This window comes from Arthrobacter sp. 05T410 (assembly GCF_056396505.1).
The window spans coordinates 113399-228741 of record NZ_JBFTLP010000004.1; the positions used below are offsets into that span (position 1 = coordinate 113399).

At 67.6% G+C, this 115343-nt stretch carries 98 protein-coding genes, 6 tRNA genes and 1 riboswitch (2 of these 105 running past the window's edge); of the genes, 59 read left to right on the plus strand and 45 right to left on the minus strand.

Annotated elements, in window-relative coordinates:
* Positions 1-514: the 5' portion of a 3-methyl-2-oxobutanoate hydroxymethyltransferase gene (gene panB, locus AC1DFR_RS07400; RefSeq protein WP_476873072.1), read on the minus strand. Its footprint begins 452 nt before the window's first position; 514 of the gene's 966 nt are visible here — the first part of the coding sequence; it begins with the start codon at positions 512-514; its stop codon lies off the left edge, out of view.
* Between the two features lie 262 nt (positions 515-776).
* Here panB and glnA (AC1DFR_RS07405) point away from each other — a divergent pair, with 262 nt between their 5' ends.
* From glnA (AC1DFR_RS07405) to AC1DFR_RS07430, 6 genes are all read left to right on the plus strand, one after another.
* A complete protein-coding gene (glnA, locus tag AC1DFR_RS07405) occupies positions 777-2117 on the plus strand; it encodes a type I glutamate--ammonia ligase (protein ID WP_028275859.1) in 1341 nt (446 codons plus the stop codon).
* A 9-nt stretch (positions 2118-2126) separates the two neighbouring features.
* Complete coding sequence (locus AC1DFR_RS07410) at positions 2127-5138, plus strand: bifunctional [glutamine synthetase] adenylyltransferase/[glutamine synthetase]-adenylyl-L-tyrosine phosphorylase (RefSeq protein ID WP_476859842.1); 3012 nt, start codon at positions 2127-2129, stop codon at positions 5136-5138.
* Positions 5139-5210: 72 nt separating this feature from the next.
* Positions 5211-5627, plus strand: coding sequence for a VOC family protein (locus AC1DFR_RS07415; protein ID WP_026266248.1), 417 nt, complete (start codon positions 5211-5213; stop codon positions 5625-5627).
* A 48-nt stretch (positions 5628-5675) separates the two neighbouring features.
* Positions 5676-6191, plus strand: a complete 516-nt coding sequence (locus AC1DFR_RS07420) for a GNAT family N-acetyltransferase (RefSeq protein ID WP_476859841.1) — start codon at positions 5676-5678, stop codon at positions 6189-6191.
* A 70-nt stretch (positions 6192-6261) separates the two neighbouring features.
* Positions 6262-6909, plus strand: coding sequence for an MBL fold metallo-hydrolase (locus tag AC1DFR_RS07425; RefSeq protein WP_476873073.1), 648 nt, complete (start codon positions 6262-6264; stop codon positions 6907-6909).
* Positions 6910-6952: 43 nt separating this feature from the next.
* Positions 6953-7153: a transcriptional regulator gene (locus AC1DFR_RS07430; RefSeq protein ID WP_079553982.1), complete on the plus strand. Its 201-nt coding sequence runs from the start codon at positions 6953-6955 to the stop codon at positions 7151-7153.
* A gap of 327 nt (positions 7154-7480) precedes the next feature.
* Here AC1DFR_RS07430 and AC1DFR_RS07435 read toward each other — a convergent pair whose 3' ends face one another.
* The 3 genes from AC1DFR_RS07435 to glnA (AC1DFR_RS07445) all read right to left on the minus strand — a co-directional run bounded on the left by AC1DFR_RS07435 (position 7481) and on the right by glnA (AC1DFR_RS07445) (position 10907).
* Complete coding sequence (locus AC1DFR_RS07435; protein ID WP_476873074.1) at positions 7481-8500, minus strand: hypothetical protein; 1020 nt, start codon at positions 8498-8500, stop codon at positions 7481-7483.
* Positions 8501-8628: 128 nt separating this feature from the next.
* A complete protein-coding gene (locus AC1DFR_RS07440) occupies positions 8629-8790 on the minus strand; it encodes a hypothetical protein (RefSeq protein ID WP_476873075.1) in 162 nt (53 codons plus the stop codon).
* Positions 8791-9482: 692 nt separating this feature from the next.
* Positions 9483-10907 carry a type I glutamate--ammonia ligase gene (gene glnA, locus AC1DFR_RS07445; RefSeq protein ID WP_018772378.1) on the minus strand — a complete coding sequence of 475 codons (1425 nt, stop codon included), beginning with the start codon at positions 10905-10907 and terminating at the stop codon, positions 9483-9485.
* Positions 10908-11191: 284 nt separating this feature from the next.
* Here glnA (AC1DFR_RS07445) and AC1DFR_RS07450 point away from each other — a divergent pair, with 284 nt between their 5' ends.
* Positions 11192-11629 (plus strand): RDD family protein, encoded by a 438-nt coding sequence (locus AC1DFR_RS07450; protein ID WP_459384400.1) that lies wholly within the window; start codon positions 11192-11194, stop codon positions 11627-11629.
* Positions 11630-12030: 401 nt separating this feature from the next.
* On the opposite strand, the gene AC1DFR_RS07455 is transcribed toward AC1DFR_RS07450, so the two are convergent.
* The 4 genes from AC1DFR_RS07455 to lipB all read right to left on the minus strand — a co-directional run bounded on the left by AC1DFR_RS07455 (position 12031) and on the right by lipB (position 15121).
* Positions 12031-12393, minus strand: coding sequence for a DUF3817 domain-containing protein (locus tag AC1DFR_RS07455; protein ID WP_476873076.1), 363 nt, complete (start codon positions 12391-12393; stop codon positions 12031-12033).
* A 215-nt stretch (positions 12394-12608) separates the two neighbouring features.
* Complete coding sequence (locus AC1DFR_RS07460; protein WP_476873077.1) at positions 12609-13358, minus strand: DUF4191 domain-containing protein; 750 nt, start codon at positions 13356-13358, stop codon at positions 12609-12611.
* A gap of 90 nt (positions 13359-13448) precedes the next feature.
* Positions 13449-14456, minus strand: coding sequence for a lipoyl synthase (gene lipA, locus AC1DFR_RS07465; RefSeq protein WP_476873078.1), 1008 nt, complete (start codon positions 14454-14456; stop codon positions 13449-13451).
* Entirely contained in the window at positions 14453-15121 is a 669-nt protein-coding gene (lipB, locus tag AC1DFR_RS07470; RefSeq protein ID WP_230007918.1) for a lipoyl(octanoyl) transferase LipB, read from the minus strand. The genes lipA and lipB overlap by 4 nt, the downstream gene beginning before the upstream one ends.
* A gap of 107 nt (positions 15122-15228) precedes the next feature.
* On the opposite strand from lipB, the gene AC1DFR_RS07475 reads away from it, so the two are divergent.
* The 5 genes from AC1DFR_RS07475 (at position 15229) to AC1DFR_RS07495 (ending at position 21651) form a co-directional block, all read left to right on the plus strand.
* Positions 15229-16854, plus strand: a complete 1626-nt coding sequence (locus tag AC1DFR_RS07475; RefSeq protein WP_476873079.1) for a serine/threonine-protein kinase — start codon at positions 15229-15231, stop codon at positions 16852-16854.
* Between the two features lie 79 nt (positions 16855-16933).
* A complete protein-coding gene (locus AC1DFR_RS07480; RefSeq protein ID WP_476859831.1) occupies positions 16934-18220 on the plus strand; it encodes an APC family permease in 1287 nt (428 codons plus the stop codon).
* Between the two features lie 195 nt (positions 18221-18415).
* Entirely contained in the window at positions 18416-19858 is a 1443-nt protein-coding gene (gene gadC / locus AC1DFR_RS07485; RefSeq protein WP_476873080.1) for a glutamate/gamma-aminobutyrate antiporter GadC, read from the plus strand.
* Positions 19855-20301, plus strand: coding sequence for a hypothetical protein (locus tag AC1DFR_RS07490; RefSeq protein WP_476870594.1), 447 nt, complete (start codon positions 19855-19857; stop codon positions 20299-20301). Before gadC ends, AC1DFR_RS07490 begins: the two co-directional genes overlap by 4 nt.
* Before the next feature lie 3 nt (positions 20302-20304).
* Complete coding sequence (locus AC1DFR_RS07495) at positions 20305-21651, plus strand: M20/M25/M40 family metallo-hydrolase (RefSeq protein ID WP_476873081.1); 1347 nt, start codon at positions 20305-20307, stop codon at positions 21649-21651.
* A gap of 9 nt (positions 21652-21660) precedes the next feature.
* Here AC1DFR_RS07495 and AC1DFR_RS07500 read toward each other — a convergent pair whose 3' ends face one another.
* A complete protein-coding gene (locus AC1DFR_RS07500) occupies positions 21661-22554 on the minus strand; it encodes a TIGR01777 family oxidoreductase (protein ID WP_476850445.1) in 894 nt (297 codons plus the stop codon).
* 74 nt (positions 22555-22628) lie between these two features.
* On the opposite strand from AC1DFR_RS07500, the gene AC1DFR_RS07505 reads away from it, so the two are divergent.
* The gene (locus AC1DFR_RS07505; protein ID WP_476873082.1) at positions 22629-26222 is read left to right on the plus strand and encodes a S41 family peptidase; all 3594 of its coding nucleotides are present in this window, start codon (positions 22629-22631) and stop codon (positions 26220-26222) included.
* Between the two features lie 108 nt (positions 26223-26330).
* Here AC1DFR_RS07505 and AC1DFR_RS07510 read toward each other — a convergent pair whose 3' ends face one another.
* Entirely contained in the window at positions 26331-26759 is a 429-nt protein-coding gene (locus AC1DFR_RS07510; protein WP_026266249.1) for an OsmC family protein, read from the minus strand.
* A gap of 134 nt (positions 26760-26893) precedes the next feature.
* On the opposite strand from AC1DFR_RS07510, the gene AC1DFR_RS07515 reads away from it, so the two are divergent.
* Positions 26894-27277: a VOC family protein gene (locus AC1DFR_RS07515; protein WP_230011753.1), complete on the plus strand. Its 384-nt coding sequence runs from the start codon at positions 26894-26896 to the stop codon at positions 27275-27277.
* A gap of 89 nt (positions 27278-27366) precedes the next feature.
* Here the strand turns inward: AC1DFR_RS07515 and AC1DFR_RS07520 are convergent, their stop codons facing one another.
* The 4 genes from AC1DFR_RS07520 to AC1DFR_RS07535 all read right to left on the minus strand — a co-directional run bounded on the left by AC1DFR_RS07520 (position 27367) and on the right by AC1DFR_RS07535 (position 32955).
* Complete coding sequence (locus tag AC1DFR_RS07520) at positions 27367-27717, minus strand: hypothetical protein (protein WP_018772389.1); 351 nt, start codon at positions 27715-27717, stop codon at positions 27367-27369.
* Positions 27718-27867: 150 nt separating this feature from the next.
* Positions 27868-29649, minus strand: a complete 1782-nt coding sequence (sucB, locus tag AC1DFR_RS07525) for a 2-oxoglutarate dehydrogenase, E2 component, dihydrolipoamide succinyltransferase (RefSeq protein ID WP_476873083.1) — start codon at positions 29647-29649, stop codon at positions 27868-27870.
* Positions 29650-29775: 126 nt separating this feature from the next.
* Entirely contained in the window at positions 29776-31161 is a 1386-nt protein-coding gene (gene lpdA / locus AC1DFR_RS07530) for a dihydrolipoyl dehydrogenase (RefSeq protein ID WP_018772391.1), read from the minus strand.
* A 267-nt stretch (positions 31162-31428) separates the two neighbouring features.
* A complete protein-coding gene (locus tag AC1DFR_RS07535; RefSeq protein WP_476873084.1) occupies positions 31429-32955 on the minus strand; it encodes a leucyl aminopeptidase in 1527 nt (508 codons plus the stop codon).
* 374 nt (positions 32956-33329) lie between these two features.
* Here AC1DFR_RS07535 and AC1DFR_RS07540 point away from each other — a divergent pair, with 374 nt between their 5' ends.
* From AC1DFR_RS07540 to AC1DFR_RS07570, 7 genes are all read left to right on the plus strand, one after another.
* Entirely contained in the window at positions 33330-34268 is a 939-nt protein-coding gene (locus tag AC1DFR_RS07540; RefSeq protein WP_476850450.1) for a proteasome assembly chaperone family protein, read from the plus strand.
* Positions 34269-34302: 34 nt separating this feature from the next.
* Positions 34303-35634, plus strand: coding sequence for an MFS transporter (locus AC1DFR_RS07545; protein WP_223917111.1), 1332 nt, complete (start codon positions 34303-34305; stop codon positions 35632-35634).
* A gap of 114 nt (positions 35635-35748) precedes the next feature.
* Positions 35749-37008: a sensor histidine kinase gene (locus AC1DFR_RS07550; RefSeq protein ID WP_476873085.1), complete on the plus strand. Its 1260-nt coding sequence runs from the start codon at positions 35749-35751 to the stop codon at positions 37006-37008.
* Positions 37005-37661, plus strand: a complete 657-nt coding sequence (locus AC1DFR_RS07555; RefSeq protein WP_476859821.1) for a response regulator — start codon at positions 37005-37007, stop codon at positions 37659-37661. Before AC1DFR_RS07550 ends, AC1DFR_RS07555 begins: the two co-directional genes overlap by 4 nt.
* Positions 37662-37751: 90 nt before the next feature.
* Positions 37752-38630: a hypothetical protein gene (locus tag AC1DFR_RS07560; RefSeq protein WP_476857964.1), complete on the plus strand. Its 879-nt coding sequence runs from the start codon at positions 37752-37754 to the stop codon at positions 38628-38630.
* Between the two features lie 175 nt (positions 38631-38805).
* Entirely contained in the window at positions 38806-40377 is a 1572-nt protein-coding gene (locus AC1DFR_RS07565) for a DUF4192 family protein (RefSeq protein ID WP_476873086.1), read from the plus strand.
* 284 nt (positions 40378-40661) lie between these two features.
* The gene (locus AC1DFR_RS07570) at positions 40662-41999 is read left to right on the plus strand and encodes an RNA polymerase sigma factor (RefSeq protein ID WP_476873087.1); all 1338 of its coding nucleotides are present in this window, start codon (positions 40662-40664) and stop codon (positions 41997-41999) included.
* Between the two features lie 257 nt (positions 42000-42256).
* Here the strand turns inward: AC1DFR_RS07570 and AC1DFR_RS07575 are convergent, their stop codons facing one another.
* Positions 42257-42478: a DUF7455 domain-containing protein gene (locus tag AC1DFR_RS07575; RefSeq protein ID WP_026266251.1), complete on the minus strand. Its 222-nt coding sequence runs from the start codon at positions 42476-42478 to the stop codon at positions 42257-42259.
* Between the two features lie 250 nt (positions 42479-42728).
* On the opposite strand from AC1DFR_RS07575, the gene AC1DFR_RS07580 reads away from it, so the two are divergent.
* Together AC1DFR_RS07580 and AC1DFR_RS07585 are read left to right on the plus strand one after the other, a co-directional pair.
* Positions 42729-44837: a DNA gyrase/topoisomerase IV subunit B gene (locus AC1DFR_RS07580; protein ID WP_018772397.1), complete on the plus strand. Its 2109-nt coding sequence runs from the start codon at positions 42729-42731 to the stop codon at positions 44835-44837.
* Positions 44838-45006: 169 nt separating this feature from the next.
* The gene (locus tag AC1DFR_RS07585) at positions 45007-46533 is read left to right on the plus strand and encodes a M20/M25/M40 family metallo-hydrolase (RefSeq protein ID WP_476859818.1); all 1527 of its coding nucleotides are present in this window, start codon (positions 45007-45009) and stop codon (positions 46531-46533) included.
* A 104-nt stretch (positions 46534-46637) separates the two neighbouring features.
* Here the strand turns inward: AC1DFR_RS07585 and AC1DFR_RS07590 are convergent, their stop codons facing one another.
* Complete coding sequence (locus AC1DFR_RS07590) at positions 46638-47627, minus strand: M56 family metallopeptidase (protein ID WP_223917105.1); 990 nt, start codon at positions 47625-47627, stop codon at positions 46638-46640.
* Positions 47628-47633: 6 nt separating this feature from the next.
* Positions 47634-48020 carry a BlaI/MecI/CopY family transcriptional regulator gene (locus tag AC1DFR_RS07595; protein WP_018772400.1) on the minus strand — a complete coding sequence of 129 codons (387 nt, stop codon included), beginning with the start codon at positions 48018-48020 and terminating at the stop codon, positions 47634-47636.
* A 319-nt stretch (positions 48021-48339) separates the two neighbouring features.
* Between AC1DFR_RS07595 and AC1DFR_RS07600 the strand changes: the two genes are divergently transcribed.
* From AC1DFR_RS07600 to AC1DFR_RS07615, 4 genes are all read left to right on the plus strand, one after another.
* Positions 48340-49935 carry a cytochrome ubiquinol oxidase subunit I gene (locus tag AC1DFR_RS07600; protein ID WP_476873088.1) on the plus strand — a complete coding sequence of 532 codons (1596 nt, stop codon included), beginning with the start codon at positions 48340-48342 and terminating at the stop codon, positions 49933-49935.
* A 62-nt stretch (positions 49936-49997) separates the two neighbouring features.
* On the plus strand, positions 49998-51047 hold the full coding sequence (gene cydB, locus AC1DFR_RS07605) for a cytochrome d ubiquinol oxidase subunit II (protein WP_476857967.1): 1050 nt from the start codon (positions 49998-50000) through the stop codon (positions 51045-51047).
* Between the two features lie 8 nt (positions 51048-51055).
* A complete protein-coding gene (cydD, locus tag AC1DFR_RS07610) occupies positions 51056-54691 on the plus strand; it encodes a thiol reductant ABC exporter subunit CydD (RefSeq protein WP_476873089.1) in 3636 nt (1211 codons plus the stop codon).
* Positions 54692-54712: 21 nt separating this feature from the next.
* Complete coding sequence (locus tag AC1DFR_RS07615; RefSeq protein ID WP_476873090.1) at positions 54713-55789, plus strand: GNAT family N-acetyltransferase; 1077 nt, start codon at positions 54713-54715, stop codon at positions 55787-55789.
* A gap of 65 nt (positions 55790-55854) precedes the next feature.
* Here the strand turns inward: AC1DFR_RS07615 and AC1DFR_RS07620 are convergent, their stop codons facing one another.
* The 5 genes from AC1DFR_RS07620 to AC1DFR_RS07640 all read right to left on the minus strand — a co-directional run bounded on the left by AC1DFR_RS07620 (position 55855) and on the right by AC1DFR_RS07640 (position 59645).
* Entirely contained in the window at positions 55855-56373 is a 519-nt protein-coding gene (locus AC1DFR_RS07620) for a DinB family protein (RefSeq protein ID WP_476850461.1), read from the minus strand.
* Positions 56374-56548: 175 nt separating this feature from the next.
* Positions 56549-57193 (minus strand): DUF305 domain-containing protein, encoded by a 645-nt coding sequence (locus AC1DFR_RS07625; protein WP_476873091.1) that lies wholly within the window; start codon positions 57191-57193, stop codon positions 56549-56551.
* Between the two features lie 110 nt (positions 57194-57303).
* Positions 57304-57834: a hypothetical protein gene (locus AC1DFR_RS07630; protein ID WP_476873092.1), complete on the minus strand. Its 531-nt coding sequence runs from the start codon at positions 57832-57834 to the stop codon at positions 57304-57306.
* Between the two features lie 99 nt (positions 57835-57933).
* Positions 57934-59379: a multicopper oxidase family protein gene (locus tag AC1DFR_RS07635; RefSeq protein WP_476873093.1), complete on the minus strand. Its 1446-nt coding sequence runs from the start codon at positions 59377-59379 to the stop codon at positions 57934-57936.
* A gap of 8 nt (positions 59380-59387) precedes the next feature.
* Positions 59388-59645: an SHOCT domain-containing protein gene (locus AC1DFR_RS07640; protein WP_026537025.1), complete on the minus strand. Its 258-nt coding sequence runs from the start codon at positions 59643-59645 to the stop codon at positions 59388-59390.
* A gap of 245 nt (positions 59646-59890) precedes the next feature.
* Between AC1DFR_RS07640 and AC1DFR_RS07645 the strand changes: the two genes are divergently transcribed.
* Complete coding sequence (locus tag AC1DFR_RS07645) at positions 59891-60274, plus strand: VOC family protein (protein WP_223917085.1); 384 nt, start codon at positions 59891-59893, stop codon at positions 60272-60274.
* A 120-nt stretch (positions 60275-60394) separates the two neighbouring features.
* Here AC1DFR_RS07645 and AC1DFR_RS07650 read toward each other — a convergent pair whose 3' ends face one another.
* Positions 60395-62923, minus strand: coding sequence for a DNA gyrase/topoisomerase IV subunit A (locus AC1DFR_RS07650; RefSeq protein ID WP_476873094.1), 2529 nt, complete (start codon positions 62921-62923; stop codon positions 60395-60397).
* Positions 62924-62990: 67 nt separating this feature from the next.
* Here AC1DFR_RS07650 and AC1DFR_RS07655 point away from each other — a divergent pair, with 67 nt between their 5' ends.
* The 3 genes from AC1DFR_RS07655 to AC1DFR_RS07665 all read left to right on the plus strand — a co-directional run bounded on the left by AC1DFR_RS07655 (position 62991) and on the right by AC1DFR_RS07665 (position 67820).
* A complete protein-coding gene (locus AC1DFR_RS07655) occupies positions 62991-65702 on the plus strand; it encodes a bifunctional acetate--CoA ligase family protein/GNAT family N-acetyltransferase (RefSeq protein ID WP_223917081.1) in 2712 nt (903 codons plus the stop codon).
* 80 nt (positions 65703-65782) lie between these two features.
* On the plus strand, positions 65783-66526 hold the full coding sequence (locus tag AC1DFR_RS07660) for a DUF5998 family protein (protein WP_223917079.1): 744 nt from the start codon (positions 65783-65785) through the stop codon (positions 66524-66526).
* A gap of 67 nt (positions 66527-66593) precedes the next feature.
* Complete coding sequence (locus AC1DFR_RS07665; RefSeq protein WP_476850477.1) at positions 66594-67820, plus strand: alkaline phosphatase family protein; 1227 nt, start codon at positions 66594-66596, stop codon at positions 67818-67820.
* An 81-nt stretch (positions 67821-67901) separates the two neighbouring features.
* Here AC1DFR_RS07665 and sepH read toward each other — a convergent pair whose 3' ends face one another.
* Positions 67902-69329: a septation protein SepH gene (sepH, locus tag AC1DFR_RS07670; RefSeq protein WP_476873095.1), complete on the minus strand. Its 1428-nt coding sequence runs from the start codon at positions 69327-69329 to the stop codon at positions 67902-67904.
* 332 nt (positions 69330-69661) lie between these two features.
* Here sepH and AC1DFR_RS07675 point away from each other — a divergent pair, with 332 nt between their 5' ends.
* Entirely contained in the window at positions 69662-69961 is a 300-nt protein-coding gene (locus tag AC1DFR_RS07675) for a DUF4193 domain-containing protein (protein ID WP_018772415.1), read from the plus strand.
* Between the two features lie 117 nt (positions 69962-70078).
* Here AC1DFR_RS07675 and AC1DFR_RS07680 read toward each other — a convergent pair whose 3' ends face one another.
* On the minus strand, positions 70079-70564 hold the full coding sequence (locus AC1DFR_RS07680; RefSeq protein WP_230010966.1) for a DUF3093 domain-containing protein: 486 nt from the start codon (positions 70562-70564) through the stop codon (positions 70079-70081).
* 183 nt (positions 70565-70747) lie between these two features.
* Between AC1DFR_RS07680 and dut the strand changes: the two genes are divergently transcribed.
* The 4 genes from dut to AC1DFR_RS07700 all read left to right on the plus strand — a co-directional run bounded on the left by dut (position 70748) and on the right by AC1DFR_RS07700 (position 73488).
* Positions 70748-71266 (plus strand): dUTP diphosphatase, encoded by a 519-nt coding sequence (gene dut, locus AC1DFR_RS07685; protein WP_476873096.1) that lies wholly within the window; start codon positions 70748-70750, stop codon positions 71264-71266.
* A 182-nt stretch (positions 71267-71448) separates the two neighbouring features.
* Positions 71449-72195, plus strand: a complete 747-nt coding sequence (locus AC1DFR_RS07690) for a DUF3710 domain-containing protein (RefSeq protein ID WP_476850469.1) — start codon at positions 71449-71451, stop codon at positions 72193-72195.
* Positions 72188-72658, plus strand: a complete 471-nt coding sequence (locus tag AC1DFR_RS07695) for a hypothetical protein (RefSeq protein WP_476850470.1) — start codon at positions 72188-72190, stop codon at positions 72656-72658. Before AC1DFR_RS07690 ends, AC1DFR_RS07695 begins: the two co-directional genes overlap by 8 nt.
* Entirely contained in the window at positions 72655-73488 is an 834-nt protein-coding gene (locus AC1DFR_RS07700) for a DUF3159 domain-containing protein (protein WP_476873097.1), read from the plus strand. The genes AC1DFR_RS07695 and AC1DFR_RS07700 overlap by 4 nt, the downstream gene beginning before the upstream one ends.
* An 83-nt stretch (positions 73489-73571) precedes the next feature.
* On the opposite strand, the gene AC1DFR_RS07705 is transcribed toward AC1DFR_RS07700, so the two are convergent.
* Positions 73572-74315, minus strand: coding sequence for a potassium channel family protein (locus tag AC1DFR_RS07705; protein WP_018772421.1), 744 nt, complete (start codon positions 74313-74315; stop codon positions 73572-73574).
* Positions 74316-74987: a potassium channel family protein gene (locus tag AC1DFR_RS07710; RefSeq protein WP_079553719.1), complete on the minus strand. Its 672-nt coding sequence runs from the start codon at positions 74985-74987 to the stop codon at positions 74316-74318. It abuts the gene before it with no gap.
* Between the two features lie 154 nt (positions 74988-75141).
* On the opposite strand from AC1DFR_RS07710, the gene AC1DFR_RS07715 reads away from it, so the two are divergent.
* The 11 genes from AC1DFR_RS07715 to AC1DFR_RS07765 all read left to right on the plus strand — a co-directional run bounded on the left by AC1DFR_RS07715 (position 75142) and on the right by AC1DFR_RS07765 (position 90267).
* Positions 75142-77118 carry an APC family permease gene (locus tag AC1DFR_RS07715; RefSeq protein ID WP_476873098.1) on the plus strand — a complete coding sequence of 659 codons (1977 nt, stop codon included), beginning with the start codon at positions 75142-75144 and terminating at the stop codon, positions 77116-77118.
* Complete coding sequence (locus AC1DFR_RS07720) at positions 77115-78527, plus strand: class I SAM-dependent RNA methyltransferase (protein WP_476873099.1); 1413 nt, start codon at positions 77115-77117, stop codon at positions 78525-78527. The genes AC1DFR_RS07715 and AC1DFR_RS07720 overlap by 4 nt, the downstream gene beginning before the upstream one ends.
* A 208-nt stretch (positions 78528-78735) precedes the next feature.
* On the plus strand, positions 78736-81549 hold the full coding sequence (locus tag AC1DFR_RS07725; RefSeq protein WP_476873100.1) for an aconitate hydratase: 2814 nt from the start codon (positions 78736-78738) through the stop codon (positions 81547-81549).
* A 220-nt stretch (positions 81550-81769) separates the two neighbouring features.
* Complete coding sequence (gene dxs, locus AC1DFR_RS07730; RefSeq protein WP_476873101.1) at positions 81770-83743, plus strand: 1-deoxy-D-xylulose-5-phosphate synthase; 1974 nt, start codon at positions 81770-81772, stop codon at positions 83741-83743.
* A gap of 74 nt (positions 83744-83817) precedes the next feature.
* Positions 83818-84375, plus strand: coding sequence for a hypothetical protein (locus AC1DFR_RS07735; RefSeq protein WP_476873102.1), 558 nt, complete (start codon positions 83818-83820; stop codon positions 84373-84375).
* 66 nt (positions 84376-84441) lie between these two features.
* Positions 84442-84660, plus strand: coding sequence for a helix-hairpin-helix domain-containing protein (locus AC1DFR_RS07740; RefSeq protein WP_026537002.1), 219 nt, complete (start codon positions 84442-84444; stop codon positions 84658-84660).
* 71 nt (positions 84661-84731) lie between these two features.
* Positions 84732-85709, plus strand: a complete 978-nt coding sequence (locus tag AC1DFR_RS07745; protein ID WP_476851494.1) for an aldo/keto reductase — start codon at positions 84732-84734, stop codon at positions 85707-85709.
* A 113-nt stretch (positions 85710-85822) separates the two neighbouring features.
* Positions 85823-86851 carry a nucleoside hydrolase gene (locus AC1DFR_RS07750; RefSeq protein ID WP_476873131.1) on the plus strand — a complete coding sequence of 343 codons (1029 nt, stop codon included), beginning with the start codon at positions 85823-85825 and terminating at the stop codon, positions 86849-86851.
* Positions 86852-86995: 144 nt separating this feature from the next.
* Positions 86996-87817, plus strand: coding sequence for an ECF transporter S component (locus AC1DFR_RS07755; protein ID WP_476851495.1), 822 nt, complete (start codon positions 86996-86998; stop codon positions 87815-87817).
* Between the two features lie 78 nt (positions 87818-87895).
* Positions 87896-88654, plus strand: a complete 759-nt coding sequence (locus AC1DFR_RS07760) for an energy-coupling factor transporter transmembrane component T (protein WP_476851496.1) — start codon at positions 87896-87898, stop codon at positions 88652-88654.
* Positions 88651-90267 carry an ABC transporter ATP-binding protein gene (locus AC1DFR_RS07765; protein WP_476851497.1) on the plus strand — a complete coding sequence of 539 codons (1617 nt, stop codon included), beginning with the start codon at positions 88651-88653 and terminating at the stop codon, positions 90265-90267. The genes AC1DFR_RS07760 and AC1DFR_RS07765 overlap by 4 nt, the downstream gene beginning before the upstream one ends.
* A 158-nt stretch (positions 90268-90425) precedes the next feature.
* On the opposite strand, the gene AC1DFR_RS07770 is transcribed toward AC1DFR_RS07765, so the two are convergent.
* The 9 genes from AC1DFR_RS07770 to AC1DFR_RS07810 form a co-directional block, all read right to left on the minus strand.
* Positions 90426-92621, minus strand: coding sequence for a 3-hydroxyacyl-CoA dehydrogenase NAD-binding domain-containing protein (locus tag AC1DFR_RS07770; protein WP_476851498.1), 2196 nt, complete (start codon positions 92619-92621; stop codon positions 90426-90428).
* The gene (locus AC1DFR_RS07775) at positions 92618-93955 is read right to left on the minus strand and encodes a thiolase family protein (RefSeq protein WP_476873103.1); all 1338 of its coding nucleotides are present in this window, start codon (positions 93953-93955) and stop codon (positions 92618-92620) included. The genes AC1DFR_RS07770 and AC1DFR_RS07775 overlap by 4 nt, the downstream gene beginning before the upstream one ends.
* A gap of 148 nt (positions 93956-94103) precedes the next feature.
* Entirely contained in the window at positions 94104-95462 is a 1359-nt protein-coding gene (locus AC1DFR_RS07780; RefSeq protein WP_243179289.1) for an HRDC domain-containing protein, read from the minus strand.
* Positions 95463-95523: 61 nt separating this feature from the next.
* Positions 95524-96171, minus strand: a complete 648-nt coding sequence (locus AC1DFR_RS07785) for a DUF3000 domain-containing protein (protein ID WP_018772438.1) — start codon at positions 96169-96171, stop codon at positions 95524-95526.
* 72 nt (positions 96172-96243) lie between these two features.
* Entirely contained in the window at positions 96244-97332 is a 1089-nt protein-coding gene (locus tag AC1DFR_RS07790) for a threonine aldolase family protein (RefSeq protein ID WP_028277018.1), read from the minus strand.
* A gap of 128 nt (positions 97333-97460) precedes the next feature.
* Positions 97461-98249: an SDR family oxidoreductase gene (locus AC1DFR_RS07795; RefSeq protein ID WP_476873104.1), complete on the minus strand. Its 789-nt coding sequence runs from the start codon at positions 98247-98249 to the stop codon at positions 97461-97463.
* A complete protein-coding gene (locus AC1DFR_RS07800; RefSeq protein ID WP_476857160.1) occupies positions 98246-99676 on the minus strand; it encodes a DUF6421 family protein in 1431 nt (476 codons plus the stop codon). The genes AC1DFR_RS07795 and AC1DFR_RS07800 overlap by 4 nt, the downstream gene beginning before the upstream one ends.
* Before the next feature lie 164 nt (positions 99677-99840).
* Positions 99841-100341: a peptide-methionine (R)-S-oxide reductase MsrB gene (msrB, locus tag AC1DFR_RS07805; protein ID WP_476873105.1), complete on the minus strand. Its 501-nt coding sequence runs from the start codon at positions 100339-100341 to the stop codon at positions 99841-99843.
* Between the two features lie 14 nt (positions 100342-100355).
* On the minus strand, positions 100356-100844 hold the full coding sequence (locus tag AC1DFR_RS07810; protein WP_230007972.1) for a hypothetical protein: 489 nt from the start codon (positions 100842-100844) through the stop codon (positions 100356-100358).
* Between the two features lie 137 nt (positions 100845-100981).
* Here AC1DFR_RS07810 and AC1DFR_RS07815 point away from each other — a divergent pair, with 137 nt between their 5' ends.
* A complete protein-coding gene (locus AC1DFR_RS07815; protein WP_476873106.1) occupies positions 100982-102364 on the plus strand; it encodes an alpha/beta hydrolase family protein in 1383 nt (460 codons plus the stop codon).
* 119 nt (positions 102365-102483) lie between these two features.
* On the opposite strand, the gene ybaK is transcribed toward AC1DFR_RS07815, so the two are convergent.
* The 3 genes from ybaK to AC1DFR_RS07830 form a co-directional block, all read right to left on the minus strand.
* Positions 102484-102981 carry a Cys-tRNA(Pro) deacylase gene (gene ybaK / locus AC1DFR_RS07820; protein ID WP_476873107.1) on the minus strand — a complete coding sequence of 166 codons (498 nt, stop codon included), beginning with the start codon at positions 102979-102981 and terminating at the stop codon, positions 102484-102486.
* A gap of 27 nt (positions 102982-103008) precedes the next feature.
* Entirely contained in the window at positions 103009-103482 is a 474-nt protein-coding gene (locus AC1DFR_RS07825) for a SufE family protein (protein WP_243179191.1), read from the minus strand.
* Positions 103483-103552: 70 nt separating this feature from the next.
* Complete coding sequence (locus AC1DFR_RS07830) at positions 103553-104470, minus strand: sulfurtransferase (RefSeq protein WP_476851508.1); 918 nt, start codon at positions 104468-104470, stop codon at positions 103553-103555.
* Between the two features lie 226 nt (positions 104471-104696).
* On the opposite strand from AC1DFR_RS07830, the gene zapE reads away from it, so the two are divergent.
* Positions 104697-105734: a cell division protein ZapE gene (gene zapE, locus AC1DFR_RS07835; protein ID WP_476873108.1), complete on the plus strand. Its 1038-nt coding sequence runs from the start codon at positions 104697-104699 to the stop codon at positions 105732-105734.
* A 174-nt stretch (positions 105735-105908) separates the two neighbouring features.
* On the opposite strand, the gene AC1DFR_RS07840 is transcribed toward zapE, so the two are convergent.
* The 6 genes from AC1DFR_RS07840 to AC1DFR_RS07865 all read right to left on the minus strand — a co-directional run bounded on the left by AC1DFR_RS07840 (position 105909) and on the right by AC1DFR_RS07865 (position 106942).
* Positions 105909-106178, minus strand: a complete 270-nt coding sequence (locus tag AC1DFR_RS07840) for an antitoxin (RefSeq protein ID WP_028277028.1) — start codon at positions 106176-106178, stop codon at positions 105909-105911.
* Between the two features lie 218 nt (positions 106179-106396).
* A tRNA-Val gene (locus AC1DFR_RS07845) sits at positions 106397-106471 on the minus strand.
* A gap of 38 nt (positions 106472-106509) precedes the next feature.
* Positions 106510-106582 (minus strand) — tRNA-Gly (locus tag AC1DFR_RS07850).
* A 56-nt stretch (positions 106583-106638) separates the two neighbouring features.
* Positions 106639-106713 (minus strand) — tRNA-Val (locus AC1DFR_RS07855).
* Between the two features lie 39 nt (positions 106714-106752).
* Positions 106753-106823, minus strand: a tRNA-Cys gene (locus AC1DFR_RS07860).
* Positions 106824-106869: 46 nt separating this feature from the next.
* A tRNA-Gly gene (locus AC1DFR_RS07865) sits at positions 106870-106942 on the minus strand.
* 380 nt (positions 106943-107322) lie between these two features.
* Here AC1DFR_RS07865 and AC1DFR_RS07870 point away from each other — a divergent pair.
* The 10 genes from AC1DFR_RS07870 to ribB form a co-directional block, all read left to right on the plus strand.
* Positions 107323-107394 (plus strand) — tRNA-Val (locus tag AC1DFR_RS07870).
* Between the two features lie 86 nt (positions 107395-107480).
* On the plus strand, positions 107481-108326 hold the full coding sequence (locus AC1DFR_RS07875; protein ID WP_476851510.1) for a cytochrome: 846 nt from the start codon (positions 107481-107483) through the stop codon (positions 108324-108326).
* Positions 108327-108408: 82 nt separating this feature from the next.
* On the plus strand, positions 108409-108981 hold the full coding sequence (gene def / locus AC1DFR_RS07880; protein ID WP_079553669.1) for a peptide deformylase: 573 nt from the start codon (positions 108409-108411) through the stop codon (positions 108979-108981).
* Positions 108978-109898 carry a methionyl-tRNA formyltransferase gene (fmt, locus tag AC1DFR_RS07885; RefSeq protein WP_476857165.1) on the plus strand — a complete coding sequence of 307 codons (921 nt, stop codon included), beginning with the start codon at positions 108978-108980 and terminating at the stop codon, positions 109896-109898. Before def ends, fmt begins: the two co-directional genes overlap by 4 nt.
* Positions 109895-111496 (plus strand): RsmB/NOP family class I SAM-dependent RNA methyltransferase, encoded by a 1602-nt coding sequence (locus tag AC1DFR_RS07890; protein ID WP_476873109.1) that lies wholly within the window; start codon positions 109895-109897, stop codon positions 111494-111496. The genes fmt and AC1DFR_RS07890 overlap by 4 nt, the downstream gene beginning before the upstream one ends.
* A gap of 66 nt (positions 111497-111562) precedes the next feature.
* Positions 111563-112219, plus strand: a complete 657-nt coding sequence (rpe, locus tag AC1DFR_RS07895; RefSeq protein WP_476860255.1) for a ribulose-phosphate 3-epimerase — start codon at positions 111563-111565, stop codon at positions 112217-112219.
* A 122-nt stretch (positions 112220-112341) separates the two neighbouring features.
* A riboswitch (FMN riboswitch) is annotated at positions 112342-112492 on the plus strand.
* A gap of 94 nt (positions 112493-112586) precedes the next feature.
* A complete protein-coding gene (pnuC, locus tag AC1DFR_RS07900; protein WP_476873110.1) occupies positions 112587-113285 on the plus strand; it encodes a nicotinamide riboside transporter PnuC in 699 nt (232 codons plus the stop codon).
* A gap of 101 nt (positions 113286-113386) precedes the next feature.
* A complete protein-coding gene (gene ribD / locus AC1DFR_RS07905) occupies positions 113387-114484 on the plus strand; it encodes a bifunctional diaminohydroxyphosphoribosylaminopyrimidine deaminase/5-amino-6-(5-phosphoribosylamino)uracil reductase RibD (RefSeq protein ID WP_476873132.1) in 1098 nt (365 codons plus the stop codon).
* A complete protein-coding gene (locus AC1DFR_RS07910; protein WP_476870624.1) occupies positions 114484-115170 on the plus strand; it encodes a riboflavin synthase in 687 nt (228 codons plus the stop codon). The genes ribD and AC1DFR_RS07910 overlap by 1 nt, the downstream gene beginning before the upstream one ends.
* Positions 115167-115343, plus strand: partial view of a 3,4-dihydroxy-2-butanone-4-phosphate synthase gene (gene ribB, locus AC1DFR_RS07915; protein ID WP_476860256.1) — the start only. Its footprint extends 534 nt past the window's final position; the window shows 177 of its 711 coding nt (coding positions 1-177); the start codon lies at positions 115167-115169; its stop codon lies beyond the right edge, outside the window. The genes AC1DFR_RS07910 and ribB overlap by 4 nt, the downstream gene beginning before the upstream one ends.

The window sequence follows — 115343 nt, forward strand, 5'->3', positions numbered from 1 at the left end:
TCTTCACGGCGTGGGCCAGGCCCTCTTTCAGGAACCGGACGCCGGTGGCAACCGCCTGCTGGGCCGAGACCTCGTAGCTGCCGAACGGCAGGTCAGCGACCACCAGGGCCCGCCGTGCGGAGCGGGCGACGGCGCGGCACAGCGGAAGGAGCTCGTCCACCGTCACGGGAAGGCTGGTTTCGTTGCCGAAGACGTTGTTGGAGGCCGAATCGCCGACCAGGAGCACCTCGATGCCTGCCTGGTCAAAGATTTCTGCGGTGTACTGGTCATACGCGGTGAGCATGGCGAAGCGCTCACCGTTGACTTTGGCCGCCTGGAGATGATGCGTGCGGATCCTGGCCGCCGGTTTCCGGACCGCCTCCGCAGCCCCGCCGGCGCCGCCGTCGGCGGTCCCGCCTGTGCCACTGGCCGACGTGCCCGAAGAGGCGGCCGCTGAAGCCGCTGCCGGGCCGCTGCCGTAGGGGGCCGCAAGTTCTGCGGGCGTGCTGGAATCGGAGCTGTTACTTGAGGCCATGCCACGAGCGTAGTGCGAGACGAAGTGCCGCAGCTACCGCGGGTTGCCCCCGCCCGGCGTGAATCACGTCACACGGGCGGCCTGCGCGACGGCGCAATGCCCCCTCCCGCCGCGAATTCGTCCGGCTTTGTGTTAACGGTGTGTTACGCGGGGGTCCGGCTTCAGCAATCGGTGGCAATGCTTAGTAAAGTGAACCGTGAGCAGCCGCGGGGCCCATGCATGCCGGGCCCGGGGCGGATGGAAGAACCGGAAAGAGGCCAGTATGGACCGCCAGCAAGAGTTTGTCCTGCGGACGATCGAAGAGCGCGACGTGCGGTTTGTGCGCCTGTGGTTCACCGACGTCGTGGGATCGCTCAAGTCCGTGGCCCTGGCGCCGGCCGAGGTGGAAGGCGCCTTCGAGGAAGGACTCGGATTCGACGGTTCCTCGATCGAAGGCCTGGCCCGCGTCTTCGAATCCGACATGCTGGCCCAGCCGGATCCGGCCACGTTCCAGATCCTGCCGTGGCGCGGCGAGACCGAGGCCACATCGCGGATGTTCTGCGACATCCTGACGCCCGACGGCGAACCTTCCGCCGCGGACCCGCGCAACGTCCTCAAGCGCACCCTGGCCAAGGCCGCGGACATGGGCTTCACCTGCTACACCCACCCCGAGATCGAGTTCTACCTGCTCAAGTCCCAGGAGCCGGGCCCGGACGGATCACCGATCCCCGTGGACGAGGGCGGCTACTTCGACCACGTCCCGGGCGGCGTGGCCCAGGACTTCCGCCGGACCGCCGTGACCATGCTCGAATCGGTGGGCATCTCGGTGGAATTCAGCCACCACGAGGCAGGCCCGGGCCAGAACGAAATCGACCTGCGCTACGCCGACGCCCTGCAGACCGCGGATAACATCATGACGTTCCGCACGGTCATCAAGGAAGTCGCGCTGCAGCAGGGCACCTATGCCACCTTCATGCCCAAGCCCTTCACCGCCCACCCGGGTTCCGGCATGCACACCCACTTTTCCCTCTTCGAAGGGGACACCAACGCCTTCTACGAGGCCGGTTCCGAGTTCCAGCTTTCCGAGACGGCGCGCCAGTTCATCGCCGGCATCCTCAAGCACGCCCCCGAATTCACGGCCGTGACCAACCAGTTCGTCAACTCCTACAAGCGGCTCTGGGGCGGGGGAGAGGCACCGAGCTACCTGAGCTGGGGCCACAACAACCGCTCCGCCCTGGTCCGCGTCCCGCTGTACAAGCCCGGCAAGGGCCAGTCCGCGCGGATCGAATACCGTGGCATCGACTCCGCCGCCAACCCCTACCTGGCCTACGCCGTGCTGCTCGGTGCCGGCCTCAAGGGCATCGAGGAGGGCTACCAGCTCCCCGCGGCGGCCGAGGACGACATCTGGTCGCTGAGCTCGGCGGAACGCCGCGCCATGGGACACGACCCGCTGCCGGCCAGCCTGCACGACGCCATCCGGACCATGGAGGATTCCGAGCTCATGCCGCAGATCCTCGGCGAGCAGGTGTTCGAGCACTTCCTGCGCAACAAGCGTGCAGAATGGCAGGACTACCGCCTTCAGGTGACGCCCTACGAACTGCAGCGCAATCTCGGCATTCTGTAGGTTGCCCCGATGAGCCTGGCACGACGCCTCATTGCCGCCGGCTTCAGCGATCTCGACAAGGGCGAGCGGTTCCTGGCGGCCCGGGAACTGGAGGGACTCGACCAGGATGCCCTCTTTGCGGGGCTGCAGCTGGCGGCCAACCCCGACACGGCCCTGCAGTCCCTGGTCCGGCTGATCGAGAAGCACCCGGAGCTGCGCAAGCTTGCCGTCGCAGACCCGGAAAGCAGCGAGCCGCTGTACCGGGTCCTGGGGGCCTCCGAGGCGCTGGGCGAGTTCCTCATCCGCCACCCCGAACACCTCGATGCCTTCGACGTCCGGGTCAGTCCGGAACCGATGCCCGCGGACGCCGTGGCCCTGCGGACGCGGCTGCTGCAGTCGGTGCGGGCCGATCCCAAGTCTGCCCGGCCGGTGGCGGCCCTCAGCGGTCAGGAAGCCTACGCGGCCCTGCGCACCGCCTACCGGCGCGGGCTCGTGGAGCTCGCCATCAAGGACCTGTGCGCGGCCGATCCGCTGGACTTCATGCCGGCCGCGGGTGCGGAACTGGCGGATCTCGCCGGGGCTGCGCTCGAGGCGGCCCTCGCCGTGTCCCGGGCCGAGGCGGCGGAGAAGTTTGACGCCGCGGAGGTGGCCGACGTCGGCCTCGCCGTGATCGGCATGGGCAAGTGCGGTGCCCGCGAACTGAACTACATTTCCGACGTCGACGTCATCTACGTGATCGAGTCCGGCGCGCTGGAGGAGACCCGGGCCACGACCATCGGCACCGTCCTCGCCTCCGGGATCTCGCGCGCGATCATGTCCACGAGCCGCGAACCCGGGCTGTGGGAAGTCGATGCGAACCTCCGGCCCGAGGGCAAGTCGGGGCCGCTGGTCCGGACCCTCGCCTCGCACGAGAGCTATTACGCGCGCTGGGCCGAGAGCTGGGAATTCCAGGCCCTCCTGAAGGCCCGGACCATCGCCGGCGACACCGTCCTGGGGGCCCGCTACGAGGCAGCCCTGACGCCCCTGATCTGGTCTTCGGCCGGCCGGGAGGGCTTTGTCGAATCCGTCCGCGCCATGCGCCGCCGCGTCACCGAGCATATTCCGGCCGATGAGGAACAGCGGCAGATCAAGCTGGGCCGCGGCGGGCTGCGCGACGTCGAATTCACCGTCCAGCTGCTGCAGCTCGTGCACGGCAAGTCGGATGAATCCTTGCGCTGCCGGGACACCACCTCGGCCATCGCGGCGCTCTCCGCCGGCGGGTATATCGGCCGCTCCGACGCCGCGGAGTTCGACCGCGACTACCGCTACCTGCGGCTGCTCGAACACCGGATCCAGCTGTTCCAGCTGCGCCGGACGCACCTCATGCCGGTGAATGAAGCGTCTTTGCGTTCCCTCGCCAAGGCGGTCCTGGGACCGTTCTCCGCCGAGCGGCCCAAGCCGGACGCCCTGGTCGCCGCATGGCGAAAAACCAAGCGCTCCGTGCGGGAACTCCACGAACGAATCTTCTACCGCCCCCTGCTCAATACCGTCGCCACCCTGAGCAGCGAAGAGGCACGCCTGACCCCGGAAGCCGCCCAGGGCCGCCTCGCCGCCCTCGGTTACCTCGATCCCCCCGGCGCCATGCGGCACATCGAGGCCCTCACCGCCGGCGTGAGCCGGCGCGCGGCACTCCAGCGCCAGCTCCTGCCCATCCTGCTGGACTGGCTCGCCGACGGCGTGGACCCCGACGCCGGGCTGCTCGCCTTCCGTCGGGTCAGCGAGGCCCTCGGCACAACGCACTGGTATCTGGGCATGCTCCGGGATTCGACGGCCGCGGCCGAGCGGCTCTGCCACGTGCTCGCCAACTCCCGGCTGATCGCGGACCTGCTGGAGGTTTCGCCCGAATCAGTGGCGTGGCTGGGCACGGACAAAGAACTGGTGCCGCTCAGCTTCGAATCCCAATGGCTTGAAATCACCTCGAAGATGTCCCGGCACGCGGACCCGGAGAGCGCCATGCGGCTGATACGGCTGATCCGGCGCCGGGAAATCCTCCGGGTCGCCATCGCGGACAGCGCCGGGCTGCTGGACCAGGACCAGGTGGGGGAAGCCCTCGCCGACACCGACCGGGCCGCCGTGCTGGGGGCCCTGCGCGTGGCGGAGACAATCATCACCGCCGGGGAAGCGCTGAAGACCCACGTGCTGGTGGTTGCGATGGGCCGTCAGGGCGGACGGGAGATCGGCTACGGCTCGGACGCCGACGTCATGTACGTCCACCGCGGACTCCCCGGCGTGCCGGAAGAGGAGGCGCAGGCTCAGGCCCTGCAGATCGTGGGCAAGCTCTCCAGCCTGCTGACCCAGCCGCTCAAACCGGCGATCCTGGCTGAGCGGGTACTCGCGGTGGACGCGGACCTGCGCCCCGAGGGCAAGAGCGGGCCCATGGTGCGGTCCCTGGAGTCCTATGCCGAGTACTACCGCCGGTGGTCCCTGGTCTGGGAGTCCCAGGCGCTGCTGCGGGCGCGCCCCATGGCCGGCGACGACGCCCTGGCCGAGGATTTCGTGGCGCTGATCGACACCATCCGGTACCCCGGGTCTTTGTCTGATCAGGACGTCCGGGAGGTGCGGCGGGTCAAGGCCAGGGTCGAGGCGGAGCGCCTGCCGCGCGGCGCCGATCCCGCCCGTCACCTGAAGCTTGGCCGGGGCGGGTTGAGTGACGTCGAGTGGCTGGCCCAGCTGCTCCAGCTCCGGCACGCCGGCCGGCATCCGGAGCTGCGGACCACGTCCACGGTGGACGCGCTCGAGGCGGCCGCGGCCCTGGACCTGATGGACGCGGGGGACACCGTCATCCTCCTCCGGGCCTGGCGGCTGGCGAGCCGGATCCGTTCGGCCAACGTCATCTGGACCGGCCGGCCCTCGGACCTGCTGCCCTCGTCCCGCCGCGACCTTGAGGCGGTGGCCCGCTGGTGCGGCTACGGACAAGGCAACGCCGCGGCGCTGGAGGAGGACTACCTGCGGTTGAGCCGGCGCGCCCGGGCGGTCTTCGAGCGGGTCTTCTACGGCCAATAGCGCCCGGCGGCGGCCTGCCGGCTGCTGACAGGGCCTACTGACACATGCTGCGGGCGGTGCTACCTTGGGCCAATGGCCAGGCAACTTTTTGTGAACCTTCCCGTCCGGAATCTGGATAAGACCGTTGAATTCTTCACGGCGCTGGGATTTTCCTTCAACCCCGACTTCACCGATGAGAACGCCACCTGCATGATCGTCAACGACGGCGCGTACGTGATGCTGCTCGTCGAGTCCTACTTCAAGACCTTCACCTCGAAGTCCGTCGCCGCTACGGCCGGCACCGCCGAGGTGATCATGTCCTTCTCGCTGGAGAGCCGCGAAGCCGTGGACGAGGTCATCCGCACCGCCCTGACCTCCGGGGGCACGGCATCGGAGGAGGCCCAGGACTACGGCTTCATGTACACGCACAGCTTCCAGGACCCGGACGGGCACCTCTGGGAAGTCTTCTGGATGGATCCGGCCGGACCGCCCAAAGACGCTGCGCTGTAGCCCCTTTCCGCTAGGGGCGGGCGCCGCCGGCGCGGGTACGCTGTCTACATGTCTGGACATGTATGGCTGCTGCCTTTGAAGAATCTCGACGACGACGCCCGGGCCATCAAGCTTGGGGAGATCGCGCTGCTGGAGCTCGGCGCAGGGCAGCAGAAGTTCGTGGGGGACCCGCTGCGAATGATGCTGATCGGGCTCGAGGAAGAGTCCCGGCACCCGTTCGCCGTGGATGAGAACGGGGCCGCCGTGGGTGTCCTGACGCTCCAGGCTGGGGCGGCGACCCTCGCGGGCTGGCCAGAGGACCACACGGCCTGGCTCCTGCGCGGCTTCCTGATCGACCGGCGGCAGCAGGGCAAGGGCCTCGGCACCCTCGCCGCGGAGGCCGCCGTGCGGGAGGCCGCCAAACTGACGGCGGACCTCGGCAGCGGCCAGGCCGGCGTCGTACTCTCCGTCAACGAACTGAACCCCGGCGGCCAAGCCGCATACCGCAGGGCCGGATTCGAGGACCGCGGCCGCTACGAAGGCGGCGACGCCGGACCGCAACGCATCATGTACCGGGCATTCTGACCGAAAGCGCATCTTGACTGGGACGGTGCGTGCCGCAGTATTGAACCAAGACCAGCCGCTGGAAAGGTGCATGATGGGTCACTCACAGATGCAGGTAGAACCGGTCATCCAGGAGCTCCACATCCCCGCCGGGCTGGCAGGGCCGGTTGAGTTGACGATGGACGTACGCTGTTTCCTTGTGCCGCACGCCGGGGGATTGCTGTTGATCGATACAGGCCTCAAGGGCAGCGAGGATGCGATTGCGGCGGCCTTGGACCGTGTCGGAGCAGCATGGAGTGACATCACCGACGTCGTCCTCACCCATTGGCATCCGGACCATGTCGGCGGCCTCGGCGAAGTCGTGGAACGGAGCCCGTTGGCAGCGATCTGGGCGGGCGCGGCTGACGTTTCCCAGATTTCTTCCGCAGTGCCGCTGCGCCCGCTCGTGGAACGAGACAGGGTCCGCGATATCCAGATCGTGCAGACGCCTGGCCATACCGCAGGACACATCAGCCTGCTGCATGACGACGGAATGCTGTTCGTAGGGGACGCTGTGGGGACAGCCGGAGGTGTGATGAGACGGGCGCCGGAGCAGTTTACAGCGGACTCTGCGCGGGCCGAAGAGTCGCTTCTGAGACTGAGCCTGCTGGAGCCGGACAGGATGCTCTTTTCCCACGGACCGGAGATCCCCGATCCCGTAGGGGAATTACGCCGGCTTCTTGCCGTCAACGAGGGTTGACGCTTCTCCCGGCGTCAACTAACGTTGACGCCGGAGGTGCATCATGCAGACATTGATAGGTTCCATGGACGGCAAAGGGCCGGCCGAGGCGCTCTACGCCGTGGCGGAACTCCACAAAGAGCTGGCGCGCACGGAAACCGAAGTGGTGCTGCGTGCCCGGCAGGCCGGACTGTCGTGGGAGGCCATTGCGGTGTGCCTTGGCGTCAGCAAGCAGGCCGTGCACAAGAAGTACGGAAAGCGCTGAGGTGTGGAAGCGCTGAACCTTTTGTTTTGGAACTGTTCCGGCCGAATAGTGTCAGGCCGCTTGATCTAACTAGGCGCCGTAGTAGAGCTCTAACTAAACAGACCTGAGGTTATGAAGTTGGGAGGCGTTGAAATCCGCTAGCGTCCGGGGTTTTCGATGCTGTCCAAGATTGGCTCGAATTGCCCGGTTCTGAACTTCTTGCGGACTTTCTGCGGGCTGGAGGAACATCGGGACGGCCTGGGCACAACGCAGAAAACCCCCGCCGGTCGTGATGACCGGCGGGGGTTGGGCGCCCCCGAAAATGGGGGACGAGGAGTGACTGCGTCCCTAGATTCTGCGAACGGCAGCCGAAGGGGCTGAGGACGCGGTCGAGAACATATACGCACCCCGGGCAGTGACCTGTACCGTGAGCTTCTTCCCGACAATGCTGGCCGTGATCGTGTACGACGATGCTGTTGCGCCCTGAATGGCAACACCGTTTGCGTACCACTGATACGAGAACGTCTTGGCATTCGCGTTCCATTTACCCCTGGTGGCCGTTAGCTTTCGGCCGACCTTGGCAGTACCTGTCACAATCGGTTTCGATCCGTTGATGACGGAGGCGTCTACTACCGGTGCGGTGGCTGCCGAGGTAGACGAGTTTGAGGTGTAACCCGCGATAAGAGGTGTGACTGTTACGCTCAGCTTTTTTCCTAAGTCTTGCAACGTCATGTCATATGTGTCTGACGTGGCACCTCTAATAGCTTGTCCATCGCGTCTCCACTGGTAAGAGAAATCTTTGACTTCCGCAACACCTGCTATAACCGTCCTGGCGTAATCAGCGTTGGCAAAAAGTGGCATACCGACCAAGCCGCCGGAAGGATTTATAATAGAAGGTTTGCCGTGAAAGGTGAGTGTGAAATCGAAAGTCATGGATCCTGCGACAACCTTGGTGGGTGCAAAGCCATCTTTCGATCCGGTCATGACCACATGAAGTTTCTTCCCCTTATCTGCGGCTACCAGTGTGTGTGCAGATCCGGTGTCGCCCTCGATCTTCCGGCCATCCCGATACCACTGATACTTTGCAACAACCTCGCCTACCTTCCATATGTCGTAATAAGCCATGACGAGGTCACCAATACCGCCGCGAGTCTGAGCCAACATGGGGACCTGACCCGATAACCAATGCGGTATTTTCTTCAATGATTTAGCCGCTGGCACTGACATTTCAGTGGCAACAGTTGTAGTTGCGGCCACGGAAGCAGCAGCAGAAGAACCTGAGATCATGGCAAGCGCCAGGACGGCGGCGGCAGCACCGCGGCACCCTCTACTGAAAGTTGACGGCGACGGCGTGAATTTGTTCGGCACGGTGCCCCGAACCCCCTTTTTAGGTAAACGGCTGGACAATATCATGCCCTTATGATCTTCCCCTAAGTGCAAAGCCGACGCTGATGAAAAGCGTAACAATGCGGATACGGAACTAACTATCAAAGACATTAGTCCGGCAGGAATTCGGGCAGACGGATTCCCCAGCGGATGCCGCGTAAGTGTTCCGGGCATCGCCGGTCTTCTTCAATATCCCAGTCAGCATCGGTGACGCGCTCCGCGTTGCCGGCGGGGATCCATGCCCACTGCGATTGCCGCCCGTCGTAAAACATCCAACGTGTCACGCCCCAACTTCTTACCAACAGCCCGTATATCCGCGGGCGCACTGGGTTTTTCAGCCATAAAACTAGTCCTTGTATGAGTCCGAACCATCCAAAAAACGGACCCCGAGGATTACCCGCACAAACCAGAGGGATCACCGGCGGGCAGATCCGGGGGCTGCACGATGCCATGCCGGCGGTGCTGCGTCCCGCCGTGCTTCTGGCTGCCGTTGCGGCCTTGCGTGTGGCTGAGGCTGTTGCCCTTCGAGTCTCTGACGTGGACTTCATGCGGGGCGTCCTCACTCCGGCATCCAGAATCCGGGCGTGGAACTGAAGACGGAGGAATCAAAGAATCCAGTCCCGGTACCACAAGACTTCTGCCCGGAGTTGTCGAAGAATCATACGAAGTGGGGGAGTGACACCTTCGTCAATACCGAGTGGGGCCGCAGCATCTCGCCTCACCGCCTGGAGTTCAGATTCAGGGAAGCGCGGGATGCCGTCGAAGGGCTCCCCGAGGGGTTCCGATTCCACGATCTAAGGCATTACTTCGCGTCCCGACGGCACGCGTCAGCGAAGACGACGCTCGATGTGTATGGGCATATGTGGCCAGACAAAGAAGAGTCCGCACGTGCTGCCGTTGCGGAAGTGCTGGCAGCTCGTGCGGACTCTCTGCGGACTAAACCCTGTTTAGCCCCGTGATCTAATTAGACGCCGTAGTAGAGCTCAAACTCGTACGGGTTCGGGCGCAGCGAAAGCGGACGGATCTCGTTCTCGTACTTGTACTCGATCCAGGTGTCGATCAGGTCCTGGGTGAAGACGCCGCCGGCCTGCAGGAACTCGTTGTCCTCGGCCAGTGCATCCAGGGCCTCCTCGAGGGTGCCCGGAGCCTTGGGGATGTCCTTGGCTTCTTCGGCCGGGAGCTCGTAGAGGTCCTTGTCGATCGGAGCCGGGGGTTCGATCCGGTTACGGATGCCGTCGATGCCGGCCATCAGCTGGGCAGCGAACGCCAGGTACGGGTTGGAGGAGGGGTCCGGCGCGCGGAACTCGATGCGCTTGGCCTTCGGATTGGACCCCGTGATCGGGATACGGATACCGGCGGAGCGGTTGCCCTGCGAGTAAACCATGTTGACCGGGGCTTCGAAACCCTTGACCAGGCGGCGGTAGGAGTTCACCGTCGGGTTGGTGAAGGCCAGGACAGCGGAGGAGTGCTTCAGCAGGCCACCGATGTACCAGCGGGCGGTGTCGGACAGGCCGGCGTAGCCCTTCTCGTCGTAGAACAGCGGCTCGCCGCCGGTCCACAGCGACTGGTGGCAGTGCATGCCCGAGCCGTTGTCACCGAAGACAGGCTTCGGCATGAAGGTCACGGACTTGCCCCAGGCATCGGCGGTGTTCTTGATGACGTACTTGAACTTCTGCAGGTCATCAGCCGCGTGGGTCAGGGTGGTGAACTTGTAGTTGATTTCAGCCTGGCCGGCGGAGCCGACTTCGTGGTGGCTGCGCTCGACCTCAAGGCCGGCCTCGTCCAGGGCAACGCACATAGCGTCGCGCAGGTCGGCCTGCTTGTCGGTGGGGGAGACCGGGAAGTATCCGCCCTTGACCGGGGTCTTGTAGCCGAGGTTTCCGCCCTCTTCCTCACGGCCCGAATTCCAGTGTGCTTCCTCGGAGTCGATCTTGTAGAAGCTGCCCTGCGGGGAAGACTGGTACTGGACGTTGTCGAAGACGAAGAACTCGGCCTCGGGAGCGAAGAAAGCGGTGTCGGCAATGCCGGTCGAAGCCAGGTAGGCCTCCGCCTTCTCGGCCACGCCGCGGGGATCGCGGTGGTACGGGTCACCGGTACGCGGGTTCACGATCGAGAAGTTCAGTGCAAGGGTCTTCTCCATGCGGAACGTGTCGATGAACGCCGTCGTGACGTCCGGGATGAGCTGCATGTCAGACTCGGCGATGCCCTGGAAGCCGCGGATCGAAGATCCGTCGAAAAGCTGGCCGTTGACGAAGAAGTCGGCGTCAACGCTCTTGGCAGGCACGTTGAAGTGCTGCTGAACGCCCGGGAGATCGGTGAAGCGGATATCGACGAATTTGATGTCTTCGTCCTTGATGAACTTGAGGACTTCGTCCGCAGTCTTGAACATCTATGCTCCTTACGCATATGAAAGATCTGGCCGTCAGGCACATTTGTCCAGCGCAGTCCAACAGCGGAGAAGGCAAAAAAGCTTCCCCGCCTCGCGGTCGCTAGCAACTGTTACCACCCTAAGGACAAGGGATTTCCCCGCAGTGTCCGCATTGTTTCGGGGAGGTTACAGAATGTCCTGACACGTAAACGCTAGTCGCCAGTCCACACTGTGGCCTATCTGGTCCACAATGTGACACCCTACCTCCCACACTATGGACAGGCCAGAGCCGATAAGCTTGGAGGGTGGTTGATCGCAAAGACATCGGTTCATGGCTCACCGGGCCGGACACATCCGGCATCTCCAGGTACCCGGGGGAGCGGCTCGGGCTGCCCGAGTCCGGGGCAGGGTCGATCGCCCGTGCCGGCCGGCGCATCCTGGCGATCTGCATTGACTGGGGCATCGCGCTGTTGATCAGCAATTTCGCCTTCGGCGGCGACTCCTGGGCCACGCTTGCCGTGTTTGCCATCGAGCAGATCCTGCTGATCGGCACCCTCGGCTACGGCATCGGCCACCGGATCGTGGGAATCCATGTGGTCCGGCTGGGCGGCGGCCCGGCGGGTCCGCTCGCGGCCCTGGTGCGCACTCTGCTGCTGTGCCTCGTTATCCCTGCCGTCATCTTCGACCCGGACCAGCGCGGCCTCCACGACAAGGCCATGAATACGGTGCTCGTCCGGATGTAGCAATCCGCGGCCGGATGCGCGACGGCGGTGCCAGGCAACCGGGCGCGGCGGGCCCTCGTCCGTTTGCCACGAATGGCCGCTAACCGCCCCGCATAGCGGCCATGTGCGTCAGATGGGCACAGCGATGGTGTCAGGGCGCGGCGGGCCCTCGTCCGTTTGCCACGAACGGCCGCTAACCGCCCCGCATAGCGGCCATGTGCGTCAGATGGGCACAGCGATGGTGTCAGGGCTCGCCGGGTCCCCGTCCGTTGGCCACGAATGGCCGCTGACCTCCCCGTTGCGCGGCGGCCCCCCGTCCGTTGGCCACGAACGGCCGCTAACCGCCCCGCATAGCGGCCATGTGCGTCAGATGGGCACAGCGATGGTGCCGGGGCGCACAGAAACCCGAGGTCCTCGGCGGACTAGACCCCCGCCGTCTCCTGGGCCGGCGTCGGCGCAGCCTCTCCCGACCGTTCCGTCAGGTATCCGTGGCGGCCGGCCCAGCGCTCAAACCACACCGTCGCGAAGGGGAAGACGGCGGAGAGCCCTGAGAGCAAGGCAATCCGGAACGGCCAGCGCAGCGTTGCCCACAGGCTCAGTGCCGCAACCGCGTAGCCGATGAAGAACGCCCCGTGGATCGGACCGGCAATCTCCACGCCGAGTTCCGTCGTCCGGGTGATCCATTTGAGCACCATGCCGAGCAACAGCGCGGCCCAGCTGAACGCTTCGGCGATCGCCAGCCCCCGGAAGATGCGGATCATTTTGGCGGTCGAGGGAAGTTTCATGCGTATCTCCTGAGTTCTTGCGTCCGTTTTCGCGGTGTTCGGTGTCCCGCGTCCGGCACCCCGCGTCCGTTGTCCCGGGTCCGGTAACCCGGCGCAGGGCGGGCCGACGTCGGGCAGTAAGAGAAACGCCCCGGCTGGCGGCCTGAGGTGGCCGTGAACCGGGGCGATTCTGTACTGCGGGCAATTCCATCATGCGGTGCGGTACTGCCGCCCGCCTAGCGTCCGCGGGTCGGACGGGCCTTGTAGGGATCGATGCCCTTCGGGATGGGCAGGCGGCCGCCAAGCGAGGAAATGCGCTTCGACACGGCGCTGACCTCGGTCTTGGTCAGTTCGCCCTTGAGTTTGTTCATCTTCCTGGCGATCTGGCTGAGCGGCACCTGGCCCTCGCCGCGGCCGCTTTCGATCACGTGGATGGTGACGTTGGGGAGGATGCGCGCAAGGCGCTTGCGCTCGGCGTCGACCAGCGGCTTGACCCGGTTGCTGGGGCCTTCGCTGACGAGCACGACGCCGGGACGGCCGATGGCGCGGAAGACGGCATCCTGCGTGCGGGGGTTCACGGCGACGGGCTGGTCCTCGGTGATCCAGCCGCGCTTGAGCGTGCCCAGCGCGGCACCTGACGCGCCGGGCTGGTTCTCGATCTGCGCGAACGCGGCGCGCTCGGCACGGCGGGACAGGATCAGCGTGGCCGCAAGGGCGCCCAGGGCGATGCCGATGATCAGGCCGGTGATCCAGTTGTCGAGCAGGAAACCGACCAGCAGGCTGAGGGCAACAACACCCAGGAACGCCAGCAACATGAGCCACGGAACCATGGGATCGTGGCGGCGGGTCATCTGGAAGACCTCGCCGATCTGCTTCAGCCGGCTCGGCTTCTTGGCCTTTGCTTCCTTGGGCTTACGGGAGACAAGGCCGCGCTTCGGAGCTTCGGAAGCCGGGCTGGAGTTGCTGGGATCAGGGGAATTCGCCATAGTTCCTTAATTCTACGTGATGGACGGCCAAGGGCCGGCACCGGAGTCATCCGGTGCCGGCCCTTAAGTGGAAGGGTGTCAGAGCAGGGTTCAGGAATGTGCCGCGAGCAGCGAGCTGGCTTCCTGGCGGGTGCTGCCGGAGCTTTCGATGTGCGCGAGCTCGGCCGGGATTTCCCAGCCCTTCTTGCGCATCGCGGTGGCCCAGAGCCGGCCGGCGCGGTAGGAGGAACGCACCAGGGGCCCGGACATGACGCCCAGGAAGCCGATCTCGTCGGCTTCGTGCTGCAGGTCCACGAATTCCTGCGGCTTGACCCAGCGGTCCACCGGCAGGTGCCGTTCGGACGGGCGCAGGTACTGGGTGATGGTGATCAGGTCGCAGCCGGCCTCGTGCAGGTCCCGCAGCGCCTCGGAGATTTCCTCGCGGGTCTCGCCCATGCCGAGGATCAGGTTGGACTTGGTCACCATGCCGAGCTTGCGGCCCTGGGTGATGACGTCCAGGGAGCGCTCGTAGCGGAACGCCGGGCGGATCCGCTTGAAGATCCGGGGCACGGTTTCGACGTTGTGGGCGAAGACCTCGGGCTTGGAGTCGCAGATCGCCTCGATGTGCTCGGGCTTGCCGGAGAAGTCCGGGATCAGCAGTTCGACGCCGGTGCCCGGGTTCAGTTCGTGGATCTTGCGGACCGTCTCGGCGTACAGCCAGACGCCCTCGTCGGCGAGGTCGTCGCGGGCTACACCGGTCACGGTGGCGTAGCGCAGCTGCATGGCCTGGACCGAGCGGGCCACCTTGGTGGGCTCGAACATGTCCACGGGCGAGGGCTTGCCGGTGTCGATCTGGCAGAAGTCGCAGCGCCGGGTGCATTCGGAGCCGCCGATCAGGAAGGTGGCCTCCTTGTCTTCCCAGCACTCGAAGATGTTCGGGCAGCCGGCCTCCTCACACACGGTGTGGAGGCCCTCCTTCTTCACGAGGTTCTTGAGCTGGACGAACTCCGGGCCCATCTGGACCTTGGCCTTGATCCATTCCGGCTTCCGTTCCACCGGTGTGGCCGCGTTTCGCTGCTCAATGCGCAGCATCTTCCGGCCTTCTGGTGCCAGTGTCACAGTAGAGCTCCTTCTGGGGTTGCAACTAGGGCTTGTTCATTCTTGCGCAGTTCTTCGGTGATCCGCGACATGAGGTCCGCCGGGGTGACGTCCCTGCCAAGTTCCTGGGCGATCGTGGTGACTCCGGCGTCGCTGATCCCGCAGGCGATGATCTGGCCGTAGGGGGCGAGATCGTTGTTGCAGTTGATCGCGAAGCCATGCATGGTGACACCTTCGTGGACGCGGATGCCGATGGCCGCGATCTTGCGGTCCGGACCCTTTTCGTCCTGTTCGATCCACACGCCCGCGCGGCCCTTGATCCGGACGGCGGCGATGCCGTAGTCCGCCAGGACGGCGATGATGACCGCTTCCAGCCGCTCCACGTAGTCGCGGATGCCAGCCTTGTTCTTCAGTTTGATGATGGGGTAGCCAATGAGCTGGCCGGGGCCGTGCCACGTCAGCTTGCCGCCGCGGTCCACGGCCACAACGGGAGTTCCGTCAAAGGGCCGTTCGTGGTCTTCGGTGCGCTTGCCTGCGGTGTAAACCGCGGCGTGTTCGAGCAGCAGTACAGTGCTGGGCGCGGTGCCCGCGAGGACCTTTTCATGCAATTCGCGCTGGATGTCCCATCCGCGCGTGTAATCGACGAAGTCCGGGGCGAGACCCAGCTGTTTGAACTCAAGAGTCATGGCATCAAGCTTAGACCCCGCCGCACCCACCTCCCGTTTGTGTGCTTAAGCTCTCATGCCTGTGGATAACTTCTGCACGATTCCGCGCAATCGACTATTCCTTGGGTATGGAAGATCTCCCGCCGGCCGCCGGTGCGGCCCCCCAGGTTCCCGGTTACGACGTCGGACGGCTGCTGGGGCGCGGCGGCAGCGCCACGGTCTGGCTGGTGACCGAACAGTCAACGGGCCGCGAGTTCGCCCTGAAATGCTTCGATGCCGACCGCGCCGCACCGGAAGAATCCGAGGGCGGGGACGTCATGCGGCGCGAAGTCCGGATCCTCTCCGCCCTGGCACACAGCCACCTGCTTCGCGTCCATGCCGTGGTGCGCCTGCCGGTTCACGACTCTGGCGGCAGCGGCCTCGGGCTTGCGCTGGACTACGCACCCGGCGGCTCGCTGGCGACGCTCGTGGGAAGCCGGGGACGTCTGGGTCCCGGCGAAACGGTGACGGTCCTGACTCCCATCGCGCAGGCCCTGGCATACCTTCACGGCCAAGGCTTCACCCACGGTGATGTGGCACCCGGCAACGTGCTCTTCACGGCCGACGGCAAACCGCTGCTGGCCGATCTCGGCGTCGCGCGAATGGTGGCCGATGCCGCTCCGGTCGCGGAAGAGGGCACGGCAGGATTCCAGGATCCCGCCCCCTCGGACGCTGTGCGGGCCGGGCTGCAGCCCGAACGCGACATTTACTCCCTGGCCGCCCTGGGCTGGTATTGCCTCACCGGACGGGCCCCCGAGCCCGGCGCGCATCGTCCACCGCTGAGCCTGCTGGTCCCGGAGGTGCCGGCAGCGTTGGTTGCCGCCCTCGAAGCGGGGCTGAGCGGTGAGCGCCGGGAGCGTCCCCCGGCGGCGGAGTTTGCCGCTATGGTCTACCGCAGCGCCCGGGCGGAGCCCGTCGATCTGTCGGTCTCCGTGCACCCCACCGTCATCCCCCAACTGCTCACACGCAAGGCTGTGCAGTCCGGCCCGGGCCGGCGCCCAGGCGCTATCCGGAAAGCCGGACTCCACCGCGGATTCCGGCGGACTCCCGCGCAGCGGGCGCTGCTGCCCGCTCTCGCCGCTGCAGTCCTGCTGGCCGGCACCTGGCTGCTGGCCGGTGGCGGGCCGGCCTCCGACGCCGTCGCCGGGCTGTTTCCAGGGTTTGTGTGCGGCCACGATGCGCCGGTGCAGACAGGAAGTCCCGTGGGCCGCGAGGGACCGGCGGCGCCGTCGGAGGGGCCGGTTGGCGGGCCGCCGCCCCCCACCGCCGACGGCGGGGCCACCGCCATCCTTCCCGATCTTGAGGCACTCCTGGCCTCCGCCGACCCGGTGGAGGCGGTCCGCGGCCTGGCCCGGCTCCGTTCACTGGCACTGAGCTCCGGCGACTTCAGACTGCTCGATGCCGTCAACGCCCCGGACTCGGCGGCCGCCGCCTCGGACGGCCGCATCAAAGCGCAGCTCACCGCCTCCGGCCACGTCCTGGCCGGATTCTCGACCTCCCTGACCCGGATCGAGACCACCGCGGAGAGCAGCCCCGCCCGGGCAGTGGTGACCATCACCACTGCACCTTCCGCTTACCGGGAAATCGATGGGAACGGCGCCACGGTGGCCGAAGTACCCGCTGCCTCCGCACAGCAGCTTCACCTGGTCCTGGTGCCCGTCGACGGGCGCTGGCGGATCCAGGACGTGCTACCTCCGGGGCCCGGAGCCGGCTAGGGTTCCACGCTTCAGGGCGCGGTGGTAACCTCCCACCGAGACGGCTGCTAGCGAGAGCCTGACGCCGGAGAGGGACGCCATGTCGACCACGGTTCCGAAGAAGCAGATGACCGTCATTCAAGCAGCGTTCATCGGGGTGGGCTCCATGGTGGGCGCGGGAATCTTCGCGCTGCTGGGCGCAGCCGGCGCTGTCGCCGGCTCGGCTGTGTGGGTGTCCTTTCTGGTGGCGGGCGCCATCGCCGGCCTACAGGGGTACTCGTTCGCGAAGCTCGGCGCGACTTACCCATCGGGCGGGGGCATGCTGGCCTACCTGGCCCGGGGGTTCGGGGAGGGGCACGCTACAGGCATCGTTTCGTGGCTGTTCTACGTGACCGGCGCGATCGTGGGGGCAATGGTGGCGTCGTCCTTCGGTGGATATGCCAGTGCAGTCCTGACCGGTCGCGACCCAGGCTGGGCCAAAGTGTTCGCGGTCGCGCTCATCCTGGTCATGACCGTCCTGAACGCGGTCGGTTCCACGGCGGTCGCAAGAGTCCAGTCGGTGATCGTGAAGATGGTGCTGGCCATCCTGTCCGTGTTCGCGATTGTCACGATCGCGAACTGGAACCCAGCGCTCCTGGATCCGGCCGGCTACCCGGGCGTCCGCGAGATCATCGCGAGCGTGGCGTTGACGTTCTTCGCCTTCCTCGGGTTCGGCGTCATCACCTTTACCGCGAAGGATCTGCCTGACCCGTCCCGTCAACTGCCCCGCGCCATGTATCTGGCGCTGGCGATCGCCACGACGGTGTACGTCGCCGTCTCGCTGGGAGTTTTCGGGACCCTGACCGCCGACGAGGTCGTCGCCTACGGCGCCACTGCGCTGGCCGAGGCCGCCAAGCCGACGCTGGGCCAGTTCGGCTATGTGCTGATGGTGATCACCGCCCTGCTCTCCACTTCCGGGGCGGTGAACGCCAGCCTCTATCCTTCCGTGGGGATGACCCGGCATCTCGCCTCGGTGGGACAGTTTCCACCGGTCTTCGGCCGCTCCGTGGGCCGCAGGCAGGTGCCGGTTGGGCTGCTGGTCATGGCCGGCCTCGCGGCGGTGATGGTGGTGGCGTTCAACCTCAACAGCATCGCGTCGCTTGGAAGTGCGGTAGCCTTGCTCATTTTCTCCGCGGTCACGATGGCCCACTTCAAGGTGTACCGGGAGACCGGGGCCAAGCTTTTGGTGCTTATCATCGCCCTGATTGCGACCTTGGGAACGTTCGTCGTGTTCTGCACAACCACGCTCGTCAATGAACCCGCCACCGCCGCCGCGCTGGTGGTCATCCTTGCACTGGCGCTGATCACCGATTTGCTGTGGAAGCGCGCCCGAAACCGCGCAAATTAGCACCCCGGCGATCTGACGTATAGGGGAGTTGGGGACTATTCCCTGCTAATTCCTAGGTCCATGCTGTAGGCACCGAGCACTTTCTGTGATAAGGGGGGCAGTGGGCATGTTCAAGCCGACGAGTACTCGCCCCAGGCGGTTTAGCTCCGCCTGGCCCGTGGCGCAGACCACGGGGCACTGGAGGGTGTGGCTCACGTGAGCGAACAGGCAGTGACCCGGCCGAAGGCACCACCGGCCGTGTGGATCTCCTGGGTGGCCCTGGCATTGATGACCACGAGTTCGGTGGCCAGTCTCCGTGCGGCCCCGACCATGGCCGTCTACGGCCTCGCCTCAGTCTTCCTCTACGTGGTTCCCGCGATCGTCTTCCTCCTCCCGACCTCCCTCGTGTCGGCCGAGCTGGCCTCCGGATGGAAGGGCGGCATCTACAACTGGGTATCGTCCGGAATCTCCAAACCGATGGGCTTCCTGGCGGTCTGGTGCCAGTTCGCGATGACGATTTTCTACTATCCAACCCTGCTGGGATTCGTCGCGAGCACGCTCGCCTACGTCTTCAACCCGGCGCTGGCCAGCAGCGGCGTGTGGACGGCCTTGGTGATCGTGGTGTTCTACTGGGCCGGCGTGTACGTCTCATCCCGCGGCACGAAGGGTGTGGCGGGCCTGGCCAGCGGTGGCCTGATCATCGGCACCCTGATCCCGGGCGCCCTGCTAGTCATCCTGGGTGTGGTCTTCCTCGGCCAGGGCAATCCGTCCGCCGCTCCGATGACCGCGGCAAACTTCTTGCCCGAATGGGCCGGGCTGGCCAGTCTGGTGCTGATCGTGAACAACTTCCTGTCCTACAGCGGCATGGAGATGAATGCGGTGCACGTGTCCTCGCTGAAGAACCCGGGTAAGGAGTATCCGAAGTCGATGTTCCTGGCCATGGGGCTGGTACTGCTGATCTTCATCCTGCCGGCGCTGGCGATCAGCTGGATCGTCCCGGCCGATGAACTCTCCCTCACAGCCGGTGTCATGCAGGCCTTCGACGCGGTGCTGGCCTCCTTCAACCTCCAGGCGCTGACACCGATCCTCGGGATCATGCTGGTAGCCGCCTCCCTCGGCGGCATGCTGACCTGGCTGGCCGGTCCGTCCAAGGGCCTGCTGCTGATCTCGCGTGAGGAAGGATACCTCCCGCCGTTCCTGCAGAAACTGAACAAGAACGGCATCCAGCAGAACCTCCTGGTGGTCCAGGGGCTCGTCACCACCGTGATCGCGCTTGGCTACGCGCTGATCCCGGATGTTTCCAGCGCGTACTGGATCTTCTCGGTGATCACCACGCAGGTCTACCTGATCATGTACCTGCTGATGTTCGTGGCCGCCGTCCGGCTGCGCCGCAACGAACCGGACCACGCGCGTGGCTTCCGGGCGCCAATGCTGGTTGGGCTCTGCGGCGTCGGTTTTACCGCCTCCCTGGCCGCCCTGCTCGTCGGGTTCGTCCCGCCGTCGCAGTTTGGCAACGGCGATCCGGCCGTCTATTTCCTGATCGTCGCCGGCGGCGCGCTGGGACTTGGCCTGCTCGTGCCGTTCCTCTTTTACAGGTTCCGCAAACCCTCGTGTAAGCTGCCGGAGCAAGACGCTCAGACGGAGGCACCTAGGTCATGAGCACGCATCAGGAGTCCTCGACCAGGCGCAGCCGCTCGGTCGTTTACATAGTTGCCATGATCCTGCTGGTGGTGTTCGCCGTCGTCGCATTGCTGAATTTCCGGTCGGCGAGGGAGACGCAACAGTCCCTGGCGAAGGCCGACCAGCTGATCGCGGCGATCGAATCAGCCGGCGGGACGGCACCCTCGCGCGAGCAGATAGCTCGGGTGCTCGGTGACGACGGCGGTGCCGTTTGCGCGAACCCGAACAGTGCGTTGAGCCGGGCCACCTTCTTGAGCCAGCTGGCGAACGGGGCAACCGGGCCGGGATACAGGCCGGTGATCGGGAACGCCCGGATCGCCGTCGGCGAGCTCGCGATTATCAAGGTCTATTGCCCGGACCAGCTCGCTGAGTTCCAGGAGTTCATCGACGACCTCAAGACGTACCACACGGGTGGTGCGTGAGCCGTGGACCTGCGCGCCCGCATCACCGATCTGATGGGTCCGGCACGGGAGGAGCTCGCCGAGTTTGTGGCCATCCGGTCGGTGGCGGATGCGCGGCAGTTTCCCGTCGAGGAGTGTGCCAAGGCTGCCCAGTGGGTGCTGGACAAGTTCGCCGGACTCGGATTTTCGGATGTGCACCTCGAACGGACCCCGGACGGCTCCGACGCGGTGGTGGGCTCCAGGCCCGGACCCGATCCGGACGCGCCCACCGTGCTCCTCTACGCGCACTACGACGTCCAGCCACCCCTCGATGACTCGGCATGGCGGACCCCGCCCTTCGAGCTCACTGAAGTGGACGGCCGCTGGTACGGCCGGGGCGCCGCCGATTGCAAGGGCAACATCCTCGCCCACCTGCTCGCACTGAGGGCGCTCGGCAGCGACGTACCGGTGAACTTGAAGCTGGTGGTCGAGGGGTCGGAGGAACAGGGCACCGGCGGGCTCGAGGCGTTCGTCGCCGGCCACCCGGACCTGCTCCGTGCCGACACCATCCTGGTCTGCGACACCGGCAACGCCGCCGTGGGCCACCCCGCCGCGACCGTAACTCTGCGCGGGATGGTCAATGTCGTGGTGACGGTGGAGGCGATGGCGTCAGAGCTCCACTCCGGCATGTTTGGCGGTGCTGCCCCCGACGCGCTCGCCGCACTGATCGCCATGCTGGCATCACTGCGGGACCGGCAAGGCAACACGACGGTCATGGGATTGGACAACGCCCAGACGTGGACCGGTGCGCCCTATCCGCCAGAGCAGTTCCGCACCGACGCCGGCGTCCTGGAGGGAGTGTCCCTGCTGGGGGACGGCACCGTGTCCGACATGCTCTGGGCGCGGCCCGCGGTCACCGTGCTCGGCATCGACTGCCCGGCTGTGACCGGCTCGACGGCGGCGATTGTGCCGCGGGCCTCGGCGCGCCTGAACCTGCGCGTCCCGCCGGGCATGGCGGCCGCCGACGCGCACACGGCGTTGGTCAGCCACCTCAAGGCGGCCGCGCCCTGGGATGTCCACGTCACGGTGGACCTCGAGGCCATCGGGTCGCCATTCCAGGCGGCAGTCGGCGGCCCGGCCTTTGAAGCCATGAGCGTCGCGATGTCCCAGGCCTACGGCACGCCCATGACAACCCTGGGGCAAGGGGGATCGATCCCGCTCTGCAACGTCTTCGCCGACACCTACCCGGACGCGGAGATCATCCTGCTCGGCGTCGAGGAGCCGCTCGCCCTGATCCATGCACCGAATGAGAGCGTCGATCCGGGCGAGATCAGGGCCCTGGCAGAGTCCCTGGCCCTCTTCCTCCGGAGGTACGCGACGCTGCACGGCTAATAGCGGCAGCTAGCCGCGCCCTGCCACCCAGGCGGCGGCCCCGGCGAGGGACGGGTGCTTCCAGGCGAAGCTGTTCTCCGCCAGGACGGCCGGCTCCAGCCGCTGGCTCGCGAGCAGCAGTTCTTCGGCGAGATCGCCCATCACCAGCCGCAGCACCGGGGCCGGTACCCGCAGCGCCGCCGGCCGGTGCAGCGCCCTGGCCAGTTGCGTGATCAGGGAATTCACATCTGCGGCTTCGGGGGCGCAGACGTTGACCGGCCCGGACACGGGCGCCGAGAGAAGGAAGGAAAAGGCGGCAGCCACATCCGGCAGAGTGATCCACGGCCAGAACTGCCGGCCATCGCCGAGCGGGCCGCCGACACCCAGGCGCAGCAGCGGCAACAGCCGGCCCAGTGCGCCGCCGGAACGGCTCAGGACGACGCCGGTGCGGGGCGTGACCACCCGGACTCCGGCAGGCGCCTCATGCGCCGCGGCCTCCCAGTCGACGCAGATCCGGGACAGGGTGCCGGTGCCGGCCGGCGCGTTCTCGCGCAGCACCGCCGTACCGGCGTTGCCGTAGTAACCGGAGGCCGACTGGCTCAGGAACACGGCGGGCGGCGCGTCGGTGCGCGCCATGGCGGCCGCGAGGGTCCGGGTAGCCCCCAGCCGGGAGGCGCGGAGCTCGTTGACCCGCGCCTTGGTCCAGGGTCGGTCGCCGATTCCGGCGCCGGAGAGGTTGACCACCGCGTCCGCGCCCTTCAGTGCGGTGTCGTCGATCCGGCCGGCAGCCGGGTCCCACTGGAACTCGGCTGGGGACGCAGGGGCACGCCTGACCAGGGCGACGACGTCGTGCCCCTCGCTGCGCAGTGCACCCGAAAGGGCAGTTCCGATCAGCCCGGAGGCCCCGGCAATAAGGATTCGCATGATCCATCTCACCATGCCCGGCACGGCCGCGAAACCTCCCGGGCCGTAAGGACCGTTGTGGCTATGATCGAACGATGACCCCCTCGAGTTACTTCCGTTTCCCGCATCTGCACGGCGATCTGGTCACCTTTGTGGCCGAGGACGACGTCTGGATTGCACCCGTGGGCGGGGGCCGCGCCTGGCGCGTATCCTCCCTGCAATTGCCGGCCCGCAACCCGCGCTTCACCCCCGACGGCAAGCGTCTGGTCTGGACCGTCGTCCAAGGGACTGCCCCGGAAGTCGTCACGGCCAACGTCGACGGCGGCGGCTACAGCCAGTTGAGCTACTTCGGCCACCCTTCCACCCGGGTCAAGGGTTTCACCCCCGACGGCGACGTCCTGGTGACCAGCGCGTTCCGCCAGTCCGACAGCCGTCACACCCACGCCTACAGCCTCCCCGTGACCGGCGGCTGGGCGCAGGAACTCCCGTTCGGCCCGGTCGAGTCCGTGGCCTATGGCCCCGTCGTCGGCGACGAACGCCCTGTGGTGCTCGCCAGTGTCCTGTCACGTGAGCCGGCCTGGTGGAAGCGCTACCGCGGCGGCGCCGCCGGCAAGCTGTGGATCGACGCCGACGGAAACGGTGAATTCGTCCGGCTCGCTGCCGCGCTGGACGGAAACCTCACGGACCCCCTGTGGGTCAAGGGACGGATCGCGTTCCTGTCCGACCACGAGGGTTACGGAAACCTCTATTCCGTCCTGCCCAACGGCAGCGACCTGCGGCGCCACACGGACCACGAGGACTTCTATGTCCGCCACGCCGCGACCGACGGCGAACGCGTGATCTTCGAATCGGCCGGTGAGCTCTGGCTGCTGCCCAGGCTCGACGCCGAGGCCGTCAAGCTCGACATTGTGCTCGGTTCCGCCTCGCAGGCGCGCAGGCCCGCCCCGCTGAAGCCCTCGAAGCACCTTGGCGACGTCGTACCGGACCGCACGGGCGCGTCCAGTGCCGTCGAATCCCACGGAACCGTCCACTGGCTGCGGCACAAGGACGGCCCTTCCCGCGTCCTCGAGGCCACCCCGGGCGTCCGGGCACGGCTGCCGCGGCCCTTCGGCGAGGGCCGGATCGCCTATGTCGCCGACCACGACGGCGTCGAGGCCCTGTACCTGAAAGCCATTGCGGCGCCCCTGGCCGGAGCGGCTGCGGCAGCATCGAAGGCCCCGCAGCCGGCCGTGCAGTCCGCTGCCGAGTCAACTGCCCAGCCCGCTGCTTCCGCCGAGGACGCCGGCATGCAGTTGCCGAAGCCGGTGTCCGCCGCCGCCCTGACCGGAGCAGGATCAATCCCCGCCGCTGCAAACGGTTCCGTGTCCGGCCCGGTCGCAGCGGTCCCGGCCCCGGCTGCAGCAGACGCAGCCGGCTCCATCTCCGGCTCCGAGCCCGACCGGGCCAGTGCGGGCGCCGCCGTGGAGGCCGCGCCTGCCTCCGATGAGCTGACGCGGATCGACTTCCCCAAGCCCAGCCGGACCAGCGCCATCGAAGCCAGCCCGGACGGGCGCTGGCTCGCCGTCGGCACGGCCTTCGGTGATATCTACCTTGCCGACACCCGCACGGGCACGATATCCCAGCTGAGCAGCATCGGCGAGGGCAGCATTGAGGGATTCACATGGTCCCCGGACTCCGCGTGGCTCGGCTGGTCCGAGCCGGTCACGTCCTTCGGGTCCCGCAGCCGGCTCCGGATCACCCGGATCGACGGCGGCACTGGAGCTGCGATCATTGACGTCACCGACGGCCGGTTCCGCGACGAGTCGCCGTCGTTCACCCCGGATGGCAAATACCTCGCCTTCCTCTCCAACCGCAGTTTCGACCCGGTCTACGACGGGCACTCCTTCGATCTGTCCTTCCCGAGCCCGATCAAGCCGTACCTCGTCGCCCTCGCCGCCGACACACCTTCGCCCTTCGGCCCGAGCGTCGACCTCCACGCCGACGCCGACGCCGAGGCAGGTGCCGCCGGAACAGCGGGTGCTGCGTCCGGGCCCCAGCCGGCGGCAAAACCCGTGCCGTCCGTGCGGGTCGACGCCGAGGGCCTGGCCCACCGCGTCATCGGGGTCCCGGTGCCGCAAGGCAACTATGCCGGACTCACCGCCGTCGCCGGCGCCCTGCTCTGGCTGGACAGCGAGCTCGCCGGCACCACCGGTGAGGGCCGGGCCAGCCTCGAGGACAAGGGCGCGGCGCCGAGCCTGGTCCGCTACGACCTGGCCAAGCGCCGCACCGCCACGATCGTTGAGGCCCTGGACAGCTACCGGCTCTCCGGCGACGGCGAAAAGATCGTGTTCATCCAGGACAAGCAGATCCGCGTGGCGCCGGCCGCCGCCAAGGCCGATGAGGACTCCGGCCAGCTGGTCAAGGTGGACCTTGGCCGGATCCGGGTGCAGCTGGACCCACTCAGTGTGTGGGGCCAGGCCTTTGACGAGGCATGGCGGCTCCAGCGCGACTTCTTCTGGACCGAGGACATGGCCGGCCAGGACTGGGAGTCCGTCCACGCCCGCTACCGCCCGGTGGTGGAACGCCTCGGCTCCCATGACGACCTGGTGGACCTGCTGTGGGAGCTGCACGGCGAGCTCGGCACCTCCCACGCCTACGTCCGGCCCGTGGCCGCTGTCGAGAACGGCAGCAGCCCGCAGGGCCGCCTCGGCGCGGACCTGGGGTTCACCGGCGAGGGGTGGGAAATCACCCGCATCCTCGCGGGGGAGTCCTCTGACCCGCTGGCCACTTCGCCGCTGACCCGTCCCGGCGCCGACGCCAAGCCGGGCGACGTCCTGCTGGCGATCGACGGCGTCGAACTGACCCAAACGCGGACCCCGGCAATGCAGCTGGTCGGCGCGGCCGGCCGCGCCGTGGAACTTACCCTGCGCAATGGCGCCGGCCATGGTGCGGCCGCGGGCGCCCAGCGCCGCGTGGCCGTGGTCCCGGTCAAGGACGAGGAGCGCCTGCGCTACCAGGAATGGGTCTCCGGCAACCGGCGAACTGTCCGGGAAGCCTCGAACGGGACGTTCGGCTACCTGCACATCCCGGACATGATGGCCAACGGCTGGGCACAACTCCACCGCGACCTCGACACCGAAACGGCCCTGGACGGACTGATCGTCGATGTCCGGCGCAACCGCGGCGGCCACACCTCCCAGCTCGTGGCCGAACTCATCGGGCGCAAGGTCACCGGCTGGAGCATGCCGCGCGGGGAAAAGCCGCGGACGTACCCGCACCACGCTCCCCGCGGACCGGTCATCATTCTCACCGATGAGTTCGCGGGCTCCGATGGCGACATCATCACGCAGGTCTCCAAGCTGCGGGGGATCGGGCCCGTCATTGGCACCCGCACCTGGGGCGGAGTCGTCGGGATCGACAACCGCTTCGCGCTGGCCGACGGCACCGGCGTCACCCAGCCGCGCTACGCCACCTGGTTCGCCGGTGGCGTTGGCTGGGGCGTGGAAAACTTCGGCGTCACCCCGGATATCGAGGTGACCTTCCCGCCGCACGCCTACGCCGCCGGAACCGACCCGCAGCTGGAGTACGGCATCGGGGCGCTGAAGGAAATGATCCAGGAACTGCCCACGGACCGTCCGCCGCTGCGCGAGGGTTACCGCCGGGTCCGGCCCGCACCGCTGCCTGCGCGCCGGCAGGCCGGCCAGGCCTAGGCGCTCCCGGGCGCGGCCCGCACAGACGGTCCGCGCAGGACAGATGGCAAGGCCCCCGCCACCCTGGACATCCAGGGCGGCGGGGGCCTTCGTCTTACTGCGGCCGGCCTAGGAGGCCAGGGTGGCGTCCAGGGTGATCTCGATGCCGGTCAGGGCAGCGGAGACGGGGCAGCCGGTCTTGGCTTCCTCGGCCAGCCGCTGGAAATCGTCGGCGGAAATGCCGGGGACACGCGCGGCCAGGGTGAGGTGGCTGCCGGTGATCCCGGTACCGGGCTGGAAGGTCACGTCGGCCTTGGTGTTGATCTCCTCGGCCGTGTGGCCGGCCTGGGCCAGGGCGTTGCTGAAGGCCATCGAGAAGCACGCGGAGTGCGCTGCCGCAATGAGCTCCTCGGGGCTGGTCTTGCCCTCGGCGGCCTCGGCGCGCGCCTTCCAGGTGACGTCGAAGTTGCCCAGCCCGGAGCTGTCCAGGGTGGTGTTGCCGGCGCCTGTCATCAGGTCGCCATTCCATACAGTGTGTGCGGTGCGTGTTGTAGCCATGTCCACTCCTCGACGTCGTTGTGAATCAGGGGTCCGGCTGGTGCCGGAGCCTGCCGTGATCAATCCTAGGGATTCTGTGCGGCCGCCGCACGGGGGTTCCGCTGTCAGAGGATTGTGACCCGTACAGTGTCGTCATGGAACTTACCGAAGATGCGCAGGTGCCAGGGGCGCCCGTGGCGCGTATCGCCACGATTATGGTCAACGCCGTCGACGCCGGGCGCCTGGCGCAGTTCTGGGCCGACTTGTTGGGCACGGCGGTCTCCTCGCGCTTCGAGCAGTTCGTCTGGCTGGAACCCGCCGGCACCGGAGCCCCGCAGCTGGCCTTCCAGCAGGTCCAGGACCCCACGGAGGGCAGGCGGCGCCTGCACCTGGACATCCATGGGCCCGACCCTGCGGCGTTGCGCGCCCGCGCCGAGTCCCTCGGTGCCGGGTTCGTGGAGGGCAATGACATCGGCGACTTCCACTGGGATGTCATGCAGGATCCCGAGGGCAACGAATTCTGCATCGCCGGCGACTGACAAGCCGGTTTAACGGCGGCAGTTAAACGACGGCGGCGCCGCACCCCGGCGGGGGGAGCGGCGCCGTCATGGCCTGTGCAGTCAGCCGGTTACTGCCACAGGGTCGCGATCGCGACGTTGAGCAGTGCCAGGCCGCCAACGCTGTTCGCGAGGCCCTTGCTGATCGGCTCGCCCTTCTTGTATTTGCGGCGGCCAATGAAGGCCAGGACGCCGACGATCAGGGCGATGACAAGCTTGACCCCGAGCTTGGCGTAGTTGGCGTTCATGTCCAGGGCCGGGATCAGCCCCATCATGATGATGCCCGTGATCAGCTGCAGCATCGCGCCGTCGAACTGGCGCGGGTGGACGGTGGGCTTCTTCATCTGGCCGATCCAGATGCCGACAATCATGGCGGCGCCGATGATGTGCAGGAAGACCATGACGTTATAGACGATGTTCATGGCATCAGTGTAGCCAGAGTCTTCTACGCACCGTAGTAGGACCCGCCGCGGCCCCGGGGCGGAACAGCAAAAACGGCGACGGCGGCACGGGCGCCCGGTGGTTCCCACCGGAGCCCGCACCGCCGTCGCCGTCGGTGTGCGCTTTTAGACCTAGAGTCCGAGGTCGGCCTCGAAGGCGCCTTCCTCAAGGCGTGCCTTCAGCGTCTGCAGGAAGCGTCCTGCGTCGGCGCCGTCGACCAGGCGGTGATCGTACGTCAGGGAGAGGTACATCATCGAACGGATGGCCAGCGAGTCATCGCCGTTCTCGTCGGCGACCACTACGGCCCGCTTGACGATCGCGCCGGTGCCGAGGATGGCAACCTGCGGCTGGTTGATGATCGGGGTGTCGAACAGGGCACCCACCGAACCGATGTTGGTGATGCTGAAGGTGCCGCCGGAAAGCTCGTCCGGGCCGATCTTGCCGTTGCGGGTGCGGTCGGCGACGTCGGCGATCTTGCCGGCCAGGCCGGCCAGGTTCAGGTTGCCGGCGTCCGAGATGACCGGAACCAGCAGGCCCTTGTCGGTGTCCACCGCAATCGCCAGGTGCTCGGCGTTGTGGTAGGTGATCTCCTGCTTGTCCTCGTCGTAGGAGGCGTTTACCTTCGGGTGCTGCTTCAGGGCCTCGGCAACAGCCTTGGCGATGAAGGGCAGGAAGGTCAGCTTGGAGCCGTTCTGGGCCTGGAAGGAGTTCTTGGCCTTGGCGCGCAGCTTGGCAACCTTGGTCATGTCGACCTCGTGGACCTGGGTCAGCTGGGTGGAGATGTCCAGCGACTCGCGCATGCGGCGGGCAATGACCTGGCGGATGCGCGGGGCCTTCTGCACGGTGCCGCGCAGCGAGGACGCTGCGCCTGCGGATGCCGCGGCTGCCGGCGCAGATGCGGCGGGGGCTGCCGCGGGTGCGGAGGCGGCCGGTGCTGCCTTTGCCTCGGCAGCTGCCAGCACGTCCTGCTTGCGGATGCGGCCGCCGACGCCGGTGCCGGTGAGGGCCGCGATGTCGACGCCCTGCTGGTTGGCCAGCTTGCGGACCAGGGGAGTGACGTAGCCGGACTCTGCCGGTGCGGCAGCTGCTGCCGCGGGCGCGGGAGCTGCCTGAGCGGCGGGAGCGGCGGGAGCTGACGGAGCAGCGGCTGCGGGAGCTTCCTGCTTGGGAGCCTCCGGTGCTGCTGCCGGTGCGGGGGCGGCCGGCGCTTCCTGCTTGGGAGCTTCCGGTGCTGCTTCCTGCTTGGGGGCCGCGGCGGGCGCCGGTGCGGCCGGTGCCGCTGCGCCGGAACCGATGACGGCCAGGACGGAGCCGACCTCGGCCGTCTCGTCCTCGTTGACGCGGATTTCCAGAAGGGTTCCGGCAACCGGGGACGGGATTTCGGTGTCGACCTTGTCGGTGGAAACCTCGAGCAGCGGCTCGTCGACCTCTACGGTGTCGCCGATGCTCTTCAGCCAGCGGGTCACAGTGCCTTCGGTGACGCTTTCACCCAGGGCAGGCAGCGTGACGTCGTGTCCTTCCCCCGCTGGAGCAGAATCCGGAGCAGAATCCGGAGCGGCGGCAGGGGCCTCGGCGGCCGGAGCCTCCGCGGGAGCCTCTTCTGCGGCCGGCGCAGCTGCGGCGGGAGCCGGTGCCTCTTCGGCGGCTGCGGCCGGAGCCTCTGCGGGGGCGGCGTCGCCGGAGCCGATACGGACCAGCGGGGCGCCAACTTCAGCGGTCTCGTCCTCGGCGACGAGGATTTCCTCGATCACGCCGGCGATCGGAGAGGGGATCTCGGTGTCTACTTTGTCGGTGGAGACTTCGAGCAGCGGCTCGTCCACCTCTACCCGGTCACCGACCTGCTTGAGCCAGCGGGTGACGGTTCCTTCGGTGACGCTCTCACCGAGGGCGGGCAAGTTAACGGATTCAGACATGTCGTCCCCGTTCTCCTTATTGATCTTTAGTGCGGATGATTGCTGCCTTGGTCGAGCTTAGTGCACCCGGCTTTTCGGGCCGGGTGCACCAAGCTCTGAGTTCATGCGGTGGTGCGGGCGGAGCTGCTAGCCGTGGAGGGGCTTGCCCGCCAGCGCCAGATGCGCCTCGCCCAGGGATTCGTTCTGGGTGGGGTGGGCGTGGACCAGCTGGGCCACGTCCTCCGGGTAGGCTTCCCAGTTCACGATCAGCTGTGCTTCACCGATCTGCTCGCCCATGCGGGCGCCGATCATGTGGACGCCAACGACGGGGCCGTCCTTCTGGCGGACCAGCTTGACCAGGCCGGACGTGCCCAGGATGGAGCTCTTGCCGTTGCCGGCCAGGTTGTATTCCTGGGTCTGGATCTGGTCCTCGCCGAACTTCTCCTTGGCGGCCTTCTCGCTGTAGCCGACGGTGGCGATCTCGGGTTCGGAGTAGGTGACCTTGGGGATGTTGACGTCCTCGACGATGACCGGCTTCAGGCCGGCGATCTCTTCGGCGACGAAGATGCCCTGCTGGTAGCCGCGGTGCGCCAGCTGCACGCCGGGGACGATGTCGCCGACGGCGAAGATGTTGCCGACGCCGGTGTGCAGGCGCTCGTTGGTGATGACGAAGCCGCGGTCGATCGTGATCCCGGCCTCTTCGTAGCCGAGGTTCGCCGTGACGGGGCCGCGGCCCACAGCAACAAGCAGGAGGTCGGCCTCGAAGGTCTTGCCGTCCACGAGGGTGACCTTGACGCCGTCGTCGTTCTGCTCGACGCCCTGGAAGAAGACACCGGTGGAGAACTTGATGCCGCGCTTCTTGAAGGCTCGCTCGAAGGCCTTGACGATCGTGGCGTCCTCGTTCGGAACCAGCGACGGGAGGCCTTCGACGATCGTGACGTCGACGCCGAAGGACTTCCAGACCGAGGCGAACTCGACGCCGATTACGCCGCCGCCCAGGATGATCGCGCTCTTGGGGATGTAATCCATGGTGAGGGCTTCGTCGGAGGTGATGACTTTGCCGCCGATTTCCAGGCCCGGCAGGGTGCGGGAGTAAGAGCCGGTCGCGAGGACAATGTTCTTGCCCTTGTACGCGGTGCCGTTCACGACGACGGTGTCGGTGCCCTGAAGCTTGCCTTCACCCTCAATGACGGTGATGCCCTTCTTGCCCTTGATCAGACCCTGCAGGCCCTTGAACTTGCCGGCAATGATGCCGTCCTTGTAAGCGTTGACAGCCGTGATGTCGATGCTGTCAAGGGTCACGTTGACGCCGTACTTGGCCGAGTCGCGGGCGTGGTCCGCCAGCTCTGCCGAGTGCAGCAGGGCCTTGGTGGGGATACAGCCGTTGTGGAGGCACGTGCCGCCGAGCTTGCCCTTTTCGATGAGGCCGACGGTGAGGCCAAGCTGGACAGCACGCAGTGCGGTGGCGTAGCCGCCGCTGCCGCCGCCGAGTACCAGGATGTCGAATTCTTGCGCAGTTGCCTGATCGGCCACTAAAACGCTCCCTCGCGTGAACGATGACACGAGAGTACGCATCATCTGGTCTTGGAACCTGTCTGCTGTGATTGTGCCAGCCGGCCGGTTCCCTTTCATTTGTGACTACTACATTGGGGTCTGCTTCTGGGAAACAAGGTTTACCTTAGCGAACCACTAATACATGCTCCATCTTGCCATGGCGTTTGTGGAGCGCTTGTGTCCAGTGTCACGCGCCTTTGTGGCCGGGAAGGCATCGCCGCCCCGGCCACAAAGCCGCGATGCGCGCTAGACGGTCTTGGTGAGGATGTCCTCGACGTAGGCCACCAAGGTGCGGACGGTGCAGCCCGTGCCCTGTTTGTGGTTGTAGCCGTAGGGGCTGCCGTTGTTAAACGACGGGCCGGCGATGTCGATGTGCGCCCATGGGATCTGTTCCCCGTCCTTGCCCTTGCCGACGAACTCGCGCAGGAAGACGGCCGCCGTCATCATGCCGCCGTGGCGTTCGCCAATGTTGGCGATGTCGGCGACCTGGGAGTCGAGGCTGGCCCGGAGTTCTTCCGGCAGCGGCATGGGCCAGACGAGCTCGCCGGCCCGGTCCGCGGCGGTCTTGATGGCGCCGGTAAGGGAGTCGGAACCCATCACGCCGGCCGTGCGGTCGCCCAGAGCAATGAGCTGGGCGCCGGTGAGGGTTGCGACGTCGATGATGGCATCCGGGAATTCCTGGCTGGCGGCGACGATGCCATCGGCCATGACCAGGCGACCCTCGGCGTCGGTGTTGAGGACCTCGACGGTCTTGCCGCCGAACATCGTCAGAACGTCCGCCGGGCGCTGTGCAGCGCCGGAGGGCATGTTCTCGGCGATGCAGAGCCACGCGGTCGCCTTGACGGGCAGCCCGAGGCCCGCGAGGGCCAGGACGGTGTTGAGGACGACGGCGGCACCCGCCATGTCGGACTTCATGTCGCCCATGCCCAGGGCCGGCTTGATGGAGATGCCGCCCGTGTCAAAGGTGATGCCCTTGCCCACGAGGGCGATCTTGGCTGTGGCCTTCGCCGGGGCGTATTCGACCTTTACGAGGCGCGGCTGCCGGGTGGAGCCCTTGCCGACGCCAAGAATGCCGCCGAATCCCTCCTTCTCAAGACGCTTCTCGTCCCAGACGGTCACCTTCACCGGCAGGCCCTTGGACAGTTCCTTGGCGGCGTCGGCAAAGGACTCGGGGTAGAGGTGGCTCGGCGGCTGGTTGACCAGCGTGCGGGTCGCGTTCACGGCCGTGCCGATCAGGGATGCCCGGTTCAGGACCGGCACCAGCGCCTTGTCCGTGGCGAAGTCGGTGCGGATGATGACGTTCTTCACCGGGTCCTTGAGCCCGTCCTTGGAGGACCGGAACTCCGTGTAGGAGTAGGCGCCCATCGCGGCGCCCTCGGCGACCGCCGCGACCTCGGCCAGGGTGGTGGTGGGCAGGGCCAGGGTGACGGTGGCGACGCCGGCCAGCTGGCGGACGGCCGAGCCGGCGGCGCGGCGCAGTGCCTCCTCGGAGAGCGGCTGCGTGGCGGAAAGCTTGCCGACGCCGGCGAGCAGCAGGATGGTCGCTCCCGCCTCGGGCAGGCCGGGCAGCCGGTGAGCCTGGTCCGCCGCGCCGGTGATGCCAAGAACGCTCAGTGATTCCGCCAGGGCCTCCGCGGCCTTGGCCGTCAGCGGATTGTCGAGCAGAACGGGGCCGTCAGGACCCTGTCCGACGCCGATGACGAGGGCATCGCTGGGGGACTTCTTCAAATCCCCTGCGACTGCACTAAGTTTGACTTCACTATTCTTGACCACGAGGACAGTCCTCAATTCTCTGTGATGGTTCTCGGTGATATTCGGCAGGAACTGCATGTTTGGCGTCCTGCCACGGATCCCGGGGCGCCGTCGGTCTGGGACGCAACCCGGTGTCTGCAAAACAAGCCCTAGGGCCATCACCGATCGTAGTCTCTAGACCGTGCGGAAATTCAATCGAATGAGAGCTGGAGCACACCCCGGGCAGGAATTAGCCCGGGCGCCGGGGCGTTGTATTGGTAGAGACGCTGCGAGCGGTGAGTGCTCCATGGGACTGGCCGGCAGGATCCGCCTGACTGGCCGTTCTGCCAGGCGCCGCCCGAATGGCGGATTGCGCCCCGCTTCTCCCACCGCCGCCCTCGTGAAAGGAACACGCCGTGATTGAACGGATTTCCGGCTCTTTGCTGGATCCCCAGTCGCTCTATATCCGTGATGACGCGCTGTTCTCCAGCACCGAACTGCGCGGACTCAACCTCGTCATGGGGTTCACCGGCTTCGCCGACGCGGGCCACGTGGTCCGGCAGATCACCGCTGAACTGCTGGACACGCTCGATACCGAGATGATCGCCGAGTTCGACGCCGACCAGCTGATCGACTACAGGTCCCGGCGCCCGCAGGTCAGCTTCGTCGAGGACCACCTGCAGGACTACCAGGCACCGAGCCTGGCCCTCTACCGGCTGGTCGACGGACTGGGCAGCCCGTTCCTGCTCCTCGCGGGGTTCGAACCGGACCTGCAATGGGAGCGCTTCGCTCGCGCCGTCGTCGGCCTCGTCGAAGAGCTCGACGTCAACCTCGTCACCTGGATCCATTCGATCCCGATGCCCGTGCCCCACACCCGGCCGGTCGGTGTGACCGTGCACGGCAACCGGCCGGAGCTGATCGAGGGAATCTCGGTCTGGAAGCCCACGGTGGAGGTGCCAGCCGCGGTGGGCCACATCCTGGAGCTGCGGCTGACGGAGGCCGGCCGGAACATCGCCGGCTATGTGATCCATGTGCCGCACTACCTGGCCGAAGCCGAGTACCCCACGGCCGCCGTGGCCGGGCTCGAGTACCTGGGCGCGGCAACGTCGCTCATGCTGCCGACCGATCGTTTGCGCGAGGCGGGACGCGAGGTGGGCCGGCAGATAGCCGAGCAGATCGAGGCATCCGAGGAGGTCCAGCAGGTGGTCTCACGGCTGGAGACCCGGTACGACGAAAAGGCCGAGGGGACGGTCCGGAGGTCGCTGCTGGCTGATGAGAACGACCAGCTCCCCAATGCCGACGCCCTTGGTGCCGCCGTCGAGGCGTACCTGGCCCGTAAAGAACCCGGCGAATAAATACTATTTATCATGAACCGGGCATAATGGGGGAGTGACCTCTCCCCGCGCCTGGCTGATCTGGATCGTCGGGATCTTCGCCTATCTCGTGGCGGTCAGCCAACGGACCTCTTTCGGTGTGGTCGGCCTGGAGGCAACGGAACGCTTCCACGCCAGCGCCGCGGAGATCTCCTTCTTCACCGTGCTGCAGCTGCTGGTTTATGCGGCGCTGCAGATTCCCGTGGGGATTCTGGTGGACCGGTTCGGCTCCCGCGCGATGCTGGCGGGCGGTGGTGTCCTGATGGGACTCGGCCAGCTTCAGCTGGCGTTTGCCGACAACATACCAGGCGGAGTCCTGGGACGCGTCCTGGTGGGCGCCGGTGACGCCATGACGTTTATTTCCGTCATCCGGCTCATCCCGCTCTGGTTCGCCCCGGGGCGCGTCCCGCTCCTGACGCAGCTGACCGGCATGTCCGGCCAGCTCGGCCAGCTCTTCAGCGTGGTGCCGTTCGCCATGATCCTGCACTCCGCGGGGTGGACGCCGGCCTTCCTGACGCTCGCCGCGATGTCCGGCCTCGCCGTCGTGCTGGTGCTTATCCTGCTCCAGGACCTTCCACCTGGGCACTCCGCACCGGCACAGTCACAGGGGCTGCGCGCCACCGGCATTTCGCTGGGTCACGCCTGGCGGCAACCCGGGACCCGGCTCGGGCTGTGGAGCCACTTCACCGTCCAGTTCAGTGGCACGGTTTTTGCCATGACGTGGGGCTACCCTTTCCTGATTTCGGCCGAGGGGCTGGACCGCGGCACGGTCTCGGCCCTCATGGCGCTGTACGTCGCCGGCGCCATCGCCGCCGGACCGCTGATGGGCAGATTCGTTGCCCGGCATCCGCTGCGGCGCTCCACCATGGTGCTGCTCATTTCCGGATGCACCGCTGCCGCCTGGGCGGCGGTTCTGCTGGTGCCGGGACGAGCGCCGCTCTGGCTCTTGGCCGTGCTCGTGGTGACCCTCGCCGTCGGCGGCCCCGGTTCCATGATCGGCTTCGATTTCGCCCGGACCTTCAACCCGGCCCACCGGCTCGGCACCGCCACCGGGATCGTCAACGTGGGCGGCTTCATCGCCGCGCTCGTGTCCATTTACCTAATCGGGCTGGTGCTCGACGTCCTGCATGCCACCGGGTTCTCGCAGGGGGAGCTCTACGGCCTGGATCCGTTCCGCGTGGCCCTGAGCGTGCAGTTCCTGCTGCTGGCCGGGGGAGCAGGAGCCATCGTGGTGACCCGGCGGAAGGTCCGGCGCCAAATGGCGGCCCAGGGAGTCATGGTTCCGCCGCTGCTCAAGTCCCTGGCCGAGCAGCGCAGGCTGGTCGCGGAGCGCCGCCGCACGCCCTGAATATGTGGTGGGCCGGGCTGATCGGTCATCCGTATGGCTGAAGTTGTTCATTATCGGGGTTGAACTAACTTAGAACGAGCGTTGGAGATGTGGACGCCAGCTTAGGGTGAAGGCATGTTCAAACCGATCCAGTCTCTGAGGCTCCTCGCGGCACCGGCCACGTCCGTGCTGCTTCTGGGGACTCTCTTTATCCTGGAGGAGCGACATTTCGACCAGAACAGCGCCCTTCTGTTGGCGCTCCTGACCGGCGTCGCTGTGGCCGAGGTCCTGCCGGCCGCTGCCGTGGGGCTGGTTTTCGCCGCCTTGGCCCTGCAGAGCCTGAAGGTTTTCCCGTTGGTCTTTCTCTCGGGCGTGCTGAGCTACGCTGTCGTTCCGGTGGTCATCTTTGTCGCCGTCATCGGCTGGAAAGCCCGGAACCGGTGGGTCCTCCCCGTTGCTGCTGTCGTATTTGCCGGCATCATCACCGTCAACTGGTTCACCGACCAGACCTGGATCAACATCATCTTCGCCAGCCCGATCTACGGCAGGGGATTACTGCGAACCCTCACCTACGCCTTTCTGATCTTTGGAGCCTTCGCCGCCCTGAACCTCGCCGCCTGGGCCGTCGGTGTGGCAGTAAACAACGCCTCGAGGAGCCGAAGGGCGCAGCTCGCGGCGGAAACACGGCTGCGGGAGACCGCGAGCGAACTCGCCATCGAACAAGAACGCAACAGAATCGCCGGGGAGCTCCACGACGTCCTGGCACATTCACTGACAGTCATCGTGGCCCAGGCCGACGAAATACGCTTCATCCACCGCACAGAACCGGAAACCGTGGAAGAAGCATCCAAGGTCATCGCCGAATCGGCGAGGACCGCCCTTGTCGAAACGCGCCGGCTCATCGAAGGCTTCTCCACGGAGCTCAGCAACCAACCGACTCACAAAATTGAAGACCTGGTGATTCTTGCCGACCGTCTGAGCTCCAGCGGCATGGCGGTCACGATCGAAACGACGGGCCAGCCATGGGACATGACCGCCGCCCAGCAGCTAACGGTCTACCGCCTGGCGCAGGAAAGCCTCACAAACGCCTTCAAGCACGGAGACCGGAGCCAGGGTACGCACCTGCACCTGGTGTGGACGGCAGGATCCCTTGAGCTCCGCATCAACTCCTCGCTGATCACCAGCCCGGCCGCGACGACAAAGGCCACCCCATCGGGCCGCGGAATAGCAGGAATGAAAGCCCGCGCCGCAGCCGCCGGCGGATGGGTGGAAACAGTCCGCGGCGAAGAGACCTTCGAAGTACTGGCCTTCCTCCCGTCGGCCGGACCTAGGCAGCAGGCAGCGGCCGCCTCCAACGGGCCCCGCCTGCGCTCATTGGAGGGAGCACAGCCATGACGACCACACCGATCCGGATTGCCCTGGCCGATGACCAGCCGCTGTTCAGCGCCGGGCTCAAAATGATTCTGCGCAGCCAGGCGGACATGGACCTTGTCGGCGAAGCCGTCAACGGAGAGGCCGCCGTCGAACTCGTGCAGGAGACCTCCCCTGATGTGCTCCTCATGGACATCCGCATGCCTGTCATGGACGGCATCACGGCCACAAGGACGATCCTGGAAAAGTCCACTGGAACTGCCACCAAAATCATCGTGCTGACCACGATCCAGCATGACGAAGCCGTCGTCCGAGCCATCCAGGCCGGCGCCGCCGGTTTCCTGACCAAAGACACCACACCGGACTTCCTGCTGGCCGCCATCCGAACGGTTCACTCGGGGCACTCAGTCATCGCTCCGGCCATCACCAACGAACTGCTACGCGACTACACCACGCCCTCTTCCGGGAACGACGCCGCGCTGGCAGACCTGTCCGGAAGGGAGCGCGACGTGTTTCTCCTTACCGCCAAAGGGCTGGGAAACGCCGAAATCGCGGCCTCACTGGTACTCAGCGAAGCCACTGTGAAATCCCACGTCGGCAGCATCCTGGCGAAACTGAAGCTGAAGAACCGCATCCAGCTCGTCGCCTTCGCTTACGAAAACAACGTCCTCAACTAGCCCTCACAACAGCACCGCCCCACCCTCCGACGCCGTCCCAATACGGGAAGGACAGCCACCGCTTTGCCCAAAACAACCGAAGGAGCCACCATGAAAAAGAAGATCTTCGGCGCTGCCGTGCTGATCGTAGGCACCGGCGCCGCCCTGGCCGCGGCCGCCATCCCGGCCGCGTCGGTCACCGCGTCCCCGGAGCCCGTCCCAGGGATCATCCGCCAGGCAGAGGCCTACGCCTCAACAGATCCGATAGCCGAAAAGGGCATGCAGGAGGCTGTCCGCCGCTGCATGGCCAAGGCCGGCTTCGACTACACACCGCCCGCCTCCGAGACGACTATGGACCTCAACGGAGCCATCGGATTCAAACGGCTCACGGTCGACGCCGCCAAAGCCAGCGGCTACGCCAGCACCCGACCGCAGGGACCTCACGAGCCGGCTCCCGGGTCCGCAGACGGCAAACTCTTCGCCAATCCAGCCTTCACCAAGGCACTCACCGGGCCCGGGGACACCGCGTCAATGACCACGGTGGACGGTATGGGAACGTCCTCCGGCGGATGCCGCGGCGAAGCCATGACACAGATCTACGGCAGCGCGGAAAACTACATGCTCGCCACCGGCATCGCCTCCAACTGGTTTTTCCCGGCCGCCCTGTCCGCCTCCGGCGACTCGGGCATTACCAAAGCAGTCGCTGACTGGGCGGCCTGCATGAAGGAAACCCCTTACGCCTCGTTTTCTAACCCGGGGCAGGCCGCCGATGCCGGTAAAACTGCGGGCGGCCAGGAAGAGTTCAGAATCGCCGTGACCGACGCCGTCTGCCGGGACAAGACCGGGTTCCACGCTGCCCTGGACAAAGTCCTGGACAAATACCTGACAACCCGCATGCAGGAACTCGCCCCGCAGATCGCGAAGGTCAAAGAGATTCGCCGCGCCGCGGACGCGAACGCGGCAACGGTGGAGGCCACTGCATCGAAATAGTGCGATTTAGTGCGGTTTGGCGAAAGGCCGGCGTCCTGTCAGCATTCGGGGGGCGGGGGGAGGACACCGCCCGTTGGCGCTGGTTCCGCCATAGTGGTTCCGACTTCGTCGCGGTTATCCACATAGCGCAACCCGGTACTGTCGCCGGGGACGCAGCCGCCGCGAAGCTGGACTTATGACAGCTCCCGATCACCTGAGAATTACCGGCCCCGAAGACATTCTGGGCTTCATCCCGCACTCCCTCGGTTACTGGCCGGAAGACAGCCTCGTGGCCATGACCTTGCAGGGGAAACGCCTCGGAGCCACCTTGCGGGTCGACCTCCCCGTGCCCGGAGGCGGCTCAGGCCGGAGGGACATGCTGGCCGGTTTTGCCCGGAATGTCGTGGCCTATCTGCAGGCGGACGACGCGGCTGACGGTTCGCTGCTGGCCTTCTTCACTGACGCTGAGGCCGGCGCCGATACGCAGACGGACAGCGCCGGCGACGGCCATGCGTGGGCGGACCTGCTCAAAGAACTCGAGCTTGCCCTTGAGGCAGCCGGATTGCCCGTGAGGGACGCCTGGATTATCGGTACTGAGTTCTGGCGCAACGCAGACTGCAGCGATCCGGAATGCTGTGGGATGCCCGGCCGTCCGGTCGAACAGATCAGGAACAGCAGGCTCAACGCCGAGATGGTCTACCGCGGCAGCAGCGTCGGCGCGGTCCCCGGCGCCCAGGGGACCACCCCGGCGCCGCTGCCGGTGGACCCCGCGGTGAGCCTTGCCGAGTGCGGCTGGGCGGAGCAATTCTCTCCTCGACGGCGGGACCGGGCCCAATTCGACCAGGTCCTCGACGTCTGGATGATGGCCATGCAGGCCGCCATTGGCCAGGAGCACCTTCCTGTCCCCACCGCGGGTGACGTGGCTAGGGGTGCCGTCCCCGACCCCGGAACCACCGACGCCGGGACCGACGCCGGAACCACCGACGCCGGAACCACCGACGCCGGGACCGACGCCGGAACCACCGACGCCGGGACCGACGCCGGAACCACCGGCTCCGGGACCGACGCCGGAACCACCGGCTCCGGGACGCCCGATCCCTGGACCATTGGCCGGCCGCTTCAGCTCTCACCGGAACTCGCCGGCTACCTGCGGGCCAGCCTGTGCATTCCGTCATGGCGGGATGCGGTCCTGGTGATGGCGGCCGCCGGACGGTCTGCGGCCGAACGCGGCGCCGAGGACTTCGGTATCTTCGACCCGGACCCCGGGTCCGCCGCTTTCCCCGATAACACGCCCGCCTCACGGCTCCGACCCACGCCCAGCCCCCTGCCGGGTCCAATGTCCGGCCGCACTTCCCGGTCCAAGTCCGCTCCGCGGATACCCCTGCCGGTGGCACCCGGCAGCGGCGGGTCCGCCGGCGGCGCCGTGCCTGCAGCCGGGGCTGTTCCCGGTTACGGGGAAGTCCTGCTCGGACTGGCGCCGTCGGTTCCGGACTGGACCCTGATGGTCGGGCTCGAGCGGGTCCTGGAACGGCTTGGCCGTCTTGGTGACGGGGAGGCAACGGCGGCCGCCGTGACGGCGCGGGGCTGGATCGAATGGTGCCGTGGCCGCGGCTCCTACGCCGACGCGCTCTACCGGCAGGCCTTGCAGGGCCAGCCGGGGTACAGGCTCGCGGAACTGCTGGCAGAGCTTGGCCGGCGCGGCACCCTTTGCGGCTGGGCTGCCAGGCGGGAGGCGGCCTGGCAGAAGTTTGCCCCGGACGCGGCATGAGGTCCTGACGCGGCGGGCGAAGCCGCCGCGATATCGTCGACCCGGCGTCGCGAAAGGCGCCCGGCCTGAAAACCGTGAGACAATGGTTGCCGAGACCCGGTTGGGTCCGTGTATCAAGTGCCCTAAATGTTCCTTGGAAACAGGGAACATTAAGGCCGCGCCAGCAGTTCTACTAAGTGGCTCTGCTGGTCGTGGTTGCACCTGATGTTGAACACGGACTTGACAGGGTCATAGTGGTGTTGCCCGTATGGTGATTCCGCAGACCGCAGCTAGAAAGGTTTTCAGTGACCCCGTCTTCCGCGAAGAAGGAACCCGCCGACCAGGCCGAATTGTCCCCTGAGGAGAAGAAGGCGGCGACCAACGCCAAGCGCGCCGCCACGCGCGCAGCCAACAAGGCTGTCAAGGACGCCGCTTCCGCAGAGGGTGGCGACACCGTAACCGGAGTCGCCAAGCCTGAGCCCAAGAAGCGCGGGCCCAAGCCCGGCGCGAAAGCCGCGGCAGAAGCCGCCGGCAACTCTGCCAGTACGTCTGACGATGACGTCGACGCCGAAGAGGATCTCGACGACATCACGCCCGACGCCGCCGAGCTCGGCGACGAAGTAGAAGGCGAGGAAGTCGCCGGCAAGGCCGCGGCCACCACCGGCTCCGGCTTCGTCTACTCCGACGCCGACGACGACGACGCTCCGGTGCAGCAGGTTATGTCTGCCGGCKCCACCGCCGACCCCGTCAAGGACTACCTGAAGCAGATCGGCAAGGTCGCCCTGCTGAATGCCGAACAGGAAGTAGACCTGGCCCTGCGGATCGAGGCCGGTCTCTTCGCTGAAGAAAAGATCGCAGCCGACGACGGCACCATGGACCCGAAACTCAAGCGCGAGCTCGAATTCGTCATCCACGACGGCAAGCGCGCCAAGAACCACCTGCTGGAGGCCAACCTCCGCCTCGTCGTCTCGCTGGCCAAGCGCTACACCGGGCGCGGCATGCTGTTCCTGGACCTGATCCAGGAAGGCAACCTGGGCCTGATCCGTGCGGTGGAGAAATTCGACTACACCAAGGGCTTCAAGTTCTCCACCTACGCCACCTGGTGGATCCGCCAGGCGATCACCCGCGCCATGGCTGACCAGGCCCGCACCATCCGCATCCCGGTGCACATGGTGGAAGTCATCAACAAGCTGGCCCGAGTCCAGCGCCAGATGCTGCAGGACCTCGGCCGCGAACCCACCCCGGAGGAGCTGGCCCTCGAACTCGACATGACCCCGGAAAAGGTCGTGGAGGTCCAGAAGTACGGCCGCGAGCCCATCTCGCTGCACACCCCGCTTGGCGAGGACGGCGACTCCGAATTCGGCGACCTCATCGAGGACTCCGAAGCCGTGGTTCCCGCGGATGCCGTGAGCTTCACCCTGCTGCAGGAACAGCTGCACTCGGTGCTGGATACGCTCTCCGAGCGCGAAGCCGGCGTGGTAGCGATGCGCTTCGGCCTTACCGACGGCCAGCCGAAGACTTTAGACGAAATCGGCAAGGTCTACGGTGTGACACGTGAGCGCATCCGCCAGATCGAATCCAAGACCATGTCCAAGCTGCGGCACCCGTCGCGCTCACAGGTCCTGCGCGACTACCTGGACTAAGCGCCACTGGTCGCAGACCGGGTAAAGGTTCTCAGCAATGCGGGGTCTCTTCCCGCCCATCCTCACCGGAGGAACGGGCAGGAAGGGACCCCGCATTGCTTTTTGCCGCCGCAGCCGGGTGCACGGCACTTAACCGACCCGGCACCTGACGAAACAGCACTTAACGAATCAGGGCCCCTCCGGTATGGAGGGGCCCTGATGCAGTGGTCTCAGGTCGCCCGGAACCCTGTAGGGTGCCGGGCTGAAACCGGTGCGGTCTAGTCGACCGGAACCGGGGCCTTCTGGTGAAGGCGGTCAGTCTCATCATGCCAGTCTGAACTGAGCGGCTTGAGGGTCGGTTCTACGGCGCGTGCGTGGTGGCCGCAGAAAAGAAGCTCACCGCCGGAGGCACCGAGAACAACTCGGACATATGCCTGTGCTCCGCAACGATCGCACCGGTCTGCGGCGGTCAGTGTGCGGTCCGCAACTGCTGTTGTCATGTTCGGCCTCCTTAGTAGATCGGTATACCTATATAACCAGCATTCGTGGCCAAACCATGGCACGGATGGCCTACTTTCGCTGTCCGCGTATCACGTCTCAGTAACGGCGGGTGGCCGGAGAGCCCCCGCGGGGAGTGGCAGACCGTCGATCACCCGGAGTCCGACTAACCTAGGAAGTGCGTCAAATTCTGTGACTGCCGCCTGCGCACGCTGCGGTGGCTGTCCCGATCCTTTAAGGAGTTCACGACCCGTGGCACCCAGTTCTGATTACACCGCCCGGCACCTCTCCGTGCTGGAGGGCCTCGAGGCAGTCCGTAAGCGCCCGGGCATGTACATCGGCTCCACGGACTCCCGCGGCCTCATGCACTGCCTCTGGGAAATCATCGACAACTCCGTCGACGAGGCCCTCGCCGGCTTCGGCCACGACATCAAGATCATCCTCCACGCGGACAACTCAGTCGAGATCCACGACGACGGCCGCGGCATCCCCGTGGACGTCGAACCGAAAACCGGGCTGACCGGCGTCGAAGTCGTCTTCACGAAACTGCACGCCGGCGGAAAGTTCGGCGGCGGCTCCTACACCGCTTCCGGCGGCTTGCATGGCGTGGGCGCCTCGGTGGTCAACGCGCTCTCGGCCCGCCTCGACGTCGAAGTGGACCGAGGCGGCAAGACGTACAAGATGTCCTTCCGCCGGGGGGAACCGGGCCGGTTCAAGGATCCGGGCACCAAGCCGGACCCCGCGACCCTGTTCGAACCCTTCATCGACGGCTCTGTGCTCGATGTCGTGGGCAAGGCCAAGCGCGGCGTGACCGGAACCCGGATCCGCTACTGGGCGGACCGGCAGATATTCACGCCCGACGCCAAATTCTCCTACGATGACCTCGCCGCGCGTGCCCGCCAGACCTCGTTCCTGGTCCCCGGACTGAAGCTCACGGTCCGGGATGAACGCAGGATTGCCGGCACGCCCGGAGAATCGGGCCCGCATGAAGAGGTCTTCCACCACGACGGCGGCATCTCCGAATTTGTCGACTTCCTCGCCGCCGACCCCGCCGTCACGGATATCTGGCGCCTCCACGGTGCCGGGAAATTCAAGGAAACCGTCCCCGTCCTCGACGAAAAGGGCCACAGCCAGCTCGCGGAGGTCGAACGCGACTGTGAGGTCGACGTCGCGCTGCGCTGGGGGATTGGCTACGACAGCACGGTCCGGACCTTCGTCAACATCATTTCCACGCCCAAGGGCGGCACCCACCAGTCCGGCTTCGAGCAGGCCCTGCTCAAGACCTTCCGCAAGGCCGTGGAGACCAATGCCCGCAAGCTCAAGGCCGGCAACGACAAGATTGAAAAGGACGACATCTTCGCCGGCCTGACCGCGGTCCTGACCGTCCGGCTGGCCGAACCGCAGTTCGAGGGCCAGACCAAGGAAATCCTGGGCACCTCCGCCGTCCGGGCCATTGTGGCCAAGGTGGTGGAACAGGAGATCACCGCGAAGCTGACCTCCGCCAACCGCAACGACAAGGCCCAGTCCGCGCTGCTGCTGGAAAAGATCGTCAGCGAGATGAAGTCCCGCATCTCGGCGCGCGTCCACAAGGAAACCCAGCGCCGCAAGAATGCGCTGGAAACCTCCTCCATGCCCACCAAGCTGGCCGACTGCCGTACCGACGACGTCGGACGCTCCGAACTGTTCATCGTCGAAGGTGACTCCGCGCTCGGCACCGCCAAGCTGGCGCGGTCCTCCGACTTCCAGGCGCTCCTGCCGATCCGCGGCAAAATCCTCAACGTCCAGAAAGCCTCGGTGGGGGACATGCTCTCCAACGCCGAGTGCGCTGCCCTGATCCAGGTGGTGGGGGCCGGTTCCGGCCGCACGTTCGACATCAGCGCCGCCCGGTACGGCAAAGTGATCCTGATGACCGACGCCGACGTCGACGGCGCCCACATCCGGACCCTGCTCCTGACGCTCTTCTTCCGCTACATGCGTCCGATGATCGACGAGGGGCGCGTCTTCGCCGCCGTCCCGCCGCTGCACCGTGTGGAGGTCGTCAACGCCGGCCAGAAGGCCAACGAGATGATCTACACCTACTCCGAGGCTGAGCTCCATGTCCTGCTGGCGCGGCTCGCCAAAGAGGGCAAGCGCTACAAGGAGCCGATCCAGCGGTACAAGGGGCTGGGCGAAATGGATGCCGAACAGCTGGCCGAAACCACCATGGACCCGCGACACCGGACGCTCCGCAAGGTCGGGATCGAGAACGCCAAGCAGGCCGAAGAGACTTTCGACCTCCTCATGGGCTCGGACGTGGCGCCGCGCAAGGACTTCATCATTGCAGGCGCCGCCAATCTGGACCGGGAGCGCATCGACGCCTGACGTTCCGCCGGCGGGGACGGGCCCGGCGACCGAAATCTGTGCCGTCGCGGCTGCTTCGCCGGCGTCTGGTTCTCTCAACCTTTGCCCAAGGTGCTTCCGATAGCTTCATCTCACCCTTGCGGGCAAGGACGCCCGGATTGGATTCCGCAGCCGAATCCAGGAGAACCCTATGAAGCAACGCCGGAATATCCGCCGTGCGGCCATCGCCGCCTCGATCGGACTGGCGGCCAGCCTTGCGCCGCCCGCACTCGCTGACAACGGAACAAACACGGCACCCCTGCGCGCTGCCGTGTCGGCAACAAACATCATGAAACACCTCGCGGCCCTCCAGGCCGTCGCGGACGCCAACGGTGGCACGCGGGCTGCCAGCACTCCGGGATACGAAGCCTCCGCCCGGTACATCGAGCGCAAGTTGTGGGCCGCCGGCTACACCCCGGTCCGCCAAACCTTCCCCTACGAGCGCTACGACACCGTCTCGGCGTCGATGGAGCGCCTCTCGCCATCCCCGCGGACCTACGCCTATGACGCCCCGGACGGCTTCCTCGATATGAACTATTCCGGTTCCGGCAACGTCACGGCCCCGCTGAGCGCCGTCGACATCAATCTGGCCGGCGACCGGGCCTCCACCAGCGGCTGCGAGGCAGCCGACTTCGGCGGGTTCACGGCGGGCAACATCGCCCTGATCCAGCGCGGCACCTGCACCTTCCGGATCAAGGCGGACAACGCCGCCGCGGCCGGGGCGGCCGGCGTCATCATCTTCAACCAGGGCAATGCGGACCCGGCGGACGAGCGCTTTGCCCTCTTCGGCGGCACGCTGGACGCGCCTCAGGCAGGTATCCCGGTGGTCAGCACCAGCTTCGCCACCGGCGCCGAACTCGCCGGGCTGAACGGCGTCAGCATGCACCTCGCCGTGAACTCCACCGTCACCAAGCTGACCTCGTTCAACATCCTGGCCGACACCGGCGGACGCGCGGACCGCACCGTCCTGGTGGGGGCGCACCTGGATTCCGTGCCGGAAGGGCCGGGCATCAACGACAACGGCACCGGGACAGCCTCCATCCTCGAGACGGCGATCCAGCTGAAGGCGTCGGGCCAGACCCCCGTGAACAGGGTCCGCTTCGCCTTCTGGGGAGGGGAGGAGCCCGGACTTGTCGGCTCCGACTTCTACACATCCCAGCTGACGGCGAGCCAGATCAAGGCGCACGCGGTCAACCTCAACTTCGACATGGTCGGCTCGCCGAACTTTGTGCGGTTCGTCTACGACGGCGACGGCTCCTCCTTCGGCACGAAGGGCCCCAATGGCTCCGGGCTCGTCGAGAAGGTCTTCCTGGACTACTTCAAGTCCCAGAACCTGCCTACTGCGCCGACGCAGTTCGACGGGCGCTCGGACTACTCCGGGTTCATCAACAACGGGATTCCGGCGGGTGGCCTGTTCACCGGCGCGGAAGACCTTAAGACGGTGGCGGAAGCGGCAGTGTTCGGCGGGACACCAAACGTGGCTCATGACGCCTGCTACCACCAGGCCTGCGACACTCTCGCCAACGTCAACACCACTGTGCTGGAGCAAATGGCCGACGCGATCGCCCACTCGACACTGACCTTCGCCATGACCACCTCGGCGATCAATGGAACGTCCAAGGGCAACGGGTCCGGCAACGTCGACCTGCAATTCAAGGCCAGCAAGCTGCTGAAATAGCGGCGCAGATGGCTATCCTGGCGCGAAACCGGCCGCTCCGCCGTTCCTGTGGCGGGGCGGTCCGGCGTGGGGGGCCGGATGACAGGAGTGGCAGGGGGCCGGAGTTAGCCGAGCAGGCCGGGGACCAGCAGCAGGGCCGTCGGCACGGCCAGGAGCAGCACGCAGCAGGCCAGGACAGCGGCGCGCAGCGGTTCCGACAACGGCGGCTGCGGCGAGAGCAGGCGGCTGACGCGTGACGCCGTCGTGCCCGCCGAGCCGCTGCCTCCGGTGGCGCCGGGCTGGCTGGGGTCGCCGTCGGCCACGCCGGGCTCGCCGAACGCCAGGCGCACCGCGGGGGTGGCCGGGGACCCGCTGGCCACAATGGCAATCGCCCTGATCAGGGTCGCCTTGCTCTCCGTCTTGAGCGCGACGTCGTCGGCCAGCATCTCGATCAGGGAGTTGACCGACTCCTGCGCCAGCCGGGTGGTGGGCAGCCACGGCAGCGCCTGGCGCCACGCGGCGAAGGCCCACAGCAGGAGGTGGTGGCGCTGGCTCAGGTGGGCGTTCTCGTGAATTAGCACGGCACGCAACTCATCGGGCTCCAGGGCGGCCATGAGGCCGTCGGAGAGAACCGTCACGGACCGTGCGCCGCCGGGCAGGCAGTACGCCACCGGCGAGTCCACGTTCAGGACCATCGTCCCCGGGCCGTCGGAGGACGGCGACGCCAGGAGGTCCAGCAGCTCGCGGTGGCGGCGGCGCTGGCGCTGGATCTTGTAGTAGGTCAGCAGCAGGGTAAATACCAGGTGCGCCGTCAGCAGGGCCGCGGCCGAGAGCGCAAAGATGTGCCAGAAGCCCAGTTCCGTGGTGGGGGCATTGTGGAAGACCATGCCAGCCAGCGCCCGCAGGCCGGAGAGCAGGTTGTCCCCGACCGGCTCGAGCCCGTAAACCAGCATGGCGCCGATCATGGACAGGCCACCGGCCAGCGCGATCGCCTGCCACAACAGCATCGCCGTGAAGGGGGAGCGGGCCGGCCACTGGGCACGGGAGAGGAGGACAGGCACCGGCCACGCCAATGCTATCGCCAGGACCGCCAGAAAATATGAGGTCCAGAACATCGGGCGCTAGCTGCGGCCCAAAAGCTTGCGCAGGGTTTCTGCCTCGTTATCCGTGACGGAACCAATGAACCGGGCCAGGACGGCTTCGCGGTCCGGAGCGGAGCCGAGGACCTCGTGCATGAGTTCCGCGGTGTGGTCCGCACGGCTCGAGACGGCCTGGTAGCGGTGAGGGCGGGTGCCGCGTTCGCGTTCCACCAGACCCTTCCGCTCAAGGCGCGAGAGTACGGTCAGCACCGTGGTGACCGCGAGGTCTTTGCCCACGTGTCCGGCGCTGCCGTCCTGGGGCTGGGTGCTTTGTGCGAGGAGGTCCCGCAGAGTGTTGGCTGTCGCAGCTTCTTGGCCTGCCCAGAGCAGGTCCATCACTGCCCGTTCCAGTTCACCGAGACTTGCCATTGCGTACATCCTTCTATGCCTGCCGCGCCGGCGTCATGCTGGGAAACTGCTGGTGCCTGCCGGGGCGGTGTGTGTGAATACTTCGTTTACAAATTTACCGCGTTTTGCGCATTCTTTCTACATGAAGTAGAACACGGCCGCCCGGCGTGTCGCGCCGCCGACCCGGGGTGGCGGGAGAGGGCCTTTGTTCCATTGCAGGCCGTGACGTGCCGTGGGAGTCTGGGTTACGGGGAAGCGACGATGTGTTCTACACTCTGTAGAAGAATTACTTCTACGCCACGTAGAAGTTGCTCGGACCTAGCCAAAAGTAGGGACTGCCTTGGACGCCTTGGAAATCGCACGCTGGCAATTCGGAATCACCACGGTCTACCACTTCATGATGGTGCCGCTCACGATCGGCCTCGGGCTGGTGGTGGCTGTGATCCAGACGCTCTGGTACCGCACCGGCAAGCCGGAATATCTGCGCATGACCAAGTTCTGGGGCAAGCTCTTCCTGATCAACTTCATCATGGGCGTGGCCACCGGCATCGTGCAGGAGTTCCAGTTCGGCATGGCCTGGAGCGAGTACAGCCGCTTTGTCGGTGACGTCTTTGGCGCCCCGCTGGCCCTGGAAGCGCTTTTGGCGTTCTTCGTCGAGTCAACCTTCCTGGGCCTGTGGATCTTCGGCTGGAAACAGCTCAAGCCCGCCGTCCACCTGGCCTGCCTCTGGATCGCCGTCATTGGTTCCGTCTTCTCGGCCTACTACATCATCGTGGCCAACAGCTGGATGCAACACCCCGTCGGCGTCGAAATGGTCAACGGCCGGCCCGTCATGACCGACGCGTGGGCCGTCTTCACCAACAACACGGCCCTGGTCGCCGTGCCCCACACTCTCTTCGGCGCCCTGGCCGTCGCCGGCGGGTTCCTGCTCGGCATTGCCTGGTACCACCTGTGGCGCCGCCGCCACGACGGCATCGACACCATCGGGGCCGACGGCAAGGTGATCCCCGGCGAAGCCGCCGGCATCCTCGGCCGGGACCGCAGTGACCACACCGTCTGGATCCGCTCGCTGAGGATCGGCGCCGTCGTCGCCATGATTTCCTTCGCGGGCACCGCCGTCACCGGAGATCTGCAGGGCAAGCTCATGTTCGAGCAGCAGCCCATGAAGATGGCCGCCGCCGAGGCGGCCTGCCATGATGGCACCGGCTTCTCGGTCCTCAGCGTCGGCAACCTCGGTGCCAAGAACTGCGATGACATCGTGGCCGTGATCGAGGTCCCCGGCATCCTGTCCTTCCTGGCCAAGGGCGACTTCACCACGGAGGTCAAGGGCGTCAACAGCCTGCTGGGCGAGTACCAGGCCAAGTACGGCACCACCCTGCCGGACAACCCCATCTACGGGGACCGCGCCGGACAGCAAATCCAGTACGTGCCCGTCATGGAAGTCACCTACTGGGGCTTCCGGATGATGATCGGCTTCGGCGGCGTGGCCGCCCTCGCCGCCCTCCTGGCACTGTGGGCAACCCGCAAGGGAACCGTGCCGGCCTCCCGCGGCCTCATGCGCCTGGCGGTGTTCGGGATCCTCGCACCGTTTGGTGCCAACGCGGCGGGCTGGATCTTTACCGAGATGGGCCGCCAGCCGTTCGTCGTCGCCCCCAACCCGGACCCCAGCGGCATCGACCAGGTCTTCATGTTCACCGCCGCGGCCGTCTCACCGGGAGTCTCGGCCGGAGAGATCCTGACCTCCCTCGTGGTCCTGACCTCCATCTATGCTGTGCTGCTGGTGGTGGAGGTCAAGCTCCTGGTCAAGTACATCCGCGGCGGCGTGGCCTCGGCCATGCCGGAACTTGTCCACGCCCCCGTTGACGAAAACGAGGACAACACCCCCCAGGGCGGTCCCGGCAAACCCGACGACGACGTCCTGGCGTTCGCCTACTAGGCGCCCGCCCGGCAACCCACCACCCAGCAACCCACACGAAAAATACGCAGAGGATTCTCAGCATGGAACTGCTACCCACCATCTGGTTCGTTGCCATCGCGGTGCTGTGGACGGGCTATCTCTTCCTCGAGGGCTTCGACCTCGGCGTCGGCATGCTGATGAAGGGATTCGCCCGGAACAACACGGAACGCCGCGTCCTGATCAACACGATCGGCCCGGTCTGGGACGGCAACGAAGTCTGGCTCCTGACCGCCGGCGGCGCCACCTTCGCGGCGTTCCCGCTCTGGTACGCCTCGCTGTTCTCCGCCCTGTACCTGCCACTCCTGCTGGTCCTCGTGGCGCTCATTTTCCGGGCGGTCGCCTTCGAATACCGCGGCAAGGTGGACAACCCCCGGTGGCGCGCCCGCTGGGACTGGGCCATCTCGGCAGGGTCGTTCGTCGCGGCCTTCGGCGTCGGCGCCGCACTGGCCCTGACCACCACGGGACTGCCGCTGAACGCCAACGGCGACCGAGAGGGCGGCCCGTTTGCCTGGTTCAGCGGCTACGCCGTGCTCGGCGGGCTCGCCGTCGTCGGTTTTTCCCTCCTGCACGGTCTCGGGTTCCTGGCCCTGAAGACCGACGGCGAGGTACGCCACCGGGCGCGGGCCTGGTTCGTCCGGCTGCTGCCCGTGCTGCTGCTGCCCATGGCCGGCTGGGCGGTGAGCCTCCAGCTCCTCAGCGGCGAGGCCTGGACCATCGCCGCCGTGGTCGGCGCCGTCGTCGCCGCGGTCCTGGCGTGGAATTTCGCCCGCAAGGGTGCCGAAGGCCGTGCCTTCATGTCGCTGGGTGCCTTCCTCCTGCTCGGCAGCGCCTCCATCTTCGGTGCCGCCTTCCCCGTGGTCCTGCCGTCCACGCTGGATCCCGCGTTCAATCTCACCGTCTCCAACGCCTCGTCCTCGGACTACACCCTGGGCCTGATGAGCATTGTGGCCTGCATCGGGCTGCCGCTGGTCCTGGCGTACCAGGCCTGGACGTACTGGGTGTTCCGGCGCCGGGTGAGCGCAGCGCATATCCCGGAGGCGCACAGCTTCCTTCCCGCGATCGCCGCCAAAGCGCTGGCACCGAAGGACTAACTTCCCAGATGAGACCGTTCCCCGCCGGCCCCTCGACCCGTTCCGCCCTCTACCTGCTGGGACTGCTTGCCGCCCTGAAAGCCCTCTCGCTCGTGCTCATGGCGCAGGCTGTGGCATCGATGCTCGCCGGGCTCGCCGCTCATGACACCGCCTGGGCAGACCAGCTGGTTCTGGGCGCCGCGGGGGCGGTGCTGCGCTCGCTGACGGTGTGGGGCCAGTCCGTGGCCTCACGCCGGGCGGCGCTCGGAGTGAAGGAGGAGCTGCGCTCGCAACTGCTGGAGCAGGCGCTCAGGAACGGCACGCGGTCTGCCGGGCCCGCCGACGGCGGCCTCGCCGTGCTGGCCACCCGGGGGCTGGACGCCCTGGATAGCTACTACACCCAGTTCCTGCCCGCGCTGGTGAACTGCGCGGCCATTCCGCTGCTGCTGGGCGCCCGCATCCTGTTCGCCGACTGGGTCAGCGCCGTGGTGATCGTGCTGACGGTGCCGCTGGTGCCGCTGTTCATGATCCTGATCGGGCGGTACACCGAGGAACGTGTCAGGGACGCCCAGTCCGCGCTGGCACGGCTCTCCGGGCACATGCTCGAGCTCGCCAAAGGCCTGCCCGTCCTCGTGGGCCTGGGCCGGGCCTCCGCCCAGCGCCAGGCGCTGGAGGACATGTCCGAGGAATATCGTTCCCGGACCATGGGGACTTTGCGCACGGCCTTTCTTTCCGCCCTGGCCCTCGAGCTCATCTCGACGATTTCCGTGGCGGTCGTCGCCGTGTTCATCGGCGTCCGCCTGGTCAACGGCGACATGGCGCTTGAGGCAGGGCTGCTTGCGCTCATCCTCGCTCCCGACTGCTACCTTCCGCTCCGGGAGCTCGGCACCGCACACCACGCCAGCGACGACGGCCGGGCAGCGCTCGCCGAAACCACAGCGGTCCTCGCGGATCCCGGAGCTGCGCCCCTGGATCCGACGCCGGCCTCCGTTCCTGCTGCCGGCCCGCCCGCCGTCACCGTGGACGGACTGACCGTCCGCTTCGGCGGACGCACGGACGCCGCCGTCGGACCGTTGAGCTTCACCGCCGCCGCCGGCCAGATCACGGCACTCGACGGTGCCAGCGGCGCCGGCAAGAGCACCGTGCTCGGAGTCCTCGCCGGGACCATCGGGACGGATGCAGGGACCGCCGTGTCCGGACGCCTCGGAGGATTCACGACGGCGGATCTCGCCTGGGTGCCACAGCATCCCGTCATGTTGGCTTCCACGGTGCTGGACGAGATCCGCCTGTATCTCGGCGTTCCCGCCGACGAAGCCGACGCCGCCACGGCCGGCACCGAGGCGGGCGCGGAAGCCGATGCGGCAGCGCAGCGGTGCCTGGCAGCCGTGGGCGCGGGGCACCTGGCGGCCAAGCACCCGGCCGAGCTGAGCCCGGGGGAGCTGAGGCGGGTTGCTCTGGCCCGCGGGCTGGCGAGGATCGAGGCCGGCGCCCGCGTACTGCTCCTGGATGAACCCACCGCCCATCTGGACCGGGGATCGGCCACACTGGTCAATCGGGCCCTCGCCGGGCTCCGGGGAAAGGTCACCGTGCTGCTCGTTGCGCACGACCGGCACACCCGGGACCTTGCCGACACTCTCGTCGCGGTTACGCCGGGAGCCGGCGGCCACCACGGCGGTGAACTTCCGGCCCTCGTCCCGCCACTGCCGGCATCCGCCGGGGGAGAGCCGGGCGTGCAGGCGGCGGCCACCCGGGCGCCCTTCCTCGTGGACGCCGCGGCGCCGGGCCAAAGCCAGACCCCGGACCCAACCCCGACCCCGGATCCGGCCCCGGGCCGCCCCGAAACCGGCCCCGCTCCTGCCGCGGCCGCCGGTTCGGTCAGCTCAATCGGCTCCGGCGCGGCCGGCCCGTCCGGTTCGGTCCCTGCCCAGCTGCGTCGCCTGCTGGCCCCGGTCAAGGGCCGGTTCGCCGCCGCCGGAGCCGTAGGCACGTTGGCGGCCCTGTTCGCCGTCGCCCTCGCGGGGCTGTCCGGCTGGCTCATCATCCGGGCCAGTGAACAGCCGCCCATCCTGTACCTGCTCACCGCGATCGTCGGCGTGAGGTTTTTCGGCGTCGGCCGGGCGTGCCTGCGGTACTCCGAGCGGTTGCTGCTGCACGATGCCGTGTTCGCCGCCTTGACCCGGCTCCGGGGCCGGCTCTGGGAGTCGCTGAGCCGCCGGGCGCTGTCCCTGCGCCGGCTCCTGCAGGGCGGCAACGTACTCGGCACGGTGGTGGACGACGTCGACACGGTCCGCGAGCTTTTGCCCCGCGTCGTGCTGCCGCCCGTGACCGCCGTCGCTGTCGCCGCGGCCGCAGTGGCCGGGATCGGACTGCTGCTTCCCGCTGCGCTGCCTGCCGTGGCCGCGGCAGCGCTGCTGAGCATCGTCGTTGCCCCCGCCCTGGCGTTGGCCGCCGACCGCATGTCTGCCGGCACCGAACAAAGCCTCCGTTCCGGCGTGCTCCGTCACGTTGCCGCAGCCCTGGACGCCCGCGCGGAACTGCACGCGAACGGCGTCAGCGCCCCCGTGCTCAATGCGATTGGCCGGGCGGACCGGGCCGCGACGGCAGCCTCACAACGGTCGGCATGGGCGGAGGGTCTCGGCCAGGCCCTGACCGTCCTGGCCTGTGCCGGGGCCGCCCTGGCCAGCGCAGTGCTGGCCGCCCCGCTCGCCCTGAGCGGCGCGGTCAAACCGGAGACTGTTGCCGTCGTCGTCCTCGTGCAGCTGGCCCTGGTGGACCCTTACGCGGCCATCACCACGGCCGTGCGACAGTATCCCGCGCTGCGCGCCGTGATGCGGCGGATCAGCGCGGCGGGAGTCCTGGAGGCGGGGGCGGACAGTGACGCGGACGGCGGCGCCGCAACGGGCGGACTGGTGCCCGTGGCTTCGCGGCCCGGCGGCCGGCCAGGGATTGAACTCGTGGACCTCGCTGCCGCGTGGCCTGGCGGCGGAAATGTCTTCAGCGGACTCACGGCCGAGGCCGGCCCCGGCCGCTGGCTGGCCGTCACCGGCGCCTCCGGCTCCGGCAAATCGACCCTGCTGGCCACGGTCCTGGGGTTCCTGCCGGCGGCCGGCGGCCACCTGTACCTGAGCGGACGCGCCGCCTGGTGCCCGCAGGAGGCACACCTGTTCGATTCGACCATCCGCGGCAACCTTCTCCTGGCGCGGCCGGAGCCAGCTCCCGCCAGGACGGACAGTGCGCAGCGAGGACCCGGCGGCGCCGTGGTGGCCAACGGGGACGAGCAGATGCGGGCTTCCCTCGACGCCGTCGGACTCGGCCCGATGCTGGCCCGGCTCGAGGACGGCCTGGACACCCGGATCGGCCCGGGCGGGGCCTTCCTCAGCGGCGGAGAGCGTACGCGCCTGGCCGTTGCGCGCACGCTCATGACCGGGGCCGACGTCATCCTGCTCGATGAACCGACGGCGCACCTCGATGCGGAGTCAGGCAGGCTCATGCTCGCCGAATTGCGCGACGGGCTGCGCGACCGGACCGTTGTCCTGGTCACCCACAACCCGGACGATATCGACGCCGCGGACACCAGGCTGGACCTGGACGCCGCAGCCGCGGCTGCCGCCGTGGGCGCCGCGGGGGAGGGTCCAGCGGCGGCGGCCGTGCTGGCGCGCGGGTAACCCGCCTATTAGCCTGTTGCCATGAACCGCAACGGCGAGCTCCACCCCCGGCCCGCGCTCGATCCCCGGCTGTCCTGGCGGCCGGCGGAGCGCCGCTACCTCGACGCGTGGGCCGGGCTGATTGCCCGCACGGCCGCCGTCGAGCAACCCGTCTGGTTCGAACGCCAGGCGGATCTGGAACAGATCCTGGAGTCGAAAAATAACCCGGCAACGGCAAACACCATCATCGGCTTCGATCCGGAGGGCGTTGCCCGGGCTTACGGCCGGATCACCAAGAACCGCGACGGTGACAAGGCGAACGGCTCCGGCTGCGTTGACCCCGAGTGGCAGGGGAGCGGGATCGGCACCTCGCTGCTGGGCTGGATGGAACAGCGGACCAGGGACCGCTTTGCCGAGGACGCACGGCCGGCCGGCACAGTTGGGGATGCCGGCACAGCTTTGGCGGCCGGCGAGGACGGGGGGACCGGGGACGTCCCGCGGCCGAGACTGCGGCTCCATACCGAGCAGCAGCACCAGCACCAGGCCGCCCTGTTCGCCGGTTCCGGCTACGGCGTTGTCCGCTATTACAACGAGATGCACCGGCAACTGAACCAGGCTGTGCCTGAATCCTCCCTGGACCCCGGACTGGAGCTCGTCACTTTTGGTCCGGAGTTGCATGAACCGGTGCGGCTGGCGCACAACGCGGCATTCCGGGACCACTGGGGCAGTGAGCCCCGCGACCAGGAGGGTTGGGGCTTTGTGGTGAATGATCCGCAGGCCCGGCCGGACCTGAGTGGCGTCGTGCTGGACCGTTCTACCGGCACGGTGGCCGGGTACCAGTTGGCCACCCACGACGTCGGGGCCGCCCTGACCCGCGGCTTCCGCGAAGGCTACACGGAGCTCCTCGGCGTCCGGCGGGAGTACCGTGGCCGGGGCATCGCGCAGGTGCTTTTGGCCGATGCCATGCGCCGCTTCGCGGCCGCGGGCATGGACGTGGCCTCGCTGGATGTCGACTCGGAGAACCCGACCGGGGCCCTCGCGCTCTACATCAAGATGGGCTATGTGGCCGTCAACCGGAGCATGGCGTGGGACAAGGAGCTTCAGCCGGCAGCGCCGTAGGGGCCGCCTCGGGGAACCGCAGACCTGCGCCTGCCCGCCGGCCGTCCGCGCGCTGGTTCTTCGCGTTAGCCGTCCACGTCGTGGAGATGGTGGACGACGTCGTGCAGGAAATACTGCGCGAAGGTCAGGACAGTGAACACTGAGCCGTTGCTCCGGGTCCCCAAGCGGACCCAATCCTCCTCCGTTACCCGTGCGAAGGACGCTGCAATCTGCTCGCCCTCGGCCGTCAACTCGACGCCGACCTGGGCTGGATCGGCGTTGGCGTAGTCCTGCTCGATTGCCGTCTTGTCCTGGTCCCAGTCATCGAACCGGGCATCGTCCTCGGACAACATGAGGGACAGGCGGTGATCGAAAAGCGTGAAGACGTCCCGGACGTGGCAGCCATACTCGAGGACGGACCACGCTGCCTCGTTGGGCCGTTCCGTCGCGTCCGGACGTCGGAGGGCTGCACGCCACCGCGGGAGCATGCTGATGACGATCCCCGGCGCCGTGGCCGGGGTCGCGGCGGAGGCATCGAAACCGCACTCGGGGCAGGGCCGCGACAGGACCCAAGTCCAGTCCTTGGAATCCGGAATGATAGGCATTCCAGCAGTGTAGGTGCATTTGTTCCGCCGGGCATCCCGACCCGTCGCTGCAGCCGGTGCGGCACCCAGGTACGAGGCCAAAGCAGCACCGCCGTCGGCCGATGCTTTGACGACGTCGGCCGTGGCCGCCCAGTTGACGGCCCCGGTCCGAAGACGGACCGGGGCCGGGACGCTGCTAGAGGCTGGCCAGCAGGTCCTTCATCTCCTGGATTTCAGCTTCCTGGGCGGTCACGATTGCCTTGCTGAGGCTGATGGCGTCCGAGTTCTTGCCTTGGCTGCTTTCAGTCTTGGCCATCATCACCGCGCCCTCGTGGTGGGCGATCATCTGGGCCAGGAACAGCTTGGCCGCGTCGTTGCCCTGGGCGGCGTCGAGCGTCTTGAGGTCGTCGTCGCCCATCATCCCGTCGCCCATGCCATGGCCGGACGCCATCTGGGTGGGTTCGTTCCAGGTCTTGAGCCAGCCCGTCATCTGCGCGATTTCGGGTGCCTGTGCGGCCTTGATCTTGGTGGCGAGTGCGGTGATCCGCGCGTCCATGCCCTGTTTCCTGAGCATCATGTCGCTCATTTCCACGGCCTGGGCGTGGTGCGGAATCATCCCTTGGGTGAACATGGTGTCTGCCGCGTTGTGGCCTGCGGTTGCGGGGGCTGAGCTGGATGCCATGCCCATGCCGCCGCTGACCATGCCCGGCATGGTGTTAGTGGGTGTGCTTCCGGAGGTGCCGGCGCAGCCGGCAAGGGCGATGGCGGCGGAAATGCCGAAGGCAGAAATTGTGGCAGAAATGGTCAGGGTTTTCTTGATGGGGTCAAGTCCTTCAATCATCAATCGGCGTCGTGGCACGCCTGCGGATGACACGCCCGCGCCGCTGGAAGAACGGGATGGAGCGTGTCGGGTAAGTAGGGACGCCGGGCACGACACGGCGCGATCCCGTCTTACGTCCGGCTGATGGACAGATCGCCCGGTGAAGGACTTGCGGGGAGATAGCAGTAGGCCCAGACGGCGGCGTCGGCGTGCGTGTCCGGGTTGTGCATTGAGGCCGGTGCCGTGCCAGGCGGGGGCGCGGCCAGGGACGTCATTGCCGCCGAGGGCGCACAGGCCGAGTGCATTGACGCAGCGTCGGCGCAGTTCGATTGGCATACGCACGAAGCCGCTGGGGCAGCGGCCCGGCTGTCGGCCGTCAGGTCGGGACCGGCTGGGGTCGCAGGGCGCGGAGCCACGGAGTCATGGCCCATGGTGCGCTCTTGCAGGGCATGGGCGGCCGGATGAGGTGCGAGGTTGGTCTCCGGCCGGGAAGACGACCCCGCGGTTTCCGCGGAGGATGTCACCGCGGTCATGGCATGAGCGCCATGCATTCCGGTCATGATGTGCATCCCGAGGAATCCAGCCATGACCGCCAGCAGGCCCACTAGCAGGAATCCGCGGCGAAGGGCGGTTGCGGCATGGCCCATGAAAGCTGCGGCCATGGCATTCTCCCTCCGGTTGGCAGTGTTGGACGGTAGCCAGGTTAAGGCTACAGGCTGCGCATTGGCCGGGCCGTCGTCGGGATACTTGCTCCCGCTGGGCTAGCGGACTTCGATGACGCCCATCATTCCTTGGTCCTCGTGGTCCAGGATGTGGCAGTGGTACACGGAGCGGCCGGTGAAATCCTTGAAGTGGATCCGGACCTGCACCTGTCCGTTGGCGGGTATGTTGACGACGTCACGCCAGACGGGCTGGCCCGGCGCCTGCCTCTGTTCTTCGATGATCTGCATCGGCCAGACGTGCAGGTGGAAAGGATGGTCCATCGGGCTGGGATTGATCAGGGTCCACTCCTCCACCGTCTGCGCGGCCACGGTGGTGTCCGTCCGGCTTGCGTTGAATTCACGGCCGTTGATGGTGAAAGTCATTCCCATCCCCATACCGCCGACGGCGAAGGTCAGCTGCCGGCGAGCGGCAACGGCCGCGGTCCTCAGGTCTGCCGCTGCGGGCCGGGCCGGCACCGCCGGAGGAGGAGCGGCCGGGGCGCCGGAGACCGAGAGGGTCGCCAGCACGAGGTCCCCTATGCCCTGCGCGCCGTTGGGGGCTGGCCCTGCCGGTCCCATCACGCCGGCCATGCTGCCACGGTTGTAGTAGACGGCACCGAGAGTGGCGTCGCCCTCGACAGCTGTGACCAGGACATCTGCACGGTTGCCCGGCGCCAGCAGCACCTCGTCCACGTTCCGGGGTGTGGGGAAGCGGCCGGAATCCATGCCGAGGAGCTGCATCTGCTGCCCGTCCAGGCGCAGCTGCAGGTAGCGGGCCACGCAGGTGTTCACGATCCGCCACCGCTCACGCTCGCCCGGCCGGGCGGAAAGTTTCGGGTTGCTTTGGCCGTTGACCAGGACAAGTTCACCTTCCCGGCCGAGCATTCGGTCCATGGGCGAGGGGCCGGCGACGGTTCCGGAGCCGTCCAGGGTGATGTCAGAGACGACCATCACCCGCTCGCGGCTGACGTCCACGGGCTGTGCGTCCTCGACGATGATCGCACCGAACAGGCCGGCGAAAATCTGATCGGCGACCATGCCGTGATGGTGGGGGTGGTACCAGTACACGCCGGGCGGGTGATCCGCAGGGAGCCGGTAATCGTAGCGGAACGAGTGGCCGGGCTCGACGACGTTGAAAACGTTGTCTCCGTTGCCCTGGGGTGAAACGTGGAGTCCGTGGACGTGCAGGTTTGTCGGGACGTCCATGCTGTTGACCAGCTCGACGGCGAACACGTCCCCACCCCTCAAACGCAGGGTTGGGCCGGGGATTCCGCCGTTGTAGCCAAGCGCCGAGGCCTGCTGGCCGCCGAGCTGCACTGAGCCAGCTGACGCTTCGAGCCGGACCTGCAACTGTCCGTTGCTGCTGCGCAGCTGCTTCGGCTCGGTGAAGTCTCCGCCCGCGACGGACGCGAACCGGGAACTGACCGTCCACCAGAGCCCGGCTCCGCCGGCGGCTACGGCTGCCGTGCCGAGGCCGCCCAGCAGGAGCGCGTTCCGGCGGCTCATTGGGAGCACTATTGGTCCTCGCCGAGAACCTTTAGCTGCTCGCGGTATTGCTCCGCCGTCAGTTCACCCCGGGCAAAGCGTTCATCGAGGATCTGCCGGGCCCGGCTCCTGCCCGGGTAGGGCCCCTGCGGTCCCTGCATCCCGCTGTGACTGCCGCCTCCGGCAAACATGCGCACGGCGACCAGTACCAGCAGCGCTATGCCGATGAGCAGGAGTATGCCCCACATCCACATCCAGGCCATATTCATGCCGTAGCCCCACATCAAGACCGGTGCCCTTTCGCCTCAGACCATTGCTATTCCGATTCTTGGGCCGACCTCGGCTGCCCGGTAGAGTCCGAAGGCCTCCCCGTCCGGGAGCCTCGAGCTACACGCACTCACGGATATCGAGTGCGCGCATGCCCGGCCGTGCCCCGCCGGCCAAGGAAATCGGCGTCGCGGTTTCTCAGGTACGTGGGGGATGTGGAGGAGTATCATTCCTTCCGGGGGGCGGGCCTGGAAAGAGAATAGCCATGCTCAAGGACAAGCAAGTCGGCGCAGTGCTACCGGCAGCGGACATCGCCCGTGCACGGGATTTCTACCGCGATAAGCTCGGACTCGAACCCGAGAACGCGGATGCCGAGGACAACCTGCAGTACAAGTGCGGCGGCGGTACCGGGTTCCTCCTGTACCAGACGCCCAATGCCGGAACGGCCAAGAACACGCAGATCGGCTGGGTGGTCGATGACCTTCCGGGTGCCGTTGCGGAACTCCGGGCCAAGGGAGTCGTCTTCGAGGAATACGACTTCCCGGGCCTAAAAACGGAGGACGGCATCGCCACCACTCCGGACGGAAGCTCGGCCGCGTGGTTCCTGGACACGGAGGGCAACATCCTGAGCCTCAACCACATGCCCTAGCGCCGGCCCACAGGATGCGGGCAAGGCTTCCGGGACTGAGATCGCCGGAGGCAACGCCGGATCACGAATCCCGGCCGGAGCGCGACAGCGCCGCCGGCCGGATTTCGTTCGTCCGCGGTCCTACGTGTCGTTGCCGGCTTCCGGGTCCTCTGACCACGCCATGCTGGGTCCAATGGCGTCGATCGCCTGGGACAGCGGAATGCCGGAGCCGTCGCGGCGGCCATGCTCGCCGGGGAGTGAGCGCGCCACACCTGCCAGGGAGGACGCCTTGGCCGGCCCGTGCCCAGCCCAGCCGAGCAGCAGCGTGTCCTCGCCCTTGAGGAAACGGTGTGCCCGCACCCCGGCAGTCGCCCGGCCCTTGACCGGGTACTCGGCCAGGGCGGTGACCTTCGCGGCCCCGGGGGCTGTGCCCGGCAGCGCGCCTTCCGTCCCCGCGATGGTCACGACGACGGCGGCGGCGTCAGCGGGGCTGGCGGTCCCGAAGAACATCACCCGGTCCCCGGCGGCCAGCTTGATCCCGGCCATGCCGCCGGCGGTCCGGCCCTGCGGGCGGACGGCGGAGGCACTGAAACGCAGCAGTTGGGCCTGGCGCGTGATGAAGACGAGGTCGTCGTCGTCGGACCCGGCGGGGGCAACGCCCACCACGGTGTCCTTGTCCTTGAGCGCGATGGCTTCCCAGTCTTCGCGGTTCAGCGGATAGTCCGGCTGCACCCGTTTGACCACGCCCTGGGCGGTTCCGATTGCCAGAACCTGGTCCAGCGGCGCGAAGGCCACCAGCGATTCCCCCTTGAGCAGAGTGATGAAATCCTTGGCCGCTACCCCGCCGGCCATGTTGGGGGTACCCGAGGTTGGCGGCAGCACAGGCATGTCCATGACCTGCAGGCGCAGCATGCGGCCCTGCGAGGTCACGGCGGCGATCTCGCCGCGGGCGGTGGTTTTGACCACGGAGGAGAAGACGTCATGCCGGGTCCGCGGTCCGGCCTCGGCCAGGCTGTCCTGGTTGGCGGTGCGGGCAATCTGCCCGGACACGGTGAGGATGGCCCAGCAAGGATCGTCCGCGATCTCAAGGGCCAGCGGTGCGGCCTTGCCCTTGGCCCCGGCGGCTGCGCCCAGTGCCGCGGCGACGGTGGGGGAGACGGCCTCGGATTCCAGCAGGACGGTCCGGCGCGGTGTGCCGTACTTCTCCGCGATCTCGCCGAGTTCGTCGGACACCAGGGCACGGAGCAGCGCGGGGGAGCCCAGGATCGCTTCAAGCTCCGCGATCTCCCGGCGGAGCTCCTCTTGCTCCTTCTCCAGCTCGACCCGCGAATATTTGGTCAGCTGCCGCAGCCGCAGTTCCAGGATGAAGTTGGCCTGGATCTCGGAGAGATCGTAGATGGACATCAGCCGGGTACGGGCCTCGGCCACCTCGTCGGAGGACCGGATGATCTGGATGACCTCGTCAATGTCCACGATCGCGACCAGGAGGCCCTCGACCAGGTGCAGGCGGTCCTTCTTCTTGCCCAGCCGGAAGGCGGTGCGGCGCCGGACCACATTGATCCGGTGGTCCACGTAGACCGAGAGCAGCTGGAGCAGCCCGAGGGTCTGCGGCTGGCCGTCGACGAGCGTCACATTGTTGATGCCGAAGGAGTCTTCCATCGGGGTGTAGCGGTAGAGCTGCTGGAGCACGGCAGTGGGATTGAAGCCGTTCTTGAGCTCAATGACCAGGCGCAGGCCGTGCTTGCGGTCGGTGAGGTCCACGACGTCGCTGATGCCGGTGAGCTTCTTGGCGTTGACGGCATCCTTGATCTTCTCGATCACCTTCTCGGGGCCCACCATGTAAGGCAGTTCCGTGACCACCAGGCCGGTGCGGCGGGCCGAGAGCTGCTCGATGTCCACCTTTGCCCGGGTTTTGAAGGAGCCGCGGCCGGTGGCATAGGCGTCGCGGATGCCGTCCAGGCCCACAATCCGGCCACCGGTGGGCAGGTCCGGGCCGGGGACGAACCTCATGATGTCCTCGAGCGTGGCGTCCGGGTTGTCGATCAGGTGCCGGGCCGCGGCGATGACCTCCACCAGGTTGTGCGGGGCCATATTGGTGGCCATGCCGACGGCGATGCCCGTCGCGCCGTTGACCAGCAGGTTGGGGAACGCGGCCGGCAGCACGTCCGGCTGGGTCAGCTGGTTGTCGTAGTTGGGAACGAAATCGACGACGTCCTCGTCGAGGTGGTCGGTGAGGGTCAGGGCCGCGGCCGCCAGCCGGGCTTCCGTGTAGCGGGGGGCCGCCGGGCCGTCGTCGAGCGAGCCAAAGTTACCGTGTCCGTCGATCAGCGGCAGCCGCAGGGAAAAGTCCTGGGCCATCCGCACCATGGCGTCGTAGATCGCGGCGTCACCGTGCGGGTGCAGCTTGCCCATGACCTCGCCCACCACGCGGGCGCTCTTGACGTGGCCGCGGTCCGGGCGCAGCCCCATGTCGGACATCATGTAGAGGATCCGCCGCTGGACGGGCTTCAGGCCGTCGCGGGCGTCGGGAAGGGCCCGCGAATAGATCACCGAATAGGCGTATTCGAGGAATGAGCCTTCCATCTCGGACGTGACATCGATATCGACGATGTTCTCAACGAAATCCTGGCTGGGTTCCCCTGCCGGGGGCGTGGTTTGGCGGCGTGCCATAAGGCTGGTGGATCCTTCTGAGGGGTGCTGAACGGGTACTGCGTAAGTTTATGACTAGGCTAAGCCTATGGTGGATCAGCCGGCGGACGGCGTATATCCGGAATATTGGGAAGCCGATGTTGTCCTGCGCGACGGCGGCACGGCGCATGTGCGCCCCATCCACCCCTCCGATGCAGATGCGGTCCAGGCCTTCCACGTGGGCCAGTCCCAGAAGTCCATCTACATGCGCTTCTTCGCCTTCAAGTCCAAGCTTTCCAGCAAGGAACTCAAGCGCTTCACCGAGGTGGACTACAAGGACCGGGTGGCCCTGGTGATCACCATCGGCGGCGAAATCCTGGGCATCGGCCGTTACGACCGGCTCGATGACCCGGCCGAGGCCGAGGTCGCCTTCAACATCGCCGACGCCCACCAAGGCCGCGGCATCGGCTCGATCCTGCTCGAACACCTCGCCGCAGCGGCCCGCGAGAACGGGATCCGCAAGTTCAGCGCCGAGGTGCTTCCGGAGAACCGCAAGATGCTCATGGTCTTCTCCGACGCCGGCTACGACGTCAAACGGCACTTCGACGACGGCGTGGTCAGCCTCGAGTTCAACATCGACCCCACCGACAAATCCCGCGCCGTGATGGAATCCCGCGAGCACCGCGCCGAAGCCCGCAGCATCCAGGAACTGCTCGCTCCGGCGTCCGTGGCCGTGATCGGAGCCAGCCGCAAATGGGGCACCGTGGGCTACCAGCTGCTCGAGCACGTCATCGAAGGCGGCTTCAGCGGACCGGTCTATGCGATCAACCCGGAGGCCCTGGAACTGGCCGGCATGCTCTCCTTCGCCCGGCTCTCCGAGGTTCCCGGCCCGGTCACGCTCGCCATCATCGCGGTCCCGTACGACGAGGTCCCCAAGGTGGTCCAGGAATGCGCGGCCGCCGGGGTCAAGGGAATCGTGGTGGCCACCGCGGGGTACGCGGACGACGGCGAACGCGGCCTGGCGCGCCAGCGCGAACTGGTGCGGCAGGCTCGAGAAAACGGCATGCGCGTGATCGGCCCGGCGTCCCTGGGCATCGTCAACACCAACCCGGCCGTGTCCCTCAACGCCTCTATGGCACCGGCCCTGGCCCGTCGCGGCGGGTTGGGGCTGTTCAGCCAGTCGGCCGCGATCGGCGTCTCGCTCTACGCGGCCTCCAGCCGGCGCCGGGTTGGCATCTCGACCTTCCTCTCGGCCGGCAACCGCGCCGACGTCTCCGGCAACGACATGATGCAGTACTGGGAAGACGACGCCGACACCACGGCGGTGGGCCTGTACCTGGAATCGATCGGCAACCCGCGCAAGTTCTCCCGGCTGGCCCGCCGGCTGGCCCGCACCAAGCCGGTGATTGTGGCCAAGTCCGACGCCATGGGCCTGAACCTGCCGCCCGGGCACTCTGTCCGCACCACCCAGGCTCCCTCGGAAGCGCTGGATGCCATGATGCGGCAGGCCGGGGTGATCCGGGTCGAGACCATCGAAGAGCTCATGGACGTCGCCCAGATCGTCTCGAGCCAGCCGCTGCCCGGGGGCCCCGGAATCGCCGTCTTCAGCAACTCGCGCGCCCTTGGCAAGGTGGTAGCAGACAGTGCCGCCCGCCAGGGGCTCGGCGTGGAACGGATCGTGACAGACGTGGACCTGGACGCGGGCATGTCCCGGGCGCTGCCGGCCCTGCGCCGGAGCCTGCAGGAAACCCTGACCGCGGACACGGTGTACGCCGCGGTGGTCGCGCTGCTGCCGGCGCACGGTCTCACCGTCGAAAAGATCGCCGGAGTGCTGGCCGAATGCTCCGCGGCGGCCGGCAAGCCGGTGGTTGCCGCCTTTAGCGGAATCCTTGATCCCTCCATCTATGTGGAGGGAATGGTCGGCGCCGAACCTGAACAGCCGCACCAGCCCGCGCCCGCTCCGCCGGTCCCGTGCTACTCCAACCCGGGTGCGGCGGTCGCGGCCCTTGCCGCCGTCGTGCGCTACGCCCAGTGGCTGGACCGGGACCAGGGACTGTTCGTGGAGCCCGAAGGGTGCCACCCGGAGGCCGCCCGGGCGGACCTGGAGCTGCTGCTGCGCGATGTGGGCGGCGAGCAGCTCGTCCGGCTGGACCAGGACACGGCCGCCCGGCTGCTGGGCCACTACGGCATCCGGCTGGTCCCGTCCGTCGGGTTCGAGACGGCGGAGGAGGCCGTGGCCGCGGCCGGGCAGCTCGGCTGGCCTGTGGCCTTGAAGACCACGGACCCGGCACTGCGGCACCGGCTGGACCTGGGAGGTGTGCGGCTGGACATCCAGGACGCCGATTCGTTGCGGCGCAACGTGCTGGAGATGCGCAAGTCGCTCGAGCGGTACGGCTCGCCGTCCCTGGAAGTGCAGACCATGGTACCCGTGGGGCAGGCCTGCACTTTCCGCGCCATCGAAGACCCGCTGCTGGGGCCGGTGATCTCCTTCGGCCTGGCCGGAGACGCCGTGAACCTGCTCGATGACTGGGCCCACCGCGTGCCGCCGCTCTCCGGCTCCGACGTCCACGACTTCATCCGGGCGCCCCGGGCGTCGCGGAAGCTTTTCGGCTACCAGGGCCTGCCCGCCGTCGACGTCGCGGCACTCGAGGACCTCGCCGCCCGCCTCACCAGGCTGAAGGACAACCACCCGGAGATCGCGCTGGTGCATTTCAATCCCGTCCTCGCCGGGCCCGATGGTGCCTCGATCCTGGCCGCCGATGTCAGGATCGCGAACGCCGCCCAGCGGACCGACAGTGCGCGCCGGGCGATGCGGAGTTAGGGTCTAACCTCCCCGGCTGCAGCCCGCGTCCAGGGCCCGGCAGTTAGCAAGTCCCATGCTGATCTGTGAAAATGGAGACTATGAGCACCCAGCCTCCAGCACCCAAGCCCCTGGCGACCGCCCCCGCACGCCAGACCGCGCACCACCACGGCCTCCATGACCATAGTGCGCAGGGCCAGAGCCTGGAAGGGGCCCTCCAGCAGGCCGGTTTCTACCCCCGGCTCGTGGCCGACGTCGTCGCCGATGCCCTGGATGGCCGCGATTGCGTGGCCCACCTCGTACATCTCGAGACACACTTCGACCGGGCCGAGGTCCGCCGCCACATCACCGTCCTGGTGTTGACCGACGACATGTTGGTCATCACCCATGTCGACGACCAGCAGCTCGACGAGGCCGGCGAACAGACCGTCGCCCAGGTGTCCACCGAGTCCGTTCCCGTCACCCAGATCCGCTCCGTGGTCTTGAGCTATGTCTACGCCCAGCCGCAGGACTACAAGCCTTCCGACCCTGTCCGCGAGCTGACGTTGTCCATTGCATGGTCCGGCGGCCAGCGCCTCGACATGGGTCCGGCCAGCTGCGGGGACCCGCAGTGCGAGGCCGATCACGGCTACAGCGGCACCATTGCCCAGGAAGACATCGTCCTGCGCATCAGCGCCGAAGCGGACGGCCTGCAGGCCGTACAGGACGCTAAGCTCTTCGCCCGCGCCCTCCGCGCTGTGAACACCGGCTCCGCGGCGCCGGTCCCGCACAACGGGCCCGGGCTGCCGCCCCGACCGCGGATGGGCGTGTTCGGAAACCGCCTCAGCCGCGGCCACCAGCGCTGACATGGCCCATTTCCGTCAGCCTGAGCCCGCCGAAGATCAGCTGCCAGTCCCGGTATTGGCTCCCTCCCTGGCCGCCGGCGCCGCCGCGGCCGTTCCGCTGGCCGCCGGTGCTGGTCCGTCCCCGCTCCCGCCCGCCCCGGCGTTCGGACACCGTTCCATCGCCGAGGTGCTCACCAGCGCCGCCGCCAGCCTGGGAGTCCCGGGGTTTGAGAACAAACTGAACCTTCCGGCCGCCAAACGCGTGTGTGTGGTGCTGGCCGACGGGCTGGGCCGGAACCTGTTGAAGCAGAAGAGCGCCCACACCCCGTTCCTGCGTGCGGTCCAGCAGGCCGGCCAGGGCCAGGTGCCCGTGTCGCTGGACTCGGCGTTCCCGTCCACCACCGCGGCATCCCTCGCCAGCTTCGGCACCGGACTGTCGGCGGGCCAGCACGGCATGGTGGGCTATGACGTCCTGGATCCGGATCAGGACCGGGTAGTGAACATGCTGGGCAACTGGGACGCCGGCGTGGACCCGCGGACGTGGCAGCCGTTCCCCACCGTTTTTGAACGGGCCGCGGAACACGTCGATGTGACGACGGTCAGCCTGCCGCAGTTCAGCACCTCTGCCATGACCGAGGCCGCGCTCCGCGGAGGCCGCTTCCTCACCGGAACCACGTCGCACGCCCGGACCGAAGCGGCCGCCGAGGCCATGGCCGGCGCCGGTCCCTCGCTGATGTACTTCTATGTCAATGAGCTCGACAAGGCCGGGCACCGCCACGGCTGCCAGTCAGCCCAGTGGGAGCACCAGCTGGAAGAGCTCGATGCCACGGTGCGCCGGCTCAACGCCACCCTGCCGGCCGGCACCACGGTGCTGCTGACGGCGGACCACGGAATGGTGGACGTGCCCGAATCGCAGCGGATCGACTACTCCGCGGAGCCGGCGCTGCTCGCCGGGGTGCGGCACACCGCCGGAGAGCCGCGCATGGTCCACCTCTACCTGGAAGATAGGACGGACGACGCCGCCCGCGGCCGCCTGCTGGCCAACTGGCGGTCCCGTTTCGGGGACAGAATATGGGCCTTCACCCGTGAGGAAGCGATCGCGGGCGGCCTGTTCGGCGACGTGAGGGCCGAGGCCGCCTTGCGGATTGGCGACGTCATGATCGCGGCCCGGGACGCGCTGGCGCTTTACGATACACGCAGGGTCCGGCCCACTGCCCTTGAGGTCGTGGGCCAGCACGGTTCCCTGACGAAAGCCGAGCGGGAAGTCCCGCTGCTCTATTTCCAGGCCGACGGTAAAAAAGCGCCCCGCGGCTGAAATCCCTGCCTGAAAATCGGGACGGTAATTCCTGCCTGAAATTCGGGACTGAAATCCCTGCCGGAAACGCTGGCCCGGCTCCTATTGGTCGTTGCGGGTTCCGAAGACGATTTCGTCCCAGCTCGGAACGCTGGAGCGCTTCGGCTTGGCCGGCTGGCGCTCGGGCTGGTCCGTTCCGGCCTCATTCCGGGCAGCGGCGTGGGACTCGCGGTGCTGCCGGCGGGACGTTCCGCCGCCGATCAATTCATCCAGGCCGGGGCTCGCCGTCGGGCCGGTCTTAGGGGCCGGGCGCAGTTGCGAGGCCGCGATGGTGACTTCCCGGGTCTCGGTGCTGACGCCGTCATGCAGTTTCAGGGCATCGTCCTCCTCCGGGAGGCGCGGTGCGAGGCTCAGCCGCGAGAGCATCGAGGGCCTGCCGTCGCGCCGTCGCGTGAAGGGGTCGGTTTCCGACGGGGCGGCCGGCTCCACTGCAGGAACGTCCGGCAGACCAGGGGTGATGAGGGCTGGATCGGTCTCGGCCGGGGCGGGATCGTTCTCCGCAGCCGATTCGGGGATGGCATCCGGTTCCACAGCTGCCGGAAGCCCGGGTGTTTCCGGGACCTCCGAGGGACGGGGGTGGGCAGCGGGGACGCCGGTGGTCAGGAGCGTGGCAAGGGCGTCGTCCGCGTCCTCGTCCACGCCGATCCGCTGGCCGCGGCGGGAACGCAGCATGTCCAGCAGCCCGTCGGCGTCTTGCTCCTGGTGGATTCTGTCCTGCTGGAGCAGCATCTGGTGAATAATGCTGTGCTGGCCGGTCGCTGTGCGGGCGGCGGCCTCGGCATCGGTTTCAAAGTCGAAGGGCCGGTCGGAGACGGCCGTAAGGCGCCGGGTCGGCACGGGGCCTTCGAGCGGCTCAAGTTCGCTCAGCTGCTGGGCCCAGCGGTTGGCGTTTTGCAGGGTCTTCCGGGCGGGGTGGAAGGTCCACAGGGCCGGCGGCTCCTCGCCGATTCCGGCCGGGCCGCCGGGCTTGGGCTCGAAGCGGGCCACCACGTTCCAGCTGCCGTCGGGACGTCGCCAGGAATCCCACTCCAGTGTTGAGGGCTCGACGCCGTAGGCCCTGAGCCGGTGCTCGACCATGTCGCTGAGGGACGCCGGGTTTTCACCGAACACCGACCGGTAGGCGTCGTGGCCCGGGGCGGGGGAGGCGACCTCCACCTTGCGGGCCTGCTGCGCGATGTACTCGCGTTCGGCCAGGACCGGGCCCTCGTAGCGCTGGACTTTCTCCAGCGGAATTCCGGACAGTTCCGCCACTTCGGCGGCGGTGGCCCCGTTGCGAATCCTGGTCTGGATGTCGCGCGGTGACATGGCAATAGGGGGTGCGGCCGCGCTGGACGCGGTCTTCGCCGACGCCCGGCTGGCTGCCACCCGAAGTGCTTCATCGATCGGCAGCTGGAACATCGCGCCGCCGGTGCCACTCAACAGGAGATGCTCTCCGTCGTCGTGGACGCCTACAAGCCGTAGATCCTGCATACAAATCCTCCACCCTGGCATTACTAACAATCGAAACTCTGCCACCAGCCGGACGCATTTCGGGTTAGGACGGCAGGCGCGCCGTGATTTTCCGCGACTTTACGCGACTTTCCGCCGGTTTTTGCCGGTCTGCGGGAGAGATCGGGGCGAGGAGACCGGTGGGCTCTGGCATTCGGGAGGCGCTTAAGCAAAAATGACCCGACACCGGGCACAAAAACCGCATGTCCGGCGTTACAACGGTGAACCGTTCCCGGAGCCCAGGGTTACCATCCCGGCGGGCCACCCAGGAGCGGCGAATCAATCGAACGAATGCGGAGTGTGAGCAACAAATAATGGCGACTGATTACGATGCGCCGCGTAAGACCGAAGAAGACCTCAGCGAGGATTCGATTGAGGCTCTGAAGGCGCGGCGTACGGAGAAGCCTTCCGCCGTGGTGGATGAAGATGAGTCCGACCTCGCCGAAGGCTACGAACTTCCCGGCGCAGACCTGTCAGGGGAGGAACTGCTGGTCCGGGTCCTGCCCGCCCAGGCTGACGAATTCACGTGTGCCTCCTGCTTCCTCGTCCGCCACCGTTCGCAGATTGCCCGCGAAAAGGACGGCCTTAAGTACTGCAAGGATTGCGAGGGCTAGGCACGCGGCAGCCCTGACCAGGACCCCCGATCCCGGGCCCGCATTTCGGGACCGGGGAGGAGGCGACGTGAGGTGCCCTCTGGGAGTTGGGGAGAGCCGTGCAGGGGGCGGTGGGAACTAAGCGTTGAGCGCGGCGATCAGTTGCTCCGGGTGGCGGCTGGACGCCAGCCAGTACGGCGTGCGGTCCGAGGGGTCCTCGATCTCGATCCGGACCACCGGATCCACCCAGCCGCGGATACACAGGAACGCCAGCCCGTTGAGCCGGGTGCCCCGCTCCGCCGTCGCTTCTTTGCCCCGGAACGCCGTGGCCTTGCCCAGGAATCCGCGTTCAATCGTGGCCCTGCCCACCTTCAGGGTGGTCCTCGTGACCGTGATTGACGGCGTGGACAGGACCAGCAGTATGGAGATGATGACGAAGAGCACGATCGCTGCGGTGATGCCGGCCCAGATGCTGATGGGCGCCAGCATGAGGATCCCGGCGCTGGAGAACCCCGCCGCGACCAGCCAGATCCAGAAGTTCGGCCAAAGCTTCTCGGAGTAAAGGGCAGTGGAGTCGCGCGGGGCGCTCTTCGGGGCAGGCGCGGCTGCGCTGGATTCGGGCATAAGCACAGCTTTTCATCTTTCCCGGGCTATTTCACCTCGGCCCCGCCCGGCTCCAGCCCTGGATCAACCCGGAACAACCAGGATCAACCCGCATCCACCGCGCACCAGTCCCGCGGGCGGCGTGCCCGGGCAGGCCAGCGGCGGCTAGGACGATGTTCCTTGCGGGCGTTAGAGTGAGGGACTGTGACTGAAGAAAAAACCGCCGTCGCCAGTGCCGCACCGACGGCCAGCGACGCAGCCTACGGAACGCCCACCTTGACGGTACAGCTGAAAATGCTCGACGACGGGCTCGAGCCGCCGTCGTACGCGCACCCGGGCGACGCGGGCGCTGACCTCCGCGCCCGCGAGGACGTCGTCCTCGCGCCGGGGGAGCGCCGCCTCGTCCCGACGGGCGTCTCGATTGCGCTCCCGGATGGATTCGTTGCGCTGATCCACCCCCGGTCCGGCCTCGCCACCAAGCACGGACTCACGGTGGTGAACGCCCCGGGGACCGTGGACGCCGGCTACCGCGGTGAAATCGCGGTGACACTGCTCAATACGGACCGGGACGAGGCGATCGAGCTCCGCCGCGGCGATAGAATTGCACAAATGGTCATTCAGCGCGTGGAGTACGCCAGGTTCCTCCCGGTCGAGGAGCTCGACGGCTCTGTCCGCGGCGGGGGAGGCTTCGGTTCCACCGGCGGTTTCGGCGGACCGGCCTGAGCGCAGGCCCCGGCAACGCCACGGGAGCCAACTGCGTTTCTGCAGTGCCGCAGGCACTGCAGCACATGCAGGCAATGATGCACGAAATAAGGAGCCGGCCGCGGGGTAGCGGGCGGCCACGCGGACAGGCGCCAGGACGGCGCCGGGCGGCGGTACAGGATCACAACTGAAGGAGACACCCCATGGTTTTTGGGCGCGGCAGGAAAGCCAAACAGGAGCAGCCGACCGGGGCCGATACGGACCAGAACGCTGTGGCCACGGAAGCTGCTGGTGACGCCGCCGCGACACCGGCCGGGAACGTTGCCGAAACCGCCGGCCGGGCCGCGACCGGCCCCTTCGACGTCGCGGAAATCGAAGACCAGGACGGGTACGTGGACCTCGGTGCGCTGCTGATCGCGCCCCGCGAGGGACTCCAGCTCCGCTTGGAGGTTGAAGAGGCGAGCCAGCGCGTCGTCGCCGTCACTATGGACCTGGAGGGCTCGAGCCTTCAGCTGCAGGCCTTCGCCGCCCCCCGTTCCGAGGGCCTGTGGGATGAAATCCGTGAGCAGATCGGGCAGTCGGTCGGCAGCCAGGGCGGCCAGGTCGAGGAGGTCGAGGGCAGCTTCGGCACCGAACTCGTGGCGAAGCTTCCCGCCGGCGGCGCGGACGGCAGCCAGGGCTACCGCGTGGCCCGCTTCATCGGCGTTGATGGCCCGCGCTGGTTCCTCCGCGGAGTCTTCGGCGGCGAGGCAGCCCTTGACCGCGACGCGGCGGCCGGACTGGAGGGGCTCTTCCGGAAGATCGTCGTGGTCCGCGGCGAGAACCCCATGCCGCCGCGTGACCTGCTGCAGCTGCGCCTGCCAAAGGACACCGCCGCTGCACCGTCGCCGCAGGCGGCCCCCGAATTCGAACAGCCCGAACGCGGACCGGAGATAACCCAGATTGGCTGATGCCGCCGGCAAAAAATCCACCGCCGCCATGTCCGTCCGGGACTTGCCGGACCGCGGGCGGGTGCTGTGCCACGGCTTCATCGAGTCCGTCACGTACGTGCCCGCCAACCAGGTGGCTTCCTTCATTGCGATCCTGATCGATCACGACGTGCCTGCGCCCGTCAGCCGTTTCCCGGGATTTGGTGTCAAAGCCGGCTCCGGTGCCGGGACGGCCAGCAGCCTGCCGGCCAGCACCCTGCCGGCCAGCGGCGTGTCCACCCACCGGGTGCGCCCCGGCGCTCAGCGCCAGCGGCCAGCCGGTCCCAAGGAGCGGCTGCGCGTTGTATGGCTGGGCCGGCGCCGGATCCCTGGCGTCGACGCCGGAACGGAGCTCCGGCTTGAGGGCATGGTCACCATCCGCGACGGGCTGCCCACGATCTTCAACCCACGCTACGAAATACTCTCCCGCCAGGAGGAGCAATGACCTTGCCCGAACACCCCGAGCGGGACCGCCCGGAGCGGCCTCAACAAGACACCGACCGGCACGAGCCGGCGGAATCCGCGGACGGCGGCCGGGACATTTCCGCCCCCGTGACCTCCGAGCCCACAACGGCCCAGCCCACAACCGCCGCGCCCACCGTCGCCCAGCTTGCCGGGGACTACGCGGCCAAGGCCGGCCTGCACCGGTCGAGCAACGGCAACATCGACGTGCTGAAAAGCGCCGGCGGCATCCAGGGCATCGCCGAGAGCATCCTCCCGGGCCTGGTCTTCCTGATTGCCTTCACCATCGACCGGGAAAACCTGGCCATGGCCGTCACGGCCTCCCTGGCGGTGGCCGCCGTCTTCACCGTGGCCCGGCTGGTTCAGCGCAAACCGCTGACGCAGGCTCTGGCCGGCTTCATTGGCGTCGGCCTCTCCGCCTGGCTGGCCACCTCGACCGGCAAAGCAGAGAATTTTTACGTCCTGGGGTTCTTCACGAACGTCGGCTACATCCTGGCCATGTCGATCTCCGTGGCCGTGCGCTGGCCGATCGCCGGCCTGCTCTTCGGCTTCATCCGCAACGAGGGCGTGGAATGGCGCAAGGACCCGAAAAGGATCAGGGCGTACAGCATCGGCACATGGGTGATCGTTGCCGTGCTGGTCCTGCGGCTCGTGGTGCAGGTTCCGCTCTACTTCATGGGCGAGCAGGGCCTCGCCGCCCTCGCCACCACCAGGCTCATCATGGGCGCCCCGCTGTACATCCTCGGCATCTGGATTGCCTGGCTGATCACCCGGCCGGCCCCGGTGCCCGCCGCGGCCCCAGAGGCCAACTGACCCGTTGCGCTATCAGATATGGCCGTTCCCAGACTTCGGGAACGGCCATATCTGATAGCGCAACTATTGGGAGCGGAACTGCTCTAGCCGTCGAAGCCGTCGTCCCCGGCCGGCTGGGTGCCGTGGCCGTGCTGGTCCGAGGTCACCGGGTGCTGGTCCTCCAGCGGGGATTCGGGTGCCAGCAGGGCGCGGAGGTCGTCCTCGGCGGCGATCGTGGTGACAAAGAACAGTTCGTCGCCGCCGTCGATCACGTCGTCGCGGCTCGGCGTGATGGGCGCCTGGTCCCGCAGGATCGCGACGAGGGTGGCGTCTTCGGGCCACTGGACATCGCCCACGGTCAGCCCGATCACATGCGAGTCGTGCGGGACCGTGAACTCCACCAGCGAGGACACCCCGGTCTGCAGTGTCAGCAGCCGCACCAGGTCGCCGATCTCCACCGCCTCCTCCACCAGGGCGGTCATCAGCTGCGGGGTGTTGACCGCGACGTCGACGCCCCAGGAGTCGTCGAACATCCAGTCGTTCTTGGGGTTGTTGACCCGGCCGACGGTACGCCCGACACCGAATTCCGTCTTCGCCAGCAGCGAGACCACCAGGTTGACCTTGTCGTCACCGGTGGCGGAGACCACGACGTCGGCGTCCTCGAGTTTGGCGTCCTGCAGCGTGCTCAGCTCGCAGGCATCACCGACCAGCCAGTGGGCTCCGCGCAGCCCGCTCCGGCCGATCACCTCCGGCTTCTCGTCGATCAGCAGGATTTCGTGCTTGTGGGCCAATAACTCGCGGGCGATCGAGGACCCGACGCTTCCGGCACCGACGATGACGACTTTCACTCAGGACTCCTTGGCGGGGGATTTGGCGAGAATGTGGCCGATCTCGGAGCTCCGGTCCACGTTCAGCATGGCGTGGACAGTGTCGCCGTCCTGATAAGACGTGGCGGCAGCGGGCAGCATGCCCTCGCCGAACCGGGTCAGATACGCGATCCGGATGCCGGCCGCCTTCTCGATCGAGGAGATCGGGTGCCCGATCCAGTCGGGGTTGAGGTCAACCTCCGCGAGCACCAGCCGGCCCGAGGGCTCCCGGAAGTCACCGGCGATGTGCTGTTCGGGCAGGATGCGGCGCAGCACCTGGTCGGCGCTCCAGCGGACCGCGGCGACCGTGGGAATGCCGAGGCGCTGGTAGATTTCGGCGCGGCCCGGGTCATAGATCCTGGCCACCACATGGGGCACGTGGAAGGTCTCCCGCGCCACCCGGGTGGCGAGGATGTTGGAGTTGTCGCCGCTGGAAACCGCCGCGAAGGCATAGGCTTCCTCGACGCCGGCGCGCTTCATCGTCTCGCGGTCAAACCCGACCCCCGTGACCTTCCGTCCGGAAAATCCTGTGCGGAGCCGCCGGAAGGCGCGGTCATCCTGGTCGATGATGGCCACCGAATGCCCGGCGTCCTCGAGCGTGTGTGCCAGGGTTGCCCCGACACGGCCACAACCCATGATCACGAAGTGCGCCACATGGGCCTCCTCTTGGTTCTGCGTCTGATACTGCGTAAAACTCTACCGGCCACGCGGTCCCGGAAGGCCACGGGCACGGGGCGCCGGCCGGCGCCCTTGCGCACACCGACTTCGCCGTCATGACATCGCGTCCGAATCAGACTAGCTTTGTGTGGTGCTGACAATTTTCAATGCCGTGAAGCGGGTGCTGGTAGGCAAGCCCTTCCGGAACGACCGTCTGGCCCACACGCTCTTGCCGAAGCGGATCGCGCTGCCCATTTTCGCCTCGGATGCATTGTCCTCCGTGGCCTATGCCCCTGACGAAATCCTCCTGACCCTGGCCATCGCCGGCGTGAGCGCTGTCGCCGTCGCCCCGTGGGTGGGCCTCGCCGTCATGGTGGTGCTCCTGACCGTGGTGGCCTCCTACCGCCAGAACGTCCACGCCTACCCCTCCGGCGGCGGCGACTACGAGATCGCCAACGTCAACCTCGGCAAATTTGCCGGCCTCACCGTCGCCTCGGCGCTGCTGGTCGACTACGTCCTGACCGTGGCCGTGTCCATGTCCTCGGCCGCGACCTACCTGACCACCGCCGTGCCCTCGCTGCACGGACAACAGGCGGCGATTGCCACGATCGGCGTCATCATCCTGGCCCTGGTGAACCTGCGCGGCATCAGGGAGGCGGGCAGTGTCTTCGCCGTCCCGACCTACATCTTCATGGCCTCCATCCTGGGCATGACCGCCGTCGGGATCTACCAGGCCGTGACAGGCCAGCTGGGGCAGGCACCGTCGGCGGCGTTCGAGATTGTGCCGGAGCCGGGCTTCGACGAGGGACTTGTCGGCCTGGCCGGCGCGTTCCTGCTGCTGCGTGCCTTCTCCTCCGGCGCGGCGGCGCTGACCGGCGTCGAGGCCATCAGCAATGGTGTGCCCAACTTCCAGAAGCCCAAGAGCAAGAACGCGGCCACCACACTGCTCCTGCTTGGCGTGATTGCCTCCGCCATGCTGGCGGGCATCATCTACCTGGCCAACGCCACCAAGGTGCACATCGTGCTGGACCCGGCGACCGAATTCCTCCTGAACGGCAAACCGCTGGAAGAGGGGTACATCCAGAACCCGGCCATCAGCCAGATCGCGCAGACAGTCTTCGGCGAGGGGTCCATCCCGTTCTACATCGTGGTGGCCGCCACCGGCGTCATCCTCGTGTTCGCCTCCAACACGGCGTTCAACGGTTTTCCGGTGCTCGGCTCGATCCTGGCACAGGACGGCTACCTGCCGCGCCAGCTGCGGACCCGTGGCGACCGGCTGGCCTTCAGCAACGGTGTCCTGGCCCTGGCGGCCGGCGCCCTGGTGCTGATCATCGCCTTCAACGCCGACGTCACAAAGCTCATCCAGCTCTACATCGTGGGCGTCTTCATCTCCTTCACGATGAGCCAGCTGGGCATGATCCGGCACTGGGGACGGGAGCTGAAGCTTTCCAAGGAACCTGCCGTGCGGTTGCGCATCATCAAGTCCCGGACCATAAACACGGTGGGCTTTTGCATGACCGCCCTGGTCTTGGTGATCGTCCTGATCACCAAGTTCTCGCAGGGCGCCTGGATCGCGCTGCTGGCCATGTTCGTGCTGTTCCTGATCATGTGGAGCATCCGGGCGCATTATGACAACGTGGCCAAGGAACTCGCCGTGGACGAGGACTCCTCGCCGCGCGCGCTGCCCACCCGGGTGCACGCCGTGCTGCTCGTCTCGCACGTGCGCAAGCCGGTGTTGCGCGCCCTCGCCTACGCCCGGGCCTCCCGCCCGTCGCGGCTGGACGCCATTACCGTGGACATCAGCTCCGAGGAGACCGAGGCGACAGTTGCGGACTGGGAGAAGCTCGAAATCCCTGTGCCGCTGACCGTCCTTGCCAGCCCGTTCCGCGAAACGGTGACTCCGATCATGGACTACATCAAGAGCATGCGCCGGGATTCGCCGCGCGACCTGATCGTGGTCTACATCCCGGAGTACGTCGTGGGCAAATGGTGGGAGCAACTGGTCCACAACCAGACCGCGCTGCGCATCAAAACCCGGCTGCACTTCGAGCCCGGGGTCATGGTGTGCAGTGTGCCGTGGCAGCTGAAATCGTCCGAAGAAGCCAAGAAACTGCAGGATATCCAATGACCCCCGACACCCGGACGCACACCCACACCGAGACCCGCACCGAGCTGACGCTCGACGTCGGACCCGTCGCCCACGGCGGCCACTGTGTGGCCCGGCACGAGGGACGCGTCATCTTCGTCCGGCACGGGATTCCCGGCGAAAAGGTCCGCGTCCGGCTCACCGACGACGGCCCGGCCGCGAAATTCTGGCGCGCCGATGTGGTGGAGGTCCTGGAGGCCTCCCCGGACCGCGTGTCGCACTTCTGGGACCTCGCCGATTCCGCACGTTCCTGGTCGCACCGGCACCCGCCCGTCGGCGGCGCCGAACTTGGCCACATCTCCCTGGCCCGCCAGCGCAGCCTCAAGGCCGAGGTCCTGGCCGAACAACTCAAGCGGCTGGCCGGCGTCGAACTTGCGCCGGCAGAGCAGATCACAGTCGAGGCCGTCGGCGAGGCGGCAGGCGCCGGCGCAGGCGCGCCGGAGGATGCCGGCAGCGCGGGGGAGCCGGCCGCTTCCGGCCTGGGCTGGCGGACGCGCGCCGGCTTCGCCGTGACACAGGCCGGCAAGCTGGGCATGCACGCCCACCGCTCCGATGCCATCCTGCCCGTGCGCGAGATGCCGCTGGCCGTGGACGGAATCAACGCGCTCCGGCTCTGGGACATCGACCTGCAGGGCATCGACCGGATCGAGGTTGCCGCGCCGGCGAACGGCTCCCGGCCGCTGGTGCTGCTGGTGCCAGCCCCGGGAACCCGGTCCAAGCGGCTCAGCGGCATCCTGGCCCAGCTGCCCGACGACGTCTCGGTCGCCAGCCTGGACCCGGCCACCGGCGAGGTGCTGCAGTTGCGCGGCCGCACCTACGTCCAGGAGTCGGCCGCGGGCCACGAGTACCGGGTTACCGGCGACGGCTTCTGGCAGATCCACCGGGATGCCCCGGAGACACTCGTCGGCGCCGTCACCGGCTTCCTGCACGACGGCGGCTACCTCGCGCCGGGCTCGGTGGTGGCTGACCTGTACGCCGGGGCCGGGCTGTTCACGGCACCGCTGGCTGATGCCGTGGGCGTGACCGGATCCGTGCTCTCGGTCGAGGGAGCACCCGGAACCAGCCGCGATGCACGCAAGAACCTGCACGACGCCGCCCAGGTCGAGATCGTCCAGGGCCGCGTGGAGCGGGTGCTGCGGCAGAAACCGCGCAACTTCGACGCCCTGATCCTGGACCCGCCACGCGCAGGTGCCGGTAAGGCGGTAGTCAAACAGCTGATCGACGCCGGTCCCCGGGCCGTCGCCTACGTCTCCTGCGATCCGGCCTCGTTCGCCCGCGACCTGGGCTATTTCCGGCAGGGCGGCTGGGGCCTGGCCGGGCTGCGTGCCTTCGACCTGTACCCGCACACCCACCACATGGAGACTGTGGCGTTGCTGACTCCTCAACCGTGATGCCACTAGGATGGGCGTAGTAGTCCGTCGTCGCGCTCCATCACCGCTGCTTTTAATTTGACTGGTGTTGATGTAACGGCCGTTCCCTGCGTTTCTTACCTGCATTGCGTACCACGTTGTACTGATGCCTGTATTAGTTAGGCCGCCCTAACTAGCAAGGGTCCTGCGGCGCGACAAAGATGAAACTGTTGCGAGAGGAGTCCTGCGAATGAGCATTGTGGACAGTTTCGGTTCAAAAGGCAAACTTAATGTAGCCGGAACCGAATATGAAATTTTCCGGTTGAACTCCGTCGAAGGTGCAGAGAACCTTCCGTTCAGCCTCAAGGTATTGCTTGAAAACCTGTTGAGGACCGAGGACGGTGCCAACATCACGGCCGACCACGTCCGTGCGCTGGCAGGCTGGGATCCCAGCGCCGAGCCCGACACCGAGATCCAGTTCACGCCGGCGCGTGTGATCATGCAGGACTTCACCGGCGTGCCCTGCGTCGTTGACCTCGCCACCATGCGTGAGGCCGTCAAGGAGCTCGGCGGCGACCCGAAGCGGGTCAACCCCTTGGCGCCGGCCGAAATGGTCATTGACCACTCGGTCCAGATTGACGCCTTCGGCAACTCCGGCGCACTGGAGCGCAACATGGAGATCGAATACCAGCGCAACGGTGAGCGTTACCAGTTCCTGCGCTGGGGCCAGACTGCATTCGATGACTTCAAGGTCGTCCCGCCGGGCACCGGCATTGTGCACCAGGTCAACATCGAGTACCTGGCCCGCACCGTTATGACCCGTGAAGTCGACGGCGTTGTCCGCGCTTACCCGGACACCTGCGTCGGCACCGACTCGCACACCACCATGGTCAACGGCCTGGGCGTGCTGGGCTGGGGCGTTGGCGGCATCGAGGCCGAGGCTGCCATGCTCGGCCAGCCCGTGTCCATGCTCATCCCGCGCGTCGTGGGCTTCAAGCTCACCGGCTCCATCCCGGCCGGCGCCACCGCCACCGACGTCGTCCTGACCATCACCGAGCAGCTGCGCAAGCACGGTGTGGTCGGCAAGTTCGTCGAGTTCTACGGTGAAGGCGTCGCGGCTGTGCCGCTGGCCAACCGTGCAACGATCGGCAACATGAGCCCGGAGTTCGGCTCCACCGCCGCGATGTTCCCGATCGACGACGTCACCCTCGACTACCTGCGCCTCACCGGCCGGTCCGACGAGAACGTCGCCCTCGTGGAGTCCTACGCGAAGGAACAGGGCCTCTGGCACGATCCCTCCCGCGAGATCAAGTTCTCCGAGTACCTCGAGCTGGACCTGTCGACGGTTGTTCCGTCGATCTCCGGCCCGAAGCGCCCGCAGGACCGCATCATCCTCACCGAGTCCAAGGCCCAGTTCCGCGAGGACCTGCGCAACTACGTGAAGGAAGACCTGGCCGGCGGAAGCCTGGACGAAGCGATCGACGAAAGCTTCCCGGCTTCGGACTCGCCCTCATTCACCGCCTCAGCGTCGCACCTGAGTGACGTGGCCCCGCACGCGCATGGCCCGAAGTCCAACGGCCGCCCGTCCAACACGGTCAGCGTCAAGACCGCGGACGGACGCGAGTTCGAGCTGGACCACGGCGCGGTGTCGATCGCCTCGATCACCTCCTGCACCAACACGTCCAACCCGTCCGTGATGCTGGCCGCCGCACTGCTGGCCCGCAACGCCGTCGACAAGGGCCTGACGTCCAAGCCGTGGGTCAAGACCTCCGTGGCTCCCGGCTCCAAGGTAGTCACCGACTACTACAACAAGTCGGGCCTGACCCCTTACCTGGAGAAGCTCGGCTTCTACATCGTGGGCTACGGCTGCGCCACCTGCATCGGCAACTCCGGTCCGCTCGACGCCGAGATCTCCGAGGCCATCCAGGCCAACGATCTCTCCGTCACCGCCGTGCTGTCCGGCAACCGCAACTTCGAAGGCCGGATCAACCCGGACGTAAAGATGAACTACCTGGCCTCCCCGCCGCTGGTCATCGCCTACGCCCTTGCCGGCACCATGGACTTCGACTTCGACAACGACGCCCTGGGCCAGGACGAGGCCGGCAACGACGTCTTCCTGAAGGACATCTGGCCGAACCCGGTCGAGGTCCAGCAGGTCATCGATTCCTCGATCGACAAGGAAATGTTTGCCCGCGGCTACGAAGGCGTCTTTGAGGGCGACGATCGCTGGAAGGCGCTCGACACCCCCGCCGGCGACACCTTCGCCTGGGACGAGAAGTCCACGTACGTCCGTAAGCCCCCGTACTTCGAGGGCATGAAGGCCCAGCCGGAGCCGGTCCAGGACATCACCGGTGCGCGAGTGCTGCTCAAGCTCGGCGACTCCGTCACCACGGACCACATCTCCCCGGCCGGTTCCTTCAAGTCGGACACCCCGGCCGGCCAGTACCTGCTGGCCAACGGTGTGGAGCGCAAGGACTTCAACTCCTACGGCTCACGCCGTGGCAACCACGAGGTCATGATCCGCGGCACGTTCGCGAACATCCGCATCAAGAACCAGCTCCTGGACGGCGTGGAGGGCGGCTTCACGCGCGACTTCACCCAGGCCGACGGCCCGCAGGCCTACGTCTACGACGCCGCACAGAACTACCAGGCTGCCGGCACCGCGCTGGTGGTCCTGGCAGGCAAGGAGTACGGCTCGGGTTCGTCCCGTGACTGGGCCGCCAAGGGCACCGCGCTCCTGGGCGTCAAGGCTGTCGTTGCCGAGAGCTACGAGCGCATCCACCGCTCCAACCTGATCGGCATGGGTGTCCTCCCGCTGCAGTACCCGGCCGGCCAGAACGCCGCCAGCCTGGGCCTGACCGGTACGGAAACCTACGCAGTTGAGGGCGTCACCGCCCTGAACGACGGCACCACGCCGAAGACCCTCAAGGTCACGGCCACCGCTGAAGACGGTACCGTCACGTCCTTCGACGCCGTCCTGCGCATCGATACCCCGGGCGAGGCAGACTACTACCGCAACGGCGGCATCCTGCAGTACGTCCTGCGCCAGATCTCCGCGCACTAGCGGAGCTGCCGGGCACGCTCCGGTAACGCATGCAAAGGCCCCGGCCGGTCAATGACCGGCCGGGGCCTTTGCGTTCCCGGTTTCGGCCGCGGGTGCTGGATCTGGAGCGGGGGAGCGGAGAGCGTGAAGCGTGCAGGGCACCGGTGCTGGCCTCCGGCGCGGCGGCCCGCCCGGAGGCGTTAGAGTTAAAAGGCATGTCTACCACCCGAAGGAGGGGCCGTTGGGAATCTTGGACACCATCCGGAATCCGCAGGACCTGAGTAAGTTGTCCGGGGCGCAGCTGGATCAGCTGGCAGCCGAGGTCAGGGATTTCCTGATCGGCAACGTCTCCCGGACGGGAGGGCACCTGGGCCCGAACCTCGGCGTCGTCGAGCTCACCATCGCGGTGCACCGGATCTTCGATTCCCCCCGCGACAGCATTGTCTTCGACACAGGGCACCAGTCCTACGTGCACAAGCTCCTCACCGGACGGCAGGATTTCAGCACGCTCCGCCAGCAGGGCGGCATGTCCGGCTACCCGGACCGCGGCGAATCCGAGCACGACATCGTCGAAAGCTCGCACGCGTCCTCCTCGCTTTCCTGGGCCGACGGCATCTCGCGCGCCCGGCAGCTGACCGGCGACGGCGACCGCTTCGTCGTCGCGGTGGTGGGCGACGGCGCACTGACCGGCGGCATGGCCTGGGAGGCCATCAACAACATCGCGGCGGACAAGAAACGCCGTGTCGTGATTGTGGTCAACGACAACGGCCGCTCGTACGCCCCGACGGTCGGCGGGTTCGCCGACTACCTGGCATCCCTGCGCCCCACCATCGATTCCCTCCGGGCCGCCCCCTCCTATGAAGGCACGCTCGAGTGGTGGAAGCGCAAACTGCAGAAGGGCGGCCCCGCGGGGCAGTTCACGTACAAGAGCCTGCACGCCATGAAGAAGGGCATCAAGGACTGGTGGGCCCCGCAGGGCATGTTCGAGGACCTCGGCATGAAGTACATCGGTCCCGTCGACGGCCACGATCTCCAGGCCATGGAAAACGCCCTGTCCACCGCCAAGAACTATGCCGGCCCCGTGATCGTGCACGCCATGACGGAAAAGGGCCACGGCTACGCCCCGGCCCGCGCCCATGAAGCGGACCAGTTCCATGCCGTGGGGATCATCGATCCGGAGACCGGCGCACCCACCGAAGCCGGTGGCGCGAAGTCCTGGACCGCGGTGTTCGCCGACGAGATCGCCGACATCGCCGACGAGCGCCAGGACATCGTCGGGATTACTGGTGCCATGCTGATTCCGGTCGGGCTGCACAAGTTCGCCGCCCGGCACCCGGAGCGCGTGTTCGACGTCGGCATCGCCGAGCAGCATGCCCTCACCTCGGCTGCCGGCATGGCGTTCGGGGGACTGCACCCGGTGGTCGCGGTCTACGCGACGTTCCTGAACCGCGCCTTCGACCAGCTGCTGATGGATGTCGCCCTGCACAAAGCCGGCGTCACGATCGTGCTGGACCGGGCCGGCGTCACCGGACCCGACGGCGCAAGCCATCACGGCATGTGGGACATGGCCATGGTCCAGATCGTCCCCGGGCTGCACCTCGCCGCGCCGCGCGACGCCACCCGGCTGCGGGAGGAACTGCGCGAGGCTGTGGCCATTGAAGACGCCCCGAGCGTGCTCCGCTACTCCAAGGGCAACGTCGGCCCCGAAGTCGATGCGGTCGAACGCCTGGAGGACGGCGTGGACGTGCTGGCCCGCCGGCCCGCGGGCTCGAGCGAGAACGACGTCCTGATCGTCAGCGTGGGTGCCATGTCCGAACTCGCGCTGGACGTCTCCGGCCGGCTCGGTGCCCAGGGCATCAGCTCCACGGTGGTGGATCCCCGCTGGGTCCTCCCGGTCCGGCAGTCCATCATCGATCTCGCCGCGCGCCACCGCCTGGTCATTTGCATCGAGGACGGTGTGCGGGCCGGCGGCGTCGGCTCCCGGATCCGCCAGGAGATGCGTGCCGCGGGCGTGGACACTGCCCTCAACGAGGTGGGCCTGCCGGTCGAGTTCCTCGAACACGGCACGCGCAGCCAGGTGCTCGAACGCGTGGGCCTGACCGCCCAGCAGATCACGCACGACGTCGTCGCCCAGGTCCTGGGCACCAAGGTGCCGTTTGCGCGCCCCTTGCCCGGCCAGGAACATCCCAGCACCGGCAGCATCCCGCAGCTGTAGCCAGCACATCCGTTGAGCACTACCCGTGGGCGCCACTGAATCCGGCGCCGGACGGCCCAGGAAGGAACTGGCATATGAGTGGAATTATCAGAGTTTACAAGCGCGACGAAGAGGGCACCCTGCACTTCAGGGAGGCCTGGTTTGATGAGGACTACAGCCAGTTCGTGATGAACCACGGCGTCGTCGGACACCAGAGCAAGACGGACGAGACGGACGTCGCGGACGCGGAGGCCGCGGAGCGCCTCATGGACGCCTTCGCGGCGCAGTGCGCCGAGGACGGCTACGCCGAAATTCCGGCGGAGGAACAGTCCTGGGTTGTGGCCCAGTACGCGCTCAAGACCAAAGAGGGGACCAGCCGCGACCGGTACCTCGAGGAAAAAGCCAAAGACGCCCTGATCAGCCATCTGGCCTGGCGGGGCCTGGGGATCGTGGACCGCAGCGAATTTTCCGACGCCCGGCTCAACATCTTCTGCCTCACCCCGGACGTTAATAAGACGGTCAACGCCATCAAGGTCTGCATCCGCGGCGAAGACCTCGACTTCACCAAACTGAGCATTGGCGCCGCGCCGTTTGGCGAGGATACTTTCAAGCTCAAGCACTCGCCGAAGCCGGCAAACGGCTTCACGCTGTAGGCAGCACGGGCAAGGAGCCGGGCACGGCTCACACCAGTTTGGGGGCACGGACTGAAAGGCAACGCAATGACGCGCAAACCCTCGAAACCAGGCTGCACCCCGCTGCCCGCGGGACTCGCGGCGCCGGCGCGAAAGTCGCTCGCGCACGCGGGGGTCGAGACCCTCGAACACCTCGTGCAGCTTGGCCGGCGCCGGCTTGCCGGGATGCCGGGCGTCTGCCCCCGCACCCTCGCGCAGCTCCAGGACGCCATGGACGAGCACGGGCTGAAGCTGCCGGCAGGGTAGCGGGGTCCCGCTTCTCCGCCGCCCGCGGCGGCCTGGCCGGGGCACCCGCCGGGGCGATATAGGCTAAAACCATGACTGAATACCGCCGCGTTGGAAATTCCGGACTGTCCGTCTCTGTCGTGGGACTTGGCTGCAACAACCTGGGCCGGTCCGGGACCGTGACCGAATCGCAGGAAGGCACCGACGCCGTCGTGCATGCGGCGCTCGACGCCGGGATCACCTTCTTTGACGTCGCGGACGCCTACGGCCGCGAGCCCGGCCTCAGCGAGTCAATGCTCGGCAAGGCCCTCGGTTCCCGCCGCGACGATGCGGTCATCGGCACGAAGTTCGGCATGGACATGCGCGGCGCCAACGGCGAGGACTTTGGTGCGCGCGGATCCCGCCGCTACATCATCAAGGCGGCGGAGGCCTCGCTGCGCCGGCTCGGCACGGACTGGATCGACCTCTACCAGTTCCACACCCCGGACCCGCTCACGCCCATCGACGAGACGCTCTCGGCCCTCGATGACCTCGTCACCAGCGGCAAGGTCCGCTACATCGGCCACTCCAACCGGGCCGGCTGGCAGATCGCCGAGGCTGAGTACGTGGCACGCGCCCGCGGGGGAGCCCGCTTCATCTCCAGCCAGAACCACTACAACCTGCTGGACCGGCGCGCCGAACTCGAGGTGACCCCGGCGGCCGAGGCCTACGGCCTGGGCGTCCTGCCGTACTTCCCGCTCGCCAACGGCCTGCTGACCGGCAAATACTCCGCCGGCCGGGCCCCCGAGGGAAGCCGGCTCAGCCACACCCGCACCAACCTGGTCCACGACGCCGACTGGGAACAGCTGGGTGCCTTCGGCAAGTTCGCCGCCGACCGCGGGCTCAACGAAGTCCAGGTGGCCTTCTCCTGGCTGGCCGCCCAGCCGTCCGTCAGCAGCGTCATCGCCGGCGCCACCACGCCGGAGCAGGTGCGCCAGAACGCCGCCGCCGTGGCCTGGAAACCCAGCCAGGCCGACCTCGCCGAGCTGGACGACCTCTTCCCGCGCACGCCCAAGGTGGCGCTGTTCTGAACGGTCCAGTTCTGAACGGTCCAGGTCTGAACACTGATCGTATGAACAGTGCTGGTCTGAACAGTGCTGCAAGCGCCCGGGCGGCGGTACCTGCCGTGACGCATTCGATCCTGATGGACGTCGACACTGGGATCGACGACGCCCTGGCCCTGGTCTACCTGCTGTCCCGGCCCGAGGTCCACGTCCAGGCGATCACGTGCACCGCCGGGAACGTCGGGGCCCGTCAGGTGGCGCTGAACAACCTGGCCCTGCTGGAGCTCTGCGGCCGCGAGGGCATCGAGGTGGCCATCGGCGCCGAGGTCCCGCTGGAGATCCCGCTGGTCACCACCGAGGAGACCCACGGGCCGCAGGGCATCGGCTATGCCGAGCTGCCGCCGCCGCGCCAGCAGATCTCGGCGCGGCACGCCGTCGACGTCTGGGTCGAGGAGGCGCGGGCGCACCCGGGGGAGCTCACCGGCCTGATCACCGGACCGCTGACCAACTTCGCCCTGGCCCTGCGCCGGGAACCGGAACTTCCCCGGCTGCTCAAGGGACTTGTGATCATGGGCGGCAGCTTCTACTACCAGGGCAACACCACCCCTACGGCCGAATGGAACACCTCGGTGGATCCGCATGCCGCCAAGGAGGTGTTTGCCGCCTACCGGGGCCTGCCCGAGGACAAACTGCCGATCTTGTGTGCCCTGGAAATGACCGAGCGGATCGAGATGCACCCGGAGCACCTGCGCCGACTTGGCGAGGCCGCCGGTGCACCGGAGCCCGAACTCGTCCTCCCGGAGCAGTCCGAAGGCCAGCGGAGCCAGTCCGGGAACCCCCTCGTCGCTTGCCTGTCCGACGCCCTGCGCTTCTACATGGAATTTCACCGCCTCTATGACCAAGGCTATGTGGCGCACGTGCACGACGCCTTCGCGGCCTGCGCTGCAGCGGGGCGCACACCGTTCGCCACCCGGCTGGCCACGGTCGACGTCGAAACGGATTCGCCCCTGCTGATCGGCACCACGGTGGCCGATTTCCGCGGGCTGTGGGGGTTGGCGCCGAACGTCAGGATCGTCTCTGACAACAACCCCGGGCAGTGCTTCGACGAACTGATTTCCTCGATCGGCGCCCTTGCGCGCGCGGTGGGCCCCCGGGCGCCGGTGGCCTGAAACCGGACAGTACGGCTGGGCCAATGCGGGGAGTGCCCGGACGGGTCTGCAGATCGCTACAATGGTCGCCGCTCGCTAGGATGGTAGCTGCGCCGAGGTGACATGAGGCGGAACTTGTTGTACCCAGCCAAAGGAACACCCCTCATGTCACAGCCAGCCCTCACCATCATTGCCCCTGGACAGGCGGCCGGCCGCAGGCGCCGCCTGCTCGAAATCGCCGGCGCCGCCGCGATCGCCGCCACCTACATCTTCCTGGTGCTGACCCAGCCCGCTGACATTGCCAACGGCCCGGCCAGCTTCTCGGCCCTCGTTGCCCTCGGCGGCTTCCTGCTCGGCGCTGTGCTGCTGATTGTGGCCGTCCTGCCGGCGCTGCCCACCTCCACCGTGGTCCTCATCCCGGTGGCGCTGGTCCTGAACGTGGTCCTCGGACAGCTGATGGGCAGCACGGGCCTGCCGTTCTACATTGACGCGATCGGCACCGTCCTGATCGCCGTCCTCGCCGGACCCGCAGCGGGTGCCGCCACGGGCGCGCTGAGCAGCATCGTCTGGTCCTTCTTCAACCCCACCGTTCTGCCGTTCGCCGCCGGTGCCGCCCTGATCGGATTCCTCGCCGGCATGGCCGCGCGCGGCGGGCTGTTCCGCCGCTTCTACCTCGCCCCCGTCGCCGGCTTCGTCACCGGCATCCTGGCCGGCGTCGTCTCCGCCCCGATCGCCGCGTTCGTCTTTGGCGGCACGTCAGGGCTGGGTACCGGGGCGATCGTCAGCGCCTTCCGCGCCATGGGGGACACCCTCCTCGCCGCCATCACCAAGCAGGCACTGATTTCCGACCCCATGGACAAGGCGATCGTTTTCACCATCGCGGCGCTGCTCGCCTACGCGCTGCCCCGCCGCGCCACCTTCCAGTTCCCCTTCGTGCGGCGCTACCGGGTACTCGCCGGCAAGGCCCCGGCAGCGCCGGACGCCTGAGCCCCGCTGCGGCTGGGACACCCCGACCCTGCGACACTGCCACAGCGACACTGACCCTGAGACACTGACACAGCGACCATGACACCGCGACTGCACCCCTTCACCGCGCTGACCCTCGCCGTATGCGCCGCCGTCGTCACGACGGCGGCCGCCTATTGGCCGCTGTCTGTTGCCGTGGCCCTCGCCGCGGTGATCCTTGCCGCCCGCCATGGCATTGCGGGGCGCGTCCTGACCGCAGGAGCCGTGATCCTGACGCCTCTGTGCCTGTCCCTGCTGGTGCTGCACGGCCTCTTCTTCCCTGAGGGCCAGACCGTGCTGGCCCAGTGGGGTCCGGCGAGGGTCACGGCCGAGGGTCTGGGCTTCGCGCTGGAGCTGGGAACCCGGACCACGGCCTGCGTGCTGGTATTCCTGCTCTTTTCCTTCACCGTGAGCGTCCCCGACCTCGTCTCCGCCCTCGCCGGGCGCAGGATCCCACCGCAGTTCGGCTTCGTCCTGGCTTCCACGCTCACCCTCCTGCCCGCCGTCGCGGGCCGCCTGGACCGGATCCGGCAGGCCCAGGAAACCCGCGGGATGGTGGTCGGACGCGGCCTGCTGTCCCGCCTCGGCACCCTCCGTCTGCAGATGGTGCCGCTGGTCCTGGCCCTGATTGACGACGCCGGAAGCCGCGCCCAGGCGCTCGACGCCCGCGGCTTCGGCAGCCCGGGGCCCCGGACCAGCTACCGCGAAGTCGCCGACCCGCCCGCCCAGCGGCTATGCCGGGCAGCCGCACTGGTATTCGCGGCGGCCGCCGTCGCCGGGCGGATTGTGGCCTCCTGGCCTGCCGGGGCGGTGTCATGACGGCCACCACCCGCACGGCGCTTCAGATCCGGATCGAGGCGTTCACGTTCCACGGCGATGACACCCCGGTGCTGAGGGATGCCGCACTCTCGGTCACGTCGGGTTCCCTGACCGCCGTCCTGGGCGGGTCCGGGAGCGGAAAATCCACGCTGGGCAAACTTTTGGCCGGCTGGCTCCGGGCCGGTCACGCCGGACAATTCCGCGGCAGCCTGGAGCTTGGCGGCACGGTGCTGGAATTCCGCGGCGTGCCCGAGGACCCCCGGATCAACCCGGCCGAGTGGTCGCGCCGCGTGGCCTTCGTTCCGCAGGACGCCGCGGCGATGCTCTCCTCGGTGCGCGCCACGGTCGCGGAGGAGCTGGCCTTCGGCCTGGAAAACCGCGCGACGGCCCGGGAGGACATGCTCCGCGCGGTGGAGCGCACCGCCGCCCGCACCGGACTCTCTCACCTGCTGGACCGGGACCCGGCCACGCTCTCCGGCGGGGAGCTGCGCCGGCTCGCCGTGGGCTGCGCCGTCATCACGGAACCGGACGTGCTCATCCTGGACGAGCCGCTGGCATCGCTGGACGCGGCCGGAGCCGCGCAAGTCGAGGCCCTGGTCCGCAGCCTCTGCGGCGCCGGGACCGGCGTCGTCCTCCTGAGCCAGGCAGCCGACGGGCTCGCCGGGGAAGCCACGCACTGGACGATTCTTGACGCTCAGACCGGGCCCGACGGCAGGAGGGTCACCGCTGCCGGGACGGTCACCGCTGCCGGGACGCCGGCGCAGCTGGCGGGCTCGGCCGAACTGGAGCGCGCCGGAGTGATTGGCGTAGGCGGGCCCGGCGGCATTGGGCCGAGCGGTATTGGGTCCGGCGTCCTGGGGGCCAGTGGGTCCGGCGTCGCCGCCGGCGCCCGCCATCCCGGGCCGGTGCCTGCCGCGGCGCCCGGTCCCGGCCCGGCATCGCTGGAACTGCGCGGGGTTGGGTTCGGCTACGCTCGGGACCCGCGTCGGCACGGCACCGGCGCGCAGGACCGGGTCCTCCGGGACGTGGATTTCGCCGTGCGCCCGGGCGAGATCATCGCCGTGACCGGGCTCAACGGCGCCGGCAAGTCGACACTGCTGCGCCACTTCAATGGACTGCTCCGGCCCTCGGCCGGGGACGTGCTGGTCTGCGGGCGCAGCATTGCCGGCGAGCCGGTGGGAAAGGTCGCGGCCTCCGTGGGCCTGTTGTTCCAGCACCCCCGGGACCAGCTTTTCGAACGCACCGTCCTGCGGGAAGCCGCGTTCGGACTCCGGCAACTGTCCGGAAAGGCCGGCGCCGAGGGCAAGGCCCGGGCCGCGCTGGCCGCGGTGGGCCTGTCCGGTACCGAGGAGGCACACCCGGCCGAGCTGTCCGCCTCCCGGCAGCGGCTGCTCGCCCTGGCCACGGTCCTGGCCCGCGAACCGGCGGTGGTGGCCCTGGACGAACCGACCGTCGGGCTGGACCGGCACGGCCTCGAGGCGCTGCAGGGCGCCGTCGACCGCGCCGCCGCGCGGGGCGCCGCCGTCGTCATGGTCACCCACGACCTGGACTACGCACGGAGGAACGCGCACCGCGTCCTGGAACTCAGCGGCGGGAGCCTGCGGGAAATCTGACTGGGGCCGCGGGGTAGGCACGGAATCCAACGCAGACATCGAGGCTGCCCACGTCATGGCGCCGCCGGGATGCCCGGCCACTCTCCCGAAAGCAGCGCCGCCGCCCGGACCAAAGTCCGGGCGGCGGCGCCAACAAAAGCGAGCGGTGAAGCCTGGCTTTAGGCCGGCTCTGACGCCACGCCCGGGGCCAGGAACTTCTTGCCGTTGACCCGTTCCGAGGCGCCCACCCGGTCCAGATACGGGGTGATCCCGCCCAGGAACATCGGCCAGCCCGCGCCGAGGATCATGCAGAGGTCAATGTCCTCGGGACCGGCCACAACGCCTTCCTCGAGCATCAGCCCGATTTCCTCCGCCAGGGCGTCCTGCGTCCGGCGCAGCACCTCCTCGCCGGTGGACGGGGTGCTGCCAAAGGACATCAGCGCCAGGGTTTCGGCCGGTATGAACGGCTTGCCGTCCGGGCCCGGCACCGGTGTGCCGTTCTGCACGGCCCAAATGGACGTCACACCGTTGTCGATCAGCACCTGCAGGTTCGCCGAGACCCTGAAGCGGTCCCCGAACGCCGTGTGCAGCGATTCCTGGACATGCTGCGCCACGGGCAGGCCCACCATGGCGCCGAGCACAAAGGGCGTCATGGGCAGGCCCATCGGCCGCAGCGCGTTATCGGCCACGTCGGCGGGGGTGCCCTCGTCGAAGGCCGCGGTGACTTCACCCATGAGGCGCAGCAGGACGCGGTTGACCACAAACGCGGCGGCATCCCTGACCAGCACCGCCGACTTCTTGAGCCCCTTGGCGAGCTCGAACGCGGTGGCCAGCACGGCGTCGTCGGTCTTCGGTGCCCGCACGATCTCCAGCAGCGGCATCACGGCCACCGGATTGAAGAAGTGGAAGCCGACCAGGCGCTCGGGGTGCTCAAGGTCCTCCGCCATCGCGGTGACGGACAGCGAGGACGTGTTGGTCGCGAGGATGCACTCTTCCGAGACGATCGCCTCGACTTCCTTGAAGACCTGCTTCTTGACGTTGAGTTCCTCGAAGACGGCCTCAATGACGAAGTCGGCGTCGGCGAAGGCCTCCTTCGAAACTGATCCCGTGACGAGCGCGCGGGTGCGGTTGGCGGCGTCGGGGCTGATCCGGCCCTTCGCCAGCAGCTTCTCCACCTCGGCGTGGACGTAACCCACGCCCTTGTCCACGCGGGCCTGGTCGATGTCCGTGAGGACCACGGGCACTTTGAGCTGGCGGGCGAAGAGCAGGGCGAGCTGGCTGGCCATCAGGCCGGCACCGACGACGCCGATCTTCGTCACCGGGCGCGCAAGCTTGCGGTCCGGGGCGCCGGCTGGACGCTTGGAGCGGCGCTGCACGAGGTCCAGGAAGGCGTACACCGTGGAGCGGAACTCGTCGGTCTGCATGAGGTCGGCGAGCGTCTCGCATTCGAGCTCAGCGGACTGCGCCTGGGTCAGGGTGCGGTTGGCCTCCATGACGTCCAGGACCTTGGCGGGCGCCGGGGAAGCGTTGGAGGTCTTGGCCTCCACGAAGGCGCGGCCCTTGGCGACGGCGGCCGCCCAGCGGGCGGCGACCTCCGGAGCGGACGGGTCCACGGCGTTCGCCCGCTCCGGCGCCACGGCACCGGCAATGACTTTCGCGGCCCACGCCAGGGACTGTTCCACGAAGTCGGCCGGCTCGAACATCGCGTCCGCCATGCCCAGCTGGTAGGCCTGCGGCCCGGTGAGCGTGCGGTTGTTGCTCAGCGGGTTTTCGATCATGACCTTGAGGGCGTTCTCCGGCCCGATCAGCCGCGGCAGGATGTGGACCCCGCCCCAGCCAGGGATGAGTCCGATGAACGCCTCGGGAAGGGCCAGAGCGCCGGCGCCGGTAGAGACCGTGCGGTAGGTGGACTGCAGCGCGATCTCCAGGCCGCCGCCCAGGGCCAGTCCGTTGATGAATGCGAAGCTCGGCACGCCGAGGTTCGCGAGGGTGGCGTAGACGTCGTGGCCGAGCTGGGCCATCCACAGGCCCTGTTCGCGTCCGCTGACGGACTTGACCGTGGAGAGGTCGGCGCCGGCCACGAGGAAGTACGGCTTGCCGGTGACGCCGACGCCGGCAATCTCGCCCCGGGCGGCGCGTTCCTTCAGTCCTTCCAGGACCGTGCCGAGTTCGATCAGGGTGTTGGGTCCGAGGGTGGTGGGCTTGGAGTGGTCCAGGCCGTTGTCGAGGGTGACCAGCGCGAAGATGCCGGGGCTTTTGCCGTCAGTCGTCTCCCCACCGTCGACGGGCGGCAGTTCGATGTCCTGGACGTAGGAGTGGGTGACCGTCTCGTGCGGGAAGAGGTCTGCAAGCTTGCGGAAGTCAGCGGCGCTCATGCTGTGGCTCCAGTCTCGGTGGTCGTGGTCTCTGCGTGCTGTGCTGCGGTGCCGTGTGTTTCAGTGCTGTGTGTTTCGGTGCCGTAATCCGCGTGATGCGGGTTCTCCCAGATTACGGTGGCGCCCATGCCCAGGCCGATGCACATCGTGGTCATGCCAAAGCGGACCGAGGGGTCCTCCTCGAACTGCCGGGCCAGCTGGTTCATCAGCCTGACCCCCGAGGACGCCAGCGGGTGCCCGACGGCGATCGCGCCGCCATAGCGGTTGACGCGGGGGTCGTCGTCGGCGATCCCGAAATGGTCCAGGAAGCTCAGGACCTGGACGGCGAAGGCCTCATTGATTTCGAAGAGCCCGATGTCCCCGATCCCGAGTCCGGCGTTCTTGAGTGCCTTCTCGGTGGCCGGGACCGGGCCGATGCCCATGACCTCGGGGTCGACGCCGGCGAAGGCATAGCTCACCAGGCGCATCCTGACCGGCAGCCCGAGTTCCTCGGCGGCATCGGCGGAGGCCAGCAGGGCTGCGGTGGCGCCGTCGTTCAGGCCCGCGGCGTTGCCCGCCGTGACCCGGCCGTGGGCGCGGAACGGCGTCTTAAGCGTGGCCAGGTCCCCGAGCGAGGTCCCCGGGCGCGGGGGTTCGTCCACGGTGTTGACGGTCCAGCCCTGGCCCGGCTTCATCGTGGCGACGGGTACGAGGTCGGGCTGGATCTGGCCGTTGGCGTAGGCTGCGGCGAGCTTGTCCTGCGAGGCGACGGCGTAGGCGTCTGTGCGGTTCTTGGTGATGGCCGGGAAACGGTCGTGCAGGTTCTCGGCCGTGTTGCCCATGTTCAGCGCGGCCGGGTCCACGATCCGTTCGGACATGAAGCGCGGGTTGGGGTCGGCGCCGGCGCCCATCGGGTGGTTGCCCATGTGTTCCACGCCGCCGGCGATCACGACGTCGTACGCGCCGAAGCCGATGCCGCTCGCCGTCGTGGTGACGGCGGTCATGGCGCCGGCGCACATGCGGTCGATCGCGAAGCCGGGCACGGTGCGGGGGAGTCCGGCCAGCAGGGCGGCTGTGCGGCCGATGGTCAGACCCTGGTCGCCCGTCTGGGTGGTGGCGGCGATCGCGACCTCGTCGACTCGGTCCGCCGGAAGCGAGGGGTTGCGGCGCATCAGTTCGCGGATGCACTTGACCACGAGGTCGTCGGCGCGGGTGCCCGCGTAGATGCCCTTGTCGCCGGCGCGGCCGAACGGGGTGCGGACGCCGTCGACAAAGACGACGTCGCGCACGGTCCTGTTTCTTCCGCTGCTCGGGTTTGCGCTGCTGGGTTTTCCGCTGGTGCGGGCTTGGCTCACGGCGTACTCCTCATTGAGACATGGTGCCGGAACCGCGCTAGCGGCAGGGGTTGCCACAGGCAGGAGGGTTCCGAACGACATCATGCATCATGTTACTCGCCAGTAACATAGCTGGCAAGGAGGAGATGAGCGGCCCCGGAAGGAGCCGCTAGACCGTGGAACCCGACGGCGCCTCCGCAGCGGCCTTGGGTTCCTTCGCGGGCAGCGGCTCGGGGTGCAGGAAAGCCTCGGCAATGAGCGGAGCCGTGATTTCGATCTGCCACTGGCGCGCCCCGAGGTTCGCCAGTTCCTCGGCCACGCCTTCCTCGCTGCATTCTGCCGGTGGACGCCAGGCGACCCGCCGAAGATAGTCCGGGGTCAGCAGGTTTTCCACCGGCAGGTTCAGTTCCTCGGCCCTGGCCTGGAGTTTTGGACGGGCGGTGGCGAGCCTGGCGGCCGCCTCCGGGTCCCGGTCCGCCCAGACGCGCGGGGGCGGGGGAGCGTTGGTGGGCAGGTGCAGCGGCGGCAGGTCCTCCAGGGCCCGGGCCACGCCGATGCAGCGCAGCCAGCGGGGGGCTTCCCGCTGTGCGGCGCGGCCGTGGAAGCCCTTGGTGCCCAGGAGCTGGGGAACCGTGGAGGGCATCGCTTTGGCCGCGGCGACGAGCGCGGAGTCCGGGATCAGCCGGCCGGGGGCGACGTCACGTTTCTGGGCCAGGGAATCGCGTTCCAGCCACAGCTCCCGGACTGCGGCCAGTTGGCGTCGGTCCCGGATCTGGTGCAGCCCGGACGTCTTGCGCCACGGATCAACGCGCGGCGGGGCCTGTCCGGCTTCGAGGATGGCGGCGAATTCCTGCTCGGCGTATTCCAGCTTCTCGTCCGCCACGAGCAGCTCAATCAGTTCCTCGCGCAGCTCGGTCAGGACTTCGACGTCGAGCGCGGCGTAGCGCAGCCACGGTTCCGGCAGGGGGCGGGTGGACCAGTCGGCGGCGGAGTGTTCCTTCGCCAGGCCGAAGCCCAGGAGCTGTTCGATCACGGCGGCGAGGCCCACCCGGGGCAGCCCGGCCAGGCGGGCGGCGAGCTCGGTGTCGAAGAGTTTGTCCGGCCACATGCCGAGTTCGGACAGGCAGGGCAGGTCCTGGCTGGCGGCGTGCAGGATCCATTCGACGCCGCGCAAAGCGTCATTGATGATGCTGAGGTCCCCGAAAGGTTCGGGATCGATCAGCCAGGTTCCGGAGCCTTCGCGCCGGATCTGGACCAGGAAGGCGCGCTGGCCGTAGCGGAACCCCGAGGCGCGCTCCGCGTCCACGCCCGCAGGGCCGTGGCCGGCGGCGAGGGCCGCGGCGCAGCGTTCGAGTCCGGACTGGGTTTCAATGACCAGCGGCACGCCGTCGCGGGGAATGTCGAGGTCGATCACTTCAGGGACCAGGCTGTCGAAGCCTTCCACGGTGATGTGGGCTGTGGTGTCAGCGGCCTCGGCCGTAGTGCGACTGGCGCCGGCCGTGCTGATTTCCGGATTCTGAGGGGTCATGGTCTCTACAGTTTACCGACAACATGGCGTATAGGGCCGTGACCGCGGCCGAACAGGGGCCTCATGCGTGTCCGCGGGGGCGGCGGGGAAGGGCCGTGACGCCCTCGGGCAGGGGCGGCAGCCCGGCGAAGGTGCAGACCATGTCCGACCACGCCTCCAGGTGCGAGGTGATGTCCGGGGTGGCCGGGGTCCAGGAGGCCCGGAGCTCAATGTCGATTGAATTCGGCCGGTCCGACAACGTTCCAAAGCTCTCCGAGAGCACCCGGGTGGCGGTGCCGCCGGCGGAGCGGTAGGGGGCCTGATGGTTCTCCAGCGCTTCGACCAGCCAGGTCCACGCCACGGACCCCAGGAGTTCGTCGTTGCCCATCTCGGGTTCCAGCTGGGCGCGGATGTAGGTGACGATCCGGAATTCCCCGTCCCATACGGCAGAGCCGTCGGGATCGTGGAGCAGAATGAAGCGGCCAGTGGCCAGCTCGACGTCGTCGCTGCCGGACGCCCGTGCCAGGGCCGCGGCGGCCGGGCCGTGGACCGGTCCGCCGGCGGGGGAGTCGCCCGGGCCGATCACTTCCGCGCCCAGGGCCACCGCGAACGGTGCCAGCCGGGACGGGGCCGGAATTTCGTCCAGGTGCAGCTCGCTGCGGCACCGTGCCTGCCGAAGGGTCCCCAGGGCGAAGAGGAAATCTGCCGGAACCTGATCGAGGGAGCTCACCTTGGAAGGTTATGCAACGGCCGGAGCCCTGCCCGGCAGGCTCGCCGCCGGGCAGGGGAAGCGTTGCACGGCTCAGGCAGCGGCGAGCTCGCGCTTGATGGCCGCAATGAAGGAATCAACGTCATCCTCGGTGGTGTCGAAGGAGCACATCCAGCGGACCTCGCGGGCCGCCTCGTTCCAGTCGTAGAAGCGGAAGGACTTGCGCAGCCGGTCCGCGACACCGGCAGGCAGGACGGCGAAGACGCCGTTGGACTCGGTCTTCTGCGTCAGTTCGACGCCGGGGATCGCCTCGACGCCGGCGCGCAGCCGGGCGGCCATGGCGTTGGCGTGCGAGGCCGAGCGCAGCCACAGCTCACCCTCGAGGAGGGCAATGAACTGGGCGGACATAAACCGCATCTTGGAGGCCAGCTGCATGTTCATCTTGCGCAGGTAGACCAGGCCGTGTGCGGCCTCCGGGTTCAGGGCGACCACAACCTCGCCGAACAGCAGGCCGTTCTTCGTGCCGCCGAAGGAGAGGATGTCCACGCCGGCGTCACGGGTAAAGGCCCGCAGCGGGACGCCCAGGTGGGCGGCGGCGTTGGCCAGCCGGGCACCGTCCATATGCAGCTTCATGCCCTTTGCGTGGACATGCTCAGCGATGGCCCGGACCTCGTCCGGGGTGTAGCAGGTGCCAAGCTCGGTGGTCTGGGTGATGGACACGGCCAGCGGCTGGGCGCGGTGCTCATCGCCCCAGCCCCAGGCTTCCTGGTCGATCAGTGCGGGGGTGAGCTTGCCGTCGGTGGTGGGGACCTGCAGCAGCTTGATGCCGCCGATCCGCTCCGGTGCACCGTTTTCGTCCATGTTGATGTGGGCGGTGGAAGCGCAAATGACCGCACCCCAGCGCGGAAGGAGCGACTGCAGGGACAGGACGTTGGCTCCCGTGCCGTTGAACACCGGGAAGCACTCGATGCCTTCGCCGAAGTGCTCTTCCATCAGCTGCTGCAGGCGCGCGGTGTAATCGTCCTCGCCGTAGGAGACCTGGTGGCCTTCGTTGGCGGCGGCCAGGGCCGCAAGAACTTCCGGGTGCACGCCGGAATAGTTGTCCGAGGCGAAGCCGCGGACGGAGGGATCGTGGAGCCGCACCGCAGTGCCGGCAGGGACAGTTTCAACTGTGCTGGTCATCGTTTTGCTCACGCTTTCAGTCTAAGAGGTCGGGCCGCCCGGGCTAAGCCCGGGGCCCTGGATCGGGTCCCAGACCCTGTGCCACAGACGCTGGGGCCCTGGATCCGGGCCGCGGAATCAGGGGCAGTTCAGCGGCTGAGCAGCAGCCGCTGGCCGTTCAGGTCGCCGGCAGGAGCGTTGAAGAGTCCCGCTGCGGCAGCCGCCAGGTCAGCCACGTCCGTGAAGCCCGGGAACTTGCGGTCCGGGGCCTTGGCCCGCATTTTCGCGTCAACGAGGGCTTTCACCACGAAAATGACGGCGGCGCTCCGCAGCGCGGCGCTGTCCTGTCCGGCGTTATCCTGTTGCGCCCTGTCCTGCTCTGGAGTGCCTGTGCCGGTGGCATTGCCCGCGGCGTGGACCCGGCGGAAGCCGTCAGCGACCGCCAGCGTCCAGGCCTCGGCGGCCGCCTTGGCCGCGGCGTAGCTCGCCCCCGCCGCCGTCGGGGCGCTTACCGCCGTGGAGGACACCATGGCGAAGCGTCCTGCCTCAGAGGCAGCGAGGTCGTCGAAGAAGACGCGCGTAACGTTCCGCAGGGTGGTGACGGCGTTGCGCTCCAGGAAGTCCCAGTCGTCGTCGCTCTGGTCGGTGATGCCTTTCGCGCCACGCCAGCCGCCCACCAGGTGGATAACGCCGTCGACGCGTCCGGCCAGGCCGGCAACGCTTTCCCGCAGGGCGCGGACGTCGGCCAGGCTGGCGAGGTCGCAGGCGAGCGGCGTGACGCCGTCGCCGGCCTCGGCGGCGGCTGCCTCGATGCGCGCGGCATCCGATCCGACCGTGAAGACCCTGTGGCCGGCGCCGCGCAGGGCGCGGGCCGTCGCGATTCCCGACGGCCCGCTGCCCCCCGTGACCAGCACGTTCAAAGTGCGTCCGGCACTCATCCGGCGTTCAGGGCCTGGGTGCCGCCGGACTCTGATCCCGTGTCAGTGCCGGTATCTGTGCTGATGTCTGACGACCCGGTGATGCCGGCAGTGGAGTCGATGACGGGCCGCATCTTCTTCTCCAGCGCCTCGTAGAACATGGAGAGCGGGAACTCGTCGTCGAGGACCTGGTCCGTGAGGCCGCGGGGCGGACCGTCCAGGGGGAGGGCGTCCGGACCCTTGGCCCAGACCGAGGCCGGGTTGGGCGTGACCGTGCCGGAGATGAGCTCGTAGGCGGCGAGCCAGTGGGCCATCTTGGGGCGGTCGATCGAGCGCCAGTACAGTTCCTCGATCTTCGCGCCGAGTTCAACCACGACGTCGGCAGCCTCGTCCCAGTCGATGCTGAGTTTGCTGTCGGTCCAGTGCAGGACGTGGTGCTGGTGCATCCAGGCGAAGAGCAGCTGGCCGCCAAGGCCGTCGTAGTTCCGTACGCGCGTGCCGGTGATGGCGAAGCGGAAGATGCGGTCGAAGATCACGGCGTACTGGACCAGCTTGGCGTGCCGGCGGGCCTCCGGGTCAGCGTCCTCGTCCTTCTCGATCTTCACGGATTCGCGGAAGGCGGTGAGGTCGCAGCGCAGCTCCTCCAGTGAGTAGAGGAAGAACGGCATGCGCTGCTTGATCATGAACGGGTCGAAGGGCAGGTCGCCGCGCATGTGGGTGCGGTCGTGGATCAGGTCCCACATGACAAAGGTTTCCTGCGTCAGCTGCTGGTCCTCCAGGAGCCCGGCGGCGTCCTCGGGCAGCTGCAGGGAGGTGATCTCGGCGGCGGCGCGCAGGACGCGGCGGAAGCGTGCGGCCTCGCGGTCGGCGAAGATCGCGCCCCACGTAAACGTCGGGGTCTCGCGGACCGCGACGGTCTCGGGGAACAGGACTGCGGAGTTGGTGTCGTAGCCCGCGGTGAAGTCGAGGAACCGGATCGGGACGAAGAGCTTGTTGGAGTATTCGCCGGCTTCCAGGCCGCCGATGAATTCCGGCCAGATGACCTCGATCAGCACGGCCTCGACGAGGCGGCTGCTGCTGCCGTTCTGGGTGTACATCGGGAACACGACCAGGTGCTGGAGTCCGTTGACCCGGTGCTGCTGCGGCTGGAACGCCTGCAGGGAATCCAGGAAGTCCGGGACCCCAAAGCCGCCATCGGCCCAGCGGTCAAAGTCGGTGACCAGCAGTTCCAGGTAGTTCGCGTCGTGCGGGAAGGACGGGGCCAGGGCCGCGACCGCCGCGGTGATGGTTGCGACGTGGCCGGCCGCGGCTTCGTGGGCTTCGGCATCCGGCACGGATCCGTCCTGGACCTGGAGGGCGCGCAGGGCGGTGGCGGCAGCCTTGAGCCGCAGCCATTCCTGGTTGCCGGCGGTGATCGGGGCGGGGGCGGTAAGAGCGGTCGTGGTCATCGTCGACGGTCGCCTTTCTGTTTGCTGTGGAGCGTGTCGCTGGATCTAAATCGAGCGTAGCAAGCAAGCAGAGACTCTAATGCAAAATTGCCTCGAGCATAAGAAAGTCTGTGGCAAGTGATTCTGAAAAGCCGTTCCAGCGGAAGGAGAGGCAGGGCTGCAGGCTACTGCCCGGCGGCGTCCGCGGGAACCAGCTTCAGGGAAACCGAGTTGATGCAGAAGCGCTGGTCCGTGGGGGTGCCGTAGCCCTCGCCGTCGAACACGTGCCCCAGGTGGGAATCACAGGTGCTGCAGCGGACTTCCACCCGGTCCATGCCCATGGTGCGGTCATGGATGTAGCGAACGGTGCCCTCGGCGAGCGGCGCCCAGAAGGACGGCCAGCCGCAGTGCGAGTCGAACTTTTCGTTGCTGGTGAAGAGTTCGGTGCCGCAGGCCCGGCACTTGTAGACACCGCGGGTGTGGGTGTCCCAGTATTCGCCGGTGTACGGCCGCTCGGTGCCTGCCTGGCGGAGCACGCGGTACTCCTCGGGCGTCAGTTCCTCGCGCCACTGGGCGTCCGTCTTTTCGACGGGCGTTCCGGCCGGAGTCTGGTCAAAGGCCGTGGCGGCGGGGTCGGCTGCGGGCACTGCCGAGGGCATGGATTTAGGCCTGTTAAAGATACTCATAGCCTCAATAACGCTCAGGAGTCCCCGATAAATCCCGAACCGGCGTAAAGATGCAGGACGGGCAGCCCCAGCTTGTCCTGTGCCTTGGTGGCCCAGTCGGTGTGGAACGTGTCGGCCACGGCATGCGGGCGGGTGATGACCACAGCCTGTCCGGCGCTGAGTTCCTTGACCTTGGCAACCAGGCCGTCAACGGCCTTGCCCTCGACGACTTCGCCCGAGACGCCGCCGCCCAGACCGGCCAGCGCGGCCAGCGAGGCGGCCAGGGTGTCGGCTGCTTCGGCCCGCTCCTCGGCGGGATCCGAGTGTGCCGTCAGTTCACGGAAGGCCTTGGCGATTTCAAGCATGGAAAGGTTTTCCAGGAAATCCACCACCAGGTGCCGCTCGGTGTTGGCCGGCACCAGGATCAGCAGGGGCGCATCACCGCCGGCAATCAGGGTTTCAATATTGACGCGGTCATCCGCACCGAGGGGCTCTTCTGTCAAAATGACGATTGGATCACTCATGACCCCAGCCTAGTCGCGCTCGTGTTGACCTGCATCGTTGTGTCCCGCGGGACCCTGGCGTGTCTGTACCGGCCCGGTCGTGCGCCTGAAATCCCGCCAATGCCGTGGTTGGGCTGCGCTTCAGTAAGAATGGTGCCATGGCATCCTCCCTGCGCCTCCGCCCGGACCTCCGCCAGACCGCTGCCCGCCAGGCCGCTGCCCGCCAGGCCGCTGCCCGGCGGGCCGCCGCCCGCAGAACAGCACTCCCCGTCGCGCCAGCCCCCGGCGGCGTGACGTCAGGGAGCGCCAAGTGGGCGGTGGGGGGCATCATCGGCGGCAGCGCCGCTGCGGGCGTGCTCGCCGCCGGCTCCTCCGCCCTCGCCCTCTACTTCGCCCGCCGCGTCATCACCCCGGCCCGGTTCCGGGCAGAGGACCAGGAAGTGCTGGCCGTCATCCGCGAGGGACGGGCGCTGCGGGTCATTTTCGCCGCCACCCCGGACGCCACGGTGGACGGGGTGTACGGTTTCTTCTTCGACGGCGGCCGCGGGCATGCGCGGATCGGCCGGATCCTGTCCTACTCCCCGGCCGAACGCACCGTGCTGCGCGAGGTCGAGCACGTCTACAGCGGGGACATGGCCACCGCCCGGCGCGGCTGGTGGAGCGGCGCGGCCTTTCCGGATCCGGCCGCCCTGGGGTTTCCGGTGGAGGACGTGCTGATCGACGTCGACGCCGGGACCGCGCCGGCCTGGCTTGTCCGCGCCGCGCCGGCCGTGGCGGAGGATGTGGCCCCCGACGTGTGGGCGATCATGGTGCACGGGCGCGGGGCCACCCGGCAGGAAGGGCTGCGGGCCGTCCGGACCGCCAGGGAACTGGGCATGTCCAGTCTTCTGATCTCCTACCGCAACGACGGCCTGGCCCCGTCAGCCAGCGACGGGCGGTACGGCCTGGGCTCCACCGAATGGCGCGACGTCGAGGCCGCCATCGGCTACGCCGTGCAGCAGGGCGCCCGCGAGGTGGTTTTGTTCGGCTGGTCGATGGGCGGCGCGATATGCCTCCAGACCGCTGACCTTTCCCGGCACCGCCACTTGATCCGGGCCATGGTCCTGGACGCGCCGGTGATCAACTGGGTCAACGTGCTGGCCCACCACGCGGAGCTGAACCGGATTCCGTCGTCCGTGGGCCGCTACGGACAACTCATGCTCAGCCACCGCCTGGGCCGGCGGCTGACCGGGCTGGCCGCGCCCGTCGACCTCAAAGCGATGGACTGGGTCTCGCGGGCCGTGGAGCTGAGGACGCCGACCCTCATTGTGCACAGCGTGGACGACGAGTACGTACCGTACGGGCCCTCAGCGGCGCTGGCCGAGAAAAACCCCGAGATGGTCACCTTCGAGCCCTTCGACCGGGCCCTGCATACCAAGGAATGGAACGTGGACCCGGAGCGCTGGGAGCGGCAGGTCTCGGCCTGGCTCCGGCAGCAGCTGGCGCCCCGCGCCAACCCCGGCGACCAGGAGCCTCCGGCCGGCAATGCCGCATTCAATTGACAGATCATTGACGGTTCATTAATGGTTCGCTGACGGTTCATTAACGGTTCGCTGACAGATCACGGCAGTGTTGTGCGCGAACATGGCCGCGACGTGCCGTCTCGACACCTGGGGCCGGGTCAGTCGCGCCGGGTCCCGATCCTGGCGGTGCGGGCAGCCGTGAGCCGAATGAGCTCGGCCGGATCCAGCTCGATGTCCAGGCCGCGCCGTCCGCCCGAAACGAGGATGGTCTCCAGCGCCAGTGCGCTCTCATCCACCACTGTGGGGGAGGACTGGCGCTGGCCGAGCGGTGAGATGCCGCCGAGAACATATCCGGTCCGCCGCTGCGCCGCGGCCGGGGCGGCCATCTCTGCTTTCTTGCCGCCCAAAGCCGCGGCCATCGCCTTGAGGTCCAGGCTGCCGCTGACCGGCACGACGCCGACGGCGAGCCGGCCGTCGACGTCGACCATCAGGGTCTTGAAGACCCGGTCAGGGTCGACGCCGAGCACTTCCGCCGCTTCCAGGCCATAACTGGCCGCCGCGGGGTCATGGGTGTAGGGGTGGGCCACAAAGGGAACCCCGGCGGCCGCGAGTGCCGCGGTGGCCGGAGTTCCCTGCGACGCGTGCTTGCGGGCCATGTTCTCTGGCTGTCCGGGCGCCGAAGGTCAGGACTGCGCCGACGGCTGGCGGTCTCCGGAGGCGACGACCTTGCGCTTGATCCGGCCCAGCATGGCGGTCATTCCGCGCATGCGCAGGGGAGTGATGGCGCGGGTCAGGCCCAACAGTTCGGGCATGTCGTCGGGGACGGCCAGGATTTCAGCGGCGCTGAGCCCGTCGAGTCCTTCGTGGAGCACTCCGGCGAAGCCGCGGGTGGTCGGGGCCTCCTTGGGTGCCTTGAAGTAGAGCCGGACGCGCTCAGGCGCGTCGCCGTCGGCCTGTTCCGTCTCGACGGTGAGGAACAGCGGCGTCTGGCACTCCACTACCTGCTCGAGCAGCTCCGGGTGATCCCGGAGCCGCTCCGGAAGTTCCGGAAGCCCCTGTGAGAACTCAAGGAGCAGCTGCAGCCGCTCTGCTTCGGTCAGGGCCTGGAAATCGTCGACAATGTCCGCCAGTGCGGCGGGGAGGGCTGAAGTATTCATCACTCCCAGCTTACGCAGGCGCGCCGATTGTGTCCCTGTCGGGATAGGTCCCGCTCCACGGTCACCGCGGCTAACGGCCGGCCGGAACCGCGCCGCGTTCGGCACCCTTGACGATCGGGACGCGCACGGCGTTGCCCCATTCGGTCCAGGAGCCGTCGTAGTTCCGCACGGTCTCAAAGCCCAACAGGTACTTCAGCGCAAACCAGGTGTGGCTGGACCGCTCGCCGATCCGGCAGTACGCCACGACGTCGTCGCCTTCGTTCAATCCGGCCTCGCCGAGGTAGAGGGCCTCGAGCTCGCCGCGGTTCCGGTACGTGCCGTCGCCGGCCGCCGCGCGGGCCCAGGGGATGGAGGCCGCCGTGGGGATGTGGCCGCCGCGCAGCGCGCCCTCTTCCGGGTAGGCGGGCATGTGGGTGCGCTGGCCGGTGTACTCCTCGGTCGAGCGGACGTCGATCAGCGGCTTGCCGAAGTGCGCCAGGACGTCATCCTTGAAGGCGCGGATCGGGGCGTCGTCCCGCTCCACGACGGGGTAGTCGGCAGGGGTGGTGACGGTCGTGACGGTGGAGAGCGCCCGGTCTTCCGCGATCCACTTGTCCCGGCCGCCGTCCAGGAGCCGGACGTCCTCGTGGCCGAAGAGCGTGAACACCCACAGGGCGTATGCGGCCCACCAGTTCGACTTGTCGCCGTAAATGACCACCGTGCTGTCCCGGGAAATGCCTTTGGACGCGGCCAGCGCGGCGAAGGCTTCACCGTCGACGTAGTCGCGGGTCACCTCGTCGTTCAGGTCCGTGTGCCAGTCGATTTTCACTGCTCCCGGGATGTGCCCGGTCTCGTACAGCAGGACGTCTTCGTCGGATTCGACCACCACGAGATTGCCGCCGTCGAGGGCGCCGTCCTCGATCGCCGTGGCCAGCCATTCCGTGGACACCAGGCGGTCAGGGTGGGCGTAAGCGGCGAATTTCTCGTTCTGCTCAACGGGGTAGGTCATTGCGATGGCCTTTCACTTGAACGGTCAGGAGGCCGGGCGCCGAAAGCGTGCGCCGCGCCGGGCCTGTTACAACACTAGTCACGGGCCGGTGGGAATGCTCCACCGGGTTCACACGGGGAAATGTGGTCTTCCTCACGGCGGCCGCGGGTCCACAGCCGCGCACGCGGGCCGGCCAGGCTTTGCCGGTATTCTTGCTGGGGACAAGAGACCAGCAGAACGGACCACCTTGGTACAGATCGAACAGCTCGCCGCCCGCACACCGGCAGTTTCCGTGGATGAACTCCTCAATGGGTTCTATCCGTCGCCGCGGTTCGGTGAGGTGTCGTTTTCCAGCTACCGGCCCGATCCCGCCCAGCCCAGCCAGGCCCAGGCGGTCCATGCCCTGCAGCATTTTGCGGCGGGCGTGGGCGCACGCGACGGCGACGGGCTGTTCAAGCGGCTCTTCGGCAAGAAGGACACTTCGCGGGCCGGGATCTACCTCGACGGCGGATTCGGTGTGGGCAAGACCCACTTGCTGGCATCGCTGTGGCACGCCGCCCTTGGGCCCAAGGCCTTCGGCACGTTCGTCGAATACACCAACCTCGTCGGTGCGCTGTCCTTCCGCAAGACCGTTGAGGCCCTGAGCCACTACAAGCTGGTCTGCATCGATGAATTTGAGCTCGATGATCCGGGCGACACTGTGCTCATGTCCCGGCTCATGCGCGAACTCGCCGACGCCGGCGTGAAGCTTGCCGCCACATCGAACACGCTGCCGGGGTCCCTCGGGGACGGGCGCTTCGCCGCCGTCGACTTTGCCCGCGAAATCCAGGTGCTGGCGGACCAGTTCGACGTCGTGCGGATCGACGGCGAGGACTTCCGCCACCGTGGCCTGCCGGCCGCGCCGTCGCCGCTGCGCAATGATGACCTGACCCACCACATGCATGCCGAGTTCGACGGCAAGACCGTGGCCCGCGATGAGTTCAGCACGTTGATCAACCACCTGGCCGGCGTGCACCCGAGCCGTTACCGCCAGCTGCTGGAGGGGATCGAGGGCGTGGTCTGGAAGAACGTGCACACGATTACCGAGCAGGCCGTTGCGCTGCGCTTCGTGGTGCTGGCTGACCGGCTGTACGACAAGGACGTGCCCATCCTTGCCAGCGGTGTGCCGTTCGACCAGCTCTTCACCGAGGAAATGATGACCGGCGGGTACATGAAGAAGTACTTCCGCGCCGTCTCCAGGCTCACCGCGCTGGCCCGCGAGGGCCAAAACCACGAACCGTCCTAGCCGCCAGCCCCTCCAAGTACAACGCCAAATCCAACGCGGGGTCAGTTACGGCCCATCCGGATGCACCGGATGGGCCGTAACTGACCCCGCGTTGCCCGGTTGGAGTCGCCCTTAAATGCCGGAGGTGCCGGCGCCGCCTCTCGGCGGGACCGGCACCTCGCTGACGGATCTGGGTCAGAGGCCTGGCTGGCGGGGTTCCCCGGCTACGGGGGGCTCACCGGCTGCGGGAGTCTGATCGGCGACCGGGGCCGAATTCGGCCGGTCGTTCGCCTTGTCCACGAAGTCGGAAGCGCCACGCTGCACGGCATCGATCGTGCCGGCGTGCTTTCCGCCGGTCTTGGAGTCGACGAAGTCGCCTGCCTTTTCGATGCCGTCCTTGATGGCTTCTTCGTTGCCACCAATAACTTGCTGAGCCTTGCCCTTTAGATCGTCAAGTAAACCCACGGGCACCTCCCTTCGGTCGCGGAGCCAGATCGCTCCTTGCGTTTTCTACCCTAGCGGGAGGTGGCGGGGGTGCCAAGGGTGTCCGCCCAGAGGATAAAAGATGGAAGGCCAGGTGCACAGGGTAGAAGGGCCCGGAGTGCACCAATCCGCAGTCACAAACCCGCAGTGCACAAACCCGGAGTGCACAAAAAAGAGCAGCTCCGGGGGAGCTGCTCTTGTGGTGGGCGATACTGGGATCGAACCAGTGACCTCTTCCGTGTCAGGGAAGCGCGCTACCGCTGCGCCAATCGCCCGCAACCGGAAGGATCCGGAGTGGAGTTGTAATGAAGAGAGCGGACGACGAGATTCGAACTCGCGACATCCACCTTGGCAAGGTGGTGCTCTACCAGCTGAGCTACGTCCGCATTTTAGTCCATGCCGGCTGGGCCGGTGGTACTGCATCAAGCAAGTTGCCTTGCTCTGGTGGGCGATACTGGGATCGAACCAGTGACCTCTTCCGTGTCAGGGAAGCGCGCTACCGCTGCGCCAATCGCCCCTTGCATCCGATCGAAACCGGAAACCAGGGTTTTCACCGAGGTGGGTACGGGATTCGAACCCGTGTATACGGCTTTGCAGGCCGCTGCCTCGCCTCTCGGCCAACCCACCGTGTAGACAGGATTCCGAAGAACCTTTGCCGTGACAGTGTCCTGCGAGCGGACGACGAGATTCGAACTCGCGACATCCACCTTGGCAAGGTGGTGCTCTACCAGCTGAGCTACGTCCGCATTGTTGGTGTGCATTTCCTTGCCGCATTCGGCATTTCCTCGCGTTCCAACGAGTAAGAACTCTATAGGAGGTTCTGGGAATCTACAAATCGAGACCCATTGGCCCGGGTTCCATGGCCCTACTTCCCCGAGTTCTAGGGGATTTTGCTAATTACAGCGCTGTAATTAGCGTCGGTGTTCAGCCGTGGCCCTAAGTGGCGCCGGGACTACTGAGCGGGCCTTCCGAGTGGGACGACTGGAACGGCCGGTGGAGGGCTGGTGGAACTGCCCGTGCACGGGCCTGTTGCGCGGGAGTATTGGGCCTGCATTCCCGCCGCGGCCAAGTTCCCCCGGGCCGATTTCTAAAATCCGCCCGGGTGGGCTAGCATTCAATGTCGTTAGGGCGATTGGCGCAGTGGTAGCGCGCTTCGTTCACACCGAAGAGGTCACTGGTTCGAACCCAGTATCGCCCACTAACGAAATGGTCTGTTCCGCTGACTCAGCGGGGCGGGCCATTTTGCTTTTCATCGTTGTCTGACCCCCGTGAAAGAGTCTTCATATGACCGCTCCACTCCTCGCCCACGCCACGGACCATGGCCGCATGTACGCCCGCTCCACGTCGGCTCAGTTCTCTGTCCCTTCCATCACCACGGTGATCGGCCAGCAGCCACACGGCCTGGACGGCTGGTTCGGGTACATGGGCGCCAACAGTCTGGCCCAGGATCCCGAGCTCCCCGGCATCCTGGGGAGCCCGGCCAAACTGCGGCAGGCGGTCAGCCGGGCCGCCAAGGCGGCGGAGTCGTACCGGGACGATGCCGCCAAACGCGGCGACCGGGTCCACAACTATTGCGAGCAGGTTGCGCTGCGTGCGCTCGGCCGGCCGCACCAGATGAAGGAAACACGGGAGGCGCTGGCCGCCAACGGCGAGGAAGCCTTCGCGGCACGCTTCGACGAATGGTGGGAGCTCTTCCAGGTTGAGCCCATCGCCCCGGAAATTACGGTGTGGAACAAGACGGTCGGCTATGCCGGCACCCTGGACCTCGTCGCACGGATCAACGGCCGGACCTGTCTTATCGACTACAAGACCAAGGGCACCAGCCGGGACGGCACCGTCAAACCGCTTGATGACAAGGTGGTCATGCAGCTCGTGGCGGGCATGAAGGCGGAGGAAAGCCTCGTGGATCCCGTCGCGGGGGAGTGGGAGGCCTGGCAGCACGGCGAGTCCCCGATCCTCCTGGCCGTGGCGGTCGGCGAGACCGAGGTCCGTCCGCAGCGGGCCAACCCCGAGGTCCTGAAGCATCACTGGTGGAAATTCTGTGCGCTGCGCCGCGTGTGGGAGATGTCCGCCGACACGGCAACCGCCGGAGCAGCACTGCTCCCGCTGGCGCCGCCCGTGAAGCGCTGACCAGAAGCGCCGAACAGAAGCCGGGCAGCTGCAACTAAACTGGACTGGACCCCTAGCCGCCCACCGTGAGGACAGACTGCACATGGCCATTTTGAATATCCGCATCATCGGAGATCCTGTGCTGCGCACAGTCGCCGATCCCGTGACGGAATTCGGGCCTGAACTGGCAAAGCTCGTCGCCGACATGACCGAAACCATGGAGGATGTCGAGGGCGCCGGCCTGGCCGCGCCCCAGGTCGGTGTGAGCCTGCGCGTCTTCACCTACCGGATCGGCGGCGTCGAGGGTCACATCGTCAACCCCGTGCTGGAAAACAGCGAGGACTTCCAACCGGACCAGGTCGAGGGATGCCTGTCCATCCCGGGCCTGGGCTTCCCCGTCCGCCGGTACCGCCACACCCGGGTGACCGGCGTGGACCTGCACGGCAACCCCGTCACCGTGGAGGGCGAGGACATGCTGGCGCGCTGCTTCCAGCACGAGACCGACCACCTGGACGGCATTCTCTACACCGACCGGCTCGAGGGCGAAGACCGTAAGGCCGCCCTGCGCGCCATCCGCAATGCCAACTACGACGCCATCACGGAACAGACAACCACCAAGCGCGCGAAGAGCGTCGGGACGAGCTTTGGCGGGTCCAGCTTCGGAATCACCCCGTGAGGGTTCTCTTCGCCGGGACCCCCGCAGTCGCGGTGCCGTCGCTCGACGCCCTTGTTGCCGCCGGGTTCGACGTCGTCGCTGTCCTCACCCGCCCGGACGCACCGCTGGGACGCAAACGCGTCCTGACGCCGTCGCCCGTGGCCGCCAGGGCCGCCGAGCTCGGCATTGAGATCATCCACGCCGCCAAAGTCGATGCCGGGGTCACCGCCCGCATTGCCGCCGCAGCACCGGACGTCGCGGCGATCGTGGCCTATGGCGGGCTGATTCCCCCTGCGGCTCTCGCTGTCCCCCGCCACGGCTGGGTGAACCTGCACTTCTCCCTGCTGCCGGCCTGGCGCGGCGCAGCTCCCGTGCAGCGCGCCGTCATCGCCGGCGACGACGTCACGGGTGCCGTCACCTTCCGCCTGGAGGAGGGGCTGGACACCGGTCCGGTCTTCGGGACCCTCACCGAGACCGTGCACCCCGCCGACACCGCCGGGGCCCTGCTCGAACGCCTCTCCCACAGCGGCGCGGTCCTGCTGGCCCAAACGCTGTCCGCCATCGACGCCGGCAAGGCCGTCGCGCTCCCGCAGCAGGGCGACGTCAGCCTGGCACCGAAACTCAGTCTCGAAGACGGCCGGCTCGACTGGCAGCAGCCCGCCCTGGCGATCGGCCGCCGTGCCCGCGGCGTCACGCCGGAGCCGGGCGCCTGGACCCTGCTGGAGGGCCAGCGGATCAAACTGGAGCCAGTGCTGCCGGCAGCGGACTCGGCGGCGCTCCGGCCCGGACAGCTGGCATTGGACGGAAAACGGGTTCTCGTCGGTACGGGATCGCACCCGGTGGAATTGACGCGGGTGCAACCCGCGGGCAAGAAAATGATGGCCGCCGCTGATTGGGCGCGTGGGCAGGCAACACTTGAAAGCGTGGTATTCGAATGAGCGGTTCCGGGACCAACGGCAACAGCCGAGGCAGTGGCCAGGGCGCCGGGGGCGGCAGCAGGCGGAACGCCCAGGGCCGGGAACGCAACCGCGGCCCGCAGCGCGGCTTCACCGAGAGCGCCCCGTCCCAGCGGACCCGCCGCGCCGATCCGGCCCGACTGGTTGCCTTTGAAGTGCTCCGCGCCGTGGCCGCCGAGGACGCCTACGCGAACCTGGTGCTCCCGGCCCGGATCCGGCACCACGGGCTGGACAAGCGCGACGCCGGTTTCGCCACCGAACTCAGCTATGGCGCCCTCCGCGGCCAGGGCACGTACGACGCCATCCTGGCCCGGTGCGTGGACCGTCCGCTGGAGGAGCTGGATCCCGCGATCCTGGATGCCCTGCGGATCGGGGTGCACCAGCTGCTCGCCATGCGCGTGCCCGCTCACGCCGCCTTGGACCAGACGGTGGGGCTGGCCCGCGCCGTGATCGGGGCCGGGCCCTCGGCACTGATCAACGCCGTCCTGCGCAAAGTCTCCGCCCGCACCCTCGACGAATGGCTCGACCTGCTGCTGAGCACCGAGACGGATGCCACCAAGATCGCGTCCATCCGCTACGCCCACCCGGAGTGGATCGTCCGCGCGCTCCGCCAGTCGCTCGTGGCCCACGGCCGGGCGGTTTCTGAGATTGACGCGCTCCTCGAAGCCGACAACGCCGCGCCCGTGGTGAACCTTGTGGCGCTGCCCGGCGTCGGCAGCCTCGACGAGGCCCTGGAAGGCGGGGCCACCCCGGGCGAGCTCGTCGAGGGATCCGCGCTTTCCAGCGGCGGGGACCTCGGCCGGCTCGCCTCGGTCCGTGACGGAAGCACCCGTGTCCAGGACGTCGGTTCGCAGCTCGTGGCCCGCGCCATGGCCGCCGTCGATCTCGGCACAACCCCCGGCGCCGGGCCCGACAACAACATCAGCGCAGACCCCGGCACAAATTCTGGCGGCGAAACGGGGACGGACGGCGGGGGCGCGGGGGAGCGCTGGCTGGATCTCTGTGCCGGTCCCGGCGGCAAAGCCGCCCTGCTCGGAGCCCTCGCCCGGCAGCGGGGCGCCCACCTGCTGGCCAACGAATCCGCCCCGCACCGTGCCAAACTCGTGCGGCAGGCCCTGTCCGCGGTCCCGCGGGAGGCTTGGGAAGTAAGGACCGGGGACGGCCGCGACATTGGCGCCGAGCAGCCGGAGTCGTTCGACCGCGTCCTGGTGGATGTCCCGTGCACCGGCCTGGGCGCCCTGCGCCGGCGTCCGGAGTCGCGCTGGCGGCGCACGCCCAAGGACCTCGTGGACCTTGGCCCGCTGCAGCGCCAGCTGCTCAACTCCGCGATCGACGCCGTCAAGCCCGGAGGCGTGGTGGCGTACGTGACATGTTCGCCGCACCCGGCAGAGACCACCGCCGTCGTCAGTGATGCCCTGCGCAAGCGCGAGGACCTCGAGCTCCTCGACGCCGGCGCCGTGCTGGACGGCGTTAGCCTCACGGGCCACCTCGAGGCCGGGCACGAGCTCACCGCCCAGCTCTGGCCGCACGTGCACCAGACGGACGCCATGTTCCTGGCGCTGATTCGCAAGTTGGCCTGAGTTTCGCTGATACTGGGGCACTGCCACCAAAAACGAACCAGCAAAGTAAGAACGAGAAGGAAATCCATGGCCCAGTGCTGCATCAACCCGAGCATCCTTTCGGCTGACTTCGTCAACCTTGAGGCCGAACTGCGCCGTATCAGCAATGCCGATGCCGTGCATGTGGACGTCATGGACAATCATTTCGTGCCCAACCTGACCATTGGGCTGCCCGTGGTGCAGCGCATCCAGGCCGTCAGCCCGGTGCCGCTGGACGCCCACCTGATGATCGCCGACGCGGACCGCTGGGCGCCGGGCTTCGCCGACGCCGGGGTGGCCTCGGTGACGTTCCACGCCGAAGCCTCGATCGCGCCGATCAAACTCGCGCGGGAACTGCGCGCCCGTGGGTCCAAAGCCGGCATGGCGCTGCGTCCGGGCACTCCCGTGGAGCCCTATCTGGACATGCTCCCGGAACTGGACCTGCTGTTGATCATGACGGTGGAGCCAGGCTTCGGCGGGCAGTCTTTCCTGGACCTGACGCTGCCCAAGATCCGGCGGGCCCGCGCTGCCATTGACGGCTCCGGCGTCGCGGTGGCACTGCAGGTGGATGGCGGCATCACCGAGGAGACGATCGTGCGCGCGGCAGAGGCGGGGGCGAACGTCTTTGTTGCGGGGTCAGCCGTCTACGGCGCCGCGGATCCGGCGGAGGCTGTCGAAAGGCTCCGGGCGGCGGGGTCCCGCTGACGCGGGGTCCCGCTGACGCGCGGTCCCGGTAGGGAACTGCTGCGAAGATGACGCCGGGCGTAACATCGGCATCCGGGGAATAGCCCGGGCAGGGCCGCAGTTGTGTCAGAATAACAACACACATACGTGCTCCGGGGTCGGTGTAAGTCCGAACCGGCGGTGACAGTCCGCGACCCGCGCGCCAGCGCCCTCCCCCGGGAGGAAGCCGGCAGACGGTTGAACCGGTGAAATTCCGGTACCGACAGTTAAAGTCTGGATGAGAGAAGCACGTACAGCTGTTACTGCGGCGCCCCAACGGCGCCGCATAATTGCGCTGTCGTATACCCCCGGAGCCATCGCGGTTCTTGAGGGAAGGAACGACACACACATGGACCCCTTGCGATGGCTCTTCGAAGCGCAGATCCCCGTAGGCGGATCTGTCCTGATTCTTCGTGAAGTGCTAGGCAACATCTTTGGCCTCGCCAGCGCCGTCGGCGGCATGCGCCGCCGGGTCTGGGCATGGCCCGTCGGCATCGCCGGCAACTTGCTGCTCCTGACGGTCTTCCTGGGCAACGTCTTCGGTTCCGCCACGCCGGCCACGCTGTGGGGCCAGGCCGGACGCCAGGTCATGTTCATCGGCGTCGCCCTCTACGGCTGGTACCGCTGGCAGCAGGGCAGGAAGGCCGGCACCGGCGGGACTGCCGTCGCGCCGCGCTGGGCCGGCAACCAGACCCGGGTGATTCTGGCCCTCAGCCTCGTGGCCGGCACCGTGGCGCTTACCCCGGTCTTCGACTCCCTCGGCTCCTACCCGCCGGTCTGGGCAGACGCGTGGACGTTCATGGGCTCGCTGCTGGCGACCTACGGCATGGCGCGGGGCTGGACGGAGTTCTGGCTCATCTGGGTGGCGGTGGACATCGTCGGTGTGCCACTGCTGTTCAGCGCCGGCTACTACGCCAGCGCCGTCATGTACCTCTTCTACGGCTTCTTCACCCTGGCCGGGTTCTTTGTCTGGTGGCGTGCCTCCAGGCTGGCGAACCGGCCTGTCACGGTCGAAACCGCCTTCCCCGACCCTGTGGTGGCCAAGTGAGTGCCCTCAACACCGCCGGCGTGAGCGCCGGATTCAGCGCCGCGCCGTCCGGCGCTGCCCCGTCCGGCGCTGCCGCGTTCAACGCTGCCGAGAATGCTGCGATGCAGGCTGCCCTGGCCGCCGCGGCGCAGGGCCCGCGGGGCGCCAACCCGCTCGTCGGCGCCGTCGTCGTCGGGGCCGACGGGACGCACCTCGCCACCGGTTACCACCGCGGAGCCGGGACTGCCCACGCCGAGGCTGACGCCATCGGCCAGGCGAAGGCGGCGGGCCGGGACCTCCGCGGCGCGGCGATCGTGGTGACGCTGGAGCCCTGCAACCACTGTGGGCGCACCGGGCCCTGCGCGCAGGCGATCATCGATGCCGGCATCACCGACGTCATCTACGCCGTCGACGATCCCCACGACCCGGCGGCCGGCGGCGCCGTGACGCTCCGGGCCGCGGGCGTCCGCGTCCGCTCCGGGCTGGCCGCCGAGGCGGCGCTGGACCTGAACCGGCGCTGGTTCGACGCCGTCGCCGCCAAACGGCCGTTCGTCACCCTGCATATCGCCCAGACCCTCGACAGCCGCATCGCCGCCAGCGACGGCACCAGCCAATGGATATCCAGCCCGGAATCGCTCGCCGACAACCACGCCCTGCGCGGCCGGATAGACGCCATCCTGGTGGGCACCCAGACGGTCCTGATCGACAATCCCCGGCTCACCGCCCGGAACGGCGACGGCGAAGCAGAGGGCAAACAGCCGCTCCGCGCCGTGATGGGGTACCGGGGCATTCCCGACGACGCCGCCATCCACGGAGCCGACGGCAACGTCCTGCACCTGGCCACCCGCGACCCGCGCGAGGCCCTGGACCAGCTGTTCGCACACGGCGTCCGGCACCTCATGGTGGAGGGCGGCTCCCGGATCCTGAGCGCGTTCCTGGCCGCCGGCCTGGTCGACGAACTCATCGTCTACCTGGCGCCCACACTGCTTGGCTCCGGCACCGCCGCCCTGGACGACCTCGGCATCACCACCCTGGCCGATGCCCAGCGGTGGGAATGGGACCCGGCATCCGGCGGCGCCGTCCAGGTCCTCGGCCGCGACCTCCGGCTCCATCTTCGCCCGGCCGCCCCGGCCGATGAGGCTGACCCGGCCGCCACCCCTACTTCATCCGATACCACCCCGCACCGCACCGGCGCGGACACCGCCGCAGGAGGCAATTGATGTTTACCGGAATTATCGCCGAGCAGGGAAAGGTGCTGTCCATTGAGCGCAACGGGGACAGCAGCGCCACCGTACGGCTCCACGCACCCGGCACCACGGACGGTCTCGCCCTGGGCGGTTCCATAGCGGTCAACGGCGTCTGCCTCACCGCCACGCAGATCGACGGCAGGGACTTCAGCGTTGACGTTATGGGCGAGACCCTGGTCCGCAGCACGATCGGAGAACTCACTGCGGGCGATCCCGTCAACCTGGAACGCTGCGTCCCCGCCGGGGGACGGTTGGACGGCCACGTGGTCCAAGGCCACGTCGACGGCGTCGGCCAGCTCGTGGAGCGCGAGGGACTTGGCAACTGGGACCGGCTGCGGTTCGCGGTGCCGGCCGGGCTGGCCCGGTACATCGCCGAAAAGGGATCCATCGCCGTCGACGGCGTCTCCCTCACCGTCACGGCAGTCAGCCCGGCCAACTATCCGGCGCCCTGGTTTGAAGTAGGGCTCATCCCGACCACCCTGGCCGAGACCGGCCTGGGCCAGAAGACACCCGGCGGCCATGTAAACCTCGAAGTCGATGTCCTGGCGAAGTACACCGAACGCCTGCTGTCCTTTGCCGGCGGTTCGTCGCCCGCCGCGCACAGGGCAGCCGAAGGTTCCGACGGAGAAGCCGCCCTCACGGACGGGGCCGCGAAATGAGCCGGGTCACGGACCAGCCCGGCCATGATGTGGCCGGGCTGCGCGCCGCCGCTGCCGGCACCGGGCGTGCGGGCCTCGATCCGATCGAGGACGCCATCAGCGCCATGTCAGCCGGGCGCCCCGTCCTGGTGGTGGACAACGAGGACCGCGAGAACGAAGGCGACATCATTTTC

What these genes read in the sequence shown, in the direction of transcription:
- lipB (WP_230007918.1), bottom strand. Translation starts at nt 15,121, where the DNA reads ATGACTCTTGAGTTCAAACAGCTGGGTCTCGCCCCGGACTTCGTCGAT.
- AC1DFR_RS07560 (WP_476857964.1), top strand. Translation starts at nt 37,752, where the DNA reads ATGAAAAAGAAGATCTTCGGCGCTGCCGTGCTGATCGTAGGCACCGGC.
- AC1DFR_RS07740 (WP_026537002.1), top strand. Translation starts at nt 84,442, where the DNA reads ATGACGCGCAAACCCTCGAAACCAGGCTGCACCCCGCTGCCCGCGGGA.
- ribD (WP_476873132.1), top strand. Translation starts at nt 113,387, where the DNA reads ATGCAGGCTGCCCTGGCCGCCGCGGCGCAGGGCCCGCGGGGCGCCAAC.
- sucB (WP_476873083.1), bottom strand. Translation starts at nt 29,649, where the DNA reads ATGTCTGAATCCGTTAACTTGCCCGCCCTCGGTGAGAGCGTCACCGAA.
- AC1DFR_RS07875 (WP_476851510.1), top strand. Translation starts at nt 107,481, where the DNA reads ATGACCGCTCCACTCCTCGCCCACGCCACGGACCATGGCCGCATGTAC.
- AC1DFR_RS07655 (WP_223917081.1), top strand. Translation starts at nt 62,991, where the DNA reads ATGGTGGATCAGCCGGCGGACGGCGTATATCCGGAATATTGGGAAGCC.
- AC1DFR_RS07565 (WP_476873086.1), top strand. Translation starts at nt 38,806, where the DNA reads ATGACAGCTCCCGATCACCTGAGAATTACCGGCCCCGAAGACATTCTG.
- AC1DFR_RS07765 (WP_476851497.1), top strand. Translation starts at nt 88,651, where the DNA reads ATGACGGCCACCACCCGCACGGCGCTTCAGATCCGGATCGAGGCGTTC.
- AC1DFR_RS07590 (WP_223917105.1), bottom strand. Translation starts at nt 47,627, where the DNA reads ATGTTCTGGACCTCATATTTTCTGGCGGTCCTGGCGATAGCATTGGCG.
- AC1DFR_RS07515 (WP_230011753.1), top strand. Translation starts at nt 26,894, where the DNA reads ATGGAACTTACCGAAGATGCGCAGGTGCCAGGGGCGCCCGTGGCGCGT.
- AC1DFR_RS07825 (WP_243179191.1), bottom strand. Translation starts at nt 103,482, where the DNA reads ATGAATACTTCAGCCCTCCCCGCCGCACTGGCGGACATTGTCGACGAT.
- AC1DFR_RS07455 (WP_476873076.1), bottom strand. Translation starts at nt 12,393, where the DNA reads ATGAAACTTCCCTCGACCGCCAAAATGATCCGCATCTTCCGGGGGCTG.
- AC1DFR_RS07440 (WP_476873075.1), bottom strand. Translation starts at nt 8,790, where the DNA reads ATGTTTTACGACGGGCGGCAATCGCAGTGGGCATGGATCCCCGCCGGC.
- AC1DFR_RS07425 (WP_476873073.1), top strand. Translation starts at nt 6,262, where the DNA reads ATGATGGGTCACTCACAGATGCAGGTAGAACCGGTCATCCAGGAGCTC.
- AC1DFR_RS07750 (WP_476873131.1), top strand. Translation starts at nt 85,823, where the DNA reads ATGGACGTCGACACTGGGATCGACGACGCCCTGGCCCTGGTCTACCTG.
- AC1DFR_RS07500 (WP_476850445.1), bottom strand. Translation starts at nt 22,554, where the DNA reads ATGCGAATCCTTATTGCCGGGGCCTCCGGGCTGATCGGAACTGCCCTT.
- cydD (WP_476873089.1), top strand. Translation starts at nt 51,056, where the DNA reads ATGAGACCGTTCCCCGCCGGCCCCTCGACCCGTTCCGCCCTCTACCTG.
- AC1DFR_RS07760 (WP_476851496.1), top strand. Translation starts at nt 87,896, where the DNA reads ATGACACCGCGACTGCACCCCTTCACCGCGCTGACCCTCGCCGTATGC.
- AC1DFR_RS07585 (WP_476859818.1), top strand. Translation starts at nt 45,007, where the DNA reads ATGAAGCAACGCCGGAATATCCGCCGTGCGGCCATCGCCGCCTCGATC.
- AC1DFR_RS07480 (WP_476859831.1), top strand. Translation starts at nt 16,934, where the DNA reads ATGTCGACCACGGTTCCGAAGAAGCAGATGACCGTCATTCAAGCAGCG.
- AC1DFR_RS07505 (WP_476873082.1), top strand. Translation starts at nt 22,629, where the DNA reads ATGACCCCCTCGAGTTACTTCCGTTTCCCGCATCTGCACGGCGATCTG.
- AC1DFR_RS07415 (WP_026266248.1), top strand. Translation starts at nt 5,211, where the DNA reads ATGGCCAGGCAACTTTTTGTGAACCTTCCCGTCCGGAATCTGGATAAG.
- glnA (WP_018772378.1), bottom strand. Translation starts at nt 10,907, where the DNA reads ATGTTCAAGACTGCGGACGAAGTCCTCAAGTTCATCAAGGACGAAGAC.
- AC1DFR_RS07625 (WP_476873091.1), bottom strand. Translation starts at nt 57,193, where the DNA reads ATGATTGAAGGACTTGACCCCATCAAGAAAACCCTGACCATTTCTGCC.
- ybaK (WP_476873107.1), bottom strand. Translation starts at nt 102,981, where the DNA reads ATGGCCCGCAAGCACGCGTCGCAGGGAACTCCGGCCACCGCGGCACTC.
- AC1DFR_RS07700 (WP_476873097.1), top strand. Translation starts at nt 72,655, where the DNA reads ATGACCTTGCCCGAACACCCCGAGCGGGACCGCCCGGAGCGGCCTCAA.
- AC1DFR_RS07770 (WP_476851498.1), bottom strand. Translation starts at nt 92,621, where the DNA reads ATGAGCGCCGCTGACTTCCGCAAGCTTGCAGACCTCTTCCCGCACGAG.
- AC1DFR_RS07745 (WP_476851494.1), top strand. Translation starts at nt 84,732, where the DNA reads ATGACTGAATACCGCCGCGTTGGAAATTCCGGACTGTCCGTCTCTGTC.
- glnA (WP_028275859.1), top strand. Translation starts at nt 777, where the DNA reads ATGGACCGCCAGCAAGAGTTTGTCCTGCGGACGATCGAAGAGCGCGAC.
- AC1DFR_RS07410 (WP_476859842.1), top strand. Translation starts at nt 2,127, where the DNA reads ATGAGCCTGGCACGACGCCTCATTGCCGCCGGCTTCAGCGATCTCGAC.
- AC1DFR_RS07595 (WP_018772400.1), bottom strand. Translation starts at nt 48,020, where the DNA reads ATGGCAAGTCTCGGTGAACTGGAACGGGCAGTGATGGACCTGCTCTGG.
- AC1DFR_RS07790 (WP_028277018.1), bottom strand. Translation starts at nt 97,332, where the DNA reads ATGACCAGCACAGTTGAAACTGTCCCTGCCGGCACTGCGGTGCGGCTC.
- AC1DFR_RS07490 (WP_476870594.1), top strand. Translation starts at nt 19,855, where the DNA reads ATGAGCACGCATCAGGAGTCCTCGACCAGGCGCAGCCGCTCGGTCGTT.
- msrB (WP_476873105.1), bottom strand. Translation starts at nt 100,341, where the DNA reads ATGAGTATCTTTAACAGGCCTAAATCCATGCCCTCGGCAGTGCCCGCA.
- AC1DFR_RS07755 (WP_476851495.1), top strand. Translation starts at nt 86,996, where the DNA reads ATGTCACAGCCAGCCCTCACCATCATTGCCCCTGGACAGGCGGCCGGC.
- AC1DFR_RS07725 (WP_476873100.1), top strand. Translation starts at nt 78,736, where the DNA reads ATGAGCATTGTGGACAGTTTCGGTTCAAAAGGCAAACTTAATGTAGCC.
- AC1DFR_RS07910 (WP_476870624.1), top strand. Translation starts at nt 114,484, where the DNA reads ATGTTTACCGGAATTATCGCCGAGCAGGGAAAGGTGCTGTCCATTGAG.
- AC1DFR_RS07690 (WP_476850469.1), top strand. Translation starts at nt 71,449, where the DNA reads ATGGTTTTTGGGCGCGGCAGGAAAGCCAAACAGGAGCAGCCGACCGGG.
- AC1DFR_RS07680 (WP_230010966.1), bottom strand. Translation starts at nt 70,564, where the DNA reads ATGCCCGAATCCAGCGCAGCCGCGCCTGCCCCGAAGAGCGCCCCGCGC.
- def (WP_079553669.1), top strand. Translation starts at nt 108,409, where the DNA reads ATGGCCATTTTGAATATCCGCATCATCGGAGATCCTGTGCTGCGCACA.
- AC1DFR_RS07800 (WP_476857160.1), bottom strand. Translation starts at nt 99,676, where the DNA reads ATGACCACGACCGCTCTTACCGCCCCCGCCCCGATCACCGCCGGCAAC.
- AC1DFR_RS07735 (WP_476873102.1), top strand. Translation starts at nt 83,818, where the DNA reads ATGAGTGGAATTATCAGAGTTTACAAGCGCGACGAAGAGGGCACCCTG.
- AC1DFR_RS07650 (WP_476873094.1), bottom strand. Translation starts at nt 62,923, where the DNA reads ATGGCACGCCGCCAAACCACGCCCCCGGCAGGGGAACCCAGCCAGGAT.
- AC1DFR_RS07475 (WP_476873079.1), top strand. Translation starts at nt 15,229, where the DNA reads ATGGAAGATCTCCCGCCGGCCGCCGGTGCGGCCCCCCAGGTTCCCGGT.
- AC1DFR_RS07615 (WP_476873090.1), top strand. Translation starts at nt 54,713, where the DNA reads ATGAACCGCAACGGCGAGCTCCACCCCCGGCCCGCGCTCGATCCCCGG.
- AC1DFR_RS07420 (WP_476859841.1), top strand. Translation starts at nt 5,676, where the DNA reads ATGTCTGGACATGTATGGCTGCTGCCTTTGAAGAATCTCGACGACGAC.
- AC1DFR_RS07555 (WP_476859821.1), top strand. Translation starts at nt 37,005, where the DNA reads ATGACGACCACACCGATCCGGATTGCCCTGGCCGATGACCAGCCGCTG.
- sepH (WP_476873095.1), bottom strand. Translation starts at nt 69,329, where the DNA reads ATGCAGGATCTACGGCTTGTAGGCGTCCACGACGACGGAGAGCATCTC.
- AC1DFR_RS07460 (WP_476873077.1), bottom strand. Translation starts at nt 13,358, where the DNA reads ATGGCGAATTCCCCTGATCCCAGCAACTCCAGCCCGGCTTCCGAAGCT.
- AC1DFR_RS07675 (WP_018772415.1), top strand. Translation starts at nt 69,662, where the DNA reads ATGGCGACTGATTACGATGCGCCGCGTAAGACCGAAGAAGACCTCAGC.
- AC1DFR_RS07660 (WP_223917079.1), top strand. Translation starts at nt 65,783, where the DNA reads ATGAGCACCCAGCCTCCAGCACCCAAGCCCCTGGCGACCGCCCCCGCA.
- cydB (WP_476857967.1), top strand. Translation starts at nt 49,998, where the DNA reads ATGGAACTGCTACCCACCATCTGGTTCGTTGCCATCGCGGTGCTGTGG.
- pnuC (WP_476873110.1), top strand. Translation starts at nt 112,587, where the DNA reads ATGGACCCCTTGCGATGGCTCTTCGAAGCGCAGATCCCCGTAGGCGGA.
- AC1DFR_RS07510 (WP_026266249.1), bottom strand. Translation starts at nt 26,759, where the DNA reads ATGGCTACAACACGCACCGCACACACTGTATGGAATGGCGACCTGATG.
- AC1DFR_RS07810 (WP_230007972.1), bottom strand. Translation starts at nt 100,844, where the DNA reads ATGAGTGATCCAATCGTCATTTTGACAGAAGAGCCCCTCGGTGCGGAT.
- AC1DFR_RS07550 (WP_476873085.1), top strand. Translation starts at nt 35,749, where the DNA reads ATGTTCAAACCGATCCAGTCTCTGAGGCTCCTCGCGGCACCGGCCACG.
- AC1DFR_RS07720 (WP_476873099.1), top strand. Translation starts at nt 77,115, where the DNA reads ATGACCCCCGACACCCGGACGCACACCCACACCGAGACCCGCACCGAG.
- AC1DFR_RS07815 (WP_476873106.1), top strand. Translation starts at nt 100,982, where the DNA reads ATGGCATCCTCCCTGCGCCTCCGCCCGGACCTCCGCCAGACCGCTGCC.
- AC1DFR_RS07780 (WP_243179289.1), bottom strand. Translation starts at nt 95,462, where the DNA reads ATGACCCCTCAGAATCCGGAAATCAGCACGGCCGGCGCCAGTCGCACT.
- AC1DFR_RS07620 (WP_476850461.1), bottom strand. Translation starts at nt 56,373, where the DNA reads ATGCCTATCATTCCGGATTCCAAGGACTGGACTTGGGTCCTGTCGCGG.
- AC1DFR_RS07830 (WP_476851508.1), bottom strand. Translation starts at nt 104,470, where the DNA reads ATGACCTACCCCGTTGAGCAGAACGAGAAATTCGCCGCTTACGCCCAC.
- AC1DFR_RS07890 (WP_476873109.1), top strand. Translation starts at nt 109,895, where the DNA reads ATGAGCGGTTCCGGGACCAACGGCAACAGCCGAGGCAGTGGCCAGGGC.
- AC1DFR_RS07645 (WP_223917085.1), top strand. Translation starts at nt 59,891, where the DNA reads ATGCTCAAGGACAAGCAAGTCGGCGCAGTGCTACCGGCAGCGGACATC.
- rpe (WP_476860255.1), top strand. Translation starts at nt 111,563, where the DNA reads ATGGCCCAGTGCTGCATCAACCCGAGCATCCTTTCGGCTGACTTCGTC.
- AC1DFR_RS07795 (WP_476873104.1), bottom strand. Translation starts at nt 98,249, where the DNA reads ATGAGTGCCGGACGCACTTTGAACGTGCTGGTCACGGGGGGCAGCGGG.
- AC1DFR_RS07520 (WP_018772389.1), bottom strand. Translation starts at nt 27,717, where the DNA reads ATGAACATCGTCTATAACGTCATGGTCTTCCTGCACATCATCGGCGCC.
- AC1DFR_RS07430 (WP_079553982.1), top strand. Translation starts at nt 6,953, where the DNA reads ATGCAGACATTGATAGGTTCCATGGACGGCAAAGGGCCGGCCGAGGCG.
- AC1DFR_RS07630 (WP_476873092.1), bottom strand. Translation starts at nt 57,834, where the DNA reads ATGGCCGCAGCTTTCATGGGCCATGCCGCAACCGCCCTTCGCCGCGGA.
- AC1DFR_RS07575 (WP_026266251.1), bottom strand. Translation starts at nt 42,478, where the DNA reads ATGACAACAGCAGTTGCGGACCGCACACTGACCGCCGCAGACCGGTGC.
- AC1DFR_RS07635 (WP_476873093.1), bottom strand. Translation starts at nt 59,379, where the DNA reads ATGAGCCGCCGGAACGCGCTCCTGCTGGGCGGCCTCGGCACGGCAGCC.